The sequence below is a fragment of the Streptomyces sp. NBC_01571 genome (assembly GCF_026339875.1).
Lineage (GTDB): Bacteria > Actinomycetota > Actinomycetes > Streptomycetales > Streptomycetaceae > Streptomyces.
Genome location: NZ_JAPEPZ010000001.1, coordinates 1,253,125 through 1,368,467 on the forward strand (window position 1 = coordinate 1,253,125; position 115,343 = coordinate 1,368,467).

At 70.7% G+C, this 115,343-nt stretch carries 97 protein-coding genes and 5 pseudogenes (2 of these 102 only partly in view); 44 read left to right on the top strand and 58 right to left on the bottom strand.

Annotation, left to right across the window (positions count from 1 at the left end; all coding sequences use genetic code 11):
* Positions 1-543 carry the 5' portion of a CBS domain-containing protein gene (locus OHB41_RS05725; protein WP_266696850.1) on the bottom strand. It extends 132 nt beyond the left edge of the window, so the window shows 543 of its 675 coding nt (coding positions 1-543); it begins with the start codon at positions 541-543; its stop codon lies off the left edge, out of view.
* Between the two features lie 114 nt (positions 544-657).
* Here OHB41_RS05725 and OHB41_RS05730 point away from each other — a divergent pair, with 114 nt between their 5' ends.
* The 3 genes from OHB41_RS05730 (at position 658) to OHB41_RS05740 (ending at position 5,211) form a co-directional block, all read left to right on the top strand.
* On the top strand, positions 658-1,578 hold the full coding sequence (locus tag OHB41_RS05730) for a pyridoxamine 5'-phosphate oxidase family protein (protein WP_266696851.1): 921 nt from the start codon (positions 658-660) through the stop codon (positions 1,576-1,578).
* A gap of 642 nt (positions 1,579-2,220) precedes the next feature.
* A complete protein-coding gene (locus OHB41_RS05735) occupies positions 2,221-3,588 on the top strand; it encodes a tannase/feruloyl esterase family alpha/beta hydrolase (RefSeq protein WP_266696852.1) in 1,368 nt (455 codons plus the stop codon).
* 177 nt (positions 3,589-3,765) lie between these two features.
* Positions 3,766-5,211 (top strand): extracellular catalytic domain type 1 short-chain-length polyhydroxyalkanoate depolymerase, encoded by a 1,446-nt coding sequence (locus OHB41_RS05740; RefSeq protein WP_266696853.1) that lies wholly within the window; start codon positions 3,766-3,768, stop codon positions 5,209-5,211.
* Between the two features lie 213 nt (positions 5,212-5,424).
* Here OHB41_RS05740 and OHB41_RS05745 read toward each other — a convergent pair whose 3' ends face one another.
* A complete protein-coding gene (locus OHB41_RS05745; RefSeq protein WP_266696854.1) occupies positions 5,425-5,715 on the bottom strand; it encodes a Rid family hydrolase in 291 nt (96 codons plus the stop codon).
* A 174-nt stretch (positions 5,716-5,889) separates the two neighbouring features.
* On the opposite strand from OHB41_RS05745, the gene OHB41_RS05750 reads away from it, so the two are divergent.
* A complete protein-coding gene (locus OHB41_RS05750) occupies positions 5,890-6,177 on the top strand; it encodes a hypothetical protein (RefSeq protein WP_266696855.1) in 288 nt (95 codons plus the stop codon).
* A gap of 8 nt (positions 6,178-6,185) precedes the next feature.
* Here OHB41_RS05750 and OHB41_RS05755 read toward each other — a convergent pair whose 3' ends face one another.
* Positions 6,186-6,863 carry a GAP family protein gene (locus OHB41_RS05755; protein ID WP_266696856.1) on the bottom strand — a complete coding sequence of 226 codons (678 nt, stop codon included), beginning with the start codon at positions 6,861-6,863 and terminating at the stop codon, positions 6,186-6,188.
* 457 nt (positions 6,864-7,320) lie between these two features.
* On the opposite strand from OHB41_RS05755, the gene OHB41_RS05760 reads away from it, so the two are divergent.
* From OHB41_RS05760 to OHB41_RS05770, 3 genes are all read left to right on the top strand, one after another.
* Positions 7,321-7,848, top strand: coding sequence for a hypothetical protein (locus OHB41_RS05760; RefSeq protein WP_266696857.1), 528 nt, complete (start codon positions 7,321-7,323; stop codon positions 7,846-7,848).
* A gap of 119 nt (positions 7,849-7,967) precedes the next feature.
* On the top strand, positions 7,968-9,320 hold the full coding sequence (locus OHB41_RS05765; RefSeq protein ID WP_266696858.1) for a Dyp-type peroxidase: 1,353 nt from the start codon (positions 7,968-7,970) through the stop codon (positions 9,318-9,320).
* A 51-nt stretch (positions 9,321-9,371) separates the two neighbouring features.
* Entirely contained in the window at positions 9,372-10,511 is a 1,140-nt protein-coding gene (locus tag OHB41_RS05770) for a catalase family protein (RefSeq protein WP_266696859.1), read from the top strand.
* Between the two features lie 130 nt (positions 10,512-10,641).
* Here the strand turns inward: OHB41_RS05770 and OHB41_RS05775 are convergent, their stop codons facing one another.
* Positions 10,642-11,178, bottom strand: coding sequence for a hypothetical protein (locus OHB41_RS05775; RefSeq protein WP_266696860.1), 537 nt, complete (start codon positions 11,176-11,178; stop codon positions 10,642-10,644).
* Positions 11,179-11,282: 104 nt separating this feature from the next.
* Complete coding sequence (locus OHB41_RS05780) at positions 11,283-11,564, bottom strand: hypothetical protein (protein ID WP_266696861.1); 282 nt, start codon at positions 11,562-11,564, stop codon at positions 11,283-11,285.
* A gap of 270 nt (positions 11,565-11,834) precedes the next feature.
* Between OHB41_RS05780 and OHB41_RS05785 the strand changes: the two are divergent.
* Positions 11,835-12,128: pseudogene (locus OHB41_RS05785) on the top strand (ferric reductase); the annotation flags it as partial.
* Between the two features lie 289 nt (positions 12,129-12,417).
* Positions 12,418-12,939: a DUF2231 domain-containing protein gene (locus OHB41_RS05790; protein WP_266696862.1), complete on the top strand. Its 522-nt coding sequence runs from the start codon at positions 12,418-12,420 to the stop codon at positions 12,937-12,939.
* Positions 12,940-13,540: 601 nt separating this feature from the next.
* On the opposite strand, the gene OHB41_RS05795 is transcribed toward OHB41_RS05790, so the two are convergent.
* The 8 genes from OHB41_RS05795 to OHB41_RS05830 form a co-directional block, all read right to left on the bottom strand.
* Complete coding sequence (locus OHB41_RS05795; RefSeq protein ID WP_323138354.1) at positions 13,541-14,794, bottom strand: HAD-IC family P-type ATPase; 1,254 nt, start codon at positions 14,792-14,794, stop codon at positions 13,541-13,543.
* Positions 14,722-16,200 (bottom strand): HAD-IC family P-type ATPase, encoded by a 1,479-nt coding sequence (locus OHB41_RS05800; RefSeq protein ID WP_266696863.1) that lies wholly within the window; start codon positions 16,198-16,200, stop codon positions 14,722-14,724. The genes OHB41_RS05795 and OHB41_RS05800 overlap by 73 nt, the downstream gene beginning before the upstream one ends.
* Positions 16,201-17,107: 907 nt before the next feature.
* Positions 17,108-17,509 carry a hypothetical protein gene (locus OHB41_RS05805; RefSeq protein ID WP_266696864.1) on the bottom strand — a complete coding sequence of 134 codons (402 nt, stop codon included), beginning with the start codon at positions 17,507-17,509 and terminating at the stop codon, positions 17,108-17,110.
* The gene (locus tag OHB41_RS05810; protein ID WP_526024892.1) at positions 17,506-18,660 is read right to left on the bottom strand and encodes a molybdopterin-dependent oxidoreductase; all 1,155 of its coding nucleotides are present in this window, start codon (positions 18,658-18,660) and stop codon (positions 17,506-17,508) included. The genes OHB41_RS05805 and OHB41_RS05810 overlap by 4 nt, the downstream gene beginning before the upstream one ends.
* 185 nt (positions 18,661-18,845) lie before the next feature.
* Complete coding sequence (locus OHB41_RS05815) at positions 18,846-19,070, bottom strand: glycoside hydrolase family 15 protein (protein ID WP_323138355.1); 225 nt, start codon at positions 19,068-19,070, stop codon at positions 18,846-18,848.
* Between the two features lie 387 nt (positions 19,071-19,457).
* The gene (locus OHB41_RS05820; protein WP_266696866.1) at positions 19,458-19,991 is read right to left on the bottom strand and encodes a Sec62 family protein translocation protein; all 534 of its coding nucleotides are present in this window, start codon (positions 19,989-19,991) and stop codon (positions 19,458-19,460) included.
* A complete protein-coding gene (locus OHB41_RS05825; protein ID WP_266696867.1) occupies positions 19,988-21,286 on the bottom strand; it encodes a molybdopterin-dependent oxidoreductase in 1,299 nt (432 codons plus the stop codon). Before OHB41_RS05825 ends, OHB41_RS05820 begins: the two co-directional genes overlap by 4 nt.
* A 941-nt stretch (positions 21,287-22,227) precedes the next feature.
* The gene (locus OHB41_RS05830) at positions 22,228-22,884 is read right to left on the bottom strand and encodes a TetR/AcrR family transcriptional regulator (protein ID WP_266696868.1); all 657 of its coding nucleotides are present in this window, start codon (positions 22,882-22,884) and stop codon (positions 22,228-22,230) included.
* 111 nt (positions 22,885-22,995) lie between these two features.
* On the opposite strand from OHB41_RS05830, the gene OHB41_RS05835 reads away from it, so the two are divergent.
* From OHB41_RS05835 to OHB41_RS05850, 4 genes and pseudogenes are all read left to right on the top strand, one after another.
* Positions 22,996-23,730, top strand: coding sequence for an SDR family NAD(P)-dependent oxidoreductase (locus tag OHB41_RS05835; RefSeq protein WP_266696869.1), 735 nt, complete (start codon positions 22,996-22,998; stop codon positions 23,728-23,730).
* Between the two features lie 409 nt (positions 23,731-24,139).
* A pseudogene (locus OHB41_RS05840) lies at positions 24,140-24,427 on the top strand (hypothetical protein); the annotation flags it as partial.
* A 138-nt stretch (positions 24,428-24,565) separates the two neighbouring features.
* A pseudogene (locus OHB41_RS05845) lies at positions 24,566-25,495 on the top strand (class I SAM-dependent methyltransferase).
* A 294-nt stretch (positions 25,496-25,789) separates the two neighbouring features.
* Positions 25,790-27,343 (top strand): hypothetical protein, encoded by a 1,554-nt coding sequence (locus OHB41_RS05850; RefSeq protein ID WP_526025033.1) that lies wholly within the window; start codon positions 25,790-25,792, stop codon positions 27,341-27,343.
* Between the two features lie 155 nt (positions 27,344-27,498).
* Here OHB41_RS05850 and OHB41_RS05855 read toward each other — a convergent pair whose 3' ends face one another.
* Positions 27,499-27,990, bottom strand: coding sequence for a hypothetical protein (locus OHB41_RS05855; RefSeq protein ID WP_266696870.1), 492 nt, complete (start codon positions 27,988-27,990; stop codon positions 27,499-27,501).
* Positions 27,991-28,184: 194 nt separating this feature from the next.
* On the opposite strand from OHB41_RS05855, the gene OHB41_RS05860 reads away from it, so the two are divergent.
* Entirely contained in the window at positions 28,185-30,632 is a 2,448-nt protein-coding gene (locus tag OHB41_RS05860; protein WP_266696871.1) for a SpoIIE family protein phosphatase, read from the top strand.
* Positions 30,633-30,749: 117 nt separating this feature from the next.
* On the opposite strand, the gene pflA is transcribed toward OHB41_RS05860, so the two are convergent.
* The 7 genes and pseudogenes from pflA to OHB41_RS05895 form a co-directional block, all read right to left on the bottom strand.
* Positions 30,750-31,496 (bottom strand): pyruvate formate-lyase-activating protein, encoded by a 747-nt coding sequence (pflA, locus tag OHB41_RS05865; protein WP_526024893.1) that lies wholly within the window; start codon positions 31,494-31,496, stop codon positions 30,750-30,752.
* A complete protein-coding gene (gene pflB, locus OHB41_RS05870; protein WP_266696872.1) occupies positions 31,493-33,751 on the bottom strand; it encodes a formate C-acetyltransferase in 2,259 nt (752 codons plus the stop codon). Before pflB ends, pflA begins: the two co-directional genes overlap by 4 nt.
* A 145-nt stretch (positions 33,752-33,896) precedes the next feature.
* Positions 33,897-34,820, bottom strand: coding sequence for a carbamate kinase (locus OHB41_RS05875; protein WP_266696873.1), 924 nt, complete (start codon positions 34,818-34,820; stop codon positions 33,897-33,899).
* A 3-nt stretch (positions 34,821-34,823) separates the two neighbouring features.
* Positions 34,824-34,907 (bottom strand): annotated as a pseudogene (locus OHB41_RS05880) (ornithine carbamoyltransferase, subunit I); the annotation flags it as partial.
* Between the two features lie 535 nt (positions 34,908-35,442).
* Positions 35,443-35,886 (bottom strand): pyridoxamine 5'-phosphate oxidase family protein, encoded by a 444-nt coding sequence (locus OHB41_RS05885; protein WP_266696874.1) that lies wholly within the window; start codon positions 35,884-35,886, stop codon positions 35,443-35,445.
* A 116-nt stretch (positions 35,887-36,002) separates the two neighbouring features.
* A complete protein-coding gene (locus OHB41_RS05890; protein WP_266696875.1) occupies positions 36,003-36,689 on the bottom strand; it encodes a helix-turn-helix domain-containing protein in 687 nt (228 codons plus the stop codon).
* A 19-nt stretch (positions 36,690-36,708) separates the two neighbouring features.
* Positions 36,709-37,779 carry a zinc-dependent alcohol dehydrogenase family protein gene (locus OHB41_RS05895; RefSeq protein ID WP_266696876.1) on the bottom strand — a complete coding sequence of 357 codons (1,071 nt, stop codon included), beginning with the start codon at positions 37,777-37,779 and terminating at the stop codon, positions 36,709-36,711.
* A 421-nt stretch (positions 37,780-38,200) separates the two neighbouring features.
* On the opposite strand from OHB41_RS05895, the gene OHB41_RS05900 reads away from it, so the two are divergent.
* The 3 genes from OHB41_RS05900 to OHB41_RS05910 all read left to right on the top strand — a co-directional run bounded on the left by OHB41_RS05900 (position 38,201) and on the right by OHB41_RS05910 (position 40,053).
* Complete coding sequence (locus OHB41_RS05900; protein WP_266696877.1) at positions 38,201-38,785, top strand: Rv1733c family protein; 585 nt, start codon at positions 38,201-38,203, stop codon at positions 38,783-38,785.
* Between the two features lie 225 nt (positions 38,786-39,010).
* Positions 39,011-39,676 (top strand): DUF4389 domain-containing protein, encoded by a 666-nt coding sequence (locus OHB41_RS05905; protein ID WP_266696878.1) that lies wholly within the window; start codon positions 39,011-39,013, stop codon positions 39,674-39,676.
* Positions 39,673-40,053, top strand: coding sequence for a hypothetical protein (locus tag OHB41_RS05910; protein WP_266696879.1), 381 nt, complete (start codon positions 39,673-39,675; stop codon positions 40,051-40,053). Before OHB41_RS05905 ends, OHB41_RS05910 begins: the two co-directional genes overlap by 4 nt.
* A gap of 90 nt (positions 40,054-40,143) precedes the next feature.
* Here the strand turns inward: OHB41_RS05910 and OHB41_RS05915 are convergent, their stop codons facing one another.
* The 4 genes from OHB41_RS05915 to OHB41_RS05930 form a co-directional block, all read right to left on the bottom strand.
* Complete coding sequence (locus OHB41_RS05915; protein ID WP_266696880.1) at positions 40,144-41,028, bottom strand: universal stress protein; 885 nt, start codon at positions 41,026-41,028, stop codon at positions 40,144-40,146.
* A gap of 200 nt (positions 41,029-41,228) precedes the next feature.
* The gene (locus OHB41_RS05920) at positions 41,229-42,047 is read right to left on the bottom strand and encodes a universal stress protein (RefSeq protein ID WP_266696881.1); all 819 of its coding nucleotides are present in this window, start codon (positions 42,045-42,047) and stop codon (positions 41,229-41,231) included.
* Between the two features lie 27 nt (positions 42,048-42,074).
* Entirely contained in the window at positions 42,075-44,705 is a 2,631-nt protein-coding gene (gene ppdK / locus OHB41_RS05925) for a pyruvate, phosphate dikinase (RefSeq protein WP_266696882.1), read from the bottom strand.
* Between the two features lie 22 nt (positions 44,706-44,727).
* Positions 44,728-45,636 (bottom strand): universal stress protein, encoded by a 909-nt coding sequence (locus OHB41_RS05930; RefSeq protein WP_266696883.1) that lies wholly within the window; start codon positions 45,634-45,636, stop codon positions 44,728-44,730.
* A gap of 301 nt (positions 45,637-45,937) precedes the next feature.
* Between OHB41_RS05930 and OHB41_RS05935 the strand changes: the two genes are divergently transcribed.
* The 3 genes from OHB41_RS05935 to OHB41_RS05945 all read left to right on the top strand — a co-directional run bounded on the left by OHB41_RS05935 (position 45,938) and on the right by OHB41_RS05945 (position 47,929).
* Positions 45,938-46,402, top strand: a complete 465-nt coding sequence (locus OHB41_RS05935; RefSeq protein WP_266696884.1) for a cyclic nucleotide-binding domain-containing protein — start codon at positions 45,938-45,940, stop codon at positions 46,400-46,402.
* A 28-nt stretch (positions 46,403-46,430) separates the two neighbouring features.
* Complete coding sequence (locus OHB41_RS05940; RefSeq protein WP_266696885.1) at positions 46,431-47,093, top strand: CBS domain-containing protein; 663 nt, start codon at positions 46,431-46,433, stop codon at positions 47,091-47,093.
* Positions 47,094-47,227: 134 nt separating this feature from the next.
* On the top strand, positions 47,228-47,929 hold the full coding sequence (locus tag OHB41_RS05945; RefSeq protein WP_266696886.1) for a response regulator: 702 nt from the start codon (positions 47,228-47,230) through the stop codon (positions 47,927-47,929).
* A gap of 84 nt (positions 47,930-48,013) precedes the next feature.
* Here the strand turns inward: OHB41_RS05945 and OHB41_RS05950 are convergent, their stop codons facing one another.
* The 4 genes from OHB41_RS05950 to OHB41_RS05965 form a co-directional block, all read right to left on the bottom strand.
* Positions 48,014-49,783, bottom strand: coding sequence for a sensor histidine kinase (locus tag OHB41_RS05950; protein WP_266696887.1), 1,770 nt, complete (start codon positions 49,781-49,783; stop codon positions 48,014-48,016).
* A gap of 240 nt (positions 49,784-50,023) precedes the next feature.
* Positions 50,024-50,533: a flavodoxin domain-containing protein gene (locus tag OHB41_RS05955; protein WP_266696888.1), complete on the bottom strand. Its 510-nt coding sequence runs from the start codon at positions 50,531-50,533 to the stop codon at positions 50,024-50,026.
* A gap of 28 nt (positions 50,534-50,561) precedes the next feature.
* Positions 50,562-51,293: a CBS domain-containing protein gene (locus tag OHB41_RS05960; protein ID WP_266696889.1), complete on the bottom strand. Its 732-nt coding sequence runs from the start codon at positions 51,291-51,293 to the stop codon at positions 50,562-50,564.
* Between the two features lie 12 nt (positions 51,294-51,305).
* Positions 51,306-53,999: a bifunctional acetate--CoA ligase family protein/GNAT family N-acetyltransferase gene (locus OHB41_RS05965; RefSeq protein ID WP_266696890.1), complete on the bottom strand. Its 2,694-nt coding sequence runs from the start codon at positions 53,997-53,999 to the stop codon at positions 51,306-51,308.
* A gap of 171 nt (positions 54,000-54,170) precedes the next feature.
* On the opposite strand from OHB41_RS05965, the gene OHB41_RS05970 reads away from it, so the two are divergent.
* Entirely contained in the window at positions 54,171-54,902 is a 732-nt protein-coding gene (locus tag OHB41_RS05970) for a universal stress protein (protein WP_266696891.1), read from the top strand.
* Between the two features lie 15 nt (positions 54,903-54,917).
* Here the strand turns inward: OHB41_RS05970 and OHB41_RS05975 are convergent, their stop codons facing one another.
* The 9 genes and pseudogenes from OHB41_RS05975 to sulP all read right to left on the bottom strand — a co-directional run bounded on the left by OHB41_RS05975 (position 54,918) and on the right by sulP (position 65,702).
* Entirely contained in the window at positions 54,918-57,305 is a 2,388-nt protein-coding gene (locus OHB41_RS05975; protein ID WP_266696892.1) for a glycoside hydrolase family 65 protein, read from the bottom strand.
* A gap of 2 nt (positions 57,306-57,307) precedes the next feature.
* The gene (locus OHB41_RS05980; protein WP_266696893.1) at positions 57,308-58,051 is read right to left on the bottom strand and encodes an HAD family hydrolase; all 744 of its coding nucleotides are present in this window, start codon (positions 58,049-58,051) and stop codon (positions 57,308-57,310) included.
* Complete coding sequence (gene gap / locus OHB41_RS05985; RefSeq protein WP_266696894.1) at positions 58,051-59,064, bottom strand: type I glyceraldehyde-3-phosphate dehydrogenase; 1,014 nt, start codon at positions 59,062-59,064, stop codon at positions 58,051-58,053. The genes OHB41_RS05980 and gap overlap by 1 nt, the downstream gene beginning before the upstream one ends.
* A 93-nt stretch (positions 59,065-59,157) precedes the next feature.
* Positions 59,158-59,559: pseudogene (locus OHB41_RS05990) on the bottom strand (phosphoketolase family protein); the annotation flags it as partial.
* Positions 59,560-59,687: 128 nt separating this feature from the next.
* On the bottom strand, positions 59,688-60,569 hold the full coding sequence (locus tag OHB41_RS05995) for a universal stress protein (RefSeq protein WP_266696895.1): 882 nt from the start codon (positions 60,567-60,569) through the stop codon (positions 59,688-59,690).
* A gap of 5 nt (positions 60,570-60,574) precedes the next feature.
* Positions 60,575-61,597: a zinc-dependent alcohol dehydrogenase gene (locus tag OHB41_RS06000; RefSeq protein ID WP_266696896.1), complete on the bottom strand. Its 1,023-nt coding sequence runs from the start codon at positions 61,595-61,597 to the stop codon at positions 60,575-60,577.
* A gap of 52 nt (positions 61,598-61,649) precedes the next feature.
* The gene (locus OHB41_RS06005; RefSeq protein ID WP_266696897.1) at positions 61,650-62,564 is read right to left on the bottom strand and encodes a universal stress protein; all 915 of its coding nucleotides are present in this window, start codon (positions 62,562-62,564) and stop codon (positions 61,650-61,652) included.
* A gap of 344 nt (positions 62,565-62,908) precedes the next feature.
* Positions 62,909-63,538, bottom strand: coding sequence for a hypothetical protein (locus OHB41_RS06010; RefSeq protein WP_266696898.1), 630 nt, complete (start codon positions 63,536-63,538; stop codon positions 62,909-62,911).
* Between the two features lie 421 nt (positions 63,539-63,959).
* Positions 63,960-65,702 carry a SulP family inorganic anion transporter gene (sulP, locus tag OHB41_RS06015; RefSeq protein WP_266696899.1) on the bottom strand — a complete coding sequence of 581 codons (1,743 nt, stop codon included), beginning with the start codon at positions 65,700-65,702 and terminating at the stop codon, positions 63,960-63,962.
* A gap of 361 nt (positions 65,703-66,063) precedes the next feature.
* Here sulP and OHB41_RS06020 point away from each other — a divergent pair, with 361 nt between their 5' ends.
* From OHB41_RS06020 to OHB41_RS06035, 4 genes are all read left to right on the top strand, one after another.
* Positions 66,064-66,336 carry a DUF1876 domain-containing protein gene (locus OHB41_RS06020; protein ID WP_266696900.1) on the top strand — a complete coding sequence of 91 codons (273 nt, stop codon included), beginning with the start codon at positions 66,064-66,066 and terminating at the stop codon, positions 66,334-66,336.
* A 140-nt stretch (positions 66,337-66,476) separates the two neighbouring features.
* The gene (locus OHB41_RS06025) at positions 66,477-67,193 is read left to right on the top strand and encodes a CBS domain-containing protein (RefSeq protein ID WP_266696901.1); all 717 of its coding nucleotides are present in this window, start codon (positions 66,477-66,479) and stop codon (positions 67,191-67,193) included.
* A 376-nt stretch (positions 67,194-67,569) separates the two neighbouring features.
* Entirely contained in the window at positions 67,570-68,271 is a 702-nt protein-coding gene (locus OHB41_RS06030; protein WP_266696902.1) for a CBS domain-containing protein, read from the top strand.
* A 1,239-nt stretch (positions 68,272-69,510) separates the two neighbouring features.
* The gene (locus tag OHB41_RS06035) at positions 69,511-70,005 is read left to right on the top strand and encodes a GNAT family N-acetyltransferase (RefSeq protein WP_266696903.1); all 495 of its coding nucleotides are present in this window, start codon (positions 69,511-69,513) and stop codon (positions 70,003-70,005) included.
* A 254-nt stretch (positions 70,006-70,259) separates the two neighbouring features.
* Here the strand turns inward: OHB41_RS06035 and OHB41_RS06040 are convergent, their stop codons facing one another.
* The 3 genes from OHB41_RS06040 to OHB41_RS06050 all read right to left on the bottom strand — a co-directional run bounded on the left by OHB41_RS06040 (position 70,260) and on the right by OHB41_RS06050 (position 73,547).
* Positions 70,260-71,405, bottom strand: coding sequence for an MFS transporter (locus tag OHB41_RS06040; protein ID WP_266696904.1), 1,146 nt, complete (start codon positions 71,403-71,405; stop codon positions 70,260-70,262).
* A gap of 154 nt (positions 71,406-71,559) precedes the next feature.
* Positions 71,560-72,633 carry an alkene reductase gene (locus OHB41_RS06045; RefSeq protein WP_266696905.1) on the bottom strand — a complete coding sequence of 358 codons (1,074 nt, stop codon included), beginning with the start codon at positions 72,631-72,633 and terminating at the stop codon, positions 71,560-71,562.
* Between the two features lie 455 nt (positions 72,634-73,088).
* Positions 73,089-73,547, bottom strand: a complete 459-nt coding sequence (locus OHB41_RS06050) for a nuclear transport factor 2 family protein (protein WP_168525821.1) — start codon at positions 73,545-73,547, stop codon at positions 73,089-73,091.
* Positions 73,548-74,177: 630 nt separating this feature from the next.
* Between OHB41_RS06050 and OHB41_RS06055 the strand changes: the two genes are divergently transcribed.
* From OHB41_RS06055 to OHB41_RS06065, 3 genes are all read left to right on the top strand, one after another.
* Positions 74,178-74,627, top strand: a complete 450-nt coding sequence (locus OHB41_RS06055; RefSeq protein ID WP_266696906.1) for a nuclear transport factor 2 family protein — start codon at positions 74,178-74,180, stop codon at positions 74,625-74,627.
* Between the two features lie 498 nt (positions 74,628-75,125).
* On the top strand, positions 75,126-75,734 hold the full coding sequence (locus tag OHB41_RS06060) for a TetR/AcrR family transcriptional regulator (protein ID WP_266696907.1): 609 nt from the start codon (positions 75,126-75,128) through the stop codon (positions 75,732-75,734).
* A gap of 594 nt (positions 75,735-76,328) precedes the next feature.
* On the top strand, positions 76,329-77,714 hold the full coding sequence (locus OHB41_RS06065) for an MFS transporter (protein WP_266696908.1): 1,386 nt from the start codon (positions 76,329-76,331) through the stop codon (positions 77,712-77,714).
* A 48-nt stretch (positions 77,715-77,762) separates the two neighbouring features.
* Here the strand turns inward: OHB41_RS06065 and OHB41_RS06070 are convergent, their stop codons facing one another.
* The 4 genes from OHB41_RS06070 to lnt form a co-directional block, all read right to left on the bottom strand.
* The gene (locus tag OHB41_RS06070; protein ID WP_266696909.1) at positions 77,763-79,688 is read right to left on the bottom strand and encodes a helix-turn-helix domain-containing protein; all 1,926 of its coding nucleotides are present in this window, start codon (positions 79,686-79,688) and stop codon (positions 77,763-77,765) included.
* A gap of 83 nt (positions 79,689-79,771) precedes the next feature.
* Complete coding sequence (locus tag OHB41_RS06075) at positions 79,772-80,572, bottom strand: 3-hydroxybutyrate dehydrogenase (protein WP_266696910.1); 801 nt, start codon at positions 80,570-80,572, stop codon at positions 79,772-79,774.
* A gap of 60 nt (positions 80,573-80,632) precedes the next feature.
* Entirely contained in the window at positions 80,633-81,106 is a 474-nt protein-coding gene (locus tag OHB41_RS06080) for an NUDIX hydrolase (protein WP_266696911.1), read from the bottom strand.
* Positions 81,107-81,193: 87 nt separating this feature from the next.
* Positions 81,194-82,816 carry an apolipoprotein N-acyltransferase gene (gene lnt, locus OHB41_RS06085; protein ID WP_266696912.1) on the bottom strand — a complete coding sequence of 541 codons (1,623 nt, stop codon included), beginning with the start codon at positions 82,814-82,816 and terminating at the stop codon, positions 81,194-81,196.
* Between the two features lie 298 nt (positions 82,817-83,114).
* Here lnt and OHB41_RS06090 point away from each other — a divergent pair, with 298 nt between their 5' ends.
* Positions 83,115-84,188 (top strand): O-antigen ligase family protein, encoded by a 1,074-nt coding sequence (locus tag OHB41_RS06090; RefSeq protein ID WP_266696913.1) that lies wholly within the window; start codon positions 83,115-83,117, stop codon positions 84,186-84,188.
* Between the two features lie 47 nt (positions 84,189-84,235).
* Here the strand turns inward: OHB41_RS06090 and OHB41_RS06095 are convergent, their stop codons facing one another.
* Together OHB41_RS06095 and OHB41_RS06100 are read right to left on the bottom strand one after the other, a co-directional pair.
* Complete coding sequence (locus tag OHB41_RS06095) at positions 84,236-84,781, bottom strand: hypothetical protein (RefSeq protein WP_266696914.1); 546 nt, start codon at positions 84,779-84,781, stop codon at positions 84,236-84,238.
* Between the two features lie 105 nt (positions 84,782-84,886).
* Positions 84,887-85,672, bottom strand: a complete 786-nt coding sequence (locus OHB41_RS06100; protein WP_266696915.1) for a glutamate racemase — start codon at positions 85,670-85,672, stop codon at positions 84,887-84,889.
* Between the two features lie 58 nt (positions 85,673-85,730).
* On the opposite strand from OHB41_RS06100, the gene OHB41_RS06105 reads away from it, so the two are divergent.
* Complete coding sequence (locus OHB41_RS06105) at positions 85,731-86,906, top strand: glycosyltransferase (RefSeq protein ID WP_266696916.1); 1,176 nt, start codon at positions 85,731-85,733, stop codon at positions 86,904-86,906.
* 4 nt (positions 86,907-86,910) lie between these two features.
* Here OHB41_RS06105 and OHB41_RS06110 read toward each other — a convergent pair whose 3' ends face one another.
* On the bottom strand, positions 86,911-88,263 hold the full coding sequence (locus OHB41_RS06110; RefSeq protein WP_266696917.1) for a TerD family protein: 1,353 nt from the start codon (positions 88,261-88,263) through the stop codon (positions 86,911-86,913).
* 281 nt (positions 88,264-88,544) lie between these two features.
* Between OHB41_RS06110 and OHB41_RS06115 the strand changes: the two genes are divergently transcribed.
* The 4 genes from OHB41_RS06115 to OHB41_RS06130 all read left to right on the top strand — a co-directional run bounded on the left by OHB41_RS06115 (position 88,545) and on the right by OHB41_RS06130 (position 93,272).
* Positions 88,545-88,991, top strand: coding sequence for a DUF6643 family protein (locus OHB41_RS06115; protein WP_266696918.1), 447 nt, complete (start codon positions 88,545-88,547; stop codon positions 88,989-88,991).
* A 44-nt stretch (positions 88,992-89,035) separates the two neighbouring features.
* Positions 89,036-89,863 (top strand): MOSC domain-containing protein, encoded by an 828-nt coding sequence (locus OHB41_RS06120; protein ID WP_266696919.1) that lies wholly within the window; start codon positions 89,036-89,038, stop codon positions 89,861-89,863.
* 215 nt (positions 89,864-90,078) lie between these two features.
* Positions 90,079-90,684: an Rv1733c family protein gene (locus tag OHB41_RS06125; RefSeq protein ID WP_266696920.1), complete on the top strand. Its 606-nt coding sequence runs from the start codon at positions 90,079-90,081 to the stop codon at positions 90,682-90,684.
* A 158-nt stretch (positions 90,685-90,842) separates the two neighbouring features.
* Positions 90,843-93,272 carry a right-handed parallel beta-helix repeat-containing protein gene (locus OHB41_RS06130; protein WP_266696921.1) on the top strand — a complete coding sequence of 810 codons (2,430 nt, stop codon included), beginning with the start codon at positions 90,843-90,845 and terminating at the stop codon, positions 93,270-93,272.
* Here the strand turns inward: OHB41_RS06130 and OHB41_RS06135 are convergent.
* Positions 93,242-95,641, bottom strand: a complete 2,400-nt coding sequence (locus tag OHB41_RS06135) for a hypothetical protein (protein ID WP_266696922.1) — start codon at positions 95,639-95,641, stop codon at positions 93,242-93,244. The two genes, OHB41_RS06130 and OHB41_RS06135, sit on opposite strands and share 31 nt — an antisense overlap.
* Positions 95,642-95,922: 281 nt before the next feature.
* Here OHB41_RS06135 and OHB41_RS06140 point away from each other — a divergent pair, with 281 nt between their 5' ends.
* Together OHB41_RS06140 and OHB41_RS06145 are read left to right on the top strand one after the other, a co-directional pair.
* Entirely contained in the window at positions 95,923-96,753 is an 831-nt protein-coding gene (locus OHB41_RS06140) for a DeoR/GlpR family DNA-binding transcription regulator (RefSeq protein ID WP_266696923.1), read from the top strand.
* Positions 96,754-96,862: 109 nt separating this feature from the next.
* Entirely contained in the window at positions 96,863-97,342 is a 480-nt protein-coding gene (locus OHB41_RS06145) for an SRPBCC family protein (RefSeq protein ID WP_266696924.1), read from the top strand.
* A gap of 59 nt (positions 97,343-97,401) precedes the next feature.
* Here OHB41_RS06145 and OHB41_RS06150 read toward each other — a convergent pair whose 3' ends face one another.
* Entirely contained in the window at positions 97,402-98,526 is a 1,125-nt protein-coding gene (locus OHB41_RS06150) for a PLP-dependent cysteine synthase family protein (protein ID WP_323138356.1), read from the bottom strand.
* A 364-nt stretch (positions 98,527-98,890) separates the two neighbouring features.
* On the opposite strand from OHB41_RS06150, the gene OHB41_RS06155 reads away from it, so the two are divergent.
* Positions 98,891-99,214 (top strand): hypothetical protein, encoded by a 324-nt coding sequence (locus tag OHB41_RS06155; protein ID WP_168526651.1) that lies wholly within the window; start codon positions 98,891-98,893, stop codon positions 99,212-99,214.
* Between the two features lie 262 nt (positions 99,215-99,476).
* Positions 99,477-100,001, top strand: a complete 525-nt coding sequence (locus tag OHB41_RS06160) for an ATP-binding protein (protein ID WP_266696925.1) — start codon at positions 99,477-99,479, stop codon at positions 99,999-100,001.
* A 65-nt stretch (positions 100,002-100,066) separates the two neighbouring features.
* Here OHB41_RS06160 and OHB41_RS06165 read toward each other — a convergent pair whose 3' ends face one another.
* From OHB41_RS06165 to OHB41_RS06175, 3 genes are read right to left on the bottom strand one after another with little or no spacing between them, the layout of a single operon-like run.
* Entirely contained in the window at positions 100,067-102,628 is a 2,562-nt protein-coding gene (locus OHB41_RS06165) for an ABC transporter permease (RefSeq protein ID WP_266696926.1), read from the bottom strand.
* A complete protein-coding gene (locus OHB41_RS06170; RefSeq protein ID WP_266696927.1) occupies positions 102,625-103,383 on the bottom strand; it encodes an ABC transporter ATP-binding protein in 759 nt (252 codons plus the stop codon). Before OHB41_RS06170 ends, OHB41_RS06165 begins: the two co-directional genes overlap by 4 nt.
* Positions 103,380-103,688: an SHOCT domain-containing protein gene (locus OHB41_RS06175; RefSeq protein ID WP_266696928.1), complete on the bottom strand. Its 309-nt coding sequence runs from the start codon at positions 103,686-103,688 to the stop codon at positions 103,380-103,382. The genes OHB41_RS06170 and OHB41_RS06175 overlap by 4 nt, the downstream gene beginning before the upstream one ends.
* A 223-nt stretch (positions 103,689-103,911) precedes the next feature.
* On the opposite strand from OHB41_RS06175, the gene OHB41_RS06180 reads away from it, so the two are divergent.
* The 3 genes from OHB41_RS06180 to OHB41_RS06190 all read left to right on the top strand — a co-directional run bounded on the left by OHB41_RS06180 (position 103,912) and on the right by OHB41_RS06190 (position 106,131).
* A complete protein-coding gene (locus OHB41_RS06180) occupies positions 103,912-104,481 on the top strand; it encodes a TetR/AcrR family transcriptional regulator (RefSeq protein WP_266696929.1) in 570 nt (189 codons plus the stop codon).
* A 127-nt stretch (positions 104,482-104,608) separates the two neighbouring features.
* Positions 104,609-105,193, top strand: a complete 585-nt coding sequence (locus OHB41_RS06185) for a DUF4865 family protein (protein ID WP_266696930.1) — start codon at positions 104,609-104,611, stop codon at positions 105,191-105,193.
* Positions 105,190-106,131, top strand: a complete 942-nt coding sequence (locus tag OHB41_RS06190; protein WP_266696931.1) for a phosphotriesterase family protein — start codon at positions 105,190-105,192, stop codon at positions 106,129-106,131. The genes OHB41_RS06185 and OHB41_RS06190 overlap by 4 nt, the downstream gene beginning before the upstream one ends.
* Positions 106,132-106,247: 116 nt before the next feature.
* Here the strand turns inward: OHB41_RS06190 and OHB41_RS06195 are convergent, their stop codons facing one another.
* A complete protein-coding gene (locus tag OHB41_RS06195; RefSeq protein WP_266696932.1) occupies positions 106,248-107,489 on the bottom strand; it encodes an ROK family protein in 1,242 nt (413 codons plus the stop codon).
* Between the two features lie 58 nt (positions 107,490-107,547).
* Positions 107,548-108,252: an alpha-ketoglutarate-dependent dioxygenase AlkB family protein gene (locus OHB41_RS06200; RefSeq protein WP_266696933.1), complete on the bottom strand. Its 705-nt coding sequence runs from the start codon at positions 108,250-108,252 to the stop codon at positions 107,548-107,550.
* 241 nt (positions 108,253-108,493) lie between these two features.
* Between OHB41_RS06200 and OHB41_RS06205 the strand changes: the two genes are divergently transcribed.
* Entirely contained in the window at positions 108,494-109,642 is a 1,149-nt protein-coding gene (locus OHB41_RS06205) for a methyltransferase (protein WP_266696934.1), read from the top strand.
* Between the two features lie 82 nt (positions 109,643-109,724).
* Here the strand turns inward: OHB41_RS06205 and OHB41_RS06210 are convergent, their stop codons facing one another.
* Complete coding sequence (locus tag OHB41_RS06210; RefSeq protein ID WP_266696935.1) at positions 109,725-110,594, bottom strand: class II fructose-bisphosphate aldolase; 870 nt, start codon at positions 110,592-110,594, stop codon at positions 109,725-109,727.
* 33 nt (positions 110,595-110,627) lie between these two features.
* Complete coding sequence (locus OHB41_RS06215) at positions 110,628-111,518, bottom strand: SIS domain-containing protein (RefSeq protein WP_266696936.1); 891 nt, start codon at positions 111,516-111,518, stop codon at positions 110,628-110,630.
* A gap of 141 nt (positions 111,519-111,659) precedes the next feature.
* Here OHB41_RS06215 and OHB41_RS06220 point away from each other — a divergent pair, with 141 nt between their 5' ends.
* Complete coding sequence (locus tag OHB41_RS06220; RefSeq protein ID WP_266696937.1) at positions 111,660-112,439, top strand: DeoR/GlpR family DNA-binding transcription regulator; 780 nt, start codon at positions 111,660-111,662, stop codon at positions 112,437-112,439.
* 21 nt (positions 112,440-112,460) lie between these two features.
* On the opposite strand, the gene OHB41_RS06225 is transcribed toward OHB41_RS06220, so the two are convergent.
* Entirely contained in the window at positions 112,461-114,554 is a 2,094-nt protein-coding gene (locus OHB41_RS06225; protein ID WP_266696938.1) for a GH92 family glycosyl hydrolase, read from the bottom strand.
* A 290-nt stretch (positions 114,555-114,844) separates the two neighbouring features.
* Here OHB41_RS06225 and OHB41_RS06230 point away from each other — a divergent pair, with 290 nt between their 5' ends.
* On the top strand, positions 114,845-115,343 hold the 5' end (the start) of the coding sequence (locus OHB41_RS06230; protein ID WP_266696939.1) for an ABC transporter ATP-binding protein. The gene runs 641 nt beyond the window's last position; 499 of the gene's 1,140 nt are visible here — the first part of the coding sequence; its start codon is at positions 114,845-114,847; its stop codon lies beyond the right edge, outside the window.

Here is a 115,343-nt window from a genome sequence, read left to right on the forward strand (position 1 = left end):
GCCTAGTACGACCCGTCCGTCGCGCACATCAACACTCACGTCCGCGTCTCCGAGCCCCATGGTGCGCCGCAGTACGTCCCCGGCGATCTCCTCGCGGATGGCCTCGTCACGGCGCAGGAAGATCCGCAGCAGGTCACCGCGGCTGACGATGCCCAGGAGGCGGTCCGCCTCGTCGACCACAGGCAGCCGCTTGACATTCTGGGTCTCCATGAGGCGCGCGGCCTCCACCACGTTCCACTCCGGCCGCGCGCACACGGCTGGAGCCGACATCAGTTCCTCGGCGCGGGAACCCTCGGCCTTGGCCCGCTCCCAGGCCTCCAGGTTCGGAACCGGAATCATGCCTGCCGGATCGCTCTGATCGGCACTCTTGCGCAACAGGTCTGCCTCGGACACCACACCCATCGGGCGCCCGAGATCGTCGACCACCGGCACGGCCGTGACATCGTTCTCCGACAGGAGCCTGACGAGCTCCTTGAACGGCGTGTCCGGCCGTGCCCGGACGACGCCACGGGTCATGAGCTCCTCAACCGTTCGGTGACGCATGGTGCCTCCCGACGCGGGCCGCCGGCCTCGCGGATACGCGCCTCTCGCCGGTGCGGCGGCGCATCCCGCGTGGCAGGTTGGTTACAGCACTATTCTGCGGAGAGGGCAGCGATCATGCGAGCTCACCTCGGCGACCAACTCGTCATCGAAAGTCCGGCGACCGGCGACGGCAAGCGCGACGGTGAGATCGTCGGACTCCATCACGCGGATGGGACGCCTCCCTACGACGTGCACTGGTCGGACACGGACGAAGTGACGCTCGTCTTCCCCGGCCCCGACGCTCACATCCGGCATCTTGATCAGGACCCGGGCGGAACTGCCCAGGAGTCACACCCGGGCGCCGGCGAGGCAGCTGCCGTGGCCGCGCCCGAGCCTCGGACACGTACACGCGAAGCCGGAGTCGTCGGCAGGCGTGTGGCCGAAGAGCGCCGCAGACAAGGGCTCAGTCTGGACGAAACGGCGCGTCGCGCCCGCATGGCGCCCCAGTACCTGGCGCACCTGGAGGAACGGCCTGCTGACCCCACGATGGCGGCACTCATCAGGCTTGCCGACGCCTTGGGCACCACAGCCACCGCTCTGCTCGACGAGGGCGCGGATCTCCCACCCGGACAGTCCCACGCACTCCTGCAGCCACAGCTACGGGATCTGGCCCCGGACGAATGCCGCGCTCTGCTCTCCACGCACGGTGTCGGACGCGTCGCGGTGACGGCGTCCAGCGGACACCCCGCGATCATCCCCGTCAACTACGAGGTCGTCGACGAAGCCATCGCCTTCCGGACCGCCCCCGACTCCGTGGCCGCAGCTGCCGCGGAAGCGGAGGTCGCCTTCGAGGTCGATCACGTGGACGACACTCTGAGCCGGGGCTGGAGCGTGCTCGCCGTGGGGCCCGCGAGCGTCGTGACGGAACCCGAGGCGGTCCGCAGCCTCACCCAGCATGCGCACACCACGCCCTGGGCGGGCGGTGAGCGTGAGATGTGGGTGTCGATCCGGCCCACGAGCCTCACCGGCCGCAGGATCACTCCAGCCGAACAGTAGACAGTTCGTGGCGCCGGCCATCGCACGGGCTGCGCCGGGAACCTCGGCACCCGGACGCGGGATGTGGTGACAGCCGTAGAACTCCGGCTGATCGTGGGCATCGGCGACGTCAACCACGGCACAACCTGCTGCCCGACCGCGCACTGCCCCGCATCGACTCGGCGATGCCCGTGCCCTGCGATCACGACGTCCACGCTTGAACGAAGCCCGGCGGGAGCGGGCTGATGCTCAGGGGCGACCGCCCGCGTCGGCGTTCGCCGCGACAGTGACGCCTTCAGCCCGCAGTCCCTGAGGTCCACGCAGGCGCCCTCGTGGGTTCGCGGATCCGCTCTCCCTGGCGCCGGTCGCCATGGGTGCCCACTCCATATTCGTGGCTCCGGGAGTGTGGGAATTCGCCGTGGTCCGAACCGTCCATGGCGCGGACGATATCCGCCATGGCCATGACGAACACCCTGCCACGCGGGACAGTTGCTGCACGCTCCGAACAGCCCCGCAGCTGACGACCCTTCACACGCCGGACCCGCGAGGCGACGCCCGTCACACGCCACGCTGCCGTCCGCGTGATCCTGGGCCGCCACAACCTGCCGCCGCTACCGCTGCGCTACGACTTCTGCCCCTCGAACCTGCTCTTCGGAGGCGACCATGCGCTTGAGACGCAGCACCCTCACCCTGTTGTCCACCGCACTCATGGCCACGACGGCAGCGGCCTCCGCCACAGCCGCCGACCGCCCCGAGCAGCACTGCGCGGGGCAGAACCGCATACGGGTACCCGGCGCCGCCTTTCAGCAGGTCTCCTGCCACGACGACCTGACCACCAGCGCTTTGACCGGCACCTCGTACACCGACCCCACGGACTGGTCCTCGCTCACCGCGAAGGGAACGCTGAACCCCACGGACGTGCCCGGCATCCAGATCGACGGCTACTTCCCCGATTCCTCGCACCTCAACACGACCCATGGCTGGAACCACGACGCCCAGTTCGTCATCCGTCTGCCCGATCGGTGGAACGGTGGTCTGGTGATCACCGGAGCACCTGGCACACGTAAGCAGTACTCCTTGGACACGTCGATCTCGGACTGGGTTCTGGCACGGGGATACGCCTTCGCCGCCACCGACAAGGGCAACAGCGGACCCGACTTCTACACCGACGGCAGGCGGCCGGGCGATGCCGTCGTCGAGTGGAACGGCCGCACCACCGAACTGACCCTCGCCGCGAAGAACCTCGTGAGGCAGTCCTACGGGCACAGCCCACGCCGTACCTACATGACAGGCATGTCCAACGGCGGCTATCTGACCCGCTGGCAGTTGGAGAACCACCCCGAGCTGTACGACGCGGGACTGGACTGGGAAGGCGCCCTCTGGACACCGGACGGCCCGAACCTGTTCACCTATCTGCCGACGGGGGTCCGCCACTCCCTCGGCCGGGCATCCACCAAGGACATGCTGGCAGCCGGCTTCACACCGGGAACCGAGTTCCTGTGGCCCTACCACGAGCAGGTCTACTACGGCCTCACACAGAAGGCGTACCGCGCCGAGTTCGATCCGGAGTACGACCCGAACTGCCCCGGCTCTTCGGCCGGTTCGACGCTTCCGGAGATTCTCGCCCCCTGCCAGTCCGATGCTTCGTACGACTACGCCTCACGGCCCGAGTCGGTGAAGAAGGCCGTCGAACGGGTCTCTCTGACCGGGAAGATCGGCAGACCACTGATCACCGTACAAGGGGATCTTGACGCGCTGTTGCCGGTGGCCACGGACTCGGACGCATACGCACGCATGATCGCCGACCGTCACCGTTCCCGCCTGCACCGCTACTACACCGTCGAGGGCGGCACCCACGTCGACGGTCTGTACGACTCCCATCCCGACCGGCTCAGGCCCGTACTGCCCTGCTACCGGGCCGCATTCGCCCTCCTGACCGACTGGGTCGAACACCATCAGGATCCGCCGGCCAGTGGCACGGTTCCCAAGCCGACCTCCGGTGACGTGGTGAACTCCTGCGCGCTGCGCTGACACCCTCGACTTCACGTGGGTGCGGCCCACACAGAAGGCGAATGGGAAGTGTGGACCGCATCCAATGGCGGCGGACAGCCGTGGTTCTACAGTGCGGCAGACCACACACTCCCGAGTGACGCCCGGTGCGCGCGGCCCCGACACTCACCCCTCATCATTCACCCGCGGGAGGACCGCATGCCGGTTCGTGACCACGCCCGTACGATCGGCTGGGCAGCACTGATGGCCCTGCTGCTTGCCCTGTTCACGGTTCCACCCAACGCCTCCGCGGCCTCACTCACCCAGGTGAGCGGCTTCGGCTCCAACCCGGGCAACCTGTCGATGTACTCGTACGTGCCCGACAATCTGCCCTCCGGCGCGCCGTTGGTCGTGGCCCTGCATGGCTGTACGCAGAGCGCGAGTGACTACTACAGTCACTCCGGGTGGCCGAAGTACGCCGACGCCTACGGCTTCGCGCTTGTCCTGCCCCAGACCAGCAGCGCCAACAACGCGAACTCCTGCTTCAACTGGTACCAGTCCAGTGACTACACCCGCGGGCAGGGCGAGGCGCTGTCCGTCAAACAGATGGTGGACTACGCCATAGCGCACTACGGCAGCGCCCCGGGCCGCGTCTACGTCACCGGTCTCTCGGCGGGCGGCGCCATGACCGCCGTCATGCTCGCCGACTATCCGGACGTCTTCGCCGGAGGATCCATCGACTCGGGTATCCCAGCGGGCTGCGCGACCGATCTGAGCAGTGGCCTGACGTGCGAGTACAGCCCGGTCAGCAAGACCCCGCAGAAGTGGGGCGACGCGGTGCGCGCGGCGTCCGGCGGCTGGTCGGGACCCTGGCCACGCGTCGCCGTCTGGCACGGAAGCGGTGACACAACCGTCAATCCGGCCAACGCCACGGAGTCCAGGGACCAGTGGACGAACGTCTGGGGTATGAGCCAGACCCCGTCCTCGACCACGTCCCTCCCTGGTGGCACAACCCAGGCCGTCTACAACGACATCAGCGGCAAGCCCGCGGTGGAGACCTTCACCGTCTCCGGCATGAGTCACGGCCTGGCCGTCAACCCCGGCTCGGGCGCCGACCAGTGCGGCACGACCGGCACGTACTACCTGAACTACGTCTGCTCCAGCTACTACACGGCGAAATTCTGGGGACTGGACGCCTCAAGCGGTCCCGGCAGTGGCTCTCTGCCCGCACCCACTGGTCTGAGTGTGACGGCCACCACCGACACGACGGCCTCGCTGTCCTGGAACGGAGTCAGCGCTGCCGCCTCGTACAACGTGTACCGAGGTGGTACCAAGGTGGCCTCCACATCCTCGACCTCGTACACCGACACGGGTCTGGCGTCCGGCACCGGCTACCACTACACCGTCGCCGCCGTGGATTCGGCCGGAAGCGTGGGAGCGTCCTCCTCACCGGTCCTGGCGACGACGAACGGCTACATTCCGAAGTGCTTCACCGACAACAACTACAACCATGTCGCCGCGGGACGAGCCCACCAGAGCGGCGGCTACGCCTACGCCAACGGCTCCAACCAGAACATGGGCCTGTACAACCTCTACCTCACCCACACGTTGGAGGAGACCTCGGACGGCCACTATGTGATCGCCGACTCCGGCTGCCCCGCCTGACGAACTCCTCCCATGGCCATCCACCGTCGGCTCTGACGACGAGGCGCAAGTGGGCCACCGATATGCACCGTTGAGCCTGACGCAGTTGCCCTCGTATTCGGGGCGACGCGAGTTCTCGCCCTGGCCGGGTCGCCACTGCGGATGCGGCGCTCGGCGCCCCGGTCGAGGGTCGAGTCGAGCCGACCGTCGTCCTGACGGGATATGGACGCGGCATCACCTGTTCGTAGACGGCGTTGCAGACCTCGTAATCGCGATGCAGGTCGGCGAGGTGCGTGGGCACCTTGACGACGTCCGGGAATCCAGGCCGCGTGCCGGGAGCAGAACGCGCGGGTTACGCAAGACCTGCTGGGTCTGTTGGGCGAAGGTGTCGCCGACGACCTCCCCGGTGGCTGGGTCGTGCGGTCCCGTCCCGGCGGTGTACAAGAACCCGTTGGCGTCGACCGCCTGCGCGTACGCACCTCCGGGAGCCGGCGCATCGCCCGTACGGATCTCTTCCCTGACCATGGCTTCCTTTCCGGACTGAGTCCCTGCCGACCTGAAGCCGCAGGTCTAAGGATGGTGTGTTCGACCGTTGGGGTGCTCACACTGGTCGTGGGCAGCTGCCTGAGGGGTAGATCATCTGACGGGGCCGGAGGGCTCTCAGGTTTTCGCTCGCTCTGTTCGACCAGCCTCCTATGCATGCCTCCTGAGCTACTCGTACGGATCGCGGGGCGCGTGGAACGAGACGAACTCGAAGAACGGCGGGCCAAGCAGTTGAGGGAGACGCGGGCCGAGCGGGACACATTCGCCGCCGCCGGGCAGGTCCTTGAGCGGGTGAGCGAGCATGCCCGCCGACGGGCGCACCTCGGCTGCGCCGCCCGCGGAAGTTGGTGGACGGGCGGTGATGCTGATCCCGCACCGCGCCGGTCGTGGGGAGCCCATGCTGCTGCGAGCCCACGGCTGTGGTCGCACCACCGCAACGTGTGATGGCTCTGTCAGGAGGTGAGAATGGAGATGCCGTCTCCGAGCAGCTTCAGTCCGAGGACGAAGAAGAGGACGGCCATCACAGCGACATTGTGCTGGGCGGCCCAGTCTTTCCAGTTGCCGAGCGTGGTCCTGGCCCGCTCTCCCCCGAGGAGGAAGACTCCGAGCGGGACCAGCAGGCCGAGCGTGGCGATCACGACGAAAATCGCCAGTGAGGCGATCTGCTGCCCGACCGGCAGCCCGGCCGAACCGATCGCGGCGCCGGCGGCGATGGTCAGCGGGGCGTTCTTGGCGTTGAGCGCGGCCAGGGCCGTGCCGAGTCCGAAGACCTTGACCGGTGTCAGGCGGTCGATCGCGCCCATCCACTCGGGCAGTTTCGCCTGCGAGGGATCCTTCGGGCGCCGATGCCACTGCCGGGCGCCGAAGACGACGAGGAACACGCCCAGCGCGAGCTTGAGCGCTCCCACCCAGGTGGCCGGGTGCTTGTGGGCCGAGGCACCCGCGGGGGAGGCGATCGCCAGCATCACCGCGCCCAGCACGGCGAGTCCGAGGACCCAGCCGACGGTGAAGAGGATGCCGTTGAGACGTCCCCGGGGCGTGGCGAGGATGAGGATGACGGCGATGATCGGCAGCGGGCTGATGGCGACGCCGGCCGCGAAACCCAGCAGGTCACCGAGAACTGCGCCCATGATTGCCTCCAGCTGGGGTCGGGTGGCGATCCAGTCGAGCAAAGGTCCGGTGGAGGCAGGCGCCCTGGCGGCCTGTGCGGCGCGAGGGGGTCTTGTGCGATCAGCGGCGCTGCGGGCTTCATGGCAACGCGGGAGTGGCTGACCGAGAAGTCGACGACCCCATACTCAACGCGCACGCCCCGACCCCATCTTCCTGCGCCGTGCTCGATCTGTCCTCGGGAGCACTCAGGGCGCGGAGACGGCGGCGTCGCCGTGCCGCACCCGTGTCGCCTTCATCAGGGTCCAAGATGCGGGGCTGCGCATCCGTGGCGAGGATTGGGCTGTGAGGGCGATGCCGCCCTGTGTCCCGGCGTCTGGTGACCCTCGCACCGATCCGTGGCAGGGGAGTCGCACGATGACTGCAACGGCACGAACGCCTCAAACGGCTCACCCCGAGCGTCCGGGCAGGTCGGACGGTGTGAGCAACGAGTTCACCGTCTTCACGGAGATCAAGCCGGGCCATGCGGACGCCATGCGTGAGGATCTCGCCACGCTCGCCGACGCGACGAATGACGAGAGGGTCCATGCGGCCTTGCGCCAGATCGGCACTCTGCACGACGCACGACACGTGATCTTCGACAATGACACCCGGCACATGTTCGCCAGCGTCTTCGACGGCTCCTGGGACGCCTACATCGACGACTTCGCCCAGACGGACGTCGGGGACCGCTTCGACAAGGTCTTCTCGCACACCGAAGGGTTCCCCGGCGTCAAAGACCCAGGGGCGAAGGACTGGTTCGTCGCCCACCAGGCACCCGCGGGAGTCTTCGTCAGCTCTTATCCCGATCTGACCGTTCAGCAGGTCTGGAAGGACCAGCGCGTGAGCGAGGCGTTCCAGGCGGTGCTGGACACCCCCGAGTTCCGAGCGGCGCTGGACAACCCGGCCAACGCCGAGTTGATGGCCACACCTGCCTTCCAGAAACTGCTGGAAGAAGCCTCCGCCTAAACCGGACGCTACCAACCCTCAACCCTCAGAGCCGGCCCACCATCGGTGAACCGCGTCGGCCGGTGCCAGCCAGCGCAGGGCTTGCCCAGGCAGGGACCGATGTGGAGGCACAAGCGATCATGAGCACGGCAGACAGCGGCAGCGCGGCCGGTGTGCGCGTGGAGATCGAGGACGTACAGAGCGGGGCGCTGCGCCCGCGGCCCGTCCCCTACCAGGGGAAGTTCCTTTTCCTGCGCGTCGACGACCCCCACGCCGGACGTGCCCTGCTGCGCCGGCTGCTCCCTGTGACCTCCGGTGGCCTGCGGAGCGTGGACCGGAGCGGGGACGCGTGGGTGGCGGTGGCGTTCACCTATCGGGGGCTGAGGGCCCTGGGGGTGCCCCAGGAGTCACTGGACAGCTTTCCGCGAGCGTTCCGTGAGGGCATGGCCGCCCGGGCCGATTTGATCGGCGACGTGGGCGAGAACGCGCCGGCTCACTGGGAGGCACCGTTCGGGACGGGCGAAGTCCACATCGCACTGAGCGCCTTGGCTTCCGATGCGGAGCAGCTGGACAAGGAGCTGGAGCAGGCCCGGGTCGCCTATGAAGAGACGCCCGGCGTCCGGGTGATCTGGCACCAGGAGGTGAAACAGCTTCCGACCGGGCGTACCACCCTTGGCTTCCGGGACGGCATCAGCCATCCGAACATCGAGGGCGTCGGACTGCCCGGCTCGAACCCGCAGGAAGCCCCCATCAAAGCCGGCGAGTTCATCCTGGGCTACCCCGACGAAACCGGCAATCTTCCGCCGATGCCCACCCCTGAGGTCCTCGGACGCAACGGAACCTATGTCGCTGTGCGCAAGATCCATACAAACGTGGCGGCCTGGCGCCGCTACCTGCGCGCCAACAGTGCGAACGCCGAGGAGGAAGCGCTTCTGGCGGCCAAGATGATCGGGCGCTGGCCCAGCGGAGCGCCGCTGACGTTGGCGCCGGAGCACGACGACCCGGAACTGGCGGCCGATCCGCACCGCGTCAACAACTTCCTGTACCGGGAGCATGACGACCGCGGCCTGCGATGCCCCGCCGGCGCGCACATCCGCCGGAACAACCCCCGCGACGCTGCCATCATCGGCGACGCCCGGATGCACCGGCTCATCCGCCGCGGCACCACCTACGGTCCACCGCTGCCCGAGGGCGTGCTGGACGACGACGGCGCCGACCGCGGCCTGGTCGGAGTCTTCATCGGGGCCCACCTAGAACGGCAGTTCGAGTTCATCAAGGCCGAATGGGTCAACGACGGCAACTTCATCGGCTACCCCGGCGAAAAGGACCCGGTGGCCGGACACCACGGCGGCACCGGCAGCATCACCATCCCCGACAAGCCGGTCCGGCGCCGCCTGCAGAACCTGCCCAGTTTCGTGGTCACCCGCGGTGGCGAGTACTGCTTCGTACCGGGCTTGCGAGCCCTGCGCTGGCTCGCCGAACTGGAGGACTGAGCGGAGTTCGCCGCCGCATCCGATCACGCCCTCCGGGAAGAGGCCGAAGTCATGGCAGCACAGTTCGTCCCCTACACGCCTGACGTCGAAGTCGCTGATCCGGACTTCGACCAGCACGTGCAGACGGTGATCGAGAAGACCGAGAGCTACATCGCCGAGTCGGTCGAGGCCGGCGGCACCGGCCAGGCCCTCCGCGACGCCCACGCCAAGGGATACGGCCTCGTCCGGGGGCACGTGGAGATCCTGGACGGGCTCCCCGCCGAGTACGCCCAGGGCATCTACGCGATCCCGGGAACCCACGACGCGCTCATCCGCTTCTCCAACGGTTCCCCGCACGCCGGAGCCGACGCGCGACTGGGTGCCGCCACCGGACTGGCGCTGAAGATGTTCGACATCCCCGGCCCGACCCTGCTGGAGGACGAACCGGACACGGGCACCTTCGACTACGCCAACATCAACGGGCCGATCTTCTTCTGCAACACGGTCGAGCACTACCTCTTCATCCAGGAGCTGTTCCTGAACGCTCCGGCCTACTTCTCCCAGGGCCGACCCGGCGCCCATCGCTTCTTCACCGAGTTCGTCACCGGCAAGGGAACCCTGCCCCAGGAAGACTGGGCCTGGGACGAGTTCCTGGCCTTCCTCCGCCTGTCGAAGACCCCCCCGACCAACCTGCTCCTGTCGAGCTACTGGACAATGGGCGCAGTCAGGCACGGCGACTACATCGCCAAGGTACGCGTCACCCCCGCCCCGGACTGTGCCGCCGCGGTGGTCCGGCGCACCATCGACCCGACCTCCGCGCAGGAGGTCTTCCGACCGGCCCTCCAGGCCGAGTTGCAGGAGCGGCCCTACGCCTTCGACATCCAGGTCCAGCTCTGCACCGACCTGGAACGCATGCCGGTGGAGGACACCACCGTGGAGTGGCCCGAGCAACTCTCGCCGCCCGTCACCGTGGCCAAGCTCCGGCTGCCACAGCAGGACATCTCCGGCCCGGAGAATCTGGCGAAGATGGACTCACTGTCCTTCACGCCCTGGAGGGTCACCGCCGAGCACGCCCCCCTCGGCAACATCATGCGGGCCCGCAAAGAGGTCTATCGGCAATCCTCCATCCAACGACACAAGCTCAACCAGCAACCGCGCACAGAGCCTCACAGCGCCGACGAGGTACTCGGCCCGGCCCACGAGCCTCAGTGAGCCTCCGCCCGGCTTGAGGACCCCGATCACGACTTCGGTGCGCCCGCAAGCTCACCCCTGGCCAAAATGACGCCTACACGCCTCGCCGTCGGGCGCGCACGGCTGCGCCCACCTCAGATCTGGCCGACCCTTACAAGTTCCGCGCCGACCCTGCCCGCCTTGCGTGCGCTGCTCGTCCTCGGGCGGCAGATATCCACATCAGGCGGCCTCTCTCGTCAGTCAGGGCGAGAAAGTGCAGGCCATGATGGTGGTGTTTACCGGAGGAGTTCCGCCGGTCGGCCTTTCCGGTGCGGCGCTGGGTAGGGATGAGAGTGCCGTCGCTCAGGACCACCTCCCCGCCCTGCTTGGCGACCTTCTTCAGGGAGCGGTCCAGGCACGGCGCCTGAGCGGCGAGCAGGGTGATCAGCTCATCGCGCCAGCGCCGGATGGTGGACTCGGACACGTTGTTTCCGCCGGCCATGTCAGCCAAACGCTGGTCGTGACGAACGACAGCCAGGACGATCACCGTGATCTTCCCGGGCGGCAGGATCCGCCACTTGGACCGTATCGCCTTCAGATGGCGACGCAGCAGATCGGCGAGCTGGTTGACGGTGCGCGTGGACAGTGGCAGACGGCACTGGCAGACAAGCGGGCAGGTGTCCTCGGCGCGTTCTTCGGTTTTCGGCACACAAATCCAACCGCCGCCGGGGGCACCGTGGTTACGCCCGCGCCGCACTGCCCAGTTGGCGGTAAGGCGATTCACAGGCGAGTGGTGAACCGCCCGTCGGGCAGTTAGCGCATCCAGCCGCGGTCAACCAGCCTGACCAGCTTGCCGCGCAACGTCTCCAGCTTCGCCCGCACGCTGACGTCCACCCCCAGCCTCTCGCCGACCTGCCGGGCCATGACCGGCCCGGCCGCCTGCCGCACGACGGCAAGGATGCGCTGGTAGTCCGGCGGAAGCATGGTCTCCTCCACGTCCGGCACGCGGTGCGGGATCAGCATCACAGCCCGTCCGCCCACCTGCCCGGGCGCTGGCGCGGCCGAGGCGCGCTCAGCGGCAATCTGCTCGCTCACCACCAACGACACCACCGGCGTTGCTCGACGCCTCGAAGCGGAAGAGGAAGCGGAAGAGGTGGACGACCTGGCCGCTCCAGAGACCGCGCAACGGGTCACCCTTCACGGGGATCTGCCGGCCCTACAGCTGATCGGTGAGCCAAGGCTCTGGGTTTCTTCTGAATCGAGGCTGGGTGCGGCCCGGCGGACGGTTTCAGAAGAAACGCAGAGGTTGGGCTGTGAGGCTGGCCGCCCATCACCGGAAGCGGGTCCCACCCCGCAGGAGCCGCATTGACCACGACGTCCACCACCACGCGTTCGAGCCGTGGGATATGCCACCGGCGCCCACGGCGCGGGGCCGTGCCCTTCTTGGCCCCGCTGCTGGTCCGGGCCGGCGCCGCCGGGGTGCCGGCGCTGTGGTGGAGCGACACGACCTCCGTGGCCGGCCCGGCGGGGTGGCTCACCGGCGCGGGGCGCATCACCGGCCTCCTGGCGGGCTACGCCTGTGCGGTGCGGCTGGCTCCGATGGCCCGCGTACCGCTCCTCGACCACACCGTCGGTGCGGATCGTCTCGCGCGCCGGCACGACTACTGTCCGACGGTTCCCTATTCGCACTGCGCCCCCGCGCACCCCCGCCATCTGCGCGTCACGCTCAAGTCCGCCGATGGTCAGCGCCACGCTCGGCCGCCTGACACCGGGCCCCCGGGTGTGGGCCTCGGGATTCAACCGACATGAATCCCGAAGCGGCACCGAGTCGCAGTCTCTTCCGCAGGGAAAGGGCGCCTCCCCATCACGGACACGGCTTGCTCCCGAAGCCCTGCGCAAGACCAGTTGCCCCTGTCCAGCGTTGAACACCCCCCCGAAGGAGCCCCCTGTGGGACTCGACCTGATCAACGGCGTCCCCGCGCACGTCCTGTTCGTGCACGTCGTCGTGGTCCTGATACCCCTCACCGCGCTGGCGCTCGTCCTGTGCGCCATCTGGCCATCGGTCATGCGCCGGTTCGGTCTCGCCCTCCCGGTCCTCGCTCTGGTCGCCCTGGTCAGCGTGCCGCTGACCACAGACGCCGGCGAGTGGCTGGAGCGCCACGTCGGCAGCGACGCCCTCGTCCGTAGGCACGCCGAACTCGGTGATGAACTGCTCCCCTGGGGCATTGCCCTGTTCTTGGTGGCCGCGGCGGTGTGGTGGACCTACCGCCGCGCCGACAACCGCGCAGCTGAGGCGACAGGGCCCACCACCCGCAACACGGTGGCCACGCCGCTGCGTATCGCAGCCTCGGTTCTCTCCCTTGTCATCGGAGTGGGCGCGGGTGTGCAGGTCTACCGAATCGGTGATTCCGGCGCGAAGGCTGCCTGGCACGACGGCTACTCCGCCACCGCCCATCCCGACCACGGCTGACACACTTTGGCTGAGGCGGTTTCCCGGACAGGAGGCCGTCTCAGCACACGTTGCTGCACATGGCCGGTCCGGGCGACGGGGTCTCAGGCAGCTGTCGACGGGCCGACACGACGGTCCCTTGAATAGCCGAAGCGGCTGCCCGTGGGCCTGGTTGTCATCGAGCGTGCGCCGGTGGGCAGGACCGGTTCCCGACGTCCCTGGCCGCTGTCGCCTTGGGCGACGCGTCCGACACGATGATGGCGCACCCACTCACCCCGCAACTGCGCAACCTGCGGAGTCCGGGCGAGATCGGCGTCGGCCAGAACACCACTGTCGTCTGCCCCGCACCGCTGATGAGCACCATCGGAGAGCTCGGCGCCTTCCTCAGCAGGGGGACGACCGCCGCAGCGGCCGAGATGCCCCGCCTGCCACGGCCGTACCGGCCCCCGGCCTGGCCGGGACTGCTCATGTGCCGGCACCGAACGGGGCAGCCGGGGCCGAGGCAGTGTCCTTGTAGCCCGGAGGCGTGCGGCGGCCCACAGCGCACAGCCGCGGCGGGTCACCGCGCCGTCCCCGCGTCCCTGACCCGGCGCCCGGCCTCGTGCAGACCCGAAGGTCCATGTCAAGGCGAGCCGTCGACCGGCGCGGGGCGGGGCCCGGCAGTGCTGAAGTGACCGGCACGGCGACGCAGGTGACGGCGGCCCGCGTAGTGCCCGGGAACTGAAGGTGGCACGGCCGCGGCCCCGTAGAAGAGCCGTTTGCCGATCTCGATGAGCGCCAGGTAGGCGAGGATCATGCCGACCAGCGTGGCGAAGAACGCCCCTGGCAGCGGTTGGAAGCCAAGAGTGTGAGCAAGTGGGGTGGCCGGCAGTACTGCCCCGACGGTGACTACAGCGAGCGCGGCCAGGGTCAGCGGCAGGCTGGGGTGACTACGGAAGAACGGAATGCGCCGGGTACGGATGGCGAAGATCACCAGTGTCTGGGTGGCCAGCGATTCGACGAACCAGCCCGTGCGGAACTGGGCCGGTCCGGAATGGAAGACCCAGAGCATGACGCCGAAGGTGACGAAGTCGAACACCGAGCTGAGCGGGCCGAAGGAGATCATGAATCGGCGGATGAAGGCGATGTCCCAGTGCGAAGGCTTCCGCAACTGCTCCTCGTCGACGTTGTCCGTCGGAATGGCCAGCTGACTGCTGTCGTAGAGAAGGTTGTTCAGCAGGATCTGCGAGGGGAGCATCGGCAGGAAGGACAGGAACAGCGAGGCACCTGCGGCGGAGGCCATGTTGCCGAAGTTGCTCGAGGTGCCCATCAACACGTACTTGATGGTGTTGGCGAAGATCCTGCGGCCCTCGGCCACACCGTCCGCGAGGACGTCGAGGTCCTTCTCCAGCAGGATGACGTCGGCCGCGTCCTTGGCGACGTCCGTCGCCGAGTCGACGGAGATGCCCACGTCGGCGGCGTGCAGAGCCAGCGCGTCGTTCACCCCGTCACCCAGGAAGGCCACACCGCCGCGGCTGCGCCGCTGTGCGTGGACGATACGTGCCTTGGCCTCAGGACTCACCCGCGCGAAGACGGTCGTCCCGGTGATCGCCTCGGCCAGTCGCGCGTCGTCGAGGGCGTCGATCTCGCTGCCGGTCATCGCGCCCGCGTCGGTGAGCCCCAGATCCCGGCAGACTTTGGCGGCGACCGCGGCGTTGTCACCGGTGACCACCTTCACCGCGATGCCGAGGCCGGAAAGCCTGCGCAGCGCCGCGGCGGCGTCCGGCTTGGGCGGGTCGAGGAACACCAGCAGTCCGGCCAGGCTCAGCCTCCACTCGTCCTCGGGTCCGACGGCCTGCGTCCCCGGGTCGACGGGCCGGGTGGCGACGGCAACCACCCTGTTGCCTGCGGAGAACTCCGCCGCCAGCGCGTCCCGGGCCGCGGGTGGGACGTCGACGCACCGGTCCAGGACGGTCTCCGGGGCCCCTTGGTCACCAGGCTCGAAGAGCCGTTCCCATCCCGCACCAGGACCGAGATCATGCGCCGTTCGTGGTCGAAAGGCAGCACCGCGATCTGCGTGTACGCGTCCAGCGCGGCCCGCTCGCCCACGGCGGCCGGAGACCGCCACAGGGCCTGGTCCAGCTGGTTCCCGCCGACGTCCTGCGCGTCGCGCGCCGCGTTCTCGGTACTGAGCAGGCCCCACCTCACCACCGCGTCGGAGCCGTGGTCGCCCGTGGGAACAGCGCGCATGTACTCGATGCGGCCCATGGTGAGCGTGCCGGTCTTGTCGGTGAACAGCACATCGACATCGCCCAGGTCCTCGATGCAGACCAGGCGCTTGACCAACACCTTGCGCCGGCTCATCCGGCGCGACCCGGCGGCAAGGCTGGTCGAGACGACGGCGGGCAGCAGTTGCGGCGTGATGCCGACCGCGATGGCCAGGGAGAACAGCAGCGCGTCGATGAGCGGCTTGTGCAAGGCTACGTTGATCACGAAGATCGAGGTGGTCAACGCGCCCGCGACGTAGACCAGCAGGAGGGAGAAACGCCGCAGGCCGACCTGGAACTCGGTGTCGAGCGGGTGGGTGTCGAGGCCGGCGGCGATCTTGCCGAACTCGGTGTGCGCACCGGTGGCGACCACGACACCGCGGGCGGCGCCGGTCCGCACGACCGTACCCATCAGCGCACAAGCGGACAGTTCGGCGAGCGGGGTCCCAGCGGCGACAGCGGCGAGGCTCTTGTCGACCGGAAGCGACTCGCCCGTCATCACCGACTCGTCGCACTCCAATCCCGTGACGTCCGTCAACCGCAGGTCCGCCGGCACGATGTCGCCCAGTCGCAGTTCCACCAGATCGCCTGGGACCAGCGCCGTGACATCCACCAGCGTGGCCCGGCCGTCGCGCTGCGCCACGGTCTGGTGGTGGATCTGGGAGTGCAGCGCCTCGGCTGCTCTCTCGGCCCGGTACTCGTTGACGAAGCCCAGCCCTACGGAAGCGCTCACGATCAGCCCGATGATCACCGCATCGCTCCGTTCCCCCACCAGGAAGGACGCGACCGCGGCCGCCAACAGCAGGCCGAGCAGCGGAGAGCGGAGCTGATGCCAGAGCACGGGGAACACGCGGGCACGGTGTGTGGCGACCGCGTTGGGGCCGAACTGTCCCAGGCGTCGCGCGATCTCCTCGCCCCCCAGTCCCTCCCCGGCGACGACACCCAGCGCCCGAAGGACGTCGTCCGCCGGCAAAGCCGCCGCCGACATCGCACCGGGCGCCGATACAGGCGGCTGTGCCCGGTCAAGGACGCTCATCCTGCTCCCCCTCCACACTCGGGGGTACCGTTTCGCGGTGCGGAGCACCGGCTGGTTTCGCGACCTCGGCTCCGCTGCTCGGTCATACTCATCGCCGCTCCGGGGCCCGTCACGCCCGGTGAGGGCGCCGGGTCCGCGGACCCGGCTCACTCCGGGGATCCAGCATCGCACCGCCGACCCGCCTCGACCAGCAGCCGCGCCCCTCTCGGACGCGGAGCGTCTTTTGCGGTACCGCACCACCTCGGGTGCTTCCGGTTCACTTCGCCCGCCGGGGGCACTGTGCCGTCCTCGGGCTTTCCGGGCGACGAGCAGCACGGGTCGAACGTCGCAGCAACCGGACGGCAAGCGTCTCGAACATGGCCGTCGCGACGGACGTCACGCCGGTGGCGACAAGGAGCACCCCGGCGAACAGCGTCCGGAACTCCGGTGTGAGACTCGTGCCCACTGTCATCGCCCCCTTCGGGTCGGCCTCGTTTCCCCCCACCCAACGCCGAAAGCCGACAGGGCACATGAGCCGAGCGGATCGACCTCGGGGACTGAAGGGCCCTTGCGCCCGCGCGGCCCATGCGCGTCGGGCCGCGCATCTCGTACGCCTCGTCGACTGGTTCGACGGCGTCTTCGCGGGTCGACCGGATGCCCTGCGACCGCACCGGTCTTCCCTAAGGGCTGTCCCGTGATCCCCGGCGGGCGCACGACGACAGCCACGGCACCTCGCCGCGTTGTCGGATCGCCCGAATACACCCAGTACGAGGACGACCCTCCGCCTTGCGATGCACCGCATCCGACGCCGCGCGCCGATCCACCGGGGATCACGGGACAGCCCTTAAGAAGCCTCCGGCACCGCCGCTCCCCTGTCGGGTGGCCGTAAGAAACTCGTAAGACGGCGCGGCGTGGACCGGCGTCGCCCTCATGACGGTGGCCGCCGTCTACGGACCGGGCCCCGCAGGGCCAGAACGAGCGCCGTCACCGTGGCCACCGCCGCCAACGCGATCAGCAGGTTGCGCGGGTAATCCAGCGGCAGCACCGAGGAGTTGGCCGTTCGTCCCGGCCGGAGCAGCACCGGCAGGGCCACCACCGTCAATGCGCCCGCGACCACCAGCGCCCCGCGAACAAGCCCCCGCACGCCACCGCGTACCAACACCAGCCCGGCCAGCAGCACCAGCGGCGCGATCACGGCGTCGTGCAGGGCGACCGCCCCGCCCAGCCAGACAAGTGCGTCCGTCAGATCCCGGACGTCGAGCAACAGAGACACGCCTTCGCCCATGAGCGCAACACCTGCCGCACCCGCGAGGTACCGGGTCACCTTCACGACAGCACCTCCAGTCGGCCCACCCACTTGGTCTGCAAAACGCCGGGCCGGTTCGGGGCGATGAGCCGCGCCGGATAGCCGTGGTCCGGATCGAGTTCCTCACCGTTCAGGCGGAGCGCGAGCAGGGTGAGCGGGTCACGGGCGTGCTCATGACCCATCTCCGACACCCGGTAGCCGCCGCGCAGCTGCAACGACACCACCCGCACCCGTGCGTGCGGCGGCGCACCGGTCCGTTCCAGTAGATCCACGACCCGTACGCCCGTCCAGCGCGCCGACGCGCTCCAACCCTCCACGCAGGCGATCGGCAGCTCCACCTCGTGCTGGGGCAGAGCGCGCAGTTCGTCCAAGGTCAGCGTGTACGGTCTCGGGCCGGCCACCGCCAACCGGTACTCCTCGTCCGCGATCCGGCCGACCCCGGCCGCGGCGGCGGTCCGGTTCACCGGCAGGGACTGCGGGCCCCGATCCGGATGGCGGGGCGCGAACAGGATGAAGTCCTTCAGCGGGGTAAAAGACTGACCCACAGTGGTCAGGGTGACGGCCCCGACGGCCGCGCCCACCGCGGCCAGCAGCGACCGCCGGTCGGATGCGTCCTGCACGGGCAGAGTGAGAGTCCCGGGCGACCGCGTGCGCCAATGCGCCCGGATCTCAGGCGCCTTGACCGCGATGTGCAGCACCAGCGCGCCGGTCACCAGCCACGCGACCGCATAGTGCACCGGTACGAACGAGAAGGGCCACGGGTACCACTGCACCGTGTTCAACAGCCCGGTCGCCAGCTCGAAGACGGCCCCCGCGACCAGGAGCGCGACCGACAGCCGTTCCACCGCGTGCCGGACCGACCGCAGCGGCGGCCACTCGAACAACCGCGGATACACCGTCCACAGCTTCGCGAGCAGCAGTGGGATCGCGGCGGTTCCCGAGGCAACGTGCAGGCCCTGGGTGAGTCGGTAACCCCACGACGGGCGGCTCGGGATGTAGTCGATCAGCGAGCCCGGCGGATGCTGCATGAAGTGGCTGATCAGCCCGGTCACGAAGCACACGGTGAACGCCGGCCCCAACCAGCGGCCGATGGAGGTCGCGGTGCGGGCGTCATGGAGTCTTCCCTTGAACACCGGCGGAGCGAGCGGAGGGAAACGCAGTTTCATGCCACCCATCCCACCCGGCGGCCGCCCGATCCGGAACGTCTGCACGCCTTACGGAACTGAGACGCCTCCCAGGGGACCTGCCTCGGCCTCCGGGGGTGACCCCGTTACCGCTCAGGCTGTTCGCGACCGGGTCGGACGGTCCGCCGAGCCCGCACAACCGGATCGTCCAGCCTCCCGTGGCCGGTCCGATCGTCTCACTCGTTCGGTGGCCGTAGGCGTGTGTCCGCGTTCGGTTCGAGGGCCGCTTCGGCGGCGCGGATGGCAAGGGCCGCATTGATGAGGCCGATGCGGCTAAAGGCTTGGGGGAAGCTCCCGAGGGCTTCGCCGGTGCGGGTGTCCACCTCTTCGGGGAGGAGGCCGACATCGCCGGCGTGGCTGAGCGCGTCTTCGAAGACCTGGCCCTGACGCTGCGCGGGCACGAAGCGCTCGGGATCGACGTGTGCCCCTCGGCCGTGGTCGCCACGGTCTGCCGGGGCGGTGCCGCACGCAGCGGCTCGGTGTTCGATCCGCTGCCGGAGGAAGGCGGGTGGGACACGGCGCTGCTCATCGACGGGAACATCGGCATCGGCGGTGACCCTCGCCAGCTGCTACGACGCATCCGGGATCTCGTACGTGACCGAAGGCTGCTGATCGTGGAAACCTCCCTGGCCGACGTGGACGAACGCCGCCGCGTCCGTATCCACATCCACGTGGGGCAGCAGGCCGCGAGCCCTGTCTTTTCCTGGGCCATCGTCGGCGCCCACGCCTTGATCCGACATGCCGGGTTGGGCGGCAGCAGAGCAGTGGGTCATCACTTCGGCGCAGCGTCACTTCGTCGCCCTGCGCGCTCGCGCCTGAGCCCGGACCTCCTTGCGTTCCGGCCTCAGGCGCAGCCAGGTCCGCACGATCAAGACGAGGGCCGAGGCGAAGAACAGGGCGGCGGTGATGAGGAGCCAGCGGGCCAGGAACCCGTCCGCGGACAGACTGGTGTCGGCGGTGTACTGGCCGCCCTGGCGCAGGATCAGTGGCCACCACACCAGGAACAGGACTCCCGCGACGAACGTCGGCACGCGCAGGTAGTTGACGCTCGGCCGGTTCGTGCCTCTGCCCGGCCCCCGGCTTCCGCGGCACAGCCACTGGGCGCCACGGTCGGTCACCGAGTAGAGGGGCAGCAGGACCAGGTCGTGGAGGAGCGCGGCCCCGACGAACCAGATCACCACGCCCAGGGTGTCGCCCTTCAGCAGCCTGATCCCCGCGTAGACGGCCAGGGCGAAGGAGGCGAGGACGAGCAGGAGGTGGAGCGGTGAGGCGCCGTAGCGGCCGCGGAAACCCGCGGCGGGGCCGCGCGTGGAGTGGTTCATGCCGGCTCTCCGAAGGTGAGGCGGTGAACCCACTTGGTGTTGTGCACTCCTGGGGCGGCGGGGAGGATCACCCGGGCCGGATGGCCGTGGTCCGGGGACAGCTCCGCTCCGTTGACCCTCATCGCGAGCAGCGAACGGTGGTCACGGGCCTGGTTGGCGGCCAGGACCACCGAGGAGAACGCTCCGCCGCGCTGGACCGATTCCACCCGTACCGGTGGAGTGTCGGTGCCGAGCCCGACGAGGGCGGCGAGGTCCGTGAGGCGGATGCCGCTCCACTGCTGGTTGGGGGTGGACCAGCCCTCGACGCAGGCGATCGGCAGCGCCGACTCGCTCTGGGGCATCGCGAGGAGCATCTCGCGGGTGAGAACGACCTGCCGTCCCCCGCCGCGGACCGTCAGCCGCCAGGCGGGGCCGATGTCGCTCGGGCGGATGCCGACCGACGCGGCGGTCTTGTTGATCTGGAAGCCGTTCGGCCCCGAACCGGGTTCGCGGCCGTGCGGGGCGAGCAGAGCCGTCCTGCGCCACCAGCCGCCGATGCTCTGCCCGGCCGTCACCGCGAACAGCGCGAGCGACCCCGCTCCGACCATGGCGACGGCTCCCCGACGGGAGATCGTCGCGGATGCCGGAGACGGTGACACGAGCCCTGCCGCTTCGTCCGAGTCGGGTTCCGGCTGGACGTCACGGCCGGCCCGCACGGCGCGCACCGCACGCGGAAACCGGAAGGCGGCGTGGACGATGAAGGCGCCGATGAACACCCAGGCGCCATAGAAGTGGAGAGGGTAGAAGGAGCCGGGGAAGACGTAGTTCAGCTGGATGTTCAGGATCCCGGTGGCGAAGGTGAATCCGGCACCACCCACCAGCAGGAGCAGCGACAGCCGTTCGAGAGCCTGACCGGCCGAACGGACCGGCGGCCATTCGAACAGCTTGGGGATGACCGACCACAGCTTAGCGAGGAGCACCGGTACGAGCACCACACCGAGGACGGTGTGGATGCCCTGTGTCAGCCGGTAGAGCCAGTACGGCGATGTCGGCCAGGTGAACAGGTAGAAGCCCAGCCACCCCTTGTCGGGCGTCGCGTCGTTGCGCGGCGCGAGGTCCGGGTTGTAGGCCGCGTAGGACAACAGGCCGGTCACGAACACCAGGGTGACGCCGACCAGCAGGGTCAGCCCGAACACCCCGGTCAGCCAGGGGCCCCGCAACGGACTGCGCCAGAACCCCGGACGAGTCGGCCCCGGTGGCGTACCCCCGGACCGGGCCCGGTCTACGGCCGTACGCAGCCGGTCGCGCGGAGTCATACGCCGTGGGGGCGGCGGGGCAGCGGCCGGGGGCCGCGGGGATTCACTGTCCGGCCGGTCCGGCCTGCCGCCGCTCTCCGCCACCCGGAACACCTCCACGCGAATACCTTCGAACAGACACAGGTGCTGATGAGAACATCCCTCACCCAGCACCCGGCCCGCTCCGCGACACGCCAGATCCGGCAGTCGGCACCTCCCCACGAATCTGCACGCAACCGCCGGGAGACGCCCCTCGGGCGAGCTGACCGGAGGAGATGGACACGGGCACCCCGACCCCCTGTTTGTTCCTCCTTCAGACCCTCGCGCTCGACGCCGGCCCTCGGCCGTGGTGGGCGATCACGTGGCCGGCTCCCAGCACGACGCTTGTGGGCCTTGTCCGCGCTCCGCACCTGGACTCTCCTGGACCCGCTGGACACCGCTCCGTCACGGCGTTGACCGCAGGCATTTGCCCTATACGCGACGAGAGCGCCATGTTTGTTCTTTTTGGCCTCATCATCCTCGTTGCCGCAGTGGTCATGGGCGCGGCCGGTCTGCTCGGCAACCCCGGCAGCGGGCATGCACTCGCGCCCAACGGCTTCACCGTGTTCGGCCACCACGTCACTGGTTCCACGGGAACGCTCTTCCTGTCCGGCATCGTCGTCGGGGCCGCCGCCATGATCGGGCTGAGCCTGATGTTGACCGGATACCGCCGCACCGCACGTCGCGGACTCGATGAGTCCCCACGCAGGACGGCGGCCGTCATCAAGGACCGCGAGGACCTGATCGTCCAGCGAGAGACAGACGGCGCCCGGAGCGACCAGCCCGACAGCTACGCCGGCCAGGGCGACGGGCACACTACCGATGGCACCCGTCCGGTCCACCGACAACACATCCGCTTCCGGACCACACCGCCGCGGAGTGACAGGGGTACATGTCAGGGGCGACAGGGAGCCAGTGACCGGTCAGGGCTTGCCCGGCGAGTCCGTCCTGACGCGTGCGATGTGGTCGAGCATCGCGTCGAGGGCTACCTCCAGCGGCCGGACCTCACGCTGGATCTGCGTCAGCAGAAGCCCTCCCTGCAGGGCCGCGAGGGTGGCGAGGGCGAGGTCGTCGGGGTCGGCGTCGAGTTCTCCGCGTGCGTGCATGGCGGTCAGGCCTTCACGGATCGCGGACTCCCAGCGCAGGAAGCCCGAGGCGACGGCCAGCCGGGCTTCCGGGTTGTTCTCGGCGACCTCGCTGCCCAGCGTGCCGATCGGGCATCCGCCACGGCACTGCAGACGACGCTGGTAGTCCACCAGGGAGTCACGCCATCCGCGTAGGCCGGCCATGGTGTCCAGGCGGGGGAAGTACGGCTCCTGCAGTTCCAGAACCGCCGCTGTCTGGAACTCGATGACGGCCAGGAGCAGCGCCTGTTTGTCCGCGAAGTAGTGGTAGATCTGCGAGCCGCTCACGCCGGCCGCGGCTCGTACGTCCTCCAGCGTCGCCTCGGTGAGGCCGCGCTCGTACATCAGCCGGGCGGCGGCGGCGACGATCCGTTCGCGGGTCGCCCGGCCTTTGGGGGTCAGGGGCCTCGCGGGGGCGCTCTGCCGGTTGTGTGCCGTCCGATTCTGAGTCGTCATGGCTCCACCATAGAAGATTCTGGAGTGGACAACCCATTTTTCGGTGAGCAATCTGGGACGCACAACCCACTCCGGTCCTCTTCCGGACCGGAATTCTGGAAGGTGCAGCACATGGAACTCACCGGCAAAGTCGCCTTGATCACCGGCTCCACCGGGGGTATCGGCAGCGAGGCCGCGCGCCTGATCGCGGCCTCGGGGGCCCACGTGGTCGTCTCCGGCCGCAATCCGGAGCGCGGCGAGGCTACCGTAAGGACGATCACCGAAACCGGAGGCAGCGCACGGTTCGTCCCGGCCGACCTCACGGACCTCGACTCGCTGCGGCGGCTCGCCGGGGAAGCCGGCGATGTCGACATCCTGGTCAACAACGCCGCGCTGTTTCCCGGTGGGCCGACCACGTCGCAGGACGTGGAGACCTTCGACGCCGCCATGGCCGCCAACATCCGGGCCCCCTACTTCCTGACCGCCGCGCTGGCACCGGGCATGGTGGCCCGGGGATCCGGCAGCATCATCAACGTGAGCACAATGGCCGCGCGCATCGGGATGGCCGGGCTGTCCGTCTACTCCGCGACCAAGGCCGCGCTGGAGTCCCTCACGCGCACCTGGGCGGCCGAGTTCAGCCCGGCCGGAGTCCGCGTCAACACGGTGGCCCCCGGCCCCACCCGCACCGACATGGTGATGGACACCATGGGAGAGGAAGGAGCTCAGCAGATCGCCAAGACGACCCCGCTCGGCCGCCTGGCGACCCCGCGGGAGATCGCCGAGGTCATCCACTTCCTCGCCACCGATCGCGCCGCCTACCTCACCGGCGCGACGATCGCGGCGGACGCCGGCCGCACGGCGGTCTAGACACCAACGCCGGAGCACGCGAAACGGCAGCCCGGACCACACTTCGCCGGCTGCGCGGCTTCGTGGGCGGGGTGCCCACCGCCGTGCGCCGTCCGCGTCCCGGACGTGGACGGCGCACGGCCGCACAACGTGCACCTCGACGTCACCGACGCGGCGCGGAACCAACCACCATGTGGGCGTCCGGACACCGCTTCCGAGACCAGGGCAATGACCCGGGCCGGGACGGATGGTGGTGCACCAGTTCCTCACGCAAGGACGCAAGGCACCCAGATGCCGCACGCCCCTTGCCGCTTGCGGGTACACACGCTCACCACGCTGCGGACGTCACGGCTTCACCACGAGTCTGCCGTCCGAGTGAGGTCCAAGGAGCCCGCATCAGGCCAGAGCGAAGTAGCGCAGCCACACGTAGCTCCTGCGGGGCATCCCGATGTCGACGCGGACCACGGGTGCCCTACAGCGGGAGCGTCTGGTCGAAGCCGGGCTGCGGGTGCGGGATCCGCCCCGCCTGCGGGACGTCGACACGGCCGCCGATGCGACGGCCGTCGCCGCCGCGGCCCCCGACGGGCACTTCGCGGCGCGACTGAGACGGCTCCGGACGACGGCCGGGCAGGGCGCCGCTCGGGATGCCGGACGGACCGCTCGTCCCTCCGGAGGAAACGCCCCTGGTCCGGTCCCCGCCCCAGGCCTTCAGCGCTGACGCCGGGGTGGTCTCCGGGCTCGGTGCCGAGGCGGAACGAGGGCGCGGATCAAACCCCGGGCGGACGACCGGAGAGAACGCCGCGCAAGTCACCCGACGGGGGACCGGACCGTGAGCGCACGAGGGACGCCGACGGACATGGCCGGTGCACGAGACCCCTGGTCCGACGCGGGAATCAGGGCTGGAACCAGGACAGGGGCCGCGGCCGGGAGTCCCACCGGGCGGGCCGTGCGTTCCTGGTCGGCCGCCCCGTACGCCGATGCGCTGGGCACCGGTCGGGGGCCGTTGTTCCTGCGGCGTTCGGACGACTGGCTTCTCCCCCTGGAAGTGGAGCGCTGGTGCGCGCGGGCCGACGCCGTGGACCTCCATGTGCTGGCGTGCTGCGAGGGTGCCCCGTCCTCGACGTGGGGTGCGGGCCGGGGCGGCTGGTCGCGGAAGTCACCACGCGCGGGCAGTCCGCGCTCGGCATCGACGTCAGCGAGGCCGCCGTCGCCCGTACCGCGCGACTCGGCGCTCAGGTACTGCACCGGTCGGTCTTCGAGCCGCTCCCCGGCGAGGGCCGCTGGGGCACCGTGCTGCTCGGTCGACGGCAACATCGGCATCGGGGGCGATCCCAGCGCACTCCTCCACCGGGCTTCGCAACTCCTCGCCCCAGGAGTCCTGTTGATCGCAAAGACCGTGCCGGGCACGGATGTCGACGAACGCGTCGACGTCCGCATTGTCCGTAGCGCGCACGCCGACGACGGCGTGAGCGGCACCGACGCACGCGGTAGAGCCGAGGGCGACTCGGGCCTCCGGGGCGCTCCGTCCACTGACCGGGCCGCCTTTCCGTGGGCCCGGCTCGGCACTCCGGCCCTGCTGCGACACGCGGCGCGCGCGGGCCGGCTCGCGGACACCCAGTGGGAGGCCGGTGGCCGCTCTTTCGTATCCCTGCGAAACGGGCCTGCGCGAGACGGGCGCAGGGTCGTTCACCGCCGCGGGATTCGGGAAGTACGCGGGGGACACAGCAGACCGGTCACGGCCATCACCGTGACACCGACGAGCAGCACCACCCCGAGGACGGAGTGAACCAGGGGCCGCGCAGCGTGCTGTGCCGGGACCCGGGCGGGAAGAGAGACCGTGGAAAGCCCCGCCGCAGGCCACAGTCCACCCGGACCGGATCTCGAACCATGACGAAAATCTGACGTCCGATCCGGTGCCGGCGCTTTCGGAAGCTGCTCGGCCTAGCGTGCGAGGGTGAACCGCGACCGTCCCCGCGAAAATCTCCGCGACCGCTCCGACGGCCCTCCCCCGGCTCCGTCGGAGGCTCCCTCCACAGTTCCGCCCCGGGCACCTTCCCGGGGCCTGTCACGGGTGCGTTCCCTGGTCCGCGCCGAGGCCCGTTCCCACGGCATCTCCCGATCCCTGCTGAGCGACCGGCCCCGGGACGTCCACCGCGACCTGGCCGCAGCCTTGGCCGCCGCACTGCTCGTCCTGACGGCGGCAGTCGCCGGATACGTCATCGAGCACCGATACGGCACGCTGATCGTCAGCGCGGCACCGCTGTACGGGCACTGGGGACCGCACGTCGGACCCGGAACCGCGGCCGCCGTCGCCATGGCCGTCGCCGTCGTCACGTACGGGCCGCCACTCGCCGCCCGCCTCCCCTGGCGGTGGCTGCTGCCCTCCGCCTGGGGCACGTCGACGGCCTGGACGTTCTCCCTCGCGCTGATCGACGGCTGGGACCGGGGCGTGGCACGGCGTCTCACCACGCGCTACGAATACCTCCAGGTCATCTCCCCGGTGAACCGTTTCCACGACATCCCCGCCGCCCTGCGGGATTTCACCCACCACATCCTGATCCACTCCCCCGCCCACTGGCCCGCGCACATCGCGGGGCACCCGCCGGCCGCCACCCTCACGTTCGTGTTTCTCGACCGGATCGGTCTGGGTGGCGGGGCCTGGGCGGGTGTCTGGTGCGTCACCGTCGGTGCGACGGCCGGCGTGGCGGTGCTGGTCACCGTGCGCACGCTGGCGGGCGAGACGCTGGCCCGGCGCGCAGCACCCTTCCTCGTACTCGCCCCGGCGGCGGTATGGATGGGCACCTCCGCGGACGGATACTTCGCGGCGGTCGCCGCCTGGGCACTCGCCCTGCTCGCCCTCGCGGTCACCGGGCACCGAGCCCGCACGACCGGCTTCGCCTCGGGGCTCCTGTTCGGCCTCACCGGGTATCTCTCGTACGGGCTGACGCTGATCGCCGTGATCGCCTGCGCGGTGGTATTGCTCGGCGCCCGCTCCTCCCGGCTGCGCCCGCTCCCGTACGTCCTGGCTGGACTCACCGTCGTACCAATGGTGTTCAGTCTTCTCGGCTTCAACTGGTGGGAGGCATACCGTCTGCTGGTCATCCGCTACTACGAAGGCGCTGGTGGCATCCGGCCGTACGGCTACTGGGTGTGGGCGAATCCCGCGGCCACGGTGCTGATCGTAGGGCCGGCCACGGTGGCCGGCCTGCGACGCGTGGGAGCGGCTGTCGGGCGCCTGGCGTTGACCGCGTCCCGGAGGTCCGGGACGCCTGGAGGCGGGATCCCCGCCTCGGCACCGGCTCCCCTCGGCGCAGGTACGGATACCAGCACGACTCCCCTTCACCGCGCCGACACTCGTCTGCCTGCCCCGGCACCCACATCCCGATCCGGCACAGCCGCCGACACTGACGCCGGCATGCCCCTCCGCCTCGCCGTCCTCGTCGTCGCCGCGCTGCTCGCACTGCTCGTCGCCGACCTGTCCGGCATGAGCAAGGCGGAGACTGAACGCATCTGGCTGCCGTTCGCAGCGTGGACGCTCGCGGCGACCGCCCTCCTCCCTCACCCGCGGATCTGGCTCATCACCCAGGCGACACTGGCCCTCCTCCTCAACCACCTTCTGCTGACGGGCTGGTAACCACCGGCTAGGCTGCAGGCGGTGAGTGGTGAAAGCGTGGCTCGTCGCGGCCTTATCCCGGAATGTCGCCTTGAGTTGCCCCTGGCCGTTCGTCGAAACGGTCGCCGACCGGGCCCGCACCCGGTACGGAAGCCCCGTCATCTACCCCGCGGCCCTCACAACCGGCGCACACGACAGGCGGCACACACAGACACCGGCCGTGAGGGGCCAGATGGTCGGGCGAGCGGAAGGTGCCCCAGCGGCCGGCCCTCATCGGTCTGAGCTCGGACCAGAGCAGCGATCTCGGAGTCGCTGGTGAAGTCAGGTCCCCTCCACGACTTCGGCACGGGCACCGGTGCGAGGAGCACCTCGGTTCCGTAGGTGCGGGCGGTGTCGAACAGGGTCTGCAGAACGCCGAGTCCGGCCAGGTTGAGCGTGCCTGTGTGAGCGGACCACGTCCGTGCGGCCTCGTCGTATCCGGCGATCGGGCGGACCTTGTCCAGTTGCTTGTTCCACTGGGCCCTCGCCGCCGGCGCGGACGTGATCGTGATGTGCGGGATCCAGCTCGACCCTTCGGGGATGCGCGGGGGTGTGGTCGTGTCCTGACGGTAGCGGGCACTGCTGACAACGCTCCGGGCTTCTACAGGCCCGCAACCGGAAGCTGCCACCACACGCTCTGCGCTGGTCGGCAACCTCGGTGTATTGGCCTTCCCCGGGTCCCGCCCGCCGACCTGCGCCCGCAGGCAAGGAGAGATACAAGTGAGGAAGGGAGTCGACGCGGCGAACTGCGACGAACGCCGCGCCGCGGCCTCTGCTGTTGCCTTCTGGCGAAGCGAGAGTCAGGGGGCGGGATGGGCGATGAATGGACATGGAGAACGCCGGCCCCTGCGGATACGACCCCGGCCCGCTTCCGGATCCGGTCACCTCGGCCACTGCAGTCGTCGACGCGCGGGGCACCGTGACGGGGTGGAGCACTGGCGCGCAGCGATTGCTCGGGTACCCGTACCAGGACGTCGTGGGGCTTCCCGCGACGCGTCTGCTCTGCCAGAACGACGACACCCCATGGGACGGGTCCACGGCTTTCCCGGGGCGCAGCGGAACGACCACGCTGCGGCACCGGGACGGAAGTCGCGTCGACGCGGAGCTTCAGGCCTTCGCATCGCTCGACCACGAGGGCAGAGCACAGTGGCTCATCGTCGTCACACCGTCACAGGGGACGCCTGCTCATGAGCGGCCACAGGCGCGTGAGGGCGAGGCGACGACAGAGGAAGCCTTCACACAGTGCCACCTGCCCGTCATGATCTATGACGCAGAGTTGCGGGCGCTGCGCGCGAGCGCCGGCGCGGCCCGCGAGCTGGGCCTCTCGGAGCAGCAGATACGTGGTCGGCGTGTCACCGACCTGATGCCTCCCCATATCTGCACCACGGTCGAGGAGGGGATGCGCAGGGTTTTCGAGTCGGGGGAGCCGGAGCTGTTCCATGTGCACGGCAAACCGAGACGTGGGGCCCCGGGAAGATTCTGGGCCGTCACCGTGTCCCCCCTCAGAAACGCGGCAGGAGAAGTCCGCCACGTGCAGCTCATCGCCCTCGACGTCACCGAACTGCACCGCGCCCGGGAGCGGCTGGCCCTCCTGAACGACGTCAGCACACAGGTCGGCAGCACCCTCGACGTGACGCGCACGGCTCAGGAGATGGCCGACGTGGCGGTGGGCAGGCTCGCCGACTTCATCAGTATCGACCTGCTGGACTCGCTGTTGCGCGGTGTCGAGCCGAGGCCTTCGTCCGAGGGCTCCGTCGGCCTGCGCCGCGTCGCGCAGCAGTCCGTTCTTACCGACGTGCCCGAATCGGTGATCCAGCCGGGAGATGTGGACTACTACCCGGAATCCTCGCCTCCCGTCCGCTGCCTGCTCACGGGCGATTCCTCGCTGCACCGCACCCTGGACGAAGCGGTCGACGGGTGGCGGACAGCCGACCCCGAGCGCGCGGCCAAGGTTCTTGCCTTCGGAATGCACTCGATCATGGTGGTTGCGCTGCGCGCCCGCGGCATCACGCTCGGCGTTGCCGTGCTCGTCCGGCACCGGCGCCGGGCGCCCTTCGACGAGGACGACCTGCTCCTCGCGGAGGAGATCGCCGCGCGCGCCGCCGTGGCGGTGGACAACGCCCGGCGCTTCACCCGCGAGCGGATCACCGCTCTGGCCCTGCAGGAAAGTCTGCTCCCACAGCGGCTGTCCGCCCAGGAGGCCGTCGAGGTGGCTCATCGCTACCTGCCGGCCCGCTCCCAGGCGGGGCTGGGCGGCGACTGGTTCGACGTGATTCCCTTGTCGGGGGCCCGGGTCGCCCTCGTCGTCGGAGACGTGGTGGGTCATGGTCTACGGGCCTCCGCCACCATGGGGCGGCTGCGGACAGCGGTTCGGACTCTGGCCGACGTCGACCTGCCTCCCGAGGAACTCCTCGTCCACCTCGACGACTTGGTCACTCATCTCAGGGCCGAGGAGGGCAGTGGCACGGGCTGGGAGCTCGAGGTCGTCACCGATCTGATCGCCACCTGCCTCTACCTGGTGTACGACCCGGTCTCGCGTCGTTGCGCCGTCGCCGCGGCGGGGCACCCCCCGCCCGCCGTGGTGACGCCCGACGGTTCGGCGGAGTTCCTCGACCTTCCTGTCGGACCTCCGTTGGGAGTGGGTGGGCTGCCCTTCGAAGCGGTCGAATGGGAAGTGCCCCGAGGCAGCCTCCTCGCTCTGTACACGGACGGCCTCGTCGAAGTCCGCGAACACGACCTCGGCAAAGGCATGGCCCTGCTGCTCCAGCGCCTGCGGCGGCCCGCTCCCTCGTTGGAGGCCACCTGCGACGACTTGATCCGGGCGCTGCTTCCCGCGCAGCCGTCGGACGACGTCGCCCTCCTCCTTGCGCGTACCAAGGCTCTCGACGCGGGCCGGGTCTCCACCTGGGACCTGCCGTCCGACCCTGCCGCCGTGGCAGGCGCACGGGGCGAGGTCTCCAGGCGCCTGGCGGACTGGGGACTGGACGAGCTCGCCTTCACCACCGAGCTGGTGGTGAGCGAGCTGGTCACCAACGCGATCCGCTATGGCCGGCCACCCATCCGACTGCGCATGATCCGCGACTCGGTGCTCATCTGCGAGGTCTCCGACACCAGCAGTACCGCCCCGCACATGCGCCGCGCCCGCACCTTCGACGAAGGCGGACGCGGCCTGTTGCTCGTCGCCCAGTTCGCCGAACGTTGGGGTACACGCCACCTGCCCGGAGGGAAGTCGATCTGGGCAGAGATCGGTATCCCGAACGAGCGGGGGTGACGGTGGCCGACCGCCTGCCCCGCCATCGGCTCTTCCCGGCCAACCCGCCGGAGGCGTTCTCGCTCGGAACCGGGTGCCTGTCCGTCGTGCGCGACCCCTGCTCCGATCGGCAGGACTTCAGTAGGCCGTCAGTCCTTGCTCCCTGAACTGTTCACGGACTCGCTCCGTCAACGCCGGTCCGGGCACCGGGTTGTCACGCAGCGGGAACGGAATCCGGAGAGCCTCGTACTTCGAGGTTCCCAGCTTGTGGAAAGGCAGCACGTCCACTCGGTCCACGTTGCCGAGTCCGGCGACGAAGTGGGCGAGCCCCTCCACTGACTGCCGGTCATCGGTCCAGCCGGGGACGAGAACGTATCGGATCCACACCCGAGCACCCAGGCGGTCCAGGCGAGCGGCGAAGTCCAGTGTGGGGGTGAGTTCTCCGCCGGTCAGCGACCGGTACGTTTCGCTGCTGAAGGACTTGATGTCCAGCAGCACCAGGTCGGTGTCCGCGAGGAGTTCGTCCGTGGCTCGCTCACCGAGGAACCCGGAGGTATCGATAGCCGTGTGCAGGCCCAGTTCCTTGCAGCGACGCAGGACCGCGCCGGTGAAGGCGGGCTGGAGCAGCGGCTCGCCGCCGGTGATGGACACCCCTCCCCCGGCCGTGGTGACGAAGGCCCGGTACTTCTCGATCTCCGCCATCACCTCGTCGACCGTGGCCGCCCGTCCGTCCCTCATGTGCCAGGTGTCGGGGTTGGCGCAGTACAGGCAGCGCAGCGGACAGCCACTGAGAAAGAGGACGAACCGGGTCCCGGGACCGTCCACGCCGGTGGACAAGTCCCAGGAGTGGATCCGGCCCGCTGTCGCGGCCCTCGGCTCGCTCACAGCAATCCGTGGAAGGTACGGCTGATCACATCGAGCTGCTGCTCGGGGGTCAGGCGGACGAAGTTGACCGCGTAGCCGGAGACGCGGATGGTCAACTCCGGATACTGCTCGGGGTGTTCCATCGCGTCCTCCAGCATGGCCCGGTCCAGGACATTGACGTTCATGTGGAAGCCACCGGCGGACATGTAGGCGTCAAGAATGCCGACCAGGTGGCCCACCCGTTCGACAGGAGCGTGTCCCAGGCCCTCAGGGGTGATCGTCGTCGTCAGCGAGATGCCGTCGCGGGCCTGCTCGTACGGAATTTTGGCGACCGACAGCGCTGAGGCGGCCACGCCGTGCCGGTCACGTCCGTTCATCGGGTTGGCGCCGGGGGCGAAGGGCTGCCCGGCCCGACGGCCGTCGGGGGTGTTGCCGGTGTGCTTGCCGTAGACGACGTTGGACGTGATGGTCAGCACGGACTGGGTGTGCTCGGCATCCCGGTAGGCCGGGTGCTTGCGCACCTTCGCCATGAAGGAGTCGACCAGCCCGACCGCGAGGGCGTCCGGACGCTCGTCGTTGTTCCCGTACGCCGGCCAGTCGCCCTCGGTCTCGAAGTCCACCGCGAGCCCGGTCTCGTCCCGGATGACCCTCACCCGCGCGTACTTGACGGCGGACAGGCTGTCGGCGGCGACCGAGAGACCCGCGATGCCACACGCCATGAACCGGTGCACCGGGTGGTCGTGCAATGCCATCTCGATGCGTTCGTAGGCGTACTTGTCGTGCATGTAGTGAATGACGTTCAGCGTGTTGACGTACGTCCCGGCCAGCCACTCCAGCATGCGGTCGTACGCGGTCGACAACTCCTCGTACTCCAGATACTCCCCGGTCAACGCGGGTGCCTCAGGCGCAATTTGCTCGCCGGACACCTCGTCCCGGCCACCGTTGATCGCGTACAGCAGGGCCTTGGCGAGGTTGACCCGTGCCCCGAAGAACTGCATCTGCTTGCCGACCGCCATCGCCGACACACAGCACGCGATCGCGGTGTCGTCGCCGGTGCACGGTCGCATCAGTTCATCGGACTCGTACTGGAGGGCGCTGGTGTCGATCGACACCCTGGCGCAGAACTCCTTGAATCCCGCCGGCAGCCGGGGCGACCAGAGCACGGTCAGGTTGGGCTCGGGCGCCGGACCGAGGTTGTAGAGGGTCTGCAGGAAACGGAAGGTGGTGCGGGTGACCAGCGGGCGGCCGTCCGCGCCGAGACCGCCGAGGGACTCCGTCACCCAGGTCGGATCGCCGGAGAACAGCGCGTCGTACTCCGGGGTGCGCAGGAACCTTACGATCCGCAGTTTGATCACGAAGTCGTCGATGAGCTCCTGGGCGCGGGTCTCGTCGACCCTGTTCTCGTCCAGGTCCCGCTGAAGGTAGACATCCAGGAAGGTGGAGGTGCGGCCCAGCGACATGGCGGCGCCGTTCTGCTCCTTCACGGCGCCAAGGTAACCGAGGTAGAGCCACTGAACCGCCTCGTGGGCAGTGGTCGCCGGGCGGGAGACGTCGCAGCCGTACGTGGCTGCCATCCGCGTCAGTTCGTCCAACGCCCTGATCTGCTCGGCGAGTTCCTCGCGGTCGCGGATGATGTGCTCGGTCGACGGCTCGGCGTCCAGCCGGGCTCGTTCGGCGCGTTTGGCAGCGGTCAGCCGGGCCGTGCCGTACAGCGCCACACGCCGGTAGTCGCCGACGATCCGGCCGCGGCCGTAGGCGTCGGGCAGTCCGGTGATGATCCCGGCCTTGCGGGCAGCGCGCATCACGGGGGTGTAGGCGTCGAACACACCGTCGTTGTGGGTCTTGCGGTAGGTGCCGAAGACACGGGTGACGAAGGGGTCGGGCTCGTAGCCGTATGCCTTCAGGCTGTTCTCGACCATCCGCAGACCGCCGTTGGGCATGATCGCGCGCTTCAGGGGGGCGTCGGTCTGCAGTCCGACGATCAGCTCCCGCTCACGGTCGATGTATCCGGGCGCGTGCGAGGTGATCGTCGAAGGGGTCGCGGTGTCGACGTCCAGGATTCCCCTGCGCCGCTCGTCCGGGAAAAGGGCGCTGACCGTACCCCACACGGCACGGGTGCGGTCGGTCGGGCCGACCAGGAAGGTCGCGTCGCCTTCGTACGGCGTGTAGTTGGCCTGGATGAAGTCACGGACGTCGATACGCTCACGCCATCGCGTGCCGGAGAAGCCGCGCCATGCTTCGAGTGCCCGCGTCCCGGCCGTCACTGTCGCTGTCATCGCCGGTGGTCTCCTCTGCTCCGCACTGGGATGTCTCCCTTTCGATACTCGGGCGGCGCGAACACCGCCGGGAGGGCCGTGAAGTGCCTGTGTCTGCGCCGTTCGGCCTCAGGCAGGGGCCGTTCGGCCCCGAGGTCGCACGCGCTTACGCGACGGGCAGGTCCGGTCGGACGAGGGTGCCCGACCTGCCGTGGACGATCTCGTACGCCGCGTCCAGGGCGCCGATCGCGGCCAGCCCCCTTGTGCGCTCGACGAAGCGCGCGGCTGCCTCCGCCTTGGGCCCCATGGATCCGTCGGTGAAGCCGCCCCGGCGCAGCTCGGCGGGCGTGGCGCCGAGGAGCGGCCGCTGCCCGGGGGTGCGGTACCCGGTGTAGACGCAGGGCACGTCGGTGAGGACGAGCAGGAAGTCGGCCTCCAGGTCCTCGGCGAGCAGCGCCGCGGTGAGGTCCTTGTCGACGACGGCCTCCACGCCGGTCAGCGCGCCGGTGTCGCGGTCGGCGGTGACGGGGACGCCTCCGCCGCCGGCGCAGATGACGAGGGTGCCGCTGCCCAGGAGTTCGTGGACGGTCTGGGTCTCGATGATCCGTTCAGGTGCCGGTGAGGGGACGACACGGCGCCAGCCGGTGGTGTCGGCGGCGACGTGCCAGCCACGTCTACGGGCGAGCGACGTCGCGATGTCGTAGGGGTACACCTGGCCGACGAACTTCGTGGGGTGCTCGAAGGCCGGGTCGTCGGTCCGGACCAGGGTGTGGGTGACCAGGGCGACGATCCGACGACCGGGCAGGGCGTCGTGCAGGCTGCGGGCCAGCAGGGAACCGATCATGCCCTGGGTCTGGGCGCCCAGCAGGTCCAGCGGATAGGGGGTGTTCAGGACGGGGTCGGCGGCGCTCTCGACGGCGAGCAGGCCGATCTGTGGCCCGTTGCCGTGCGTGATGACGATCTCGTGCTCGTGGGCGAGGGCGGCGATGGCGGTGGTGACCCGGTCGACGTTGGCTTCCTGAACGGCCGCGTCGGGGCGTTCGCCCCGGTGCAGCAGGGCGTTGCCGCCGAGGGCGATGACGATGCGCATGGCTCAGCTCTCCAGAGTGGCGACGAGCACGGCTTTGATGGTGTGCGGTCGGTTCTCCGCCTGGTCGAAAACCACGGAGGCAGGCGAGAAGGGGAAATCGCGGCGTTGCCGGCCGACGGCGTTGATCCAGTACGGCCGGCGCTGAGGAAACGGCGAACTCGCCGAAGGCTTCACGAGCGTAGACATACGGGCCGCCGCTCGCCGGGACACGCTTGGACAGCGAGCCGGACTCACCGCCGGCGCGAGCGTGACGGCGCCGAACGACACGAGCGAGGTGGTGCCGTAGGTCACCAAGGCCGAAGGGAGCGCGAAGCCTCCGGTACCGATGACGCTGCCCATCACGAGTGCGGTCGCCGAGGCAGGTCCGAGCGACGCGTTGGGGGCGTCCCTCTCTGTAATTCTTGGCGTACGGGGCATAGTCGCGCTCCTTGCGCGGACCACCGGGGACAGGCTGCGAACGACGCGATCCGTGAACGATCCTGCTCGGCGGACGCCATCGCGGTCAGTGGCCACGTGTCCCCCGCCGGGGCCAATGGTCCCGTTCGGCACGTCCCGAACGGCTCCGTGGTCCCCCCGGATGGCCCGGGGTGACCGCGGTGCCGTTCGCGTGCCGAAGCGATGATCAGGGCGAGGACAGCCCCAGCCCGTAGACGGAGCGCCCCCTTTCCAGCTGACGGCCGGTCACCAGTTCGGGCTCGACCCGGATGAAGACCTCCACGGGCGAGGCCACCCAGGAGCGCGGGCCGGTACGGGTGAGCCGGCCATGCTCGTCTGGATCGGTCACCATCGCGGCGCGTCCGGTGACCACGACGCTCCAGCCGGAACGGGCTGACGCATCCACCTCGTCCGCTTCGAAAGCGATCACCGCACCGTCGATCGCGGCGACCAGTTCCGAGTCGGCCGAAGTCCGCATCACCACCGCGAAATCGGCGTCCAGACTGAAGTTGACCGGCAGAACGGCGGGCAGGGCATGGCGCGTGTGGACGACGCGGCCTATCGGGACCCGCGACAACAGACGCAGGCACTCCTCGCGGTCGAGTTCACGGAAGCCGTCGTTGGGATTCATCGCGGGGTCCAACTCTCAGGGGGTGCGGTGGCATGCGTTGCCGCCTGTGGAACGGCGGGCCGCGGGGCCGACCGGTCCCCGCCGGACGACGGAGCGGCGGCCGCCGGTACCGACGGTCAGGGCACGTCGATCCGGCGCCCGGTGACGGCGGCCGGATCGACGCACACCCACAGGGATCGTTCGCCACCGGCCCACGGAGCGCTGTACGCGAGTTCCTCCAGACGTCGCACGCCGTCCGCGTCCGTCACGGCCCGGGCGCGGCCGCGTACGAGGACACTCCAGCCCTGGCTGAGCGCTTCGTCGATGTGATCGACCTCGAACGCCACGTCGCTGCCGACCACTTCGGCGGGCGCCGAGCCTGGTGCCGTCCGGAAAGCGATCGCATCGTCGACGACTGTGTAGTTGAGGGGGACGACGAGCGGTCCGTCGGCAGTGTCCGTCGCAAGTCTTCCGACACCGTGTGTCGACAGCCGTGCCCGGCACTCTTCGGCGCTCAGTTCCATCAGCTCGGAGTGGTGGGCGGCCTTGCCGATCCCTGGTGGCAGGTCGGCTTCGCCGCCGCGCAGGGTCGCCACGCTGGTCTCTAGGACGTCGGCGAGGCGGATGAGTACGCTCATGCCTGGCATGGCGGTGCACTGTTCCTCCAGGTACCTGATGTATCCGGGAGCAGTACCCGCGCGGGAGGCGGTCTCTTCCTGGGTCAGGCCGAGTTCCTCGCGTCGTCGGGCGATACGGTGCCCGATGTCGCCCGACGCGTGGTCCGCGGTGGCGGACGACGCGTGCGTCGATGTCTGTTCCGACATGGCCGTTCACTTCCTCGTCTCAGGATGTCGTGACCGTCAGGGCGTCGTGCTGCGGGCCGCCGAGCACGATCTTGAGGGCGCCGGTGTCCGCGGCCCTCGAGAAGACGTCATAGGCCTCCTCCATCGCCTCCAACGGGAAGGTATGGGTCACCAGGGACGACGTGGGCAGGTGTCCGGCTGCCATCATGCGCAGCAGGGTGGGGGTGGAGTACGTGTCCACCAGTCCGGTGGTGATCGTCACGTTCTTGGTCCACAGGTCTTCGAGGTGAAGTGTCGCGGGCTTGCCGTGCACGCCGACGTTGGCCACGTGCCCACCGGGCCGCACCATGCGTGTGCATGTCTCGAAACTCGCCGGCACCCCCACCGCTTCGATGACGACATCCGCCCCCAGCCCTTCCGTGAGGTCGGCGACCAGTTGCTCGGCTTCCTCCCCCGCGACGGCCACGGCGTCGGCGCCGAGGTGCTTGGCGGCGTCCAGCCGTGCTGGGGCCAGGTCCACGGCAATGATCCTCTCGGGGGTGAAGAGCCGTGCAGTGGTGATAGCAGCGAGCCCGATGGGTCCCGCTCCGACCACGACCACGGTGTCCGCGGGCCGTACCCGCCCGTTCAGCACACCCACCTCGTAGGCGGTGGGGAAGATGTCGGCCAGCAGCACGGCGTCCCTGCTGTCCACCGCGCCGGGCAGCGGATGGGTGGACAGGTCCGCGTGCGGTACGCGGACGTATTCGGCCTGCGTGCCGTTGATCAGATGGCCGAGGATCCAGCCGCCGCCCCCGCGGCACTGTCCGTACATCTCCTCCCGGCAGAAGCGGCAGCGGCCGCACGCCGTGATGCACGACACCAGGACCCGGTCGCCGGGGCGGACCGTGCTGACGTCGGTGCCCACCTCGACGATCTCCCCGACAGCCTCGTGTCCGAGCACCGTGCCGGGGCGGACCTCCGGTACGTCACCCTTGAGGATGTGCAGGTCGGTCCCGCAGATGGTGACCGCGTCGACGCGGACGATCGCATCGGTGGCGTCCTGGATTGCGGGATCCGCGACGTCCTGCCACGCGGACTTTCCCGAACCATGGAACACAAGTGCTTTCATGACGACCCCTTCTCTGTGCCCGGCGGACGCCGGTCGTGGAGGAGGACGGCATGGAGCTTCACCGTTGCCTGCGACTACCGTGGCCCGTGTCCGCCGTGTCGGCTCCGACAAGGGTGGAAAGCCCTTCGGCGATCGCCCCACGCGTGGATTGAACTTGTATGTCCAGCCTGAGCGTGACAGCTGCTGTCCGCTTGGGCCGGTCGGTCCCCATCGGGGGACCGGGCGGGCTGTTCGGGTCGGCCGCGGGTCTCGCGTACGTGGACGGTGGCGCCGCACTTCGCGTACGAGGGCCGAACGGCCCACCGCCGGACCTCGGTGGGGCCCGGACGGCCCGCGATACCGCCTGGACGGCCCCTGCCCGCCGTGCAGTCCCCGCTGCCACCGTCCTGTCTGTGACGAGACGACGAGGAGGTGCGGTCGGATGCGCGGGACCAGGCGTGTGAGGCGACTGCTGTGGCGGTGGCGGAGCAATCCTCTGCGACGACACGACGACGTCGTCGGGGCCTGGATCGTGCTGGCCGTCTGGATGGTCATCGCGATCGGCGGCACCCTGATCGGCGTGCAGACGGCCCACACCGCCGACAAGTCCTTCGCGCAGGTTCGCCGCGAGCGGCACCCGGTCCAGGCCGTTCTCGTCGAGAGCACGGCTCCGACCGTGAACATGGGAGCGGGCACGCCCTACGACCAGGTCCGGGCCACCGTCCGCTGGACGGCGAAGGACGGCGCCACACGTACCGGCCGGGCCTTGCTGGATCCCGGGCAGCGAGCCGGATCGAAAGTTGTCGTCTGGCTGAACGGCAGAGAGCGGCTCACCACCGAACCGACGTCCGCCTCAACGGCCGCTGTGGAGGCGGACGTGTTCGGGGCCGCAGCCGCACTTGCCTTCGCCGGCCTGGCTTTCGCCGCCGGACGCGTCGTCCAATGGCGGTTCGATCAGCGGCTCTACGACCGATGGGGCCGTGAGTGGGAGCAGCTCGGACCGCAGTGGCGGCGCAAGACCAACTGACGCAGAAATCGGCAGGGGGATTCGGCCCGCGGCGGAGGACATCCGACGGCGGGGCGACCGTTCCCGGTCGCCCCGCCGTCGCACGAGCTGTCGCGGACTGTGCGGACACTCCGGACCGACCGGCGTCCCGCCGGGCACACGGCTCTCGCAGGGGGCGCCGCGAGCGGCCACGCCGGCCCATGAGACCAAGTCGGCGTCTCGCACGCCGGGTGAAGGAGGGGCACCATGTGGAGCCTGGTGAAGGTCCCGGACAACCCGGTCCGGGTGAACGCACGTCTGGACGATCCGCTGTCCCGGTGGCTGTGGCCGGCGAAGTGGATCCTCGCCGTCCCCCATTACGTACTCCTGTTCCTCCTCTGGATCGCGTTCACCGTGGTGAGCGTGATCGCGTTCTTCGCCATCCTGCTCGCCGAGCGCTATCCACGTACGCTGTTCGACTTCAACCTGGGGGTCCTGCGCTGGACCTGGCGGGTTGCCTACTACTCTTACGGCGCCCTGGGCACTGACCGATACCCGCCGTTCAGCCTGGGCGAGGAGCCTCAATACCCTGCCCGGTTGGACATCGCCTACCCTGAGCGGCTCTCCCGCGGCCTGGTGTTGGTGAAGTGGTGGCTCCTGGCAACCCCGCACTACGTCGTCATCGGCTTCTTCCTCGGGGGCCCACGGCTGGGTGTGTGGTACGGCGGGCTCATTCCGGTCCTCACGATCATCGCCGCCGTGACCCTGGCCTTCACGGGGAGATACCCGAAGGACCTGTACGACCTGGTCCTCGGCCTCAACCGGTGGGCCCTTCGCGTCGCGGCGTACGCCACCCTCATGACGGACAGCTATCCGCCCTTCCGACTGGATGTGGGCGGCTCAGAACCCACCCACCGGGAGGACCGGTCATGATCGGCGTGCTGGTGGCGGGGTTCCTGATCGCGCACGGACTGCTGCACCCCGGTGTCTGGTCGGCACGGTTGCCGACCGGCACGCGGACCCCCATCGACGCCGGCCAGTCCTGGGCGTTCACGGCTGCCCGCGTATCCGCCCCGCCGACCCGGGCCGCAGCGCGGGCACTCGCCTGGTACACCGCGACGCTGTACCTCGTCGCCGGGGCGGGCGCCGCCGCAGGCAGCGACTGGTGGCCGGGCGCCGCGATCGTGGCGGCTTCCAGCGGACTCGCTCTCAAGGCGATCTGGTTCCATCCGTGGCTCACCGTCGGGATCCTGTTCGACGTGGGCGTCATCGTCGCCGTGGCCTCCCACTGGCCCGGATCCCTCTACTGAATCCGGATCGGCGGCGGTGGAACCCCACAAGCCCACGGGCCCGGAACCTTGGTTCCGGGCCCGTGGGCTTGTGGCGCATCAGCTGGCTGGTCAGTCGTGCGGGACCACCACGACCGGGGCCATGGCATGGTGCAGGACCGCCTGCGTGACCGGTCCCACATGCAGGCCCGCGGGTGAACGACGACTGCGGCGCCCGACAACGACCAGGGCCGCGTCCCGCGAGGCATCCACCAGGTGAGGCGCCGCGCTGCCGACGACCACTTGCCGGTGCGTTTCGACGCCGGGGAACTTCTCCTGCCACGGCCGCAGCACCTCGGCCAGCCCACGCCGCGCGTGCGCATCAAGCTCGAAGTTGAGTCCGGCGTCCAGGGCGCCACCGTATCCGTAGTAGGGCGGCAGGCTCCATCCGTGGACGACGCGAAGGCTTCGCCCTCGGCGGGCAGCTGCGTCGAACGCGAACCCGATCACGGTAGCGTCCGGATGCTCCAGGTCGAGCCCGAGCACGACATCGCCCGTCGGGGGCTGTTCCTCGGCGCGCTCGCCGGCTCGTACGAGGACGAGCGGAGCCTTGGCACGGGCCACCACGGCGAGTGCGACGGAGCCGACCAGGAACCCCCTCACGCCGCCCAGGCCCCGGGATCCGAGCACCAGGAGATCGGCGTCCTCAGCGGCGGCCAGGAGGCCCGTGACGGGCGGCTCCGCGATCAGGTCGGCACTGACGCGCAGACCGGGGTGGCGTTCGGCGATCCGTGCCGCGGTCTCCCGCAGCAGGCGCAGGCCCCACTCCTCCTGCTGATCGTCCACGGGCGGCACAGCAGCACCCGCCAAAGGCAAGTAGGTATAGGCCTGCTGCCACAGCCAGGCATGCACGAGGCGCAGGGGCGCGTCGCGCAGCAGCGCCTCGTGGGCGGCCCAGTCGGCGGCTGCGGTGCTTTCGGGCGAACCGTCCAGGCCGACGGTGACGTTGCGGAACATGTGCGGACCTCCTCAGGGGGACGCCTCTCAGTCTCCGCGTGCCACGCCTGTGTCAGGAGGGGCCGCTGGTCCCCCGGTCAGGGACCGACCGGTCCCCGCGTCACCCGTCAATGGACGCGCAGGCAGCGCCAGTAGCGGCGCGCCAGCCCTCCATGTGCATTCAGGACCGAACGACCCGGGCATCGTTCTCCGAGGCTCGTTCAGACGACCGCGACCGGGCAGTGGGAGTGATGCAGCAGGAAGGCGGCGAGGGGCCCCGGCCATGGACCGATGCGGTGCGAGTGGCTGCCAGAACCGACCACCACGACGGCGGCATCACGCGTCGCCTCCAGCAGTGCACGCATCCGGTCGGAGCCGACCGTGCGGGTCTGCACCTCGACCCCGGGATACTGCTCCCGTGCCCCGGCCACAGCACGGCACGGTAAAGACGGTTCGGTCTGTGCCTGTTGGCCCGCACCGTCGCGGACCTGATCCGCGGCAACCGGTGCAGGAAGGGAGGCCGCCGGGCGATACCGGGGGCCGGCGTGCAACACACGCAGCCGGAGCCCGCGACGCTGCGCCTCCGCGAAGGCGAAACCCGCGGCATCCATGCCGGCCTCGTCCTCCAGGCCGAGCAGCACCTCGCTACGGCCGGCTGCTCTGTAGTTCCCCCGTACGACGAGCAGCGGACCTCGCGTATGCGCGGCCAGCCGCAGGCTCACCGAGCCGAACAATAAGCCGGCGAGACTGCCGAGGCCCCTTGTGCCGATGACGGTGAGCGCCGCGTCTCGGCCGTGCCGGGCCAGCGCCTGGACCGGTCCGCCCTGGAAGGCCGAGGCCGTGACGGGTAGTCCTGGGTGCCGCTCGCGCACGCGCGCGACCGCGGACGCCAGTACCGGACCGGCTTCGTCGGCGTCGGGCACGGCGTACACGATGTCCAGCGGGGCGCCGCGCAGCAGCGCTTCCTCGGCGGCCCGGTCCAGCGCTCGTACGGCGATGAGCGAGCCGTCCACTCCGACGGTCACATGACGGGTGGTCATGTCGTCCCTCCCCTTGGTCAATGCTGTCTAGGTGGCGGCTGTCGTGCCGTCGGCCCGGTTCTCGAGTGCCGCTCGCCCCGCTTCGAGGCGGGCCGACGGGACGCGGAATGGCGAGCAGGAGACGTAGTCGATGCCGGTGTCGTGGAAGAAGTGGATGGAGTCCGGGTCCCCGCCGTGTTCGCCGCAGACGCCGATCTTCAGGGCGGGGCTGGTCGCACGGCCCTCTTCGACGGCGATCCGGACCAGACGGCCGACGCCGTCCCGGTCGAGGGTCTCGAAAGGCGAGGTGGCGATGATGCCCTGGTCGAGATACCCGGGGAAGAAGGATGCCTCGGCGTCGTCGCGGGACAGTCCCCACGTGGTCTGCGTCAGGTCGTTGGTGCCGAAGGAGAAGAAGTCGGCGGCTTCGGCGATCCGCCCCGCGGTCAGGGCGGCACGGGGCAGTTCGATCATCGTGCCGATGGGGCAGCCGACGGGGTGCCCGGCGGCGTCCGACACCTGAGCGAGTACGCGCTCCGCCGCCGCCCGTACGATCCTGAGTTCTTCGACCGTCCCCACCAGCGGAACCATGATCTCGGCCCGGGGATCTCCCCCGGCCCGCCGGCGTTCCACGACGGCCTCGGCGATCGCCCGTACCTGCATCTCGACCAGTCCCGGGACGACCAGTCCCAGGCGCACGCCGCGCAGCCCCAGCATCGGGTTGCTCTCGTGCATGCGCTCCACAGCGGCCAGCAGACGCCGGTCGTGCGCGGTGGGTCGAGTGGCGACGCGGACGGCGAGCTCGGTGTGGTCGGGCAGGAACTCGTGCAGCGGTGGGTCGATCAGCCGGATCGTCACCGGCAGCCCGTCCATAGCTGCCAGGATGCCGACGAAGTCGGCCCGTTGCAGCGGCAGCAGCGCGTCCAGTGCGGTGCGGCGCCCTGCCTCGTCCTCGGCGAGGATCATCGCCTCGACCAGGCTCCGCCGCTCGCCGAGGAACATGTGCTCGGTGCGGCACAGTCCGATGCCTTCGGCTCCGTAGCGGCGGGCACGTGCCGCGTCCTCCGGGCTGTCGGCGTTGGCACGCACCCCCAAGCGCCGCACGGCGTCGGCGTGTTCGAGGGTACGGGCCACAGCCGCGGTCAGCGCTCCGTCGTGTTCCCCGGTGTCCAGGAAGTGGCTCACCGGCGAGTCGGTGAGCGGCAGAGCGCCGAGGTGGACCGTGCCCGCCGTGCCGTCCACGGAGATCACCGTGCCTTCGGCGAGCACGGTCCGGTCGGGTGCGGTGAGCGTCCGTGTCTCCACGTCCACCGTCAGTTCCTCGGCACCGCATACGCACACCCTGCCCATACCGCGCGCCACCACGGCCGCGTGGCTGGTCTTGCCGCCACGGCTTGTGATCACGGCCTCGGCCGCGACCATTCCGGGCAGGTCGTCGGGGGTGGTCTCGCGGCGTACGAGGATCACCTTCTCCCCCGTCGCGGCGCGCCGCACGGCCTCGGCCGAGTCGAAGACGATCGCGCCGACGGCTGCGCCTGGTGAAGCCGGGACGCCGTGGACCAGCGGCTTCGTGGTCATGTGCGCGGCGAAGCCGGGGAACATGAGTCGGGCGAGCTGTGTCCCACCGACCCGGGCGAGCGCTTCGTCCGCGCCGATCAGATTCTCGTCGACGAGGGCCTCCGCGATGCGGAAGGCGGCTTCGGCGGTGCGTTTGCCGACCCGGGTCTGGAGCATCCAGAGCGTGCCGCGCTCGATGGTGAACTCGACGTCGCACAGATCCCGGTAATGGTGCTCCAGAGTGTTCATGTGGTTGATGAGTTGCCGGTACGAGGACGGGTCGAGCCGTTCCAGTTCGGCGAGCGGTACGGCGTTGCGGGTGCCGGCCACCACGTCCTCGCCCTGCGCGTTGGGAAGGTAGTCGCCGTAGACGCCGCGGGTACCGGTGGCCGGGTCGCGGGTGAAGGCGACACCTGTCCCGGAGTCCGGACCGAGGTTCCCGAAGACCATCACCTGGATGTTGACAGCGGTGCCCAGGTCGTCGGGGATGTGTTCGCGACGGCGGTACAGGCGGGCTCGTTCGCTGTTCCAGGAGCGGAAGACCGCATGGATCGCCCGGTGCAGTTGCTCGCCCGGGTCCTGCGGGAACTCCTCGCCCGTCGCGTGCCGGATCATCCTTTTGAAGTCCTCGACGAGCCCGGCGGGGTCGCCGGTGGTCCCGCGCCGGTCGAACAGTGCCGGGTCGATATCGAGGACCGTGCGGCCGTACATCTGCAGGAGGCGGCGGTAGGAGTCCCGTGCGAACTGCTCACAGCCTGTGGCCTTGGCGAGCCCGAGGACGGATTCGTCACCGAGGCCGACGTCGAGGATCGTCTCCATCATGCCGGGCATGGAGAACTTGCCGCCCGAACGCACGGACAGCAACAGCGGGTTGTCCCGCCCACCGAGTTCACGACCGGCGCCACGTTCCAACTCGCCGATTGCCGCCGCGACCTGAGCGGCCAGCTCCGCCGGCTCCTTGCCCGTGGCGAGGTATTCCCGGCAGGCGTCGGTGGTGACGGTGAAGCCGGGCGGTACCCGCAGCCCCAGCCGGGTCATCTCCGCGAGGTTGGCTCCCTTGCCGCCGAGCAGGTCCGCCATGTCACGGCCGCCCTCGGCAAATCCGTACACGTACCGGGTCATCTCTCTCATCCTCCGGTGCTGCTCAGACGTGCGGGACGACGGCGACGGGACTGGGGGCGTGATGCAGCACAGCGTGCGCGACGGATCCGATGTGGGTGCCGAACCTGGCTTCCCGCATCCGCCGTCCCACGACCACGAGACCCGCGTCGGCCGAGGCCCGGATCAGCAAACCGGCAGCCCGCCCTTTCGCGACGGTCTCGGTCACGGCGACCTCAGGGAACTTCTCGCACCAGGGACGCAGTGTCCCGACCACGAAGCGCTCCTGTTCAGCGAGCAGTTGCGGGCCGTCAACGGGAGTGAGCCGGCCGGCCGCGGCGTAGGCGGACGGGCCGCCGAAAGCATGGATCACGCGGAGGGGGGCTGCACGGCGCCGGGCAGCGTCGAAGGCGAACTCGATCAGCTCGTCGCACGGCTCCTCGATGTCGAGGCCCAGCACGACATCGCGGTACGGGGTCTCGGGTATCTCCTCCGGGGATATCCCGTCCATCGCGCAGAAGTGCTCGTCGGTGCCGCACCGTCCCGCCCGCACCAGCACGACGGTGCGCATCGACCTGGCGACCACCCGCTGTGACACCGATCCGGTCAGGAACCCGGCTGCTCCGCTGATCCCACGGGAACCGAGAACTAGCAGGTCGGCCTGCCCGGCCGCGGCCAGAAGAGCCGTGACCGGCGTGTCCTCCAGCAAGTCGCCGATGATCAGGAGGTCGCTGTGGCCGGCGTGTACCGTGTTCGACACCCGTGACAGCGTCTCCTCGGCCCAGGCCCTCTGCGGCATGTCCGCCGGTACGGACGCGGTAGGGCGCGGCTGCCACTTCCAGGCGTGCACAAGACGCAGCGCCGTGCCTCGGCGTACAGCCTCCCGGGCCGCCCAGTGAGCGGCGGCCAGGCTTTCGGGAGAACCGTCGATCCCCGCGGCGACGTGTCGAAGCATGATCCGCACCTCCAGCGTGCATGCCCGTGGATTTCCTCTTCTCCCGACGAGCCTCGTCTCAGGGCCGGCATGGGTGCAGAGGCCGTGCAGACCCTCCCGAGGGGCCCTTCGGCCCAAGTGCTGTCGGCCCTGCCCCGCCCGGAACGGCGGCCCTTTGCACACAGTGGGGGGAAGTGTCGGCCGCGTGTCCAGGCCCGGTGCCGTGCGGCCCGGCCTCGGGGCCGGTCGGCCCATGGTGAATACGGGGCTTCACAGAGAAATTGGAGGTAGCAGTCTCGCGCTCCAGGAAGAGGCCAGGATCATGAACGCTTCCCCCACTTCCAGCATGCTGCGGGCGTTGCCGGCCGAGTGCGCCGAGCGGCTCATGGAGATCGCCCGGGAAGTGTCCTTCCCTCAGGGAACCCGCCTGTTCGAGGAGGGACATCGCGCGGACCGGTTCTGGATCATCCGTAGCGGCACGGTGGCCCTCGACATGCGTGTGCCCGGTCGCCGAGCCGCGGCCATCGAGACTCTCGGCCACAACGAACTCGTCGGCTGGTCCTGGTTGTACGCACCGCACACCTGGCATATGGGCGCCGAGGCCACGAGCCCGGTGCGCGCCTACGAGTTCAACGCCGACGTGGTACGGGCCATGTGCCAGGCCGATCCCGCCCTGGGCATGGCAGTGGGTCAGTGGGTGGGGAACACCGTCGGACGCCGTCTGCGTTCGGCCAGAACACGACTCCTTGACCTGTACGCGCCTTACGGCAGCGGAGTCGATCGTTGACCGCATCGGAATCCACTGAGGAGTCACCGTGCACGGTACCCCGCACATCGTCAGCGACGTGATGACCCACACCGTCGCCTCCATCGGCCGCAGGGCCAACTTCAAAGAGATCGTGGAGATGATGGAGCAGTGGAATGTCAGCGCCCTGCCCGTCCTGGAGGGCGAGGGCCGAGTGATCGGCGTGGTCTCGGAGGCCGATCTCCTCCCCAAGGAGGAGTTCCGCGACAGCGATCCTGACCGGTACACGCAGCTGCGACGGCTCTCCGATCTCGCCAAGGCCGGCGCTGTGACGGCGGAGGAACTCATGACCGCCCCGGCCCTCACCGTCCGGGCGGGCGCGACCCTGGCGCAGGCCGCCCGGACCATGGCCCACGCCAAGGTCAAGCGGCTGCCCGTCGTCGACGACGTGGGCCTGCTGGAAGGCGTCGTCAGTCGCGGCGATCTCCTCAAGGTATTCCTGCGCGACGATGAGGAGATCGCCGAGGAGGTCCGCCGCGAAGTGGTGTCGTATCTGTTCCGTGCGCCGTTGTCACCGATACGGGTGCAGGTACGGGACGGGGTCGTCACCCTCGCCGGGCGCGTCCGGGACACCTCCTTGGTGCCCGTGGCCGCGCGCCTGGTGCGGGCCGTTGAGGGTGTGGTGGACGTCGAGTTCGACCTCACGGGCCCGTCGGCGCAGCAGGTGCGGTGACCGGCGGTCGATTCCAGGGCCGCGAGGGAATTGGGCCGGTCGGCCCTAGTGTGTTCGGCCCCGGAGGGTGATGATCGTCGTCACAACCCGCTGGTGGGCCGTAGTCCACTACTGAAACTCAACTAGGGGTCTTCATGGCCGAGGCGCGTGCCTTCACGGAACAGAACCCGATCCGGGTCTTTCTGCTGGACGACCACGAGGTCGTACGCCGTGGCCTGACCGATCTCCTGGACGCCGAGCCGGACATCTCGGTGGTCGGCGACGCGGGCAGCGTCGAACAGGCACTGGTGCGCGGCCCGGCGCTGCGTCCGCACGTCGCCGTGCTCGACGTCCGCCTGCCGGACGGCGACGGGATCAGCGTCTGCCGCGAGCTGCGCAGCCAGATGCCGGAACTGGCCTGCCTGATGCTGACGTCCTTCGACGACGAGGAAGCCCTCCTCGACGCGATCATGGCCGGAGCCTCGGGATACGTACTCAAACAGATCAAGGGCTCCGACCTGGTCTCGGCAGTCCGCACCGTGGCTTCGGGCCAGTCGATGCTGGATCCGACCACGACGGCCCGGCTGATGCGGTCACTGCGCGCCGACCCCGCCGGGGAACCTGCCCTCGCTCCCGAACTCGCCGGCCTCTCACCCCGCGAGCGGGACATCCTCGCACTCATCGGGGACGGGCTCACCAACCGGGAGATCGGCAAGAAGCTGTACCTGTCCGAGAAGACGGTGAAGAACCACATCTCCCGGCTGCTGGCCAAACTCGGTGTCCAGCGCCGAGTCCAGGCGGCGGTCCTGGCCAGCCACCTGGAGAACCCCGACACCGCCGACCGCAAGAGTCGCTGACCCCGGGGAGTGCCGGCCTGCGCGACCGGCCCTGGTCACCCGCAGCCGCCGGACACCGTACGCACAGGCAGGTCACCGGCTGTCTCAGTCATTCGCCGGACCCGGTCCCGGCCCAGCGCTGGGTGCGCCCACCGGTACCCGCCACACCAGCCGCGTGCCACCGCCCTCGGGCCGTTCGCCGAGCGTCAATGCGCCCCTGAGGGCGACGGCCCGCTCCTCCATGTTCTTCAACCCGCTGCGCCGTGCGTCACTTGGCACTCCGCAGCCGTCGTCCGTCACGGTGAGCGTCAACTCGCCCCCGGCGCAGTGAAGCCGGACGTCCACGGCCCGTGCCCCGGAGTGCCGGGCCGCGTTGCTCAGTGCCTCGCCGAGCACCGCGACGGCGTGGTCGGCGATGTCGCCGGGGACATCGGTCTCCACGAGCCCCTCGATCCGCAGCGCCGGCGGGAACCCGAACGACGTGGTCGAGGCCGTGACCGCCTCGGAGACCCGGCCGCGCAGACCGTTGCCCTCTCGGCCGGACCCACCGTGTGTCCGCAAGCCGAAGATCGTCGACCTGATGATCTTGATGGTCTCGTCGAGATCGTCGACGGTGCGTGTCAGTCGCTCCATGCCCTCGGCGTGCTCCATGAAGCGCTGGGCGCTCTGCAGGGTCATGCCCGCCGCGAAGAGCCGCTGGATGGCGAGGTCGTGGAGATCGCGGGCGATGCGGTCGCGGTCCTGGAGCAGCGCGATCTGTTCCGCGTCCCGGCGCCGTTCGGCCAGTTCCAGGGCGAGGGCGGCCTGGTCGGCGAACCCGAGCAGCGGGCCGGTGTCCGCGTCGCCGAAGGGTGCGCCGCCCTGGACCCGCCCGAGCAGCAGCACACCCCGAGCCTTCCCGCTGATGCCGAGCGGCACAGCCACGACGGGTCCGAGCCCGGCCCACTGGGCCTCGCCCTCGCTCGCGCGCCCATCGTGTGCGATGTCGGCACTGACCACGGGCTCCGCGGAGCTGAGCGCGGCTCCGACGAAGCCGTCCCGCGTCGACATCACCAGGCCGCCGCGCTGCTCCGCGCCGAGCCCGACGGCCAGCGCGGGCCGCAGCGCCTCCTCGCCCGGAACGCCTTCCGCGATCATTCCCATGTCCGCGGAGACGATCTTCCGGGCCTCGTCGACGATGAGCTCCAGCACCTCCTCGCCGGGCGCGCCGGTCAGCAGGACGCTGGTGACCTTTCCGCTGGCCCGCTGCCAGCGTTCCCGCAGGCGCGTCTCCTCGTACAGCCGCGCGTTCTCGATGGCCACCCCGGCCGCGACCGCCAGCGTCGACAGGACCGACTCGTCCTCGGCGTCGAACTGCGTACCGCTGCGCTTCTCGGTGAGATACAAGTTCCCGAACACATCGTCGCGCACCCTGATCGGAACCCCGAGAAAGGAGTGCATCGGCGGGTGGTGGGCCGGGAAGCCGTACGACTCCGGGTGCTCCGAGAGTTCCGGCAGCCTCAAGGGCACCGGGCGCCGGATCAGCTCGCCGAGAAGCCCGTGTCCGCTGGGCAGCGCCCCGATCCGCGCGCGCCGCTCCTCGTCGATCCCGACGGTCAGGAACTCGGACAGCTTCCGGTCCCCGCCGATCACGCCGAGCGCCCCGTACTCGGCGTCCACGAGCACCACCGCGGCCTCCACGATGCTGCGCAGCACCTGCGGCAGGTCCAGCTCCCGCCCGACCGAGAGGACGGCCTCCAGCAAGCTGTGCAGACGGTCCCTGGTACCACGCACCGCGTCGATACGCACCTGGAGCTCGCCCAGCAGCTCGTCGAGCCGAAGCCTGGGCAGATGCTGCCCGGGTTCCCCACGCAAGTCCGCGTCCTCCGCGCCCATCGCTTCCTCCAGCCGATTCAGCGATCAAGACCGCGCACCAGTTCGCCTGCGCTCACCGTACTGCTTGGGCGGCTTGGGCATCACCGCGCACTGCCCGATGACGTGACTCCTGAGGGAAGTTCAGCGGGGCAGGCGTCGCTGGGGCCGCTTCCGGTCACACCGCGCTCCGGGAGCAGAACGGGGGTGCAACGAACGGTTCCGGTTGCACCCCATTCCATCGCGGCACGGGCTGCCGCTGCTTCACCCCGTATGTGCCACGGACAACAGCTCGGCACCCACGCGTGTTGCCCACGTCTCGATCCGCTCGTGGTCGCGGAAGTCCCCTCCCTTCCCCGAGGAAACGATCTTCCGGGCGACGAATCCTTTGGCGCCCTCCTCCAGACAGCCTCCGAACGTGACGTGTTCACGGGCATCCAGCCGGGTCATGACCCGCCGCACGCCGGGCACAGGCGGGATGTCCTTGTACGTGGCCGATAGGTCGAGTGGACCGCTGCTGAACAACCACAGCGGGCGCCCGGCGAGCGCACGGCCGTGCCGGCGGACGAAGCGGCGGGCGTCCTTGTGCCAGCGCCCGCCATACAGGCCGCCGCCCACGACGACGGCGTCGTACGAGTCGACGTTCTTCACCGACCGCGCGGGCACCGCCTCGGTGGACAGGCCTTCCTTCCGCAGGACTTCGGCGATCGTCTCGGCTATCCACGCGGTCGATCCGTTCGTCGTCCCGTAGGCGACGAGCACCTTGCTCACCATGTCGGTACCCCTCTTCCCGCCGCGGGCTTCACAGCTTGCGCAGCCATGTCTCGGTGACACCGTGCAGGGCCGGCTCGTCCGGTCGCACGTGCGAGTCGTCCATCCGGTAGGTGAGCTTGTCGAGCACCGCGACCACGCCGTCGATCCGGTCGGTCATGGAGACGGCGATCTCTGCCTCGCTCCGGCGCTCCACATGGCCGACGAGGGTGACGACGCCCTCGTGCACACCGACCTCGACGGTCGAGGGAGTCATCCACAGCGCGCGGACCAGCACCTCGTCGATCACCTCGCGACGGATCACGTCGTCCGGCTGCAGGAAGACCTGGATCAGGTCGCGGCGGGTGACGATGCCGACCATTCGGTCCTCGTCGTCCACCACCGGGAGCCGCTCCACACGGCTGCGCGCCATGGTCCGGGCGGCTTCGGCGATGGTGTCGTCGGCGTGCACGGTGACCGGTGGAACCGACATCAGCTGTTCGGCCGTGCGGGCGTGCCCCTTGGCGGCCTGTCGTCGGGCGCCGCGGGTCAGCCCGGGGAACCGGAACCGGCGGGGTGTCTCGTAGGGGTCCGGAATGGCCGCCTGCCGGACCATGAGGTCGGTCTCCGAGATCACGCCGAGGACCTTGTCGTCCTCGTCGATCACCGGCAGTCCGCTGATGCGGTGCTCATGGAGCAGCCGGGCCACTTCCTTGAAGGGCGTGCCGTACCGGGCCGTGACGACCTCCGTGGCCATCACCGATCCGACCTTGTCCTGCCTCATCTCTGTTCCTCCTCAGCGCAGTCGGCGCAGGTAGGGGTCCTGGGCGCGGCGCGGCAGCAGGCGGACGCGTGCGTCGAGCACGGTGACCTCGGCGGGTGTCGCCAGGACGGGGTTGAAGTCGGCCTCGGCGAGCTGCGGCAGGTCGCCCGCCATGCGGGACAGCCGCAGCAGAAGCTGTTCGAGGCCTTGGAGATCAGCCGGCCGGCTGCCGTGCGTGCCCAGCAGCAGGGGCGCACAGCGCGGCGCGGTGATCAGGTCGTGTACGTCGTGGTCGGTCAGCGGTGCGAGGCGGGCGGCATGGTCGGCCAGCACCTCGGTCGCCGTGCCGCCGAGCCCGAACAGCACCAGCGGGCCGAAGACGTCGTCCTGCGTCACGCCCGCGAACAGTTCGGTGCCTCGCGCCGCGAGCGGCTGGACCACGACTCCGGTCATGAGTCCGGCGAACCGGGTCTCGAAGTCCCGGAAAGCGGCGCGTACTTGGGCGTCGCCCTCGAGGTCGAGATGGATCGCGTGCTGTTCGGTCTTGTGGACCAGGCCGGGCCAGTGGGCCTTCATGACCACGCGGCCGTCGGCACCACGGAGCCGTTCGGCGGCGATGACGGCGTCGTCCTCGGTCTCGGCCCAGGCCCACGGAAGTTGCGGAATGCCGTAGCAGGCGAGGAGTTCGGCGCAGGTGCGCGGGTCGAGCCAGCCGCCGTCCGGATGGGTGGCGAGATAGGTCTCGGCGACCGTGTGCGCCCGGGTGGGGTCCACCCCCACCAGCTCCGGGATCGTGCCCGCGGGCCGGTTCAGCCAGGTCGTGCGGCGGGCGGCGTGCGCCAGGGCCCGGGCCGCCGCGACCGGTTCGGCGTACGAGGGGACGGCGCCGCCCTCCCGCGCGGGCAGCAGCTTGACCGGCAGGTCCTGCTCAAGGCGTACGACGGCGACGGGCCGTTCCCGCTGTCCGGGGCCATCGGTGAGGGCTCGGACGAGGTCGTCGCCGGTCGCCACGGCGACCGCGGTGGGGACGAGGGCCATGAGCACGGCGTCGATGCCCGGGTACCGCAGAAGCCGGTCCACGCAGTCCCTGAGCTGGTCCTCCGTGACGGCCGCCGTGGCGTCGACCGGATTGCCCGCGGCCGCCCCTTCGGGCAGCACGGCGAGCAGGTCGTCGATCAGCTCGGGAGTGGGGGCGGGCAGGGACAGTCCTGCTTCGGCGCAGGCGTCCGCCGCGAGGACACCCGCGCCGCCCGCGTTGGTGACGATCGCCACGCGGGTCCCGGTCGGAAGCGGCTGGGCGTGCAACAGCGCGGCGGTTTCTAGGAGTTCGCCCACCGAGCGGGTTGCGGTGATGCCTGCCTGGGCGAACAGTGCCTGTCGGGTCATGGTCCGGGTCGCGGCGGCCGCGGTGTGCGAGGCGGCGGCACGGCGACCGGCCTCGGTACGGCCCGCGTCGACCGTCAGGACGGGCATCCGGCGGGTCACGCGCCGGGCGGTGCGGGAGAAAGCCCGCGGGTTGCCGAAGGACTCCAGGTGCAGCAGGGCCAGGTCGGTGCGGCCGTCGCTCTCCCACCACTGGAGCATGTCGTTGCCGCTGACGTCGTACTTGTCGCCGAGCGACACGAAGGACGAGACGCCGATGCCGAGCCGGGACAGCCCGTCGAGCAGGGCGATGCCCACGCCGCCCGACTGTACGGCTATGCCCGCGGTGCCGGGGCGCGGGTGTTCGGCCGCGAAGGTGGCGTCGAGGCGGATCTCCGGGTCGGTGTTGGAGATGCCCAGGCAGTTGGGGCCGACGAGACGCATGCCGTAGGTGCGGCACGCGGTCATGAGCGCTTCCGCCTGGAGGGGGCCGAGTCCGGCCGTCACCACGAGCAGTGCCCGTACCCCGGCCTTGCCGCACTCTTCGGCCATGGCCGGTAGGGCGTCCGCGGGTATCGCGAGGACCGCGAGATCGGGGACCTTGGGCAGTGCGCTGACCGACGAGTAGGAGGGCACGCCGAGGATCGAGGAGACGTGGGGGTTCACCGCGAAGAGTCGTCGGGTGAAGCCCCCAGCGTGCAGATGGTGCAGGAGAGCCCGCCCCACCGACCCTGGCCTGCGTCCGGCGCCGACCACGGCGACCGCTTCGGGGCGCAGCAGCGGTTCCAGGCTGACGACGTCGGCGGCCCGGCCACGGGCCTCGACGGCCGCGAGGTAGGTGTCGTCCTCGTCGAGCGCGATGGTGCAGCGCACCTCGGGACCCTCGAACCGGCGTCCGGCGCGCAGGCCCAGGTCGGTGAAGAGCCGCAGCACCTCGTGGTTCTCGCTGAGCGCGTCGGCGGTGAACGTGGTGACGCCGTCCGCACGCGCGGCGGAGACGAGGTGTTCCACCAGGAGGGTTCCGACACCCCGGTGATGCAGCCCGTCGGCCACGGCGATCGACATCTCGGCCGTCTCGGGGTCGTCGACGGTCTCGTACTCGGCCAGGCCGATCACCCGGCCGTGCGTCTCGGCGAGCAGTGCCCGGTAACCGGGGCGGGCCGGCGCCGCGGCCCGGTCCGCGGCCAGGTCGGCGGAGCGGCGGCTGGCGGCGAAGAACCGCAACCGGAGGTTCTCCGGGGACATCTCCTCGTAGAGCCCTCGCAGCTGCTCGTGGTCGCCGGGCCGTGCGGACCGTATGCACACGGTGGTGCCGTCCGCGAGCAAAGCGTGCACGGTGGGGCGATCGCGCTCGTCGTCCGTCATCTCGGACCTCCTCGGAACTTCTCGACTCTTCGAGCATCCAGCGGTGCGCGGCCCCGCCCCAGGGGCTGATCGGGTGCTCCACATGGGTCGGTCGGCCCCTGTCTCGTAGGCCGGTCCACGGCGGAAGGTGGACACCCTTGGAATCCCGTACGCATGGAGGGAACTGCTGCCATGACCGAGCCGATCGTTGTCGGGGTCGACGCATCCGCGCCCAGCAGGGCGGTGGCCGAGTGGGCGGCGGGGGACGCGCGGCTGCGCGGGCTGCCGTTGCGGGTCGTGAGCATCGAGGGGGTCGAGCAGGCCGGAGGGGTCGCCGCGGCGCTTCTCGGGCCGAACTCGCGGGCCTCGTGCGCCGTTCTCGGGCTGCGTGACGAGGGCGGCGTCCCGGTGCCGGCCATGGATTCCGTGGCTCGGGAGGTGGCGGCCCGCTCGGACCTGCCGGTGGTACTGGTGCCGGACGGCCGCCAGGGTCGTACGGGCGGCGAGTGGCGGGCGGGCGAGGTGGTTCTGGGCGTGGACGCCCGCGACCCGGTCGGCGCCGTCGTGGACTTCGCCTTCGACGCCGCCCGACGCCGCGGTGTCCGGCTGCACGCCGTGCACGCGTGGCGGCTACCCTCCTGCGCGGAGCGGTGGATGCCGTACGCGCTTCCGGAGGAGGACCGGGGCGCGTGGGAAGACCAGGAGGTGCAGCTGCTGTCGGACGCGCTGCGGCCGTGGCGGGAGAAGTACCCGCACGTCGACATCTACGAGGACGTCCGCCTCCAGAGCCTCGCGGCGGCCCTCGCCCGGGCGTCGGCGTCGGCGGCGCTCGTGGTGGTCGGCCGCGCGGGCCGGACACTCGGTCCCGCGGTGCGGGACGTGCTGGAGCACACCGCGTGCCCGGTGGCCGTGATCCCATACTGAGACGGGGCCGTACGGTCACCGGTCCGGCAGGGTGAGGGTGCGGGATTCCCCGGGCGCTACGGACACGGTGCGGTCCGCCAGGGCGATGTCGATCGGATCTTGGTCGGAGGCGGGCACGTACATCCTCAACTCCCCTGCTGTCAGACGTATTTGAACCCCACGATGACCGCGGTAGCAGATCGCGAAGCCGTACTGGGACAACTCCGGCAGCGGCACCGGATCGAGCCGCAGCACGCCGCCCCGGGTCTCCAGACCGGTCAGGCAACGCTGGACGAGATCAAGGGTGCCGGCCATGGCACCGAGGTGGATGCCCTCCCCCGTGGTGCCGCCCTGCAGATCGGCGATGTCCCCGGCCAGGGCCTCGTGTACGAACGCCCACGCCTCCGCGCGCCGCGCCCTGGCCAGCACCCACCCGTGCACCACGCTGCTCAACGTCGAGCCGTGACTCGTGCGGCGCAGGTAGTGGTCGACGGTGCGCCGCCAGACAGTGTCGTCCACCTCATGCCCCAGCCTGCGGAACAGCCCGCCGAGTTCGGCGGGCGAGAAGAGGTAGCCCAGCATCAGGACGTCCGCCTGCTTGGACGCCTGGTAGCGGTTGACGCTGTCACCCTCGGCCTCCAGGATCCGGTCGAGCCGCCGGATGTCGCCGTACCGTGTCCGGTAGCCGTCCCAGTCCAGCTCCCGCAGTGCGCCGTAGCCCTCGAACTGGCTGACCACCCCGGCGTGGAAGGGCACGTACAGCTTCCGGGAGACCTCATGCCAGCGGTCGAGTTCCGCCGCGTCGAGGCCGGTGCGCTCGCACAGGTCCCGGCGCGGCAGTTCGGGCAGGTCGTAGAGAACGTCGAGGGTGCGGGCGATCACCCAGGCGGCGGTGACGTTGGTGTACGCGTTGTCGTCGAGTCCAGCCCGCTCCGCGCCTGGGTAGGCGTCGTGGTACTCGTCGGGGCCGACGACGCCACGGATCCGGTACCTGCCGAGCGTCCCGTCGTACACCGCGAGGCCGCTCCAGAAGCGGGCGATCTGCACGAGCATCTCGACGCCCTTGGTGTGCAGGAACTCGGTGTCTCCGCTCGCCTCGCAGTACTGCCACACGTTGTACGCGATCGCCGAACCGACGTGGTGCTGCAGCCGTGAGTGGTCGGGAAGCCAGCGGCCGGAGCGCGGGTTGAGGTGCAGTTGCTGGGTCTCCTCCCGGCCGTCGCTGCCGCTCTGCCACGGGTACATCGCACCGGTGTGACCGGCGTCGGCCGCGGCCCGGCTGGCCTGCTCGAGGCGGCGATGGCGGTAGGTGAGCAGGGCGCGGGAGACCTCGGGGAAGTGCAGGTTGAGGTACGGCAGGACGAACAGCTCGTCCCAGAAGACGTGTCCGCGGTAGGCCTCGCCGTGCAGACCGCGCGCCGGCACGCCGACGTCCAGCTCCGCGGTGTGCGGGGAGAGCGTCTGGAGCAGGTGGAAGAGGTGGAGCCGCAGCACCGGGCCCGCACTGTTCGGCACGTCCAACTCGGCGTTGCGCCAGAGCTGTTGCCAGGCCGTGCGATGGGAGTCCAACAGTGCCTCGAAGTCCGGAGCGCGGCCGACCCGGTCGAGAGCGGCGTGCGCGGGGTCCTTGATGGCCGGGTCGTGGGAGGTGTGCAGGGCGACCGTCTTGTCCACGGTGACCGTCCGGCCGTCGGTCAGGGAGAGCGGCAGCAGCTGGGCCGCCCGCGCGTCTTCGTGTGCGTCCAAGGTCCGGACGGGTGCGTCGGTGGTCGTGCGCGCCGCCAGGCCGATCCTGATGTCGGAGGTGTTGGTCCGGCAGTCCAGCCAGATCGTGTCCGGCGCCGCGGTGCCGGTCCGGAGGTCCGTGAGGTGTCGGGAGGCGAGGGAGCGGTACCTCTCCACTCCGGTGTTGGCGACTCTCCCGTCGAGCGCCGTCTCGACCTCGATCTCCCCGGACCAACCCTGAGCCGTCAACTCCATGCGCAGCAGGGCCAGATGCGGGTCGGCCATATGGACCAGCCGTACCTGCCGTACGGCGAGGTACCGGCCCACACCGTCCTCGACGTACTCGTAGCGCAGGGTGCGTTCCAGCGTGCCCGCGCGCAGGTCCAGGGTCTGACGGTGGTCGAGAACCTTGTGGGTCTCGGGCGTGAGCCAGTTCCCTGAGGCGGTGCGCACTCGAAGTGGCAGCCAGTTGGGGAGATTGACCATGTCCTCGTTCTCGACCCGGTGGCCGGCCACATCCGAGATCAGGCGGTTGTAACAGCCTGCCACGTACGTCCCCGGGTAGTGGACGGGGTCCGCCTCGCATTCGGGAGCCGCGCCCCGGGTGGCGAAGTAGCCGTTGCCGAGGGTGCACAGCGCCTCGCGCAGCCGCTCCTGCGCGGGCTCGTAGCCTTCGTACTCCCAGGTCCAGTCGGGCATCCTCAGTCCTCTTTCCGTGTGAGCAGCTCCGCGAGGTCCTCGACCACCAGGTCCGCACCATGCTTCAGGAGGGCGGTTCGGATGGCTGGGGTGCGGGCGCGGTCGACGCCCACGACGAGACCGAATCCGCCGCGTCGCCCGGCCTCGACGCCGGCGAGGGCGTCCTCGACGACGGCGGCGTGTCCGGCGGGAACCCCGAGGCGACGGGTCGCCTCCAGGAAGAGAGCGGGGTCGGGCTTCCCGGGGAGCCCCAGCCGAGCGGCCTCCCCGCCGTCCACCAGGGTGTCGAACAGACCGCGTACTCCGGCGTGTTCGAGGAGTTCGCCCGCGTGGCGGGAGGCGGAGGCGGCGGCCAGCGGGATCCCGGCGGACCGCAGGGCGCGCAGCAGACGGACCGTGCCCGGGTAGGCGTCGACGCTCCCGGCGCGCAGCTGCTCGGTGAACAGCAGTTCCTTGTGTGCGGCCACGGCCCTGACCTCGTCCTCGGAAGGTCGCAGGCCACGGGCTTCGAGGAAGGCCGCGGCGCCGTCGAGGCGCGACTTCCCGTCGACGTAGCACAGATATTCATCGCGTGGGTCGAAGGGGCGCTCACCGCGTGGGCCCAGAAAGGCGTCGAAGGCCGTCTTCCACGCCGCGGCGTGCACCCGCGCGGAGTCCGTGATGACCCCATCGGTGTCGAGGACCACGGCCCGCGTCCCCCGCAGCGCACGGGGTACGCGGGCCGTGCCGCTCCGCTCCGCGCTCATCAGGCGTCGGCCACCAGTGCGGTGAGGTCGAGGAGCCGGTTGGTGTAGCCCCACTCGTTGTCGTACCAGCCGAAGACCTTCACCAGGGAGCCGTTGGCCTGGGTCAGAGCCGGGTCGAAGACGCAGGAGGCGGGGTCGCCGATGACGTCCCGGGAGACGATCGGTGCCTTCGAGACACGGAGGATGCCGTTCAGAGGTCCCTCCGATGCCTCGGCGAAGGCGGTGTTGATCTCCTCTGCCGTCGCCGCCGTCCGCAGAACCACCGCGAGGTCGGTGAGCGAGCCGTCCTCGACGGGCACGCGCACCGCGATGCCGTCCAGGGCACCGGCCAGTTCCGGTACCACCAGCCCGACGGCGCGGGCGGCTCCCGTGCTGGTCGGGATGATGCTCAGGGCCGCCGACCGGGCCCGGCGCAGGTCCTTGTGCGGGCCGTCCAGCAAGGACTGGTCGTTGGTGTAGCCGTGGATGGTGGTCATCACGCCGCGCTCGATACCGAAGGCCTCGTGGAGCACCTTGACCATGGGCGCGACGCAGTTGGTGGTGCAGGAGGCGGCGGACACGATCCGGTCGTTGTGCCGGTCGTAGGTCCCGTCGTTGACGCCCATGACGATGGTGGCGTCCGCGTTCTTGCCGGGCGCCGACAGCAACACCGTGTGGGCGCCGCCCTTCAGGTGCAGGGCCGCGGCGTCACGGTCCCGGAAGCGGCCGGTGGATTCGATGACGACGTCGGCGCCGTAGTCCGACCAGTGAAGGGCCGCCGGGTCGCGTTCGGCGGAGACCGCGATGCGTCGGCCGTCGACGGTGACAGAGCTGTCGTCGTGACTGACCTCGCGTCCGATGTGTCCGAACGTGGAGTCGTACTCCAGCAGGTGGGCCAGGGTCGCGGGCGGGGCGATATCGTTGACGGCGACCACTTCTACGTCCTGGGTGCCCGCCTCCGCCCGGTCGAGTGCCGCGCGCAGATACGTGCGGCCGATGCGGCCGAAGCCGTTGATGCCGACGCGTACGGTCATGGCGATGAGCTCCTTTGCGAGTGAGATGTCTCAGCCGGTGTCGGGGTGGGCGGTCAGCCGGTCCAGGTCCGGTCGGCGACCTCGGGCAGGTCGGTGCCGTGTTCCCGGATCCAGGCGTGGTGGCGGGTGCGCGTCGACGACGTTCACGACACGCACGGCGAGACCGGGCAGCAGCCGGCGCAGCAACTGGGCCGCGGCCAGGACCTCCAGGGTGGGGACGTCACCCGCGCAGGCCAGGACGACATCCGGTTCGCCACCGTTCTCCGTACCCGCCCACTCCCAGACTCCGGCACCGCGGGCGCAATGGGCGCGGGCCTCGTCCATGGACAGCCAGTCGAAGCAGGGCTGCTTGCCCGCGACGACGACATTGACGTAGTCACGGCTGCGCAGCACGTGATCGGCCACCGACAGCAGGGTGTTGGCGTCCGGCGGCAGATAGACCCGCACGACCTCCGGGCTCTTGCTGAGGACGTGGTCGACGAAACCGGGGTCCTGGCTGCCGGGCAGCACGATCAAACCGGTGTCCGGGTATCCGGGCCCCTGCCGTCGTCGCGCTGTTACGTGCGGCCGCCGCGCGACCCTCGGACGTACGTCCGCCACCGCACAGCAACCCCCTGATCCGCTCATCCGCGCTGCGGTACCACGGCGACCGGGCAAGCGGAGTGGTGCAGGACCGCGTGGGCAACCCGACCGAGTTGGAGCCCGGCGTGTCCGTCGCGCTTCCTGGCGCCGACGACGAGCAGGTCGGCGTGGGCCGAGGCGTCCAGCAGAACCCGGCGGGCGGTCCCTTCGACGGTGCTGCGCCGCAGGTCGACGTCCGGGTGCTCCGCTGCGGCCGCGCTCAGCACCGACGCCAGGACCTCCACGGCTCGTTCCTCGTGCAAACGGGCCGGTTCACCCGCGAACAGCGGGTGGTCGGTGCTTTCATGCGCCGGGCATCGCCAGGCCCGCACGGCCTCCAAGGCGGCGCCGCGGATCTCGGCCTCCTCGAAGGCGAAACGCGTCGCCGCCGAGTCGTGCGGTGCCTCCCCGACTCCGAGTAGCACGCGCCGGTGATTCCCGGCCCTCGCCTGGTTGTCGTGGTTGCCCCGCAGCACGATCACCGGGCAGGCCGCACGGCCGGCTACCGCGAGACTGACCGAGCCCAGCAGAAGTTCGGCCAGGCCGCTGCGGCCGCGCGACCCGATGACCAGCGCGGAGGCGGTGTGTGCCTCGTTCAGCAGGACGCTCACCGCGTCGTCGGGCAGGACATCGGTACTGACCTTCACATCGGGGTCACGGCGCTGGGCGCGCCGCGCGGCGGCCTCCGTAATGTTGTCCGCCATCACCTGCTCCGAGGGCCTGCCGAGGCCTTCGGCCGGCGCAGCGCCCTCGTAGCGCTCCCACAGCGAGGCGTACACCAGGCGCAGCGGTACACCGCGCAGCGCGGCCTCGTCCGTCGCCCAGTCCACGGCGCGCAGGCTGGACTCCGAGCCGTCGACGCCCACGACCAGGGGCAGTTCCACCGTCCTCACCGTCCTTCATTGAAGTCGAAGACGATCCGGGCCTTGACGTGACCGCGCAGTACCTCGTCGATGGACTCGTTGACGGAGACGAGGGGCCGGGATTCCCGGATGACCCGGGTGCGGCCCGCCGCGTGCAGTTCGAAGACCTCGGTGAGATCTTGCCGTGTACCGACGATCGAGCCGATCACCGACGTGCCGTTCAGGACGGTGTCGAAGATCGGGACCTGGATCGTTCCATGAGCCGGGAGGGCCACCATCACGAGCTTCCCGCCGCGCCGCAGTCCCCCGTACACAGCGGAGAACGCGGCTTCGTCCACCGCGAGCGCGATCGCGGCGTGCGCGCCACCGAACCGCTTGAGCACCTCGGCCGGATCGTGGGTGCGGGCGTCGATGACGAGGTCGGCGCCCAGTTCCGACGCGAGTTCGAGCTTCTCGTCAGTGACATCGATGGCCGCCACCGTCGCCCCGGCGATCTTCGCGTACTGCACTGCCAGATGCCCCAGTCCCCCGACTCCCGAAATGGCAACAACCTGAGCGGGCCCGACTCCGGCGACCTTGAGCGCCTTGTACGTGGTGACGCCGGCGCAGGTGAGCGGGGCCGCGTCGAGCGGGGAGATCCCGTCGGGCACCGGCTGAGCGAAGTCGGCCCGGGCAAGCATCTTCTCGGCGTATGCGCCGTCGCACCCGTACCCGGTGTTGACCTGCTCCTCGCAGAGCGTCTCCCAGCCGGACAGGCAGTGCTCGCAGCGTCCGCAGGCGGAGCCGAGCCAGGGCACCGCGACGCGCTGGCCGAGCGCGAGGTGAGTGACACCTGTCCCCAGGGCCTCGATCAGCCCCACGCCCTCATGACCGGGAACGAACGGCGGATTCGGCTTCACCGGCCAGTCGCCGTGCGCGGCGTGGATGTCGGTGTGACAGAGCCCCGAAGCCTCCACCCGGATGCGGACCTGGCCGGGGCCCGGCTCGGGATCGGGACGCTCCTCGATGACCAAGGGCTCACCGAACGCTCGTACGACTGCTGCCTTCACGGGGTCTCTCCTCGGATGGTCGTTAGCGTCAGGTGGTCGTCGTTCCGGTTGGTCAGTCGTGAGGGACGACAGCGACGGGGGCCGTGGCGTGGTGCAGCACTGCGTGCGTGACCGGCCCGATGTGCGCGCCGAACGGAGAGCGGCGGATCCGGCGGCCGACAACCACCAGGGACGCCTCGCGCGAGGCGTCGACCAAATGGTTGGCCGCCTTCCCGGACAGCGAGTCCTCGACGACGTCCACCGTCGGGAACTTCTGTCGCCACGGCCGGAGCACTCCGGCCACGGCCGCCGCTTCCTCCGCTCCGAGCTGAGCATTCAGCTCCAGGTCCGGGGGCATCCCGTACGCGATGTAGGGCGGCTCGTTCCAGGCATGGACGACCCGCAGCGAGGTATTGCGCAGGTGTGCGGCCTCGAAAGCGAAGCCGATCAGGGTGTCGTCGGGGCCCGTGGTGTCGAGCCCGAGCACGACGGGCCGCGAGGGCGGGGCGTCGGATCCGGTGTCAGAGGTGCCCGACGGCCGGGTCGGATGCTCGCCGACGCCCCGGCCCTCGCCCCGTACGAGGACCACGGGGCGCTCTGCGTGCGCCACCACAGCCAGCCCGACGGAGCCGACCGCGAAGCCGCCCACCCCGCTCAGGCCACGAGATCCGAGCACCAGCAGCTCGGCGTCCTTCGCGGCATCGATCAGCAGGTCGGCGGGCCGGCCCGTGACCTGTTCCACGTGCAGGTCGACCTCCGGGTGGGCCTCCCGCAGACCAGCGGCCGCCTCGCGCGGTACGCGCTCGGTCCAGTGCTTGTGGGTCTCAGGGCCGAGCAGAGGAGCCAGGGCCATGGGTTCCGGAACCGGCTCCCAGACGTGCACCAGCTTCAGCGGCAGCTCACGAAGCTGCGCCTCGCGGGCCGCCCATTCGGCGGCGGCACGGCTCTCGGACGAGCCGTCGAAGCCCACGGTGACAGTGCGGGCCATGCTGTTCACCTCCTGAACCGGGATCGCTCGATCCCGGTTCCAGCGTCGGGTCATGGTGGGTTGCGGTGCAGGGGCCGCAGGTCCCCGGAAGAGGCCGTTCGGCCCTAGGTCGTGTTGCGAAAGTCCCGCCTGCCTCGCGGCGCCTGGCACGCCCTCTCGCCGCACCGGGCGAAAACCCGGGTACGTCCAGTACGCGGGCTTCCGCCCGGCACGCCGAGAGCACGCACCAGACGCCGCGAGGCCCGCCCTCCGGGCGGACGACGGGACTTTCGCAACACGCCCTAGGTCCCGAGTCCCGTGGGGGCGGGTGACCCCTTGTCGGGGACGGCCGTCCCCTCCCGCGGTCAGCGCAACCAGCCGTTGTTCCGGACGATGGGCAGCTTGGCCCAGAGCTTGCCGACGCCCAGGGTGTCGCCGGCCGCTACCAGCGCCAGAGCGACGAGGACTACGGCGTAGACGAGGTGGTAGTCCGCGAACGGGTTGCTGGACATGCTGGCCGAGCCGTCGGAGAGGTGCTTGGCGGGCGGCCACTCGGCAACCCACATCAGCGCCATCATCGCCGTGCCCGCGACGGCCGCGAGCCGCAGCGCGAAGCCGCCGACGAGGGCCAGTCCGATGCCGAGCAGACCGGCCATGAACAGCCAGTCCGCCCAGGTGGCGCCGGCCCAGGAGTGGAAGGTGGACTCCATCGGTCCGGCGGCGACGCCGCTGAGGAAGCCCTTGGTCGGCGAACCGCCGTCGATCCAGCCCTTGCCGGAGGGAGTGGCGTAGCCGAACCCGAAGGTCTTGTCGAGGAAGGCCCACAAGAAGACGAACCCGGTCAGCAGCCTGAGGGAAGCGAAGACGTAGGCCCGTGCGACGGCCGTGTCGCTGCGCGCCGATTCCACGGACTCGGACGTCGACGATGCCCGGTCCCTGCGGAACGACGACAGACGGAATCCCGCACTCCGGTGAGGGTGCTCGTGCATGGCCATGATGGTGGTCCCTTCAAGGGAATCGGCGAGTGTCGGATCCGTGCCCGACAGCGACCACTCTGGTGGCGGCGGTCCGGTCCCACCGGATGCCGAAAGGCCGTGCCTGTGGGGCTGAACGGCCCTATCTGACAGCCTCGTTGGGCTCGTCGCACAACGGGTTCGCGGCACTGCGCCGAAGGCCTCGCCAGGGGCGCCTGCCTCCGACCACAGGGTTCACCGCTTCTTTCAATTCCGGCGGCAGAGGCCCTTCGTCCCCTGCCCGGCGTGCTGCTCCCGAGGTGTGACGAGAGGGAAGGTTCCCAGCGCACCCCCGCAACCGCCGGATTCGGAGGCATGCCATGAACCGCCGCATCCCGTGGGAGCTCTTCGGCCGCGCACGCACCTTGCACATCGCGGTCGTGCGCTCCGCTCAGGACGAGGACTAGTGCCGCGCCCCTTGACCGCCCCCGTGTCCCCCGTGTCCCAGCCACTCCTGGTAGGCGGATACGGCCGTGGGCAGCGTCGGGAAGATCCGCTCGACACCGATGGCCCCGGTCAGCCCGTAGGCGTCGAGGTCATCGCGCAGGTCCTGTTTGACGCGGGCGAGCGCGAAGACGATGCGGCGCTTCTCGAACTCCTGACGCAGGGCGTCGACTGCGTCGAGTGCGGTGATGTCCACCTCGACGATGGCCTCGGTGTTGAGGACGAACCAGTCGACAGGACCGTCGTGACGGTCGGCTGCCGCGAGCGCTCGCCGCTTGAAGTCCTCGGCGTTGGCGAAGAACAGCGGCGAATCGTACCGATAGACAAGCAGGCCGGGGACCATGTGGGCCTGCGGATAGTCGTCCACGTCGTGCATCCCGGCCAGGCCCGGGACCAGTCCTTCGATGGCGTCGTGCGGCCGGGCCACCCGGGTGAGCAGCTCCGCGACGGAGAGCCCGACCGCCACAAGCACGCCGTACAGGATGTCCAGGGCGAGTACCCCGATCAGACATCCCAGGGCCAACAGCAGCTCCCGGCGTCGGAAGGCGGCCAGCCGTCGGAACCCCGCCAGATCCATCATGCGGACGGCGGCATAGACGACCAGGGCGCCCAGGACGGTCGTGGGCGTGTGCGCGAGGAGTGGGCTGAGGAACAGCAGTACGGCCAGGACCGCGGCACCGGCGACAAGAGAGTACGCCTGGGTGCGGCCCCCGGCCGCGTCCGCGAGAGCGGTGCGACTGGCGCTGCTGCTCACCGGGAGGCCGTGCAGCACGCCCGCACCCAGGTTCGCGGCCCCCAAGGCCAACAGCTCCTGGTTTGGGTCAAGTTCGTCGCGATCCGAGAAGGCGCGCGCGGTGAGGATGACATCGGTGTAGCCGACGAGGAGCACGCCAAGAGCGGGCAGTACCAGGCGTGGCAGGTCACCCGGCGTCGGCAGCCCTGCGACAGGCAGCCCGGCCGGTACCGTGCCGATGACGGCGATGCCGTGATCTCCCAGTCCGAAGACCGCGACGGCCGCCGTCCCGAGAATCAAGGCCAGCAGTGGCCCAGGGACCCGGGGGCAGAACCGCGCAACCGCGAAAAGGAGCACGATCGCCGCCACAGAGAAAATCACCGTGGAAGACCGAGCCGTTCCCAGGTTCCTCACGAAGGACATCAGTTGCGGAAAGAACCGGGAACCTGAGGTGCTGACACCGGTCAGTTTGGGCAGCTGGTCGACGATCATGATGAGTGCCACGCCCGTCATGTAGCCGACCAGAATCGGCCGCGACAGGAGATCGGCGAGGAAGCCCAGTCGGGCCACCCATGCCACCAGCAACATCACTCCGACCACGAACGCGAGTGCGGAGGCCAAGGCCGCGTACCGGCCGGGGTCGCCGGCGGCGAGTGGTCCCACCACCGTGGCCGTCATCAGTGCGGTGGTCGACTCCGGCCCGACCGACAACAGCCGCGACGATCCCAGCAGCGCGTACACCAGCAGGGCGGGGAGGATCGCCCACAGCCCCACGACCGGCGGCAGCCCCGCGAGGCCCGCGTAGGCCATGACCTGCGGAACCAGATACGCCGCGACGGTCACGCCTGCCAGCAGGTCGCCGCGTAGCCACGGTCGGCGGTAGCCGGCCAGCACAGCGAGCCCGGGAGCAAGTCGCCGCACGAGACCGCCGCACCGTTCCCCGGCGGACACACCCGGGTGCTCGGACATGGGGCTCCCTTCATCGCCCCTTTCAGCATCGCCCCGCGTACCTTCCGCGGCGAGGGCCTGCCCGCCCTCGCCGCGGAACGCTCAGGACCGATGCGTCAGGGTCCCTTCGTCAACACGAACGTTAGGTCTTCGGTCGTGGAGTTCCCCGGCTCGGATGACGCGTCATCTCGTGCCAGGGCCACCGACTGCAGCGCAGGACACCCCTGTGGCCTGGACCGGCGGCGCGATCCGGCGCAGGCTGGAGAGGAGCGAGGGACAGCGAGGGCCACACCCCTGCCGCCCTCTCGGACGGCGCAGCGGGGCGGCTCTGCGTGCGAGGCGTATCCGCCCCGTCCCTCACCTCGGAGCAGGAGTGATCACGATGGAAGCCAAACAGTGGTCCGTTCAGATCTACATATCCGAGGACGGCGACGCCACCCACGCCCGTGCCGTCCTCACCACCCGGGACACGGCGGCCATCACCGGCAGGGGCGTGGCCCGGCGCAACCCGGGCGACCGCCCGATACCGGAGATCGGCGACGAGCTCGCCGCCAGCCGCGCCCTCGATGATCTGGCCATCCGGCTGCGCGACGTCGCCTCCGCCGACATCGTGCAGCTGACAGGACCCGCCGATCCGTCCAGGGCCGGCTGGTGAGGGAGTCCGAACGGAACAGAGATACGGCATGCCTGCCGTACGCCCATGCCGACGCCGCCATCCCCTCACGCACGTCGCCCCTGCTCCGTCCACTTCCTCGACCCGCCATCGCCTCCGCACGACATCCTGAGGAGGGGACCATGCACGCCAGCCGCTACACCGTGAGCGACGTGATGACCCACACCGTCGTAGCCGTCAGCCGCGACGCCACCTTCAAGAAAATCGTCGGGGCCATGGACGAATGGAAGGTCAGCGCCGTGCCAGTCCTGGAGGGCGACGGCCGAGTCATCGGTGTCGTCTCGGAGGCCGATCTTCTACCGAAGGAAGAGTTCCGTGACACCGTCCCCGCCCTGTCTCAGTCCCCGCCCGCTCCGGACCAGGCGACCCCTTCCACCCGGCTGAGTGCCCTCACCGACCTCGCAAAGGCGGGAGCCGTGACCGCCACCGAGCTGATGACCACCCCTGCTCTCACCATCCACGCCGACGCCACTCTCCCCGAGGCTGCCCGCATCATGGCCCGGCGCGGGGTGAAGCGACTACCGGTCATCGACGGTGAGGGCATGCTCAAAGGCATCGTCAGCCGGGGCGACCTTCTGAAGGTCTTCCTTCGCTCGGATGACGATATCGCCGAGGAAGTCCGGCACCAGGTGGTCCCCTACGTCTTCGCCGATCCGGCCGAACCGGTGCGGGTGCATGTGAGGGACGGCGTCGTGACACTCACCGGGAAAACCGACGATCCCTCGCTGACAGCCGTGGCCGCCCGCCTGGTTCAGGCCGTCGAAGGCGTGGTGGATGTCGAATGCGACCTCTCCGGCCGCTCGGTGGCGCACCCCTCGCCACCAAGCGACCCACGGTGAGTGACTCGGACGCATGCCGCGGCCTTGCGGTCGCCCGTCTTGCACCATGACACGCGGGACCGACAGTTCGCATGGACCTCCCACCCCGCCTCGCGCACCGCGTCTCTTCCTCGGCCTCGGCGGCCGTCCCGCCCAGGCGGATCAACACTGGCCCAGGGGGCGAGCGTGCTACTGACCCTCGCCCCGCCTTCGGAGCCCGGCGGGCCCCGCGGTCCACAGCTCCGGGCGTGGTCGGCGACAGCGTCACTGCACGGCCCCCACACCCCAGTCGCCCACCAGGCCGGTCGGCTGAAGCCGGGGCCGACCGGCCCCTGGAGCCGCAGCGCGGACCATCGCAGAGTGGAGGGGAAGACATCGGACGAAGGAGGTGGGAGTCATGCAGCACCGGATGGTGAGCGATCTGATGACGACTTCAGTCGTACGGGTACGGCAGAACACCGGCTTCAAGGAGATCGCGAAGCTGCTCGCCGAGTACGACATCACGGCGGTGCCTGTCGTGGACGATGACGACCGGCCCGTCGGCATAGTTTCCGAAGCGGATCTCCTACGCAAAGAGGCGGGACAGCTGGACCCCGAGGGGCTGCTGCCAGTCCTTCATCCGCGCCCAGCCGAACGGGCCAAGCAGGCGGCGACTACCGCCGGAGGCCTGATGAACAGTCCGTCCATCACGGCACGGCCGCAATGGACGGTCGTGGAAGCCGCCCAGGTGATGGAGCGCTATCGCGTCAAGCGGCTCCCGGTGGTGGACGAGGCCGACCGTCTGGTGGGGCTGATCAGCCGTGCCGACCTGCTGCGGGTGTTCCTCCGCAGTGACCATGCCATCCGGGAGGAGATCTCCAGGGATGTCCTGGTCCGTACGCTGGGCATCGCCCCCGACTCGGTGACCGTGCATGTCGTGGACGGCCGGGTCGTCCTGAGCGGAACTGTCGAACGGAAATCACTCATCCCCGTCGCCATGCGGTTGTGCCAGGGCGTGGACGGGGTGGTGGACGTCACCCAACAGCTGAGCCACCGAACGGACGACACCGCAGACACCTTGCGAGCCAGCTCACCACGGCGAGCTCAACTCGCGCCCTGAAGTGCGCCGCCCAGCGGCCCGCCGACACGGCGTCGTGCACCCTTCCGCACGTGGGCTCGTGTGCGGCGCCGATCTCCGGGGCCTCGCCTGTATGCGCCTGTGAGAACGACTTGCAACCAGCTGGAAGTGCCCTGGCCCAAGCCGCGTAGACGTGTTCAAGATCCGGGGTCATGGCCCTCGTACGTGCTGGACGCGCGCACCGCTCAGTTCCGCCAACCGCACCCCTTGCCCGAGCAACGAGATCCGTCGTGGCTGACGAGCACGTCACCGTCCAGAACCAGCGGAACCACCAAGGGCAGGGGTGTTCGGCCCTGTGGGGCGGAGTTATGGGCGAAGCCCGGCGACGGTCCACGGCGCTTACGGGCTTCAGTGGGCAGGGGCCGTGCGCAGCCCTCACAGAGCGGGCAGCGAACGCGCACGGCAGGAGCGCCGACCGGGGGTGCCGTTGCTTTTCTCCGGACGGCGTTTGCCCGGTTCAGGAGTCGATAAGGGGAGGCCGGCCGTCGGAGGCGAGTCGGGCCGGCGGTCCCGCGGCGAAGCGGGCGTGGAAGGCAGGGTACCGGCGAAGGCGCAGCCAGCTTCGCTGACGGTTGGACAGCGAGTGGCTCACGGAGTCGGTTCACTTGGCCGCAGCACCGGAGGGTCTAATCGTGGCATATGGCAAGTGCGTCGGGACATAGGTCGCTACGGAGAGTGCTTACGTGGGGCGCGCTACGCAGGGCCTGGCTCAGGTGTCCGTCCTCGGCCTGGAACCTCGGTTCGGCGAGCCCGGACGAACCCGAGCCCGCCTCGGTGTCGTTTCGGACGCACCATCAGCGAGTTCAGCTGCAAACCCTCCTGGGGAAACTCGAACCCGCGGCCTTTTGCCGTCTCTGGAAGACGTTTTGCGCCAGCTCGGCAGGCAGTCAGTCCGGGGCGGCACGATGGCTGCTCCCTGTGTCGAGGCTCTCGACGAGGCGGCTGTGTCTGTTCGTCGGGATCCTGGGACGCCATGCCAAGCGGGACACGTTCCGAACAGGCTCCACAGTGACGGGGTCCGGTGTGTGCCGGGCCCCCGTCTTCTCGTGAGTTCAGCGGCGGACGCTGTTCTCGGCCTGGGGACCCTTCTGGCCCTGGGTCACATCACACGAACGACAACTCGTAAGAACAAAGTTAGTGCCGCGTCAGGCAACGTCCGCCCCGTCTTGTGTTGCCCGGTGTGCCTTGCGGTGGGGTGGGCGAGCTGGAAGGCTCCCGGTCATGCCGATGTTGGTCAGGGCTGCAGAGCGGGACGACGTGCCCGCACTTGTCCGCCTGCGTGTTGCGAATGCTGAAAGGCATGTCCAACTCGATCCGGCCATCTACCGCGTGCCCGACATAGAGGCCGTGCGCAGGCATTTCGAGGAGGTGCTTGCGGCCGAGTCCAAGGTGCTGGTCTTTGTCGCCGAAAGGGTGGGCGAGGTGGTGGGCATGGTGGAGGTCATCCTGCTCACGGATCCCCCGGACCATCAGATCCTGGCTCCCCGCCGCGCAGCCGAGATCCACACCGCAGTCCTGGACGGGCATCGTGGCAAGGGTGTCGGGGCTGCCTTGCTGATGGCGGCGGAGAAAGCCGCCGCGGATCGCGGTGTCCTGGTCATCTATGCCGGCATCTTCGCACCGAACAAGGGAGCCGTCCGCTTCTACTCTTCGGCCGGCTTCGGAACGCGTGGAATCCTGCTGAGCAAGAACCAAGGTGCGCCCTCGGCAGGCTGATGCGTCTCGGCCGGAGAGCGGGTGGCCAGTACCTATGCGACCCGGGCCACGACCCTGCGGAGTCGTTCGCCAGATGATGTAGCGGCGGATCATGCTCCCCTGAGCCTCCACCGCCCCGGCAGCGCCCGCTGGCAACGGTGAACGCCCTGAAAGAAGACGTCCGTTGGAACCGACTCTGCATCGGTCCCAACGGCCCCGAAAGAAGACGTCCGGTGGGAACGACCCTGCATCGGTCCCACCGCACGTCCCGTTCCCTAGCGGTTCTTGCGTGCCGCTGACAGCCGTGGAGCTGTCCACAGGGCGATGAGGGCGACAGCCGAGACCGCCGCCGCTATCAGCAGGTCGGCGCTGACGCCGGCGCTGTCGACGGTGACGCCTCCCAGGAAAGCGCCTGCGGCGAGGGCGAGTTGGCTGGCGGAGATGAAGAGGGCCAGTCCGCTGTCGGCCTTCTCACCCATCGCGTCCAGGATCCACAGCTGCAGTCCCAGCGGCATCGCACCCCAGGCCAGGCCCCACAGCCCGACCAGCACGACCGCGCCCGGGGCCGTCGTTCCCATCAGCGGGAGCAGCGCCAGCGATGCGACCAGCAGGATCACTCCCGCGGTGAGCGTCCCCCTGATGCTGCGGGCCGCCGTCATGCCCGCGGCGAAGTTCCCCACGATCCCCGTGACTCCGAACAGCAACAGGACGGGCGTCGTCAACGTGTTGTCGATGTGGGCGAGGTCGTGCAGCGCGGGCGACAGGTAGGTGTATCCCGCGAAGTGGCCGAAGAAGACCAGAACCGAGGCGATCACGCCGGCCCGGGCCCTGGGCATCTTGAAGAGAGTCAGCAGCGACCCGAACGTGACAGTGTGCTGCGCCGGCATCCGCGGGAGGGTGAAGAACTGCAGGGCGAGGGTGGCCAGAGCAAGGCCGGCGATGATCAGGAATCCCGCGCGCCAGCCCAGTAGGTCACCGGCCAGGGAACCCAGCGGAAGGCTGGCCACGGTCGCCAGGGTAATACCCGACGTGATCACCGAAGCAGCCCGGGGAACGACCTGTGCGGGAACCAGCCGGGGGGCGACGCTGACGCCGATCGTCCAGAACCCTCCGACCGCCACGCCCAGCAGCACTCGCGCGACCATCAGCACGGAGAAGGCCGGGGCGAGTGCTGCCAGCAGATTGGACGCCACGAGCAGGACGCTCAGTGACAGCAGGATGGCCCTTCTGTCCACCCGGGCCGCGACCACGGTCAGCAAGGGCGCGGAGAGTGCGGCCATCAGGCCCGGGGCGGTCACCATGAGTCCTGCCGTCCCCTCCGACACATGAAGGCTCTTCGCCACGTCGGGCAGCAGACCGATCGCGAGGAACTCGGACATGACCAGGGCGAATGCGCCCGCCGCGACGGCCCACACAGCCACCCAGTCGGTCCCACCGGAGGCCACGGACGGCACATCCGCTCGGGCGCGGTCACCGAGAGCCGGTCCAGTGCCCGGCTCAGAGGTTGTTGAGGAGTTCATGTTCGTCTTTCGGGAAGGGGGGCGGGGCCCGGTGGGGTGGAGGGAAGGTCGGCTCTCAGTCCTCGAGGGCGGGGTAGTCGGTGTATCCGCTCGCGCCACCGCCGTAGAAGGTGGCCGGGTCGGCCTCGTTGAGCTCCGCGCCGGTGCTCCAGCGGTGGACGAGATCAGGGTTGGCGATGTACGGACGGCCCACGGCAACGACATCGGCCAGGCCCGCGTCGAGGATCCCCTGCGCGGACTCCTTCGTCGTGACCTGTGCGAAGCCGTCACTGGCGATGAAAGGTCCCGAGAAACGCGTACGCAGCTCCTGGATCAACGCGTCGGCCGGGTCGGCGAGCGCGTGGAGGTATGCCAGGCCCAACGGGGCGATGCCGTCGAGGAGCGCCCGGTACGTGGCAGCGGTCTCGGCGGTGTCGTCCTCGAGGGCGCCCTGGATGTTGTGCGCGGGAGAGATACGGATCCCCACCCGCTCCGGCCCTATCGCGTCAGCGACAGCCCGGGCGACCTCCACGACCAGCCGCGCCCGAGCTGCCGGGGACCCTCCGTACTCGTCGGTGCGCAGGTTCGTGGAAGGAGCGAGGAACTGGTGCAGCAGGTAGCCGTTCGCCGCGTGCAGTTCCACGCCGTCCAGGCCGGCCTCGACGGCGGATCGGGCGGCGTGCACGAACTCCTCGACCAGCTCGGGCAGTTCGTGTGTCTCCAGCGCCCTCGGGACCGGGTAGGGCTGCATGCCCTTCGCGGTGAAGATCTCGTCCGGGGCCGCGATCGCGCTCGGGGCCACCGTTTCCTGGCCGGGCTTGTTCTCAGGGTGCGCGATGCGGCCCGCGTGCATCAGCTGCACGACGATGTGACCGTTGCGCGCGTGAACGGCCTCCGCGATCAGGCGCCACCCCTCGATCTGCTCGGGGCTGTGGATTCCCGGGCTGTCGAGGTAGCCCTGGCCGCGCGGGCTGGGCTGGGTCCCCTCGGCGATGATCAGGCCGGCACCGGCCCGCTGCCCGTAGTACCGGGCACTGATCTCCTGCGGCACCTGCCCCTCGCCGGCCCGGTTCCGGGTCATGGGCGCCATGGCGATGCGATTGCCCAGGACCCATTTCCCAACGGTCACCGGCTCGAACAGGTTGGTCATCGAAATCTCCTTCTACGTGTACTGCTCGGGGAGGCATCCGGCAGGGGAAGGGCGGACGTCACCGCATGGTGCGCAGGCCCCTGGCCGGAGGCCGGGCAGCGCCAGGCAGCACCTGACGCCCATCGGTCGGACGGCTTCGGACTCCGCCCGGCACGAAAACCGAAGTAACTTTGTTTGTTTCAGCGAGGGATGCGACTGCACTGTTGCCACACCGAGGCGGCAACAGGAGTTGCAATCAAAAAAAGTTGCGACTGAGACCGCGGAGTGGCCCGAGCCGCCCCGACTGACGGCGAGTTGGCCGCCGCCGAACCAGAGCGGTGCACGTCAGTCGACCCGCCCTGCTCCATGACAGGAGGGCTTCACGTCCGACATTCCGCGCCACCTGCGGACAGACCCATGGCTGCGGGGGATTTCAGCATCCAGCCTCGCGCACCTGCATCACGCGCGCCCTGGCCTTACAGGCCGGCGATGCTGTCCTGCACGGACTTGCCCCACGCCACACCTTCAGCGTGCGTGTTGGCGAAGTCCGGGTCCACGTAGATGTGGGTCCGCTTGATGAGTTCACCCTCGAACTCGAAAACGTTGCAGAACAGTCCGAAAGAGGAGACGCCGTCGGGGAAGTCCACACCCGATGTCGTCGTTCCGTTCTCCGCGCCCTCGACGATCACGTAGTTTCCGGACGACAGCACGGTGAAACCGTCGATCTCATGCTCGAGCGACGCGATTCCCCGGCCGAGGCCCTGGGCGAACGCGCCGATCTGCGCCTTGCCGACGGCGAAGCCGAACTTCGGGTAGAACATCTGGGCGTCGTCCGTGAAGATGTCGATCACCGCAGGATTTCCGGCATCGACCATGCGGAAGTAGTTGATGACAATCTCTTCGCGGCGCTTCTGAAGATCGCTGTTGCCGTTCACTTTTCCTCCTGTTGGATGTTCTGCGTATTCGCGTGATTTCTTCCGCGGGCGCACATGTACGCCCCGCCGTCCCGGCAGAAGGGTGCTTCCGCATACCGGCCGTGGATCGTGGACCGACAAGGTCCACGGAGTCGTCGCATCAGCCCCGAGGAGGCCAGCGGGACTCGCTCCGATCATGACCCTGCACGGTCTCCCTGTCGCCTCGTGCCGACGTTCAGGGTGTGCGCCCCAGCTAATTTTTAACCGAGCGGTTAAAAACCTAGGCGAGAGGGGTGGATCTGTCAAGAACCTCCAGGTCGACCGACATCCCCCGCCGGGGGCGGGCGAGGCGGGCGGCCGTCACGGAGCCGCGTACCAACGGGCTCGGCAACCGTCAACGGCCTCCACGGACGACCCTGAAGCGCACCTGGCAGCCGAAGCCCGCCCCTGACCTTCTTGACGGGGCGGATCCGCCCCGGTTACATTTCTAACCGATCGGTTAAATATGGTGCACGTCGCACCGCTCCCGGGAGAGGGGGCGACGATTCGGCGTCGCGACACGGCCGCTGCACGCGCCGACCGATCCCGTGAGCGCAAGGTGCCGCGCGAAAAAGCAGCACCTCGAAAAAGCGACGCCCACCAGGAGCCACAGTGAACAGCAACAGCGATCGCCAGAAGAAGTACGAAGAGATAGCCCTCAGCTATTTCCGCCTGGTGGACCAAGGTGACCCGGCAATTTTCGACCTCTTCACGGACGACGCCCGGATGTTCTTCCCGAAATTCGGCATCGCCACCGGCAAGGCGCAGATCGCAGCGTTCGCGCGGGGATTCGCCGGTGCGATTGCCTCGATTCGGCACGACGAAGCCGGGCTTCACGTAATGGCGTCCGGGAACCATGTGGTGGTCGAGGGAGCAGGCAAGGGAACCCTGACGTCAGGGGCAACGTTCCCCGACGACGATCCCACCAGTGGGATGTTCTGCAATGTGTTCGAGTTCGAGGGCGAACGCATCAAGCGCCTCCACATCTACGAAGACCCGGACTTCGCACGCACCCACACTGACGGAGTGAACTGGGGCAACTCGGTGCGCGAAAGCCTGTAGGACCAGGAGCACCGGCCCGATCAGGCGGCCAGAACCCGACCAGGCGGCCAGAAAGGGCAGCGCCATGCGGGCCCCCTCGCGCCGTACGGCCACGAGTAGAGGGAAAGTCGGCCGACGAGGTCGATCGAAACCCCCGGGGCAGACAGGGATGGGCGGGCCGGTGGCCCGCGAGCCGTCTCGCGTGTGCGCCGGAAATTCACGCGACTCCGTAAGCGTTCCAGTGCTCGACGTGGCGCCGGTGACGAGGACCTTTCCGCCGTCGATCTGCCCGCGACCGTTTCTCTGCGAGAGAAGTCGGAATGCTGCGGGGGCACGGGCGCTGGCCGTACCTGACAGAACCCCGGTGCATCCCGTCATCGCTCCGACGGACGCCGAGCAGTCGGTCCATCGCGGGACCCCCGCAGCGGGGGCCGGAGCAGGATTATTGACCGCTCGGTTCTAAAGGTCGTACGTTGGCGCGGAGACACATTGAATCGGAACAAGAAGCAGGAAATGCCCATGGCTGTCGGCCGACCCCGAACCTTCGACGAAGCGCAAGCGCTCGACCTCGCGGTCGAGGTCTTCTGGCGCCAGGGGTACGAGGGCACCTCCATCACCGACCTCACCACCGCGATGGGCATGAACAAACCCAGCCTGTACACGGTGTTCGGGTCCAAGGAAAATCTGTTTCGGCTGGTCGTCGCGCGCTACGCGGAACGGGACATGGGCTACAAGACCGCAGCGCTCGCCGAACCGACGGCCGCCGCCGTCGCCCGGACCCTGTTGATGGAGAACGCCAAGGCGCTCACCCGCAAGGACCGGCCGGCCGGCTGCCTCTCCATCCAGGGCGGCCTGTCCACCAGCCCCGAAAACGCCTCGGTCTGCGCTTTCCTCGCCGCGAGCCGGCTGGAGGGCGAGCAGGCACTGGCCGACCGGTTCCGCACGGCGGCGACGGACGGCGACCTGCCCGCCGGTACGGATCCGGACGCGCTCGCCCGCTACGTCATCGCCTTCACCGAGGGCCAAGCCGTACACGCCGCCGCGGGTGCCGACCGCCGGCAACTCGAGGAGACCGCAGAAATCGCTCTACGGGTCTTCCCGGGCGGCACAGGCCCGATGTCCGACTGACCCGCCCGGCCGGGGGCGTGGGCTGCGCGCGTCAACCCGCGCGGCACGCATCACCAAACGAAGGGGTTGATCGGCTCGGAGTCCTTGCGTGGTGACCGGGCTGAGCGACCGAGCCCGGCCCTGCCGCTGAGCCGCTGAGCCGCCGTGGGCATGGACAAGGCGCTGCGCCTGGGCGCGGTGCGCGCTCGTCTCAGCGAATTCTTATGTCAAGCGCGGGCATGAAACCGCGGGTCACGGCTTACTGGTCCGAGAGGGTGCGCGCGGTTCGTCAGATGTCCGAGTTCAACGGAGCGTAGTCAGCACCAAGTCGGCACGGGACACGTGAAGACGGGTGATGACATGGGCTTTTGGTCGGCATCAAACCAGCACGGACGTCAGCGCCGCACCGGCAGACCACCCGAACTGCGCATCCCGGACGGCACCCGTTTCGATCACCTTCGAGCCCCTGAACCGCCCGTCCGCGAACCGGCATGGTGGCCGCACGCATAGCCAACCCCCTAACTATGGTGCCCCACCACATGTGCCCCTGACCTGCGTCTTCCTACGGTGTGCCCACACGTACCCGTCCCCACGGCACACAAGGAAGTGGCGCACATGGCCTCCGCGGCAACCGCTCCCCCACCACCCGCCAACCTCAAGCGCATCGTCGCCGCCAGCCTCATCGGCACCACCATCGAGTGGTACGACTTCTTCCTGTACGGCTCGGCGGCCGCGCTCGTCTTCAACAAGCTCTTCTTTCCCGGCTCCGACCCGCTCGTCGGCACGCTGCTGTCGTTCCTCACGTACGCGGTCGGATTCGCGGCCCGGCCCCTCGGCGCGCTGGTCTTCGGACACTACGGGGACCGGCTCGGCCGTAAGAAACTGCTCGTACTCAGCCTGTTGTTGATGGGCGGGGCGACGTTCGCGATCGGTCTGCTGCCGACGCACGCGACGGTCGGCGCGGCGGCCCCCGTGCTGCTGACCGCCCTGCGCCTCGTCCAGGGCTTCGCGCTGGGCGGCGAGTGGGGCGGTGCCGTCCTGCTGGTGTCCGAACACGGGGACGCGAAGCGGCGCGGGTTCTGGGCCTCCTGGCCGCAGACCGGAGCACCCGCGGGGCAGCTCCTGGCGACCGGCGTGCTCTCGCTGCTGACCGCCACCGTGTCGGACGACTCCTTCGTCGCCTGGGGCTGGCGGATCCCGTTCCTGCTGTCCGGCGTGCTGGTCGTCGTCGGTTTGTGGATACGTCTGTCTGTCGACGAATCACCTGTGTTCCAGGAGGCGTTGGCACGGGCCGAGGTGCGCGGGCGGACGCGGGGGTCCGCCGCGGAGAGGCTGCCGCTGGTGTCCGTGCTGCGCCACCACTGGCGCGACGTCCTGGTCGCGATGGGCGCCCGCATGGCGGAGAACATCAGCTACTACGTGATCACCGCCTTCATCCTCGTGTACGCCACCACGTCGGCCGGCGTCTCCCGGCAGACCGCGCTCAACGCGGTACTGATCGCCTCCGCCGTGCACTTCGCCGTCATCCCCGCCTGGGGCGCGCTGTCGGACCGGATCGGCCGCAGGCCCGTCTACCTGCTGGGCGCCGCCGGAGTGGGCCTGTGGATGTTCCCCTTCTTCTCACTCATCGACACGGGCGGCTTCGGCAACCTGGTCCTCGCCGTCACCGTCGGACTCGTCCTGCACGGCGCGATGTACGCGCCCCAAGCCGCCTTCTTCTCAGAGATGTTCGCGACGCGGATGCGCTACTCCGGTGCCTCGATCGGCGCCCAGTTCGCCTCGGTCGCCGCGGGCGCCCCCGCCCCGCTGATCGCGACCGCGCTGCTGTCCGACTACGGCAGCTCCACACCGATCTCCCTGTACGTCATCGCGGCGGCCGTGCTGACCCTGATCGCGGTGGGCGTCGCCGAGGAGACCCGGCACCGCGACCTGGCCGACGTGACGGACCACGACGAGGCAGAGGTGACCGAGCAGACGACGGATGCGCGATCCACGGCCTGACTGCTCCGCACGTCCTCATCTCCCGGCCCCCGTACGCGTGTACGGGGGTCAGTGGCGTGCGGCCGTGGACAACCGGTGCAGCCGCAGGGCGAGTTGGATCTCCAGCACACGGGCCGGGCTCTGCCAGTCCTCCCCCAGCAGCCGGCCCACCCGCTCCAACCGCTGAGCCACCGTGTTCACATGGACGTGCAGGTCGTCCTTGGTGCGCGCCGGGCTCATCCCGCACGCGAAGTAGGCGTCGAGAGTGCGCAGCAGGTCCGTGCCGCGCTGCTGGTCATAGGCGACAACCTGGCCGATGGTCCGCCCGACGAAACCGGAGATGTCCCGGTCCCCGGCGAGCAACAGCCCCAGGAACCCGAAGTCCTCGGCGGCGGCGCCGTCCCCGGTGCGCCCGAGCAGGCGCAGCGCTTCGAGACAGCGCTGTCCCTCCGCGTACGCCGCCGCCACCGCTTCGGGGTGCGCGGCGAGGGCTTCGAGGGGTGCCGAGGCGCCGACCGTGACGGCCTCGTGGACCGCGGTGCCGAGTTGTCCGGCCGTGCGTCGGGCCAGGTCGGTGGCGGTCTCGTCCTCGCCGAGCGGGAGCAGCAGCACCGTGCCGCCGTCCCTTGCCGCGGCCAGTCCGTGTCCGGTCGCGGCCAGGTGGGACGCGGCGGACCACAGCCGTCGGCGGGCGTCCGCCTCGCGTTCGGCATCGGCGGTGGAGGTGTCCAGGCGCGCGGCGAGCACCACATGGACGGCGTCCAGGTCGGCATGCAGGCGGGTGGCGCGCTCGCGCAGCAGGCGTGGGTCGCGGTCCCGGGCGTCCAGCAGATCGTCCAGCAGCTCGCCGCGGACGCGCTGTTCGGCCTCGGCGGCCGAGCGTCGGGCGAGCAGGAGCAGTGAGGTGACCATCGCGGCGCGCTCGAGGGTGCGCTGGTCGACGGGGTCGAGGTCCGGGTGCCCGCCCAGCACCAGGGCGCCGAGCAGCTCTCCCCCGGCTGCCACGGCCGCGACCCAGTCCTGACCGTGTCGCACCGCGTGGCCCTCCGTGCGGGAGGCCTGAAGGGCGGCGTCGGGTGCGGTGTCCGTCCCGGTGAACTCGACCGGGCCGTCGAGTACTTCGGACACCGCGGCGGCCACGTCATGGACCCCGCCGCCGCGCAGCACCAGCTCGGCGAGGCGGTCGTGGACGTCCGAGGCGCGCTCGATGACTCCGCTGCGGTCCCGGATGATCTCGTTGGCGCGGCCCAGGCGGTCGAGGGCCGAGCGGGTCTCCATCAGTCGGTTCGCCGTGTCGATGGCCGCGGCGGCCAGCGCCGCGAACGAGCCGAGGAGGGCGATCTGCTCACGTTCGAAGATCCGTGCCCGGCGGTCCGCGGCGAACAGCACTCCGATGACGTGCCGCCCGATCATGAGGGGTACGCCGAGGATGGCGACCAGGCCCTCGTCCCGGACGCCCGCGTCGATGGCCCGGGTGTGCTGGAACCGGTCGTCCTTGAAGTAGTCGTCGGTGACATAGGGACGGGCGGTCTGGGCGACGAGCCCGCCGAGTCCCTCCCCCATGCCGAGCCGCAGCTGCTGGAAGCGCGCCGCGACCGAGCCCTCGGTGACCCGCATATAGGTGTCTCCCTCGGCCTCGTCGTGCAGGCTGAGGTAGGCGACGTCCGTGCCCAGCAGGGACCGGGCCCGCTGCACGATCGCGCGCAGGACGGCGTCGAGGTCGCGCAGGCCGGCCAGGTCGTGGGCGGTCTCGAAGAGCGCGGACAGTTCGGCCTCGCGACGGCGCCGGCCCTCCATCTCGGAGCGCACGCGCAGGGCGAGCAGCTTGGCCTCTTCGAGCGCGGCGATGCGGGTGGCGGGGAGGCTCTCGGCGCGGGCGAGCAGGACCGGCTGTTCGTACGCCTCGGCGGGGGCGCCTCTGGCCAGAAGCTGGAGGAAGGGTGTCTCGGCGTTGTCGGCGGGGCGTTCGGCGGACTGCACGTGATCGCGGGACATGCTCAAAGGATGACCTGTCGTGAGGCCGGCCCGGCCGGCCCTGTGGATAACCCGGCCGGGCCGGCTCGGCGGCACCGGACCGGCTAGTGCGCCGTCCAGCCGCCGTCCATGACGAGCGACGTGCCGGTGACGAAGGAGGCCTGGGGCCCGCACAGATAGGCCACCGCCTCGGCGACCTCCTCGGGTTCGACCAGCCGTTTGACCGCGCTGTCCCGCAGCAGCACCTCGGACAGCACACGCTCCTCGGGAACGGCGTGGGCCCGCGCCTGGTCCGCGAGCTGCTTCTCGACCAGTGGGGTGCGTACGTAGGCGGGGTTCACACAGTTCGAGGTCACTCCGTGGGGGGCGCCTTCCAGGGCCGCCGTTTTCGACAGCCCTTCCAGCCCATGTTTCGCGGCCACGTACGCCGACTTGAAGACCGACGCGCGCAACCCATGGACCGAGGACACGTTGACAATCCGACCCCAGCCCTGCCCGTACATGTGTGGGAGCGCGCCGCGGATCAGCCGGAACGGGGCCTCCAGCATCACCGTGAGCATGGTGTGGAAGACCTCGGGCGGAAACTCCTCGATGGGCCGCACCGTCTGCAGTCCGGCGTTGTTGACGAGGATGTCCGTGCCCGCGGCGGCGAGCTCCGCCGCGTCGAGGTCGGTGAGGTCGAGCGGATGCGGCTCCACGGTGCCCGGCAGGCCCCGGGCCAGTTCGGCGAGTACGTTCAGCCCCGCGGTGTCCAGGTCGACCGCGCGTACCTTGGCCCCGTCCGCGGCCAGCCGCAGCGCACAGGCGCGGCCGATGCCGCCGGCGGCGCCGGTGACCAGGGCGGTGCGGCCGTCGAGGCCGGACGAGGGAGCGTGGGGGCCCGGGAGGGCGCTGGGCGCGGTCATGGCTCGACCCTAGGCAGCCCGATCGCCCTCCCACATGTGCTCATCCCACACAGTTCCACTTCAGGTCGTGGTGTCGAACCATGCCGGTGCGTGGGACAAGGCCTGCTTGATCCGGAACATCGCGAACTCGTTCAGCTCCGGCAGGGCGTCGACCGAGAACCAGCCGACCTCCAGCGACTCGTCGTCATTGACCCGCGCCTCGCCGCCGACGGCCCGGCAGCGGAACGCGACGTCCATGAACTGGCAGGTGTCATTGTTCTCGTAGGTGACCGGATCGAGGGCCTGGACGAGCACGACGCGCTCGACGACGCAGTGCACCGCCGTCTCCTCGAAGACCTCCCGCACGGCGCAGGCCGCGGGCTGCTCGCCCGGATCCGGGATGCCACCGATGACCGACCACTTGCCGGTGTCCGAGCGCCGGCCCAGCAGCACTCGGTCCTCGTCGTCGAAGACGATGGCTGTGACCCCGGGGAGCCAGAGCAGCTGATGCCCCGCGGAGGCCCGGATCGTGCGGATGAAGTCAGGAGTAGCCATGGCCCGACCCTAACGGTCCGCTTCCGCCACCCGACCGCGGCCGCGCGACCCCGCTCGCTCCGCAGCCGCGTCAACAACCCAGCGGACTCAGTACAACTGGACCGCACCGTTCCGGCGCCCGCGGACCGCCCTGGTGCCGGCCCATCCGAGCCCGCCCGCCGCGACCAGCACCAGGAGCATCTCGGGGAGGATCCCCATCCGCGTGGCGGGGGTCTCGGAGGAACGGAGCGGCACCTTCTGGACCAGTGAGTCCGCCACGAACATCCCGGTCCGCTGGGTGATCTTCCCGTCCGGCATGATGATGGCGCTGACGCCGCTCGTCACCGGCACCGTGACGGTACGGCTGTGCTCCACGGCACGGACCCGGGACATGGCGAGTTGCTGGTAGGTCATCTCGCTGCGGTCGAACGTCGCGTTGTTGCTCGGCACCGAGATGATCTGCGCCCCGTCCGTCACGGTGCTGCGCACGGCCCAGTCGAAGGCGGCCTCGTAGCAGGTGACGAGGCCGACCCCGGTGCCGTCCATGGTGAAGACGCCGGGCTTGTGACCCCGGCTGAAGTCCTGGCGCACCATCGACGTCCAGTTCTTGTTGATCGCGCCGAGCAGCGAGCGCAGCGGAAGGTACTCGCCGAACGGCTGTACCTGTCGCTTGTCGTACGTGTCCAGGGGCCCCTTCACCGGATCCCACAGGATCTGCTCGTTGTAGAGCTTGCCGTCCCGCTCGACGACGCCGCCGACCGAGATGGGCACACCGATGGCCTTGGCCGCGGTGTCGATGACGGCGCGGGCGTCGGCGTTGGTGAACGGGTCGACGTCGGAGGAGTTCTCCGGCCACAGCACGAAGTCGGGCCGTGCGACCTTGCCCGCCTTCACCTCGGCGGCCAGCCGCTCGGTCTCCCGCGCGTGGTGGTCGAGGACGGCGCGCCGCTGGGCGTTGAACTCGAGTCCCGCGCGCGGCACGTTGCCCTGGATCACCGCGACGGTCGCCGTGCCGTCCTCGGCCTTGTCGCTCACCAGAGAACGCGCGGCGAGCGCCCCCACCACCGGGACCGCGACACCGAGCAGCGCCACCGCGGCGGCACCCCGTCGTACGACACCGGTGCGACGGCCCTCGACGACCTGGCGCACGATCTCGTACAGGCCGAAGCCGCAGAGCACCACCCCGAAACCGAGGACCGGAGTCCCGCCCAGCGCGGCCAGCGGCAGGAAGATGCCGTCCGCCTGCCCGAAGGCGATCTTTCCCCAGGGGAAGCCGCCGAACGGCGCACGCGCGCGGGCCGCCTCTCCCGCGATCCACACGGCGGCGGCCCACAGGGGCCAGCCGGGCAGCCGGGACACCAGCGTGATGCCCGCGCCGACGAGCGCGATGTACACCGCTTCCACGGCGACGAGCGCGAGCCACGGCCCGGGGCCGACCTCCACGCCGGTCCACACGAGCAGCGGCAGCAGGAAACCGAGGCCGAACAGATAGCCGAGCCCGAGCCCCGCCTTCCAGGAGCGCCCCCGCAGGACCCAGGCGAAGACCGCGAAGGCGGGCAGGGCCAGCCACGAGACCGTGCGCGGCGGGAAACTGACGTAGAGCAGTACGCCGGAGAGCGCCGCGGCGGCGGCCGGAGCGTATCGCCGTGCCAGTCTGGCCCCGCGCGATGCGGTCACGGCGCGGGGTTCGAGCTGTTCCGGCTCGTCTACGGAGGTTGCGGTGGCGGTCACCCGGGGAGTGTACGGCGCGTGACCTGGGCTCCGACAGCACGGTCCGCCCCCGGGGCCCTGCTGGAAGCTCCCCTGTTCCCGATCGGCCCCGGCCCTGGGTTCCGCGCCGCCCCGGAGACGGATCACGCGTCCCGGGCGCCGCTCACCGCCCGTCCTATGCATCGTTTTTCTGCGCAAGTCATCCACAAACCGGCGCATCAGCCGTTACGGTGTGCCCGAGCTTCTGACGTGGCCGGATGCTGCCATGACGGTCGGGGCTCGTCACAGGTCGGGGGGCGACGGGGTGGGTTCGACGGGGATGACGTCCGCGGCCGGTGCGACGGCCGCGAACGAGAGACGAAACGTTTCGGACGCGGCGGGTGTGATCGTGCTCGGGGCCTGCGCGGTCTGGTCGCTGATCACTGCCGCCGTGCACGACGGACGCCCCGAGGGCGTCCTGCTGGCGGTGCTGGCGATGGCCGCCGGCTATGCCTCGGGCCGGATCCTGGGCGCGGTCCTGCCGGTCGCCGCCCCCTGCGCCGCGGCCCTCGTGGGACTCGGCCTGTCCCTCACCGCGCGGTACACCACCCCGGGTCCGCAGATCACGGCGCCGCTCGGGCACACCGGTGCCACGGCCGCGCTGCTGACCCTGTCCACCGCGGCGGCGTGCTGCGCGGCCTGGGCGGCGCGCCCCCCGGCGCTGCGGCTCGCGCTGCGCCTGCTGGCCCTCGGGATCACGGTGACCGGCGCGGTCCTCGGCTCGGCCGCGGGATGCGCCCTCGGCGCCGGGGTCCTGCTGTGCTCGCTCGCCGCCGACCGCGTGCGGCGCCGCGCCCTCGGCCTCGGGGCCCTCGCGCTCACCGCGGCACTGGTCACGTCGACGACCTGGGCCATCGCCGAGGACGCGCTCCCGGACGGGCTGACCGCCTCCCTCGAGGATCAGCTCACCGAACACCGCGTGCTGCTCTGGCAGGACGCGGTGCATCTGGTCGGCAGGAGTCCGGCGCTGGGAGTGGGACCGGGCCGCTACGGAGAGCTCAGTCCGACGGTCGCGCTGGCGCCGCTCCCCGACGGCAAACCCCACTCCGCCGCCCTGCAGCAGGTGGCCGAGCAGGGCGTGGTCGGCGCCGTGCTGCTCGCGGTGCTCTTCTGCTGGGTCCTCTACTCACTCTGGCGGTCTCCGCAGTCCACGCCGATCGCGCTGACGGCGGGGGCGGCCCTGACCGCCCTGGCCGCGATCGCGTCGGTGGGCAACGCGCTGAGTTTCACCACGGTGACGGCGGGCGCGGGACTGCTCGCGGGGCTCGCGACGGCACGGCCGTTGGCTGACGGGTGCCCGGAGGGCGTCATGAGGGAGGACGAGCGTCTCTGGGCGCACCGACTCGAACCGTGAACCCGCGAGACGGCACCACGACCCCATGGCCCCACAGGGGTACGGGATCAGATCACGGCGCCGGGAGTGGCCGGCCGGAGCCTGTCGCGGATCACCCGCACGGCCGCCTCCGCGTTGTCCACCGTGATGGTGAACGTGTGGCCGTCCCCGAGCCGGAGCACCACGCCCTCGCCGCGCCGGACGATGACGGCGGTGCCCTTCTCGGGACGCCAGCGGTAACCCCAGCCGCCCCACTGCCATGGAGTGACGCTGGGCGCGAAGTCGGCGCCGACCACGTCCGAGAGGGGGATGCGGCGCCGGGGCAGGCCGACGTGCCCGCAGCGCACTTCGAGGCAGTCCTTGTCGACCTTCACGGCGACGTGCACGAAGGCGAGCGTGCCGAAGAGAACGAGCAGTCCCGCGGCGATGCAGCCGACGACGGACATGGCGAGCGCGGCTACGCCCGAGGTCCATGTGGACTCGACGGCCAGTTCGATGCCGAGCGCGATGCAGGCGGCACCGGCGAGCGCCGGAAGCCACTGCACGCGATTGGTCGCCCGCCCGGTCCAGACATCGGAGTGCGGGATGTATTCGCCGTGGGGGTGGTCCCTCATGCCTAAGAGACTACTCATGTTCCGCAGTGCGGGCACCGGCTCGCAGAGCGTCACGGCCGCGCCGGGCGGTCCGCGGACAGCGGTCGTCCGAGCGGTGACCGACGGTCAGCGGGCGGGGCTGACCTCCTGCAGGAGGCGGCCTTCCTCGTACTGGAGCGCGGGCGCGGGCAGGGCTCCCGCCCGGCCGCTGAGAAGCACGGTGACGGTGCCGTCGGCGGCCGCTGCCGGGTCCGGGAACGCGCCGATCCTGCGCAGCGCCTGCGCGGCGACCGCACCGGCGGAGGCGTGCAGGACGAGCGGCGGAAGGCCGGGCCGCTGCACCGCCGCACGGATCCGTTCGGCGACCAGTTCGTAATGGGTGCAGCCCAGGACGACGGCCCTCACGTCGTCGGGGGTCCGGGCGGCGGCCGCGGTGATCGCGGCGTCGATACCCGTCTGGTCCCCGTGCTCCACGGCGTCGGCGAGCCCGGGGCACGGCACCTCGGTGACGGCCACTCCCTCGGCGAAGTCACGGATGAGTCCCCGCTGGTACGGGCTGCCGGTGGTGGCGGGGGTGGCCCAGATCGCGACGGGTCCGCCTCCGGCCGCGGCCGGCTTGATCGCCGGGACCGTGCCGATCACGGGCACGTCCGGCTCCAGCCGGGCGCGCAGGGCGGGCAGCGCGTGCACGGAGGCGGTGTTGCAGGCGACGATCAGCGCGTCGGGACGGTGTTCCGCCGCCGCCTCGGCGACCGCGAGCGCGCGCTCGGTCACGTCCTGGGGCGTACGGGGTCCCCAGGGCATGCTGTCGGGCGCCGAGGAGAGGACGAGATCGGCGTCGGGCCGCAGTCGACGTACCGCGGCGGCAGCGGCGAGCAGTCCGATTCCGGAGTCCATGAGCGCGATCTTCACCCGGTCACCATAGACGATCCGCCCCGACGGGTCCCCGGGGTGGGGCAGACTGCCGCGCGTGACTGCCGTCGTGTGGACCGCCGTGGGATCACTGGCCGCCTGGCTGTGGCTGCTGCTCGGCCAGGGCTTCTTCTGGCGTACGGATCTGCGGTTGCCGCCGCGCCGGGAGCCGGACGACTGGCCGTCCGTCTGTGTCGTCGTGCCCGCACGCGACGAGGCCGGCGTCCTGCCCGCGAGCCTGCCGACCCTGCTCGCGCAGGACTATCCGGGACGGGCCGAGGTCTTCCTCGTCGACGACGGCAGCTCGGACGGCACCGGGGAGCTGGCCGGTGAACTGGCTCGCGCGCACGGCGGCCTCCCGCTCACCGTCGACTCGCCCGGGGAGCCGCCCACGGGCTGGACCGGCAAGCTCTGGGCCGTACGCCACGGCATCGCCCTGGCCCGCACGCGCGAGCCCGTGTACCTGCTGCTGACGGACGCGGACATCGCCCACGCGCCCGACAGTCTGCGGACGCTGGTGGCCGCGGCGCACACCGGCGGTTTCGACCTCGTCTCCCAGATGGCGCGCCTGAGGGTGGAGAGCATGTGGGAGCGGCTCGTCGTGCCCGCGTTCGTCTACTTCTTCGCCCAGCTGTATCCCTTCCGGTGGATCGCGGTGAAGGGGGCACGCACGGCGGCCGCGGCCGGTGGCTGTGTGCTGCTGCGCGCGGACGCCGCCGAGCGGGCGCGGATTCCGGACGCCATCCGGCACGCCGTCATCGACGACGTGGCGCTCGCTCGGGCGGTCAAGGGCGTCGGCGGTCACATCTGGCTGGGGCTGGCCGAACGGGTGGACAGTGTGCGCCCCTACCCGCGACTGCACGACCTGTGGCGCATGGTCTCGCGCAGCGCGTACGCCCAGCTGCGGCACAACCCGCTGCTGCTCCTGGGTACGGTCCTCGGCCTCGCCGTCGTCTACCTGGTGCCGCCGCTCGCGCTCCTGACCGGCCTGGTCGTGGGGAGTACGGGGGTCGCGGCGGCCGGCGGGTTCGCGTGGCTGCTGATGACGGCGACGTATCTGCCGATGCTGCGCTACTACCGGCAGCGCTGGTGGCTCGCTCCGCTGCTGCCGGTCACCGCGTTCCTGTACCTCCTCATGACGGTCGATTCCGCGGTGCAGCACTACAGGGGGCGCGGCGCGGCCTGGAAGGGCCGCACCTACGCGCGCCCCGACACCGCCCTCGACGAGCGCTGACCGCTCACTTCCTGCCGGGCGTCCAGTTCATGCCCCACCCGTATACCTGGTCGACGGTGCGCTGCGGGCTCACGCCGCGTTTGGGCACCAGGTAGCGGGCCTCGCGCTGGACGATCAGGTCGCCGTCGTTGTTGGTGATCAGGGCGAGGGCGCAGACGGTCGAGGGCACGGTGCACTCGTCGAGCGAGAAGTCGACCGGTGCGCCGTTCGCCGGCTGGAGGGTGACCGTGGCGTGCAGGTCGGCGAAGGAGCGCGCTCCTTCGTAGATGGTCACGAAGATGAGTATGCGCCGGAAGCTCTGGCGGTGGTCGAGGTTGACGGTGAGGTTCTCGCCGCTCTCGACGGCACCGGTGCGGTCGTCGCCGTCGAGATGGATGTACGGCGGCTGGTGGAGTGCTCCGAAGGCGTTGCCGAGCGCCTGGACGACTCCCTTGCGGCCGTCGGAGAGTTCGTACAGGGCGCACAGGTCGAGGTCGAGGTCCGCGTGCATCGCGACGGCCCGGCCCCGTTTGCTGCCCCATCCCGAGAACTGTTTGCGCATCTGCCAGTTGAGGTTCACGCGCATGGAACCGGATGTTCCGCCCTGTTTGGCCAGCGACACCGAGGGGGCCTCTTTGGTGAGGGTGACCTTGGACAGACGCACCGGGGTCCGGGGCGGCGTGGGCGGCGTCGTGGTGGCGGGCGGGGCGACCGGTGGGGGCGGGCCGACCACGCGCGTGCCGGGCGCGGGCGGCGGGGAGACGGCGGGCGGCGGACCAGCCGGACGAGGGGACGAGGGCAGGGCGGCGGGAGGCACGGCGGCGGGCGGTGCGGTGTGCTGCGGTTCGTCCACCGTGATCCCGTAGTCCGTGGCCAGACCTTCCAGGCCGCTGCCGTACCCCTGTCCGACGGCGCGGAACTTCCAGGCGCCCTGGCGCCGGTAGAACTCCCCGAGCACGAAGGCCGTTTCGACCGTCGCGTCCCTGCTGTCGAAGCGGGCGACCTCCGTGCCCCGGCCCGCGTCGAGCACTCGCACGTACAGGCCGGGCACCTGCCCGAAGGTGCCGCCGTCGGCGGAGGCGGCCAGCACCACGGTCTCGATGGCGGGCTCCACGCGCGCGAGGTCGACGAGCAGCGTGTCGGTCACCTGACCGCCCGCGTCACGCTTCCCTTCGTGCCGCACGGCGCCGGAGGAGTGCGCGGGCTGGTTGTAGAACACGAAGTCGCTGTCGGAGCGCACCTTCCCGGACACCAGCAGCAGCGCCGACGCATCCGCGTCGGGCACCCCGGGGCCCGAACTCCAGCCCATTTCGACGCGCAGCGCACTCGTCGGCACCGGAACATTCGATCCCTTAGACATTGTCATGTCCGCCCCCATCACGTGTCACCGCGCCAGGCCCCGCCCCCGGGCCGCCTCTCCGGCCCGTTGCAGACCAACCTATTCCCCGGGGGCCGGGAAGCGCCCGGACAGCCCGGGAAGATCAATGGTCAACCCCCGGTAACCCCTTGGGAACTCGGCCTTTACACGATCTGAACCCGGTTTGGCGCCCTTTTTTGCCGAGTTCGCTCGCATTGGGGATCCCAAGGTGTCGCCGACACGGAAAACAACCCTCTTATCGGTCTCCCCAACCAGCACATCGTGGGCTTAACTTATGTCCCATGACCTCCCCCCGCTCCACCTATGGCGGCGGTTACTACTCCGCGCCGTCCTTCCCGGACACCCCGATCTACGACTCGCTCGTCGCCGAGCGGGGCACCCCCCAGATCGCCCCGATCCGGGTTCCCGCCGCCTACGACACGAGCAGCAGCTACCTGCCCGCGCTCCCGTCGGCACTCCCGGCCCTCCCGGCCGGACCCTCTCACCAGGTCCCCTCCTACGGCGGCTACCCGCAGGCCCAGCAGCCGTCCCCGCTGCAGCAGGCCCCCGCGCCCTACATCCCGCAGCAGGCAGGCGCCCCGCGCGGCTACCCGGGCCCCCAGCAGCAGCAGCCGCAGCGCCCGATGGCGACCGGCACCGGATACGAGGCGATGCGCCCCGCCTCCCCCCGCCCCGCCCCGGCTCCGTACCAGGACCCGTACAACAACCAGCAGTACCGCGGCTACTGAGGTCCTAGGACGGGATTGTCGGCGCCGACTGGCACGATGGCGCCATGGGGAACGCGGAGCTGCACTCGATCCACGTCCATCCGGTCAAGTCGTTCCGTGGTCAGTCGCCACGGGACGCACTGGTGGAGCCCTGGGGACTGGCCGGGGACCGGCGCTGGGCATTGATCGACGACGGGGGAAAGGTCGTCACCCAGCGCCAGCAGCCACGCCTGGCGCGAGCCGCCGCCGAGCTGGTGCCCGGCGGCGTCCGGCTGTCCGCGCCCGACCGTGCACCGCTCAGCGTCCCGGTGCCGGAGCCGAAGGCCGCGGACAGGGCCACACTGGACCTCTTCGGCGACAAGGTGGAGGCGGTCCTCGCCGGCCCCGCCGCGCACGTCTGGTGCAGCGAGTACCTGGGTTCCGAGACACGCCTCGTCCACCTGGACGACCCCGCCACCCGCAGGCCCGTGGACCCGGAGTACGGGCGACCCGGTGAGACCGTCAGCTTCGCGGACGGCTATCCGCTGCTGCTCACCACCCTCGCCTCACTGGACGCGCTCAACTCACTGATCGCCCAGGGTGACCACGCCCACGAGGGTCCGCTTCCGATGGACCGCTTCCGGCCGAACGTGGTGGTGTCGGGCACCACGGCCTGGTCCGAGGACGCCTGGACCCGCGTCACCATCGGCGAGGTCGCCTTCCGGGTCGCCAAGATGTGCGGCCGCTGTGTCGTGACCACCACCGACCAGGACACCGCCGAGCGCGGCAGGGAACCCCTGCGCACGCTCGGGCGCCATCGCCGCTTCGGGTCCCGGCTGATCTTCGGACAGAACCTGGTGCCGGAGTCCACCGGCATCGTGCGTGTCGGCGATCCGGTCAGGGTGGTCGCATGAGCGGCGCGATCGGTTTCCGGTCACCCTTCCGATCCCGTACCGCCCGAGCCCGGCACACGGGAACCGGAAGTCCGGGCACGGTCGTTGAGGCTGTGTGAGAAGTTCATGAGAGGACCGCGGGAGGGGTGATTTCGCTCTCTCCTTCCCCGGTCCACGGGTGAACGGCTCCGCCGGGGGTTATCACGGACGCGGAAGGCGGAAGGGGGTGCGCGGTCATGCGCGCAATCGGTGGGCTCTGGCGCTGGCGGCACAATCCGCTGCGTCGCGGGACCGATCTGGCCGAGGCCTGGCTGGCCCTGCTTGCCCTCCTGCTGATCGTCGTCGTCGCTCCCCTGACCGGCGTCGCCGCCGGAGCCGCCGCCGAGCATGTCCTCCAGCAGTCCGTCCGGGACCAGCACAGGGCCCGGCACGAGGTGGTGGCCACCGTGGTCAGGAAGCTGACGCGTGCCCCGCTGGAGCCCGACCCCGAGGCCTCGTCGGCGCAGGACCCGCGCAGCCGTGTGCTCGCCGACTGGACCGCCCCGGACGGCTCCGCGCACCACGGCAAGGTGATCACGGTGCTCAGGTCCCCGCACCGGGGCGACCACTTCACGCTCTGGACCGACCGGCAGGGCCGGCTGGTCGCCCGCCCCCTGGACCCGGCCGCCGCGACGACGCACGCGGTGCTGGCGGGCGTCGGCGCGGCCCTCATGACCGTGGTGCTGCTGGAGGCCGCACGACGTCTGATCGTCTGGCGCATGGTCCTTGGCCGGTACGCCCGTTGGGATCAGGCATGGGACCGGGCGGGCCCGGACTGGGGCAGGACGGGTACCGGCAGCTGACCGCCTTCCCGCTCCGGTCAATCCTCCGTCCCCGCGCACGCTACGGTGGGACGGCCGTACTGTTCGGCATCGTCGTGAGAAGCTGTTCTAGATCGCGACGGCGTTTCAGCACGGCCTCGCAGGACCCGCGTACGACGAGGTGGGGGCAGAACAGCGCCATGGCACAGGGCACGGTCCAGGTGACGCACACCGGCACCTCGCGGTGGCGGCGCCGCACGGGAGAGTACGCATCGCTGGCCGCGGCCCTGGAGGCGGCCGCCGAGGGCGACGTACTCACCGTCGCCCCCGGTACGTACCGGGAGAACCTCGTCGTCCAGCGCGCGGTGACGCTGCGCGGTCCCGAGGGCTCGCCCGGCTCCGTGCGCATCGCGCCGGTGGACGGAGTGCCGTTGACCGTCCGTGCCTCAGCCGTGGTCCAGGACCTGCACGTGGAGGGCCAGGACTCGGCCGCGCCCGCGCTGCTCGTCGAGGAGGGCACCCCGGAACTGTTGGACATGCGGATCGTCACCCGGTCCTCGGCCGGCATCGAGGTGCGCGGTGGCGCACGTCCGACCGTGCGCCGCTGCACGGTCGACAATCCGGCCGGCGTCGGCATCGCCGTACTCGACGGCGGCGGTGGGGTGTTCGAGGAGTGCGAGGTCGTCGCGGCCGGGCAGTCGGGCATCGCGGTCCGCGGGGGCGGCCGGCCCCGCCTGGAGCGCTGCCGGGTGCACCACACCTCCGGCGCGGGCCTGTCGGCGACCGGCGAGAACTCCTCGCTGGAGGCGGTGGGTTGCGAGGTCTACGAGGTCAAGGGCTCCGGGGTGCAGATCACCGGGCGGGCCGCCGCCCACCTCACCGACTGCGATGTGCACCGTACGACCTCGGACGGCGTCACACTGGACACGGACGCGGTGCTCACGCTCGCCGACTGCCGCATCCACGACATCCCGGAGAACGCGGTCGATCTGCGTTCCCGCTCGGTCCTCACCCTCACCCGCACCACCGTCCGGAAGTTCGGGCGCAACGGCCTGTCGGTGTGGGACCCGGGCACCCGTGTGGACGCCAACCAGTGCGAGATCTTCGACAGCACGGGCGACTACCCCGCGGTCTGGGTCAGCGACGGCGCCACCGCCGTGCTGGAGTCGTGCCGGGTGCACGACGTGCCGGACGCCCTCTTCGTCCTCGATCGCGGTTCGCGCGTGGACGTCGTCGACAGCGACCTCTCCCAAGTACGCAACACGGCCGTCTCGGTGAGCGACGGCGCCACCGCGCAGCTCGACGACTGCCGTATCCGGGACGCCGCGACGGGCGCCTGGTTCCGTGACCACGGAAGCGGCGGAACGCTGTCCGGCTGCACCGTCGACGGCACCCAGACCGGTGTCATCGTCACCAAGGGCGCCGACCCCACCATCGAGCGCTGCACGGTCGACTCCCCCGCGGAGGCGGGCTTCTACGTGTCGGCGGGCGGCCGCGGCAGCTTCCACCACTGCCGGGTGACGGGCAGCGGAGGCTACGGCTTCCATGTCATCGACGGCTGCCGCGCGACGCTGAAGAAGTGCCGTACGGAACGGTGCGCACGCGGGGGCTACGAGTTCGCCGACGGCGGCAACGCGGCGGGCGGCGGCCCGGTCGTCGAGGACTGCACGAGCGACGAGAGCGCCGGAGCACGGTCCCCGGCCCCCGAGACGGCCGTACAGACGTCCGGTCCGTCCGCCGGCCTGCTGGGCGCGATCCCGGGCCAGCGCACCACCGAGCAGGAGTCGCCCGCGGGCTCCCCTGAGCCCGAGCAGCCCGCCCGCTCCTCCAAGGCCGTCCTCGGCGAACTCGACGCGCTGGTGGGCCTGGAGAGCGTCAAGCGCGAGGTCCGGGCCCTCACCGACATGATCGAGGTGGGCCGCCGGCGTCAGGAGGCGGGTCTCAAGGCGGCCTCGGCGCGGCGCCATCTGGTCTTCACGGGCTCCCCCGGCACCGGCAAGACGACGGTCGCCCGGCTGTACGGCGAGATCCTCGCCTCGCTCGGTGTCCTGGAGAAGGGACACCTGGTCGAGGTGTCCCGTGTGGACCTGGTCGGCGAACACATCGGCTCCACGGCGATCCGCACCCAGGAGGCCTTCGACCGGGCGCGCGGCGGTGTGCTCTTCATCGACGAGGCGTACGCGCTGTCGCCGGAGGACTCGGGGCGCGACTTCGGCCGCGAGGCCATTGACACGCTCGTCAAGCTCATGGAGGACCACCGGGACGCGGTCGTCGTGATCGTCGCGGGCTACACGGCCGAGATGGAGCGCTTCCTCACGGTCAACCCCGGTGTGGCGTCCCGCTTCTCGCGGACCATCACCTTCAGCGACTATCTCCCCGAGGAACTCCTGCGGATCGTGGAGCAGCAGGCCGAGGAGCACGAGTACAGCCTCGGGGCGGGCGCGTCCGAGGCACTGCTGAAGTACTTCACAGCCATCCCCAAGGGCCCCGCCTTCGGCAACGGCCGCACCGCGCGGCAGACCTTCGAGGCAATGGTCGAGCGGCACGCGGGCCGGGTCGCCCAGCTCGACGAACCGAGCACCGACGACCTGACCCTGCTCTACGCGGAGGATCTTCCGGAGCTGCCCTGAGCGTCGCCGTCGGGACGCGGGCCCGGCACCTCGTGCCGCAACCGCGCCAGCAGCCGCTCCCGTTCCTCCGCGAAGGCCGGATCCGACTGGTAGTCGGAGTGCCCGAGGATAGGGGCCGGCAGGGGGTTCTCCAGGGTGCGCCCGTAGACGAGCGGGTCCTCCAGAGGCGCGCGGTCGACCTGCGGGCCGCACTCCCCGGGCAGGCGTACGGGGCCGCCGATGGGGTCGGTGAGCCGGTACAGGTTGCGCCAGCAGTCGACCTCGCGGTGCAGCGAGGCGAGGGCCGCCGGCCCGAAGTGGGCGGGGAACCAGCGCCCGTAGAGCCGTTCCAGCGGTGAGCCGTAGGTGAGCAGGGCGACCCGTCTGCGGACCGAGGGCTTCAACTGCCAGGCCGCGGCGGCCGCCAGCACACTGCCCTGGGAGTGCCCGGACAGCACGAGGCGTCCGCCGGTGGCACGGGTCCAGGTGACCATGCGCCAGGTCAGGTCGGGCACCGCGCGCTCGGCGTAGCAGGGCGGCGCGAAGGGGTGGGCGGCGCGCGGCCAGAAGGTACCGACGTCCCAGAGGATGCCGATGGTGCGGCGGGCCGCGGGGTCCTTGTAGGCGCGCCGGCCCGAGGTGACGAGCAGTATGAAGCCGAGGCCGATCAGCCAGGATCCGAGGGACTGCGCGGTCTCGGCGGCGCCGTGCACGAAGGCGTACGACCCTTGCGCCGCCCGGGCAGGCGTGTCGCCGGTCGTCAGCGCGCCCACCAGGGCTCCGGAGCCCAGGAGCAACGTCACGAAGGAGAGGGTCCCGACGACAAGGGGTGCCTGGTCGGTGAGGGTGGCCACGGCGCGGGTGGCGGCGATGCTGCGGGTGCGGGCGTTGTCCTTGTGCTCTCCCTGGTAGTCGAGTTCCACCGCGCGCATCTCGCGGACACGCAGACGCCAGGTGCGCACGGCCAGTCGGCCGCAGAGTCCGAGGAGCACGAGCAGCGCCGGCGGGATCACGGACGCCTGCCAGGTCAGCAGGACGGGCGGACCCGGCAGCGAGCCCTGGGTGCCGTCCAGCCAGTCGGCGACGCGTTGGGCCACTCCGCCGGACATCACGCCGCCCAGCGCGCAGGCCAGCATCGCGACGGCGGGACCGGCCAGACCGCGCATCGCCGTGCGCTCGTCGACGGGGGTGTCCCCTGTTCGCGTGGAACCGGCGCCTCGCGGCAGGGCGCGGTGCAGGACGCGGGCCACCACGGCGAGCGCGACCACGAGCAGCCCCTGGGCGAGGGCGAGGCCGCCGAAGGCCGCGTCGCCGGGCAGCCGGCCCGTCGACTGCCAGCCGGGCCGTGACCAGCCGGCGTACAGCAGGGTGACGGTGAGCAGGACGATCGCGCCCACGGGCAGTGCGCGCACCAGGGTCGCGTCGAGTTCCCGGTCGAGCCGGTGCTCGCTGCGTCCGCGGCGGCAGACCACCCACAGCACGACGAACGCGCCGACGGCGAGGGCCGCCTGCAGCAACTGGCCGAGGAGTCCGAGCAGGACGGACCCTCCGGCCCCGCTGTCGAAGCGGGCCGCGGGTCCGCCGACCGCCGCGGTGACCGTCAGCAGACCCGCGGCGGTGTGCGCCGCGCGCAGCCGGGCCACCAGGCGACGCCCGTACCAGAAGCCGGGGCGGCCGAGGGCGGTGCGGTCGGTCTCCCCCTCGGGTTCGGCCGCGCGGGACACCGGCTGCTGGGACTCGTATGCGCTCCAGGTGCGGTGGGACAGGTACCACAGCAGGCAGGTCAGGGCCGTGGGCACCAGGCAGGCCAGGGCGAGGCGGCGGCCGGGCCGGCTCCACCAGCCGTCGTGGGAGAGGTCCGGGGAGAGGAAGGCCAGCCAGGAGTGTTCCTCGGCGCACGCGCGGGTGCCCGCGCACTGCCAGGCGGCCAGGTCGAGGGCGACCTCGCAGGCGGCGGCGACCAGCAGCACGGTCAGGGTGAGTCCGGTCAGCCGGACGAGCAGACCGTAGAAACGGACCGCGCCGCGGCGGCCGCGGCCGGCGGGGCGCATCCAGTGCGCGAGGTTGACGACCATGAAGGGCAGCAGCAACAGCCACAGGGCACGGGTGCCGTTGCCGGAGGTGAGGTTGCACCACACGTAGGCCTCGGGGACCGGTCTGCCGCGGTAGTCGTCGGGTCGCCGTTCCGCGTCGGCGTCTTCACGGCGACGGTGGACGGCCGCGACGTCGTCGCCGCTGATCCGCACCGTGTGCGGGTCGTCCAGCATCTCCTCGGGTGTGGTGCCGCCGACTCCGTGGACCAGGAGTTCGAGGGCGGTGTCGGCCGCTTCGGGCCGTTGTGCGGGGCCGGTGAGCTCTCCCGCCGAGGTCTGTTCCCGTGCGTGCTCCATGGTTTCCGTGCTTCCCCCGTGCCGTCTGCGTCGCCTGTGTCATGGGCAGTCACAAGGATCGCCGCCGGGGGCCGCGCCCGCACCGATGGTCACGGAATCTCCCCGAGATGTGTGACAGCACCGCGAGGAGAGAGGAACGGAGACCTCACAGGGAGTGGCGCGGCTATCGGTGCCCCGTGCGAGGATGGGGCGTCCTGCAGGCCTCGGAGAGGGAGAATGGCCACGTGGGAGTGGGTTCGGACGGAGTGTCGGGCAGGTCGGACGAAAGGACCGGAGCGGACGTGAGTGAGAATCAGAACCTCCTCGCGGAGCAGCGTCGCGCCCTGATCCTCGACGAGGTGCGGCGCCGGGGCGGCGTCAGGGTGAACGAACTGACGCGCAAGCTCGGGGTCTCCGACATGACGGTCCGCCGCGACCTCGACGCTCTCGCGCGCCAGGGCGTGGTGGAGAAGGTCCACGGCGGTGCGGTGCCGGTGGCCGAGGCGAGTACGCACGAGCCGGGTTTCGAGGCCAAGTCAGGTCTGGAGCTGACCGCCAAGGAGGACATCGCGCGGGCCGCCGCCGAGCTGGTCGCACCGGGCACCGCGATCGCGCTCTCGGGCGGCACGACGACGTACGCGCTGGCCCATCGTCTCCTGGAGGTGCCGGACCTGACCGTGGTCACCAACTCGGTGCGGGTGGCCGACGTGTTCCATGCCGCGCAGCGCCTCTCCGGTCAGCGGCAGGGTGCGGCCACGGTCGTGCTGACCGGTGGGGTGCGCACGCCGTCCGACTCGCTCGTCGGCCCGGTGGCAGACCAGGCCATCGCCGCGCTCCATTTCGACGTGCTGTTCCTGGGGGTGCACGGGATATCCGTGGAGGCGGGTCTGTCCACACCGAACCTGGCGGAGGCCGAGACCAACCGGCGCCTGGTGCAGTCCGCGCGGCGTGTCGTGGTGGTCGCCGACCACACCAAGTGGGGCACGGTGGGGCTGAGTTCGTTCGCCGCGCTGGAGCAGGTCGACACGCTCGTGACGGACGCCGGGCTGTCGGCCGAGGCGCGTGCGGAGATCGCCGAACACCCGACACACCTCGTGGTGGCCGGTGAACCGGCGGACGCTACAGACATCTGACGGGCTGTCAGCTAGGGTGACGCTGCTCGTGCGGCGGTCCGCGGTACGGGTGTGCTCCGGTCATCGTCCGCCCGCGCCCGGGACTCCGTCCCAACAGGGGGTTTCGTCCATGGCACGCCGTCTGCGCCCGGTGGGGCCCGACTTCGCCGAGACCGCTCCCCTGCGTCTGGTGTTCGCCCGCGAGATGGCCGCTCCTCCCGGGGCCGTCTTCCGGGCGCTGGCCGAGGACGTGTCCGGCTGGAGCGAGTGGTTCTCGGCCGTGAGGCTCGCCCGGCCGAGCGCGGACGGCACCGGGCGTGAGGTCCGGCTCCGTGGCGGCACGCGCTTCCAGGAGACCGTGCTCGTGTCCAGGGCCCCCGAGGTGTACGCGTACCGGGTGGACGTCACGAACGCGCCCGGCGCCCGTGCCCTGGTCGAAGAGTGGCGGCTGACCCCGGCCGGGAGCGGCACGCGGGTCCGGTGGACGTTCGCCGCCGACGGGACCGCTCTCTTCCGGGTGGCCCTGAAGGTGGGCCGGTCGGGTCTCGGCCGCGCCTTCCGGGACGCCGTCACGGCGCTGGACCGGCGGCTGGCCTCGCCGCACGCGTAGAACCGGCGCGTACGTCAGCTGTCGCGGCGGTTCGCCCGGCGCGCGTACGCGACGCGGGTTCAGTCGGGCCAGACGCCCGTCTCCAGGAGCGACGCGATGGCGGCCGTGAAGGGCGCGATGTCCAGGCCCTGATCGGCCAGCCACGTGTCCGAGTAGTACTTGTCCAGATACCGGTCCCCCGGGTCGCACAGCAGGGTCACGACGCTGCCGTTGCGTCCCTCGGTCACCATCTCGGCGACGATCTTCAGCGCGCTCCACAGTCCGGTACCGGTCGAACCGCCCGCCTTGCGGCCGATGGCCTGCTCCAGGGCCCGCACGGCCGCCACGGTCGCGGCGTCGGGCACCTTCATCATCCGGTCGATGGCGCCGGGTACGAAACTCGGTTCCATCCGGGGTCTGCCGATGCCCTCGATACGCGAGCCGCAGTCGTAGGTGACGTCCGGATCGCCGGTGGTCCAGCCCTCGAAGAAGCACGAGTTCTCCGGGTCGGCGACGCAGATGCGGGTGTCGTACTGCATGTAGTGGACGTAGCGCGCGAGGGTCGCCGAGGTGCCGCCGGTGCCGGCCGTGGCGACGATCCACGCGGGCTCCGGGAACCGTTCCAACTCCAGTTGCCGGAAGATGGATTCGGCGATGTTGTTGTTCCCGCGCCAGTCCGTGGCGCGTTCCGCGTAGGTGAACTGGTCCATGTAGTGGCCACCGGTCTCGACCGCGAGGGCGGCGGACTCCTCGTACATCCTGCGGGAGTCGTCCACGAAGTGGCACTGGCCGCCGTGGAACTCGATCAGGCGGCACTTCTCGGCGCTCGTCGTGCGCGGCATCACCGCGATGAAGGGGACTCCGACGAGCTTCGCGAAGTACGCCTCGGAGACGGCCGTGGAGCCGCTGGACGCCTCGATCACGGGACGTCCCGGACGGATCCAGCCGTTGCACAGGCCGTAGAGGAAGAGCGATCGGGCGAGCCGGTGCTTGAGACTCCCGGTGGGGTGGGTCGACTCGTCCTTCAGATACAGGTCGATGCCCCACGCCTCGGGCAGCGGGAAACGCAGCAGGTGCGTGTCGGCCGAGCGGTTCGCGTCGGCGTGCACCTTGCGGACGGCCTCTTTGAGCCAGGTCCGGTACCGCGCGTCGCTGTGGTCGACGTCGAGGGTTTCGCCGGTCCGGATCTGCTGGGGGCTGCTCACGGCGGGGCTCCTAACGCATCGCGCCGACGCCGGTTCAGATGGTCGGACGCCCCGATCATAAACACCTTGCGCACGCTTCTCACCTGCATAAACACGTCTTTGAGCGACTCAAAGGCACCCCTGGGGCAGGATGTCCGAAGCGATGGGGGCGCACCCGTGCGAGTGCTCCCTTCCCCGCTGTCACCTCGTCCTGCGCACTGGTGCTCGCCGCTGCCTGCGGGCAGACTGCACCGCACGGGACGCTGCCCGCGTCCGACCGCACCGCACGGGGACGACACTCCCGCGGCGGGTGCGCAGACCGGACCGCCGCCCGCGCGGGATCCGGGACAGGGCACAGCCGAGGCGCACAAGGGGGCGGGGCATCATGGCGGAGCCGGAGTTCACGGCCACGGGCGTGCGGATCGGGAAGAGGCTGCGCTCGCTCACCCGGGCCGGACAGGTCCGGATCAGCGACGGCAGGCTGGAGCTGCTCACGAGCTACGGCAGCGAGATCGACAGTGCCCCGGTACAGGCGGTGCGGGCCTCAAGGCCCTGGTTCGCGCCCGAGGACCGGGCGTTGGCGGACGTCAACGGCACGCGCTACTCGCTCACGCTCGGCGAGCACGATCCCGCGCCCGGCAAACCGGGACCGCCATCGGCGCGCCGGTTCATCGAGGCGGTCCGCAGGGCGGCGGGGAGCAGCGGCTGACGTGGTGGCCTCGACGGCCGCGACGGGAGCCCCTTCGCTCCGGCCGCGCGACGGCCCGGAGCGCGAGCCGTGTCCGCCGAACGTGCCGCGAGTTGCAGGACGGCACCCTCTGAGTCACGCTGTTCTCACATCACTCTGGGTTTACCGGCGATAACGCTGCGAACCAGCCGCCGGTCACCACAGCAGGCGGCTGTCCCACTCAGCCACTCTGCTGGATCCGATCTCCGCCTTCTTCCGGACCTCAATTCGGGGAGTCGCAGCCGTGATCAGCCAGCCGAACAGGCATTGCACGGTGGAGCTCCAAGCCCTGCCGTCGCGGATCGGCCAGGTCCGCAGAATCGTTTCTGCGCAATTGCGCTACTGGCATCTGGACCCCTTGATCGACCGGGCCGCGCTCGGCGTGACCGAACTGCTGACCAACGTTCACCTGCACGCCCAGCCGGACAAGGTGTGCACCGTGGAGATCGAGCTGCTGCTCGACCGGCTCACGGTTTCGGTGCACGACCACGACCCGCGCCTGCCCGAGCTGCAGGACGCCGGTCCCACCGCCACGGGCGGGCGGGGCCTGGCGATGGTCGCCGCCGTCAGCGAGAGCTGGGGCGTACGACCGGACGGGGAGTCGGGCAAGGTCGTGTGGTTCACCCTCCCGGCGCCCTCGCCCGCGGTGGCGGCGCCCGTCCTCACGCCGTACGACACGATCCGCGAGCCCACCCTCCGGCAGACCGTCGACACGCTCGACGGGCACAGGCCCGAACACGCTCCCGCCCGGTCGGCCGTTGCCGGCTGACCGGGCGGTGACCTTCTCCCCGTACGCCACGGGCTGGAGCGGGGCGCCGCACGGCCCCCGACGGCTCACTCCGTGCCGATGGCTCGCAGCACGTCCAGACGTGCCGCCCGTCGCGCCGGACGCAGGCCCGCCAGGGCTCCCGCCACGAGGCCCACCAGGGCCACCACGACGAGTCGCGCGGGCGGGACCGCGAAGGCGAAGGTACTGTCCGACGCGCCGTCGGAGGCTTTTACCAGGACCCAGCCGAGGAAGGCACCGAGGGCGAGCCCGCCCGCCGTGCCGAAGGCGGCGACGAGGACCGACTCCCAGCGGACCATGGCCCGCAGTTGCGCGCGGGTCTGCCCGACCGCCCGCAACAGACCGAGTTCACGGGTGCGTTCGTGGATCGCGAGGGTCAGGGTGTTGGCGATACCGAGCAGGGCGATGAGCACCGCGAGCGCGAGCAGCGCGTAGACCAGGGTCAGCATCATGTCGATGCCCCCGGCCGACGACTGTGCGTACTCGTCGCGGGTCTGCACCTCGGGGTCGCCGTACCGGGCGGCCACCTGCTTCACGGCGGCCTTGCCGTCGGCCGTGCTCACCCCGTCCCTGAAGGTGACGGCGACGAGCGTGTCGGCGTCCTGGGTGCGGTGCGCAGCCCAGGCGGCGCGGGTGATGACGTAGTCGCCCGCGAGTTCCGAGCGTCCGTAGACCGCGCGGACGGTGAAGTTCACCCGCCGGCCGTCGGTGAAGGCGAGCCGGGCGGTGGCACCGGTCGTGAGGTGCTGCCTGACGGCCTCGCTCCTGGTGACGGCGATCCCGTCGGCGCCCAGGTGGTCGAGCGAGCCGTGCACGGCGCCGAGATCGAAGACCCTGCCGAGCGCCGCCGGGTCGGTGACGGTCAGCGCACGGCCCTTCCCGTCGACCTCGGCGACGCCACGGCCCAGCCCTACGGCGTACTTCACTGCGGGCTGCCGCGCGATCGCGGGGGCCAGTCTCGGACTCAGCCCGCTGCCGCCCGCCCCGAACGACGGGGTGCTCACGGCCACGTCCCCCGCGAAGGACCTGGAGACCGTGCGGTCCATGGTGGCCTTCAACGAGGCCCCGAAGACCGTGAAGAGCGAGACGACGGCGACGCCGACCATCAGGGCGCTCGCGGTGGCCGCGGTCCGTTTGGGACTGCGCAGCGCGTTGCGCCGGGCGAGTGAACCCGTGACGCCCCGCAACCGGTCGAGGGGGACGCCGATGGCGCGCACGGCCGTCGAGGACGCGACCGGGCCGAGGACCACGAAGGCGGCGAGCGCCAGGACGGCGCCGAGACCCGCGAGCCACAGGGAGGGACTGGCCAGTACGCCGGTCAGGGTGGCCCCCACCGCGAGCACGGCCAGCGCGGCACCCACGGCGGCCCGTGCCCGGGAGGCCCCCGACCGGTCGACGGCCGTCTCGCGCAGCGCCGCCAGGGGTGCGGTGCGTCCGGCGCGTACGGCGGGCAGCAGCGCGGAGCCGAGACAGACCACCACCCCGACCGCGAGGGGCAGCAGCAGGGACAGCCCGCTGATCACCAGATCGCCCGACGGGAAGGGGAATCCGATGGCGGGGAAGAGCGCCCGAAGTCCGGCCGCGATGCCGATGCCGCCCCCGAGGCCGGCTGCCGAGGCGGTCACGGCGACGACGCTCGCCTCCAGCAGGGTCGAGACGGTCACCTGGCGGCGGGAGGCGCCGAGGGCTCGCAACAGGGCGTTCTCGCGGGTGCGTTGGGCGACGACGATCGCGAAGGTGTTGTGGATGGAGAAGGTCGCGACGAGCAGGGCGACACCGGAGAAGACGAGCAGGAAGGTGGTGAAGACGGTCAGGAACTGGCTGGAGATCATGTCGGTGTTCTCCTGCGCCGACGCCTGACCGGTGATCGCCTCGACGCCGGCGGGCAGGAGCGGGGTCAGTCCGGCGACGAGCTTCTCCTGGCCGACTCCGGGGGCCGCCCGCACCCGGATGCCGGCGGCTTCGCCGGGCTTCGCGGTGAGGTACTTCTCGGCGTCGGCCTGTGTCATGCCGGTGAAGGTCACCTGCGCCATGCCGTCCTCACCACCGAACGTCGCGAGGCCCACGATCGTCACCCGGACGGGGTCGGGGGTGCGCAGCGTCGTCGTGTCGCCGATCCTCAGGCCGCCCTTCTTCGCGGCACCCCGGTTGACGACGACCTCGCCGGACTTCGCGGGGGCGCGGCCTTCGGCGATCCGGTACGCGTTGAGCCGGGGGTCCTCGATCCAGTTGCCCGCGAGGGTGGGCGGCCCCTGGCCGCCGATGGGCTTGCCGTGCGCGTCGACGAGCTGGCCCGCGCCCTCGATGTCGGGCACGGCGGCGGCCACTCCGGGGGCCTTCTCGATCGTCCTCACCAGGCCGACGTCCACGGGCCGCCGGACGCCCTGGCTCTCGCCGGGCGTGGTGATGGTGTCGGCGCCGCGGACGACCGCGTCGGTGCCCCTGGCCGCGTTGCCGAACATGGTGTCGAAACTGGCCCGCAGGGTGTCGCCCATGACCAGCGTTCCGGTCAGGAAGGCGACACCGAGGAACACCGCCACGAACGTACCGGCGAAGCGCCGTTTGTGAGCGCGCAGGGAGGCGACGCTGAGGCGGAGCGAGGCGTTCACGAGGGCGCCCCCTTGGTGTCGAGGGCCTTCATGCGGTCCAGCACCTTGTCGGCGGTCGGGGCTTCCATCCGGTCCACGAGGCGGCCGTCGGCGAGGAAGACGACCTCGTCGGCGTGGGCCGCGGCCACCGGGTCGTGGGTGACCATGACGACCGTCCGGTTCATCCGGCGGACCGCGGCGCCCAGCAGGTCGAGGACCTCACCGCCGGCCCGCGAGTCCAGGTTCCCGGTGGGTTCATCGGCGAAGACGACGTCGGGACGGCCGGCGAACGCCCGTGCCACGGCGACACGTTGCTGCTGTCCGCCGGAGAGTTCGGAGGGGCGGTGGTGGAGCCGGTCGCGCAGGCCCACGACGTCGACGAGCGCGTCGATCCAGTCGGGGGACCCCTTGGCCCCCGCGAGGTCCAGGGGCAGCGTGATGTTCTCCGCGACGGTGAGCGTCGGGACCAGATTGAACGCCTGGAAGACGAAGCCGACGTGATCGCGGCGCAGCAAGGTGAGACGGCGGTCGTCGAGCGTGCTCAATTCGGTGTCCCCGACGAAGGCGGTGCCCGAGGAGAGCGTGTCCAGGCCCGCCGCGCAGTGCATCAGGGTGGACTTGCCGGAGCCCGAGGGCCCCATGATCGCGGTGAAGCGCCCGGCCGGAAAGCCGACGCTCACCCCGTCGAGGGCCCGTACGGCGGTGTCCCCGCTGCCGTACACCTTCACGGCGTCGGTGACGCCCGCGGCCGGACGTGTCGCGGTCACCGTGGTCATGCTGCTCCGCCCTTGCCCGTGAGTCCGAACTGCTCGTCGAGGACGGACAGCCGGCGCCAGTACTCGTCCTCGTCGATCTCGCCGGACGCGAAGCGGCGGCCGAGCACGGCGATCGGCGAGTCGCCCGTCGCCCGTAGGGCCCCGGCCGTACCGAGGTCGCCCCGGGCGCGCCACGGTCCGCGGCCACCGCGCCAGACCGTGCGGCGCAGGACGGTCACGACACCGATCACGGCGGCCGCCCAGACCAGCGGGAAGAAGAGGATCCACGGCCCGGGGCCGCCGTCCCAGTTCGCCAGGGTCTGCATCTCGGGTCATCTCCTCATCGGGTCTGCTGTGTTGCCTCGAGAGTCCCTCCCGGAGGGCCCCCGGGTCGTCGTACGGCCAGCGGCAGTGCGCGTACCTCCGCGGGAGTACGCGGGGCGGCCCCGGCTGCTTCCCCCGTTCCGGGCCAGGGCTTCCCGCTCGCGCGACCAGACCCTGTACCTACCGGTATGTACTTCTGTACCTACTGGTAGGTACAGTGACGTCATGGGCGCTCAGGAGCGGCTGATCGAGGCGACACGCGAACTGTTGTGGGAGCGGGGTTACGTGGGCACCAGCCCGAAGGCGATCCAGCACCACGCGGGCGCCGGACAGGGCAGCATGTACCACCACTTCACCGGCAAGCCCGACCTCGCCCTGGCCGCGATCCGCCGCACCGCCGAGGAGTTGTGGGCGGGCGCCGAGGAGGTGCTCGGCGCACAGGGCTCACCGTACGAGCGCATCGAGGCGTATCTGCGCCGCGAGCGCGACGTCCTGCGCGGCTGTCCGATCGGACGGCTGACGATGGACCCGGACGTGATCGCCAGCGACGAGCTGCGCGCTCCCGTCGACGAGACCCTCGACCGGCTGCGCGAGTGTCTGGCAGGCATCGTCGAAGAGGGCAAGGAGCAGGGGCAGTTCGCGCCCTCGCTGGACGGCGAGGAGATCGCCGCGACGATCCTCGCGACCGTTCAGGGCGGATACGTGCTGGCGCGCGCGTCCGGTTCACCCGCGGCCTTCGACTCGGGCGTCCGCGGACTGCTCGCCCTGCTGGCCCCCGGCTCCTCCGGCCGGTGAACCACCCGGACCGGGACGCACACCGTGGACCTCACGCACGGCGATGCCTTCCCAGGCCCACGGACACATGGCCCGCGCAGAACCCGCAATCCCCGATGAGCCCGATGAGCCCTTCCGGAGGCGCCAGATGCATGCCATGCAGTACGAGCTCACCTTCCCCGCCGACTACGACATGGGGATCATCCGCGCCCGCGTCTCCCGGATCGGGCATCTGCTCGACGGCTGGGAAGGACTGGGCTTCAAGACGTATCTGATGCGCGAGCGCGGGGTACACGGGTCGCCGGTCAACCAGTACGCGCCGTTCTACCTGTGGAACACCGTCGAGGGCATGAACTCCTTCCTCTGGGGCGGCGCCTTCCAGGGGCTCGTCGACGACTTCGGGAGGCCGGTGGTGCAGCATTGGACGGGCCTGGCGTACGAGGAGGGCGCCGCCGCCGGTGCCCCGGCTCGGGTCGCGGTGCGGAGCCGGCGGCCCGTGCCGGAGGGGGTGGAGCTGTCCGAGGTGATGGCGGACGCGGCGGCCGGGGCCGGACGGCTGGCCGTTCTCGACGGGGCGGTGTGCGCGGCCGCCGCCGTCGACCCGCGCCACTGGGAGGTGGTGCACTTCTCGCTCTGGGACCACGACGCGCCCAAGGCGACGGGCGAGGTGTTCCAGGTGCTGCACGTGTCGGCATCCGAGCGCGACCGGCTGCCCCGGGGACACCAGTGGTGAACACGGTCCGTACGGTCCTCGGTGACGTGCCGCCCGGGGAACTCGGTGTCTGCGACGCCCACGACCACCTCTTCTTCGGCAGTCCCCTGCTCCCCGGTCAGGAACTGCGCGACGCGTCCGCCGCACGGGCCGAGCTGGCCTCGTTCCGCGAGTGGGGAGGCCGCAGCGTGGTGCAGTGGACGCCGTACGGGCTGGGCCGGCGCGCCGCCGACCTGCCGCTGCTCTCCCGTGACACCGGCGTCCACGTGGTCGCCGCGACGGGACTGCACCAAGCCGCCCACTACGCACCGGAGTTGCCGGCCGAACTGCGCGGCAGGCTGGCCGAGGTGTTCGTGACCGAGCTGACGGAGGGCATCGGCGCCTCCGGGGTCCGGGCCGGGATCATCAAGGTCGCGGGCGGCTTCCACGGCCTGGACGCGCACGCCCGCTGGACGATGACCGCGGCGGCCGAGGCCCACCGGGCCACGGGGGCACCGATCGCCGTACACCTGGAGCTGGGCACGGCCGGCCTCGACGTACTCGACCTGCTGTGCGGTGAGTTGGGCGTTCCGCCGCACCGGGTGATCCTGGGCCACCTGAACCGTTCGCCGGACTTCGTGGTGCACCGCCAGGCCGCCGAGGCCGGCGCGTACCTGGCCTTCGACGGCCCCTCCCGGGCCAACCACGCCACCGACTGGCGCATGCCCGACGCCCTGCGCGCGCTCGCCGACGCGGGTTTCGGCCACCGCCTGCTGCTGGGAGGCGACACGACCACCGCGGCGGCGCGCTCGGTCGACGGCGGTCCGGGACTGCCGTATCTGCTGCGCCGGATCCGGCCGAGACTCGAACTCGCCCTGGGTGCGGAGCTGGTGGGGCGCATTCTCACCGAGAACCCCGGGCGCGCGTTCGCCGTGGAGTGGCGTCGGCCCTTCCCCGCCGTCGGGCCGGTCGAGAGGTGATCGGCGCCGTCGTCGGGCTCACCTGCGTGCCCGGGCGCCGCGGCGGATCGGGGCGGGCGTGAGCCGGCGACGCCGCGGGGCTTCTCAGGAGTGGGCCGGCCTCGTCTCGGGTCGTCTCAGGCGTGAGCCAGCGCCGCCGGCGGATCGTCCAGCACCGGCTGCCACGCCAACTCGGCCGCTCCGACCAGGCTGTTGTGGTCCAGCGTGCAGGCGAGGATCGGGACGCCGCCGCTCTGCCCCCACAGGCTGCGGTCGGCGACGACGGCGCGCAGTCGGCCCGGGTCGGCGTCGAGGAGGGTCCGGTGCAGGCCGCCGAGGATGATCCGGTCGGGATTGAGGATGTTGACCAGTCCCGCGAGTCCGAGGCCCAGCCGGTCGATCAGGGCCTCGGTGGCCGTGCGTACGGACGGGTCGGTGTAGTGGTTGCGGATGAGTTCGTTGGACTCCTCGAGCAGGGACACCTCGGGGCCCGGGTCGCGACCCGCCGCCGTGAGGAACGCCAGGGGGTCGGCCTCGACGTCCAGGCAGCCGCGGCTGCCGCAGTGGCAGGGGCGGCCCTCGGGGTTGACGGTGAGGTGGCCGACTTCGAGGGCGAGGCCCGAACTGCCGGTGTGCAGGCGGCCGTCGAGCACCAGCGCGCCGCCGACGCCCCGGTGCCCGGTGGCGACGCAGAGCAGGTCGCGTGAGCCGCGGCCCGCTCCGTGCCGGTGTTCGGCGAGGGCGGCGAGGTTGACGTCGTTGGCCGCGAAGGCCGGCCCCTGGATGCCCGCCGCGCGCACCCGCTCGGCGAAGATCTGACGCACCGGGGCACCAGCGGGCCAGGCCAGGTGCAACGGGTTGAGGGCGAGTCCGTCCGGTTCGGCGACGGCGGACGGCACGGCAAGTCCGGCGCCCACGCAGCGCCGTCCGGTCACGCGGAGCAGTTCGGCGCCCGCCTCGACGACGGAGCCGAGCACCTTCGCCGGATCGGCGTCGACGGTCTCGCAGCCGGGCGCGGTGGCGACGATCCGGCCGCCGAGACCGACCAGCGCGGCCCGGAAACCGTCGGCGTGCACCTGCGCGGCGAGCGCGACCGGCCCGTCCTCGGCGACTTCGAGACGGTGCGAGGGCCGCCCCTGCGAACCGGCCGCCGCCCCGGGACGCGCGTCCACCCGGATCAGCCCCAGCGCCTCCAGCTCCGCGGCCACCGCGCCCGCGGTCGCCCGGGTCACCCCCAGCTCGGCGGTGAGCACGGCACGCGTCGGCGCTCGTCCGGTGTGCACGAGCTCGAGCGCCGGACCGAGCGCACCGCGCCCCCGGTCAAGCCGCGTCCGCGTGTTCCCTTCCCCCGCCACCCGGGGGCCCGCCTTGCCGTTCATGAGGGCGAGTCTCCCATGATCCGCTCGAACGGTGACCCGCCCGGCCGTCCGGAAGCCCTCACCGCCGGCGTGACGTTCCGCTCACCGTTGTGTCACCCGCGGTGCCCGGCCCGGCCGGGAGGCCACTCACCCGCAGGGTGATGTTCAGGCGCCCGTTCAGCCCGACTTCGGGCGGCGCCGTGCCCGCGTACACCCGGGGCACCCCGTGGTAGGCGAGCCGGGACGCCCCGCCGAACACGAACAGGTCCCCGCTGCGCAGTTCCACGTCCGTGTAGGGCCTGGTCCGCGTCTCGGCGTTCCCGAAACGGAAGACGCAGGTGTCGCCGAGGCTCAGCGACACGACCGGCGCGTCCGACCGCTCGTCGCCGTCGCGGTGCATGCCCATGCGGGCGTCCGCGTCGTAGAAGTTGATCAGCGCGATGTCGTACGCCGCCGACACCGCGTCGGGGCCGAGCGCGTCCGTCGCCGCGCGCCGCCCCAGTTCGTCCAGCCAGGCCGGGAAGGGCTTCACGGGGGCGCCGTCGCCGTCAACGACCGTGCGCGCGTACCGGTACGGGTACCAGTGCCAGCCGAGGCACACCTGCCGCGAGGTCATCGTGCCGCCGCCGGGGGTGTGGACCGTGCGCAGTCCCGCCGGTGGGCGGGCCCAGGCCCGGCAGGCCTCCAGCAGCTCCCGCCGGAGGCCGGCGTCGAGCCAGTCGGGCAGGTGCACCGCGCCCGGCCCGACCTCCCTCCGGGTACGGGGAAACAGCTCGCCGTCCATGGAACCCATCATCACCCATCGTCCGGGACTCCCCCGTATCCCCCATCTCCTCTGCCTCCCCCGTCTCCCCCGTCTCCCCCGTCTCCCCCGTCTCCCCCCGTCTCCCCCGTCTCCCCCGTCTCCCCCGTCTCCCCCGTCTCCCCCGTCTCCCCGGTCTCCCCGGTCTCCCTGCACGGTCTCCGGCGGCCGGTGACGCTCCCCGGCCGGGGGCGGGGCCGTGCTCGGCTAGCCTGGACCCACGATGAGCGACCGTATGACGACACCCTGGGCCGAGTACGCGCTGACCCGATTCCCGGAGGACCCCCGCGACCAGATGCGCGCCTGGGACGCCGCCGACACGTATCTGCTGCGGCACCTCGCGGAGAGCGGCACCGTGCTGTCCGGGACGGTCGTGGTGGCCGGCGACCGCTGGGGCGCGCTCACCACGGCGCTGTCGGAACACCGGCCGACGCAGATCACCGACTCGTTCCTCACCCAGGAGGCGACCCGGGCGAACCTGGCCCGCAACGGAGTCGCCGCGGACGCCGTACGCCTCCTCACCACCCAGGACGCGCCGCCGGACCGCGTAGACGTGCTCCTCGTCCGGGTGCCGAAGAGCCTCGCCCTGCTGGAGGACCAGCTGCACCGGCTGGCGCCCGGCGTGCACGAGGGGACCGTCGTCGTCGGCACGGGCATGGTCAAGGAGATCCACACCTCGACGCTGCGCCTCTTCGAGCGCGTCCTCGGCCCGACCCGCACCTCGCTGGCCGAGAAGAAGGCCCGGCTGATCTTCTGCACCCCGTTCCAGGGACTGGCGCGGGAACCCAACCCGTGGCCGTACCGCTACCAGCTGCCCGACGGCGTCGGCCCGGTCTCCGGCCGCACCGTCACCAACCACGCCGGTGTGTTCTGTGCCGACCGTCTCGACATCGGCACCCGGTTCCTCCTCCAGCACCTGCCGCGCAGCCGCGGCGCCGAGCGTGTCGTGGACCTGGGCTGCGGCAACGGGGTCGTCGGTACGGCGATCGCGCTGGCCAATCCGGAGGCCGAGGTGCTGTTCGTGGACGAGTCGTACCAGGCCGTCGCCTCGGCGCGGGAGACGTACCGGGCGAACGCCGGGGACGGCGACGGCGCGGAGTTCCGGGTCGGCGACGGGCTGACCGGGATCCCGGCGGAGAGCGTGGACCTCGTCGTGAACAACCCGCCGTTCCACTCGCACCAGGCGACGACGGACGCCACGGCCTGGCGGATGTTCGCGGAGGCGCGCCGCGCGCTGCGGCCGGGGGGCGAGCTGTGGGTGATCGGGAATCGTCACCTCGGTTATCACCTGAAGCTGCGCCGACTGTTCGGCAACAGTGAACTCGTGGCCAGCGACGCGAAGTTCGTGGTGCTGCGGGCCGTGCGGAAGTAGCTTCGCGCAGCGCGCGGGACGCCGCTCCGCGTTCGTGACGGCACGCGGCGGACGGCGACCGGCGCCGCCGCGCGCCGCCTGGTCATCCGTTTCGCTGTGGAGGTGCGCCGACGACCCCGATGAGACGCGTCACCGCCCGTGCCATCGATTCCCGCCCCACACTGAGGTACGTGCGGGAGTCGACCGCCTCGGGGCGGTCCGCGAGGTACGCGCGGATGGCGCCGGTCATGGCGATGTTCAGGGCCGTTCCGATGTTGACCTTGGCGATGCCGCCAGCGACGGCGGCCGTGAGTTCGTCGTCCGGTACTCCGGAGGAGCCGTGCAGGACGAGCGGCACGTCGAGTGCCGCGGCCAGCCGTTCGAGCCGGTCGTGGTCGAGGGTCGCGGTGCGTGTGGTCATCGCGTGCGAGCTGCCGATCGCGACGGCCAGCGCGTCCACGCCGGAGTCGGTGACGAAGGCGCGGGCCTCGGCGGGGTCGGTGCGCGCGCCGGGAGCGTGGGCGTCGAGCGCCGGCTCACCGTTCTTTCCGCCCACCTGGCCCAACTCGGCCTCGATCCATATCCCTCGGGCGCGCGCCCAGTCGGCGGCCGTCCGGGTGGCCTCCAGGTTCTCCTCGTACGGGAGCCGCGCGGCGTCGTACATCACGGAACTGAATCCGGCGCTGGGCGCCTGCCGGAGCAGGTCGTCGCTCTGGACGTGGTCCAGGTGCAACGCCACGGGCACCGAGGCGCGTTCGGCCGCCGCGGCGGCGGCGCGGGCCAGCGGCAGCAGCCGTCCGTAGCGGAACTTCACCGCGTTCTCGCTGACCTGGAGGACGACCGGGGCGTGCGCGGCCTCGGCGCCCGCGATGACGGCCTCGACGTGCTCCAGGGTGATGACGTTGAACGCGGCGACGGCGGTCCGCGCCCCGACCGCGGCGGCGACCAGGTCACCGGTGGCTGCGAGTGGCACAACTCCTCCTTCTCGAGACGCGGTTGAGTGGGCTCAGTGGGCCGGGGCGTCGAGGACGACCGAGCGGGTGAGGTGGCGCGGTCGGTCGGGGTCGAGCCCGCGGGCCGCGGCCAGGGCGACCGCCAGCCGCTGGGCACGGACGAGTTCGGCGAGCGGGTCGAGTCCGCCGGCCACCCACTGCCCGCCGGTGGCCCGCACCTGCTCGGCCAGCCCTTCGGGCGCCTCGCCCAGCATCCAGGTGGCGGTGCCGCGGGTGGTGATGCTGATGGGCCCGTGCCGGTACTCCATCGCCGGGTAGGCCTCGGTCCAGGCGAGCGAGGCCTCGCGCATCTTCAGACCGGCCTCGTTCGCCAGTCCGACCGTCCAGCCGCGGCCCAGGAAGGTGAACTGCCCGCAGTCGACGAGCCCTTCGGGCAGCGGGGTCTCCAGCGCGGTGCGCGCGTCGGCGACGGCGGCGTCGGTGTGCCGTCCGAGGTGGGCGCGGAGCAGGGTGAGAGCGCTGGTCGCGAACCGGGTCTGCACGACGGAGCGCTCGTCCGCGAAGTCGAGCACGACGACGTCGTCCGCCGAGTCCATGACGGGGGTCCGGGGGTCGGCGGTGACGGCGGTCGTACGGGTCCGTCCGCGCAGCCGCCCGAGGAGTTCGAGCACCTCGGTCGTGGTGCCGGACCGGGTCAGGGCGACCACCCGGTCGTACGTGCGGGTGTGCGGGAACTCGGACGCGGCGAAGGCGTCCGTCTCCCCCTGCCCCGAGCCCTCGCGCAGCGCGGCGGCGGACTGCGCCATGAAGAGGGAGGTCCCGCACCCCACGATCGCGACCCGCTCGCCCGCCGCGGGCAGCGCGTCGCCGTGCGTCGCGGCCAGTTCGGCGGCACGGATCCAGCACTCGGGCTGACTGTTCAGCTCGTTCTCGACATGGGTCATGTCCTGTCCCTCCCCGGGGCCCGCTTCGGGCGCTGATGCTCGTTCGTGCAAGATATAGCGAGTTTTCAAGCACAATCAAGCATTCGATGTCAGAAATGCGGTGCGCTAGGGTCGCGGAGGATCGAGGAACGGAGAGTGCGGATGTCGCGCGACGCCCGCTGGAAGGCGCTGCTGGAACTGCTCGTGGAGCGGGGCCGGCTGGAGGTCGAGCAGGCGGCGGTGGAGCTGGACGTGTCAGCGGCGACGATCCGGCGCGACTTCGACCAGCTCGCCGAACAGCAGATGCTCGTCCGCACCCGGGGCGGCGCGGTCGTGCACGGGGTGTCGTACGAACTGCCGCTGCGCTACAAGACCGCCCGCCGGGCCTCGGAGAAGCAGCGCATCGCGAAGGCGGTGGCCGACCTCGTCGCCCCCGGTGAGGCGGTCGGCCTGACCGGGGGCACGACCACCACCGAGGTGGCCCGCGCACTGGCCGTACGTCCCGATCTCACCTCCGGGTCGCCCGCCCTGACCGTCGTGACGAACGCGCTCAACATCGCCAACGAGCTGGCCGTGCGTCCTCAGTTCAAGATCGTGACGACGGGCGGGGTGGCCCGTCCGCAGTCGTACGAGCTGGTCGGCCCCCTCGCGAACGGCGTGCTCGGTCAGATCACCATGGATGTCGCCGTCCTCGGCGTGGTCGCCTTCGACGCCGTCCACGGGGCGGCCGCCCACGACGAGGCCGAGGCCGCCGTCAACCGGCTGCTGTGCGAGCGCGCGGAGCGGGTGATCGTCGCGGCCGACTCAAGCAAGCTGGGGCAGCGCGCCTTCGCCCGGATCTGCCCGACCGACCTGGTGGACACGCTGGTCACGGACACGGCGGTCGACCAGGAGACCGTGCGCCGGTTCGAGGAAGCGGGGGTGCGGGTCCTCACCGTCTGACGATCCCGGTCACCCGGCCCGTCACAGGCCCTTGCGCGTGTCCGCCGTGCGGGTGAGCGCGCTCAGGTCGATGCTGGTGGCCGAGGCCTCGGGCGCGGTGATCGAGATCCCGGGACGGCCCGGGCGGTGCAGGGTGACGGTGGGGAAGAGGGGCTGCGCCAGGGCCAGTCGTCCGGTGCCGGGTGTCTGCGGGTACATGCCCAGAGCGGCCCAGACCGCCCAGGAGGACATCGCGCCGAGGTCGTCGTTGCCGACGAGACCGTCCGGGCGGTCGGCGAACAGGGTGGCCAGGGCGCGGCGGACGGTCTCACGGGCGCGGTCGGGACGGCCCGCGTAGTCGTACGCCCAAGGGGTGTCGAAGGAGGGCTCGTTGCCCAGGTAGGCGTACGGCTCGCTGCCGCCCGCGTTGAGCCGCGTGAAGAAGGTGTCGAGACGGCCGGTGACCGTGGCGCTCCCGCCCATCAGGCGGAAGAGACCGGGCAGGTCGTGCGGGACCATCCAGGTGTACTGGGCGGCGTTGCCCTCCACGTAGTCGGTGGTCTGCGCGGGGTCGAAGGCCGGCCAGCTGCCGTCGGCGGCACGCGGCTGGAGGTAGCCGGTGGCCGGGTTGAAGAGGTTGCGCCAGTTCCCGGAGGCCTTCGACAGGGTGCGGTACGCGGCGGTGTCGCCCAGCCGGTCGGCGAGCTGGGCCAACGCGTAGTCGCAGACGGCGTATTCGAGCGTGGTGGCCGCCGGACCCCACACGCCCTTGGCGCCCGAGGGGACGTAGCCGAGGGTGTCGTACTGCCGGTGTCCGGGCCGCTGGCGCTCGTCCTCACGGCCCGCCATGGCGGCGCGCAGCAGGCCGCGGGCGTCGAAGTCCGTGGCACCGAAGGCGTGTACGGCGGAGGCGATCACCGGCAGCGGATCGCCGACCATGACGCCGGTGCCGCCGTTCGCGACGGTCCAGCGGTCGAAGTACCCGGCCTGGAGACCCTGGTCGAGGACGGACTGCGCGATGTCCGAGGCCTCGGCCGGGGCCAGCAGGGCGAGCAGCTGGACCTGGGAGCGGTAGACGTCCCAGCCGGAGAAGTCGGCGTACTGGACATGTCCCGCGCGGGTGCGGTGCACGGCGCCGTCCGTGCCGGGGTAACGGCCGTCGGTGTCGCTGAACGCGCTGGGGTGCAGGAGCGCGTGGTAGAGGGCGGTGTAGAAGACACGGCGCTGGACCTCGGTGCCGCCGCCGACGGCGATACGCCCGAGCCAGTCGTTCCAGCGGGCGCGGGCGGCCCGCCGGACCTCGTCGTACGGGCGCCCCTGCTGCTCGGCCGTGACGTTGCGGAGCGCGCCCTCGGTGTCGACGAACGAGACGCCGACCCGGACGGCCACCGTGCGGACCTCGGGGGCGAAGGAGACCAGGGCCGCGCCGGGCCTGCCGTCCGGGTGGACGGCGTGGGCGAAGGGGTGGTCGAACGTGGCGTGGAAGTGGAGCCGGTAGCGGTTGTGCGACTTGCAGAAGCCGCCGCTGTCCGTGTACCCGGAAAGGGTGTTGGTGCCGATGTCGACCGTTCCGGTTGCCGCGTTGAAGGCCTTGCCCGCGTCGACGCTCAGCGCGGCGGCCCGGCCCGCGGTGGCCGGGTAGGTGAAGCGGGCGGCGCCGGAGCGCTGGGTGGCGGCGAGTTCGGTGCGGATGCCGTTGTCGAACGTGACCCGGTAGTTGCCGGGCGACGCCAGCTCATGGGCGTGCGAGAAGGTGGCCTGCCCGGTCGTGTCGCCGTCGAGCAGGGGCATGAAGGGCACGTTGCCGTAGTCCTTGCACCCGGCTCCGGAGAGGTGGGTGAGACTGAACCCTCCGATCCGGTTGTCCCCGTACGCGTAGCCGCCGTGCTGGTAGGTCACCGTGTCCGGGCTCCACTGCACTCCGCCGAGCGGTGCCGTCGCTCCGGGGAAGGTGTTCCCGGCGCCCCCGCCATGGCCGAAATCGGCCCCTCCGGGCGCGGTGCCGACGAAGGGGTTCACATACCGTGCCGGGTCGGCGACCGTGTCGTCGGCGACGGCGGGCGCGGACGGGGCGGTCGTCGACACGACGAGGACGGCGGCGCCGGCCAGCGCGGCCCGGTGGAAGGGGAATCGCACGAGGTCTCTCCGGGCTGTGGCAGGGACTGCGTCCCCGGGCGGCGGGCGTGAGGGTCAGTCTCACCGGGCACCGACGACCGCGCCGCACCGCCACGCCCGGAGGTCACCCGCCCGGTGGAGAGCGCGCCGGACGCGGCGGCTCCCGCCGCGCCGCGCGCTCCACCTGGGCATCACGCGACAGTGAACCCCCTGGGGTGACCGAACGTACGCGCCAACTGGCTAGACTACGCACCCTCGTGCACGTGATCCGGTCACGTCCGAACACAGCCGTTCCCGAAGGGTTTCGACGCTTGATAGCCATCGAAGATGTCAGCAAGCGATACGCCGACGGCACGGTGGCCGTCGATCGCCTGTCCCTAGAGATACCGAACCACTCCATCACCGTGCTCGTCGGACCGTCGGGGTGCGGCAAGACCACCACGCTGCGCATGATCAACCGCATGGTCGAGCCCAGCAGCGGCACGATCCGGGTCGACGGCGAGGACATCACGCGCCGGCCGGTCAACGCCCTGCGTCAGTCCATGGGTTACGTCATCCAGAACGCCGGGCTCTTCCAGCACCGGACGATCCTCGACAACATCGCCACGGTGCCGCGGCTGCTCGGCTGGTCCAAGCAGCGTGCCCGCGCCCGTGCGGCGGAGCTGATGGAACGGGTCGGGCTCGACCCGGGCATGGCCCGCCGCTACCCGTACCAGCTCTCCGGTGGTCAGCAGCAGCGCGTCGGTGTCGCCCGCGCACTGGCGGCGGACCCGCCGATCCTGCTGATGGACGAGCCCTTCTCCGCGGTCG

Excerpts from the sequence above, each read along its gene's own strand:
- ppdK (WP_266696882.1), bottom strand. The coding sequence starts at position 44,705 with ATGACCCGGTACGTGTACGGATTTGCCGAGGGCGGCCGTGACATGGCG.
- OHB41_RS06170 (WP_266696927.1), bottom strand. The coding sequence starts at position 103,383 with ATGACCACGGTGACCGCGACACGTCCGGCCGCGGGCGTCACCGACGCC.
- OHB41_RS05930 (WP_266696883.1), bottom strand. The coding sequence starts at position 45,636 with ATGCTTCGACACGTCGCCGCGGGGATCGACGGTTCTCCCGAAAGCCTG.
- OHB41_RS05980 (WP_266696893.1), bottom strand. The coding sequence starts at position 58,051 with ATGAGCGCGGAGCGGAGCGGCACGGCCCGCGTACCCCGTGCGCTGCGG.
- OHB41_RS05960 (WP_266696889.1), bottom strand. The coding sequence starts at position 51,293 with ATGAGGCAGGACAAGGTCGGATCGGTGATGGCCACGGAGGTCGTCACG.
- OHB41_RS06215 (WP_266696936.1), bottom strand. The coding sequence starts at position 111,518 with ATGACCCATGTCGAGAACGAGCTGAACAGTCAGCCCGAGTGCTGGATC.
- OHB41_RS05970 (WP_266696891.1), top strand. The coding sequence starts at position 54,171 with ATGACCGAGCCGATCGTTGTCGGGGTCGACGCATCCGCGCCCAGCAGG.
- OHB41_RS05920 (WP_266696881.1), bottom strand. The coding sequence starts at position 42,047 with ATGACCACCCGTCATGTGACCGTCGGAGTGGACGGCTCGCTCATCGCC.
- OHB41_RS06185 (WP_266696930.1), top strand. The coding sequence starts at position 104,609 with ATGCATGCCATGCAGTACGAGCTCACCTTCCCCGCCGACTACGACATG.
- OHB41_RS05830 (WP_266696868.1), bottom strand. The coding sequence starts at position 22,884 with ATGACGACTCAGAATCGGACGGCACACAACCGGCAGAGCGCCCCCGCG.
- OHB41_RS06195 (WP_266696932.1), bottom strand. The coding sequence starts at position 107,489 with ATGAACGGCAAGGCGGGCCCCCGGGTGGCGGGGGAAGGGAACACGCGG.
- OHB41_RS06005 (WP_266696897.1), bottom strand. The coding sequence starts at position 62,564 with ATGGCCCGCACTGTCACCGTGGGCTTCGACGGCTCGTCCGAGAGCCGT.
- OHB41_RS05895 (WP_266696876.1), bottom strand. The coding sequence starts at position 37,779 with ATGAAAGCACTTGTGTTCCATGGTTCGGGAAAGTCCGCGTGGCAGGAC.
- OHB41_RS06110 (WP_266696917.1), bottom strand. The coding sequence starts at position 88,263 with ATGGGGGCGGACATGACAATGTCTAAGGGATCGAATGTTCCGGTGCCG.
- OHB41_RS05950 (WP_266696887.1), bottom strand. The coding sequence starts at position 49,783 with ATGGGCGCGGAGGACGCGGACTTGCGTGGGGAACCCGGGCAGCATCTG.
- OHB41_RS06030 (WP_266696902.1), top strand. The coding sequence starts at position 67,570 with ATGCAGCACCGGATGGTGAGCGATCTGATGACGACTTCAGTCGTACGG.
- OHB41_RS05885 (WP_266696874.1), bottom strand. The coding sequence starts at position 35,886 with ATGAATCCCAACGACGGCTTCCGTGAACTCGACCGCGAGGAGTGCCTG.
- gap (WP_266696894.1), bottom strand. The coding sequence starts at position 59,064 with ATGACCGTACGCGTCGGCATCAACGGCTTCGGCCGCATCGGCCGCACG.
- OHB41_RS06025 (WP_266696901.1), top strand. The coding sequence starts at position 66,477 with ATGCACGCCAGCCGCTACACCGTGAGCGACGTGATGACCCACACCGTC.
- OHB41_RS06130 (WP_266696921.1), top strand. The coding sequence starts at position 90,843 with ATGGCACAGGGCACGGTCCAGGTGACGCACACCGGCACCTCGCGGTGG.
- OHB41_RS05860 (WP_266696871.1), top strand. The coding sequence starts at position 28,185 with ATGGACATGGAGAACGCCGGCCCCTGCGGATACGACCCCGGCCCGCTT.
- OHB41_RS05765 (WP_266696858.1), top strand. The coding sequence starts at position 7,968 with ATGAGCACGGCAGACAGCGGCAGCGCGGCCGGTGTGCGCGTGGAGATC.
- OHB41_RS05975 (WP_266696892.1), bottom strand. The coding sequence starts at position 57,305 with ATGCCCGACTGGACCTGGGAGTACGAAGGCTACGAGCCCGCGCAGGAG.
- OHB41_RS06135 (WP_266696922.1), bottom strand. The coding sequence starts at position 95,641 with ATGGAGCACGCACGGGAACAGACCTCGGCGGGAGAGCTCACCGGCCCC.
- OHB41_RS05965 (WP_266696890.1), bottom strand. The coding sequence starts at position 53,999 with ATGACGGACGACGAGCGCGATCGCCCCACCGTGCACGCTTTGCTCGCG.
- OHB41_RS06035 (WP_266696903.1), top strand. The coding sequence starts at position 69,511 with ATGCCGATGTTGGTCAGGGCTGCAGAGCGGGACGACGTGCCCGCACTT.
- OHB41_RS05945 (WP_266696886.1), top strand. The coding sequence starts at position 47,228 with ATGGCCGAGGCGCGTGCCTTCACGGAACAGAACCCGATCCGGGTCTTT.
- OHB41_RS06115 (WP_266696918.1), top strand. The coding sequence starts at position 88,545 with ATGACCTCCCCCCGCTCCACCTATGGCGGCGGTTACTACTCCGCGCCG.
- OHB41_RS05755 (WP_266696856.1), bottom strand. The coding sequence starts at position 6,863 with ATGGGCGCAGTTCTCGGTGACCTGCTGGGTTTCGCGGCCGGCGTCGCC.
- OHB41_RS05770 (WP_266696859.1), top strand. The coding sequence starts at position 9,372 with ATGGCAGCACAGTTCGTCCCCTACACGCCTGACGTCGAAGTCGCTGAT.
- OHB41_RS05835 (WP_266696869.1), top strand. The coding sequence starts at position 22,996 with ATGGAACTCACCGGCAAAGTCGCCTTGATCACCGGCTCCACCGGGGGT.
- OHB41_RS06070 (WP_266696909.1), bottom strand. The coding sequence starts at position 79,688 with ATGTCCCGCGATCACGTGCAGTCCGCCGAACGCCCCGCCGACAACGCC.
- OHB41_RS05750 (WP_266696855.1), top strand. The coding sequence starts at position 5,890 with ATGCCTCCTGAGCTACTCGTACGGATCGCGGGGCGCGTGGAACGAGAC.
- OHB41_RS06045 (WP_266696905.1), bottom strand. The coding sequence starts at position 72,633 with ATGACCAACCTGTTCGAGCCGGTGACCGTTGGGAAATGGGTCCTGGGC.
- OHB41_RS05740 (WP_266696853.1), top strand. The coding sequence starts at position 3,766 with ATGCCGGTTCGTGACCACGCCCGTACGATCGGCTGGGCAGCACTGATG.
- OHB41_RS06065 (WP_266696908.1), top strand. The coding sequence starts at position 76,329 with ATGGCCTCCGCGGCAACCGCTCCCCCACCACCCGCCAACCTCAAGCGC.
- OHB41_RS06220 (WP_266696937.1), top strand. The coding sequence starts at position 111,660 with ATGTCGCGCGACGCCCGCTGGAAGGCGCTGCTGGAACTGCTCGTGGAG.
- OHB41_RS06180 (WP_266696929.1), top strand. The coding sequence starts at position 103,912 with ATGGGCGCTCAGGAGCGGCTGATCGAGGCGACACGCGAACTGTTGTGG.
- OHB41_RS06060 (WP_266696907.1), top strand. The coding sequence starts at position 75,126 with ATGGCTGTCGGCCGACCCCGAACCTTCGACGAAGCGCAAGCGCTCGAC.
- OHB41_RS06155 (WP_168526651.1), top strand. The coding sequence starts at position 98,891 with ATGGCGGAGCCGGAGTTCACGGCCACGGGCGTGCGGATCGGGAAGAGG.
- OHB41_RS05825 (WP_266696867.1), bottom strand. The coding sequence starts at position 21,286 with ATGACTCCGCGCGACCGGCTGCGTACGGCCGTAGACCGGGCCCGGTCC.
- OHB41_RS05800 (WP_266696863.1), bottom strand. The coding sequence starts at position 16,200 with ATGAGCGTCCTTGACCGGGCACAGCCGCCTGTATCGGCGCCCGGTGCG.
- OHB41_RS05955 (WP_266696888.1), bottom strand. The coding sequence starts at position 50,533 with ATGGTGAGCAAGGTGCTCGTCGCCTACGGGACGACGAACGGATCGACC.
- pflB (WP_266696872.1), bottom strand. The coding sequence starts at position 33,751 with ATGACAGCGACAGTGACGGCCGGGACGCGGGCACTCGAAGCATGGCGC.
- OHB41_RS06095 (WP_266696914.1), bottom strand. The coding sequence starts at position 84,781 with ATGAGGGACCACCCCCACGGCGAATACATCCCGCACTCCGATGTCTGG.
- OHB41_RS05810 (WP_526024892.1), bottom strand. The coding sequence starts at position 18,660 with ATGGGTGGCATGAAACTGCGTTTCCCTCCGCTCGCTCCGCCGGTGTTC.
- OHB41_RS06075 (WP_266696910.1), bottom strand. The coding sequence starts at position 80,572 with ATGACCGCGCCCAGCGCCCTCCCGGGCCCCCACGCTCCCTCGTCCGGC.
- OHB41_RS05910 (WP_266696879.1), top strand. The coding sequence starts at position 39,673 with ATGATCGGCGTGCTGGTGGCGGGGTTCCTGATCGCGCACGGACTGCTG.
- OHB41_RS06010 (WP_266696898.1), bottom strand. The coding sequence starts at position 63,538 with ATGGCCATGCACGAGCACCCTCACCGGAGTGCGGGATTCCGTCTGTCG.
- OHB41_RS05915 (WP_266696880.1), bottom strand. The coding sequence starts at position 41,028 with ATGTTCCGCAACGTCACCGTCGGCCTGGACGGTTCGCCCGAAAGCACC.
- OHB41_RS05905 (WP_266696878.1), top strand. The coding sequence starts at position 39,011 with ATGTGGAGCCTGGTGAAGGTCCCGGACAACCCGGTCCGGGTGAACGCA.
- OHB41_RS05820 (WP_266696866.1), bottom strand. The coding sequence starts at position 19,991 with ATGAACCACTCCACGCGCGGCCCCGCCGCGGGTTTCCGCGGCCGCTAC.
- OHB41_RS06080 (WP_266696911.1), bottom strand. The coding sequence starts at position 81,106 with ATGGCTACTCCTGACTTCATCCGCACGATCCGGGCCTCCGCGGGGCAT.
- OHB41_RS06145 (WP_266696924.1), top strand. The coding sequence starts at position 96,863 with ATGGCACGCCGTCTGCGCCCGGTGGGGCCCGACTTCGCCGAGACCGCT.
- OHB41_RS05730 (WP_266696851.1), top strand. The coding sequence starts at position 658 with ATGCGAGCTCACCTCGGCGACCAACTCGTCATCGAAAGTCCGGCGACC.
- OHB41_RS05735 (WP_266696852.1), top strand. The coding sequence starts at position 2,221 with ATGCGCTTGAGACGCAGCACCCTCACCCTGTTGTCCACCGCACTCATG.
- OHB41_RS05890 (WP_266696875.1), bottom strand. The coding sequence starts at position 36,689 with ATGTCGGAACAGACATCGACGCACGCGTCGTCCGCCACCGCGGACCAC.
- OHB41_RS06120 (WP_266696919.1), top strand. The coding sequence starts at position 89,036 with ATGGGGAACGCGGAGCTGCACTCGATCCACGTCCATCCGGTCAAGTCG.
- OHB41_RS05745 (WP_266696854.1), bottom strand. The coding sequence starts at position 5,715 with ATGGTCAGGGAAGAGATCCGTACGGGCGATGCGCCGGCTCCCGGAGGT.
- OHB41_RS05935 (WP_266696884.1), top strand. The coding sequence starts at position 45,938 with ATGAACGCTTCCCCCACTTCCAGCATGCTGCGGGCGTTGCCGGCCGAG.
- OHB41_RS05875 (WP_266696873.1), bottom strand. The coding sequence starts at position 34,820 with ATGCGCATCGTCATCGCCCTCGGCGGCAACGCCCTGCTGCACCGGGGC.
- OHB41_RS06205 (WP_266696934.1), top strand. The coding sequence starts at position 108,494 with ATGAGCGACCGTATGACGACACCCTGGGCCGAGTACGCGCTGACCCGA.
- OHB41_RS06175 (WP_266696928.1), bottom strand. The coding sequence starts at position 103,688 with ATGCAGACCCTGGCGAACTGGGACGGCGGCCCCGGGCCGTGGATCCTC.
- OHB41_RS06200 (WP_266696933.1), bottom strand. The coding sequence starts at position 108,252 with ATGGACGGCGAGCTGTTTCCCCGTACCCGGAGGGAGGTCGGGCCGGGC.
- OHB41_RS06125 (WP_266696920.1), top strand. The coding sequence starts at position 90,079 with ATGCGCGCAATCGGTGGGCTCTGGCGCTGGCGGCACAATCCGCTGCGT.
- OHB41_RS06020 (WP_266696900.1), top strand. The coding sequence starts at position 66,064 with ATGGAAGCCAAACAGTGGTCCGTTCAGATCTACATATCCGAGGACGGC.
- OHB41_RS05900 (WP_266696877.1), top strand. The coding sequence starts at position 38,201 with ATGCGCGGGACCAGGCGTGTGAGGCGACTGCTGTGGCGGTGGCGGAGC.
- OHB41_RS06090 (WP_266696913.1), top strand. The coding sequence starts at position 83,115 with ATGACGTCCGCGGCCGGTGCGACGGCCGCGAACGAGAGACGAAACGTT.
- sulP (WP_266696899.1), bottom strand. The coding sequence starts at position 65,702 with ATGTCCGAGCACCCGGGTGTGTCCGCCGGGGAACGGTGCGGCGGTCTC.